The organism is Alteromonas sp. MTD1 (assembly GCF_042848195.1).
Lineage (GTDB): Bacteria > Pseudomonadota > Gammaproteobacteria > Enterobacterales > Alteromonadaceae > Alteromonas.
This window is the reverse complement of record NZ_BTGG01000007.1, coordinates 57,672-173,014: the sequence shown is the minus strand read 5'-3', so window position 1 is coordinate 173,014 and position 115,343 is coordinate 57,672. Positions and strand designations below refer to the sequence as shown.

General features: G+C 43.7%; 106 protein-coding genes and 5 tRNA genes (2 of these 111 cut by a window edge). 78 read left to right on the top strand and 33 right to left on the bottom strand.

Annotation, left to right across the window (positions count from 1 at the left end; genetic code table 11):
* On the bottom strand, positions 1–500 hold the beginning of the coding sequence (locus ACGHAV_RS11150; RefSeq protein WP_390380386.1) for an isocitrate lyase. 1,096 nt of this gene lie to the left of the window's left edge; 500 of the gene's 1,596 nt are visible here — the first part of the coding sequence; it begins with the start codon at positions 498–500; its stop codon lies off the left edge, out of view.
* A 353-nt stretch (positions 501–853) separates the two neighbouring features.
* On the opposite strand from ACGHAV_RS11150, the gene ACGHAV_RS11145 reads away from it, so the two are divergent.
* The 3 genes from ACGHAV_RS11145 to glsB all read left to right on the top strand — a co-directional run bounded on the left by ACGHAV_RS11145 (position 854) and on the right by glsB (position 4,381).
* Entirely contained in the window at positions 854–1,810 is a 957-nt protein-coding gene (locus ACGHAV_RS11145; protein ID WP_390380383.1) for a chemotaxis protein CheV, read from the top strand.
* Between the two features lie 219 nt (positions 1,811–2,029).
* The gene (locus ACGHAV_RS11140; protein WP_390380380.1) at positions 2,030–3,379 is read left to right on the top strand and encodes an alkaline phosphatase; all 1,350 of its coding nucleotides are present in this window, start codon (positions 2,030–2,032) and stop codon (positions 3,377–3,379) included.
* Positions 3,380–3,472: 93 nt separating this feature from the next.
* Positions 3,473–4,381 (top strand): glutaminase B, encoded by a 909-nt coding sequence (glsB, locus tag ACGHAV_RS11135; protein ID WP_390380684.1) that lies wholly within the window; start codon positions 3,473–3,475, stop codon positions 4,379–4,381.
* Between the two features lie 13 nt (positions 4,382–4,394).
* Here the strand turns inward: glsB and ACGHAV_RS11130 are convergent, their stop codons facing one another.
* The 12 genes from ACGHAV_RS11130 to ACGHAV_RS11075 form a co-directional block, all read right to left on the bottom strand.
* Positions 4,395–5,732: a lipocalin-like domain-containing protein gene (locus ACGHAV_RS11130; RefSeq protein ID WP_390380378.1), complete on the bottom strand. Its 1,338-nt coding sequence runs from the start codon at positions 5,730–5,732 to the stop codon at positions 4,395–4,397.
* Complete coding sequence (locus ACGHAV_RS11125; protein ID WP_390380375.1) at positions 5,729–8,410, bottom strand: FtsX-like permease family protein; 2,682 nt, start codon at positions 8,408–8,410, stop codon at positions 5,729–5,731. Before ACGHAV_RS11125 ends, ACGHAV_RS11130 begins: the two co-directional genes overlap by 4 nt.
* A 92-nt stretch (positions 8,411–8,502) precedes the next feature.
* Positions 8,503–9,255, bottom strand: a complete 753-nt coding sequence (locus ACGHAV_RS11120; RefSeq protein ID WP_390380372.1) for an ABC transporter ATP-binding protein — start codon at positions 9,253–9,255, stop codon at positions 8,503–8,505.
* A 154-nt stretch (positions 9,256–9,409) separates the two neighbouring features.
* Positions 9,410–10,111 carry a VC0807 family protein gene (locus ACGHAV_RS11115; RefSeq protein ID WP_390380369.1) on the bottom strand — a complete coding sequence of 234 codons (702 nt, stop codon included), beginning with the start codon at positions 10,109–10,111 and terminating at the stop codon, positions 9,410–9,412.
* Positions 10,112–10,157: 46 nt separating this feature from the next.
* Entirely contained in the window at positions 10,158–10,697 is a 540-nt protein-coding gene (locus ACGHAV_RS11110) for a rhomboid family intramembrane serine protease (protein ID WP_390380366.1), read from the bottom strand.
* A gap of 106 nt (positions 10,698–10,803) precedes the next feature.
* Entirely contained in the window at positions 10,804–11,970 is a 1,167-nt protein-coding gene (locus tag ACGHAV_RS11105; RefSeq protein ID WP_390380363.1) for a glutathionylspermidine synthase family protein, read from the bottom strand.
* A 2-nt stretch (positions 11,971–11,972) separates the two neighbouring features.
* The gene (locus ACGHAV_RS11100) at positions 11,973–12,620 is read right to left on the bottom strand and encodes a DUF1190 family protein (protein WP_390380360.1); all 648 of its coding nucleotides are present in this window, start codon (positions 12,618–12,620) and stop codon (positions 11,973–11,975) included.
* A 10-nt stretch (positions 12,621–12,630) separates the two neighbouring features.
* On the bottom strand, positions 12,631–13,047 hold the full coding sequence (locus tag ACGHAV_RS11095; RefSeq protein WP_334013407.1) for a DUF350 domain-containing protein: 417 nt from the start codon (positions 13,045–13,047) through the stop codon (positions 12,631–12,633).
* Between the two features lie 16 nt (positions 13,048–13,063).
* A complete protein-coding gene (locus tag ACGHAV_RS11090; protein WP_390380357.1) occupies positions 13,064–13,708 on the bottom strand; it encodes a YjfK family protein in 645 nt (214 codons plus the stop codon).
* A 12-nt stretch (positions 13,709–13,720) separates the two neighbouring features.
* The gene (locus ACGHAV_RS11085) at positions 13,721–14,746 is read right to left on the bottom strand and encodes a potassium channel family protein (protein WP_390380681.1); all 1,026 of its coding nucleotides are present in this window, start codon (positions 14,744–14,746) and stop codon (positions 13,721–13,723) included.
* 208 nt (positions 14,747–14,954) lie between these two features.
* The gene (locus ACGHAV_RS11080) at positions 14,955–15,635 is read right to left on the bottom strand and encodes a PspA/IM30 family protein (RefSeq protein WP_390380354.1); all 681 of its coding nucleotides are present in this window, start codon (positions 15,633–15,635) and stop codon (positions 14,955–14,957) included.
* Positions 15,636–15,659: 24 nt separating this feature from the next.
* A complete protein-coding gene (locus ACGHAV_RS11075) occupies positions 15,660–16,049 on the bottom strand; it encodes a DUF2170 family protein (protein WP_334013404.1) in 390 nt (129 codons plus the stop codon).
* 276 nt (positions 16,050–16,325) lie between these two features.
* Between ACGHAV_RS11075 and ACGHAV_RS11070 the strand changes: the two genes are divergently transcribed.
* The 7 genes from ACGHAV_RS11070 to ACGHAV_RS11040 all read left to right on the top strand — a co-directional run bounded on the left by ACGHAV_RS11070 (position 16,326) and on the right by ACGHAV_RS11040 (position 23,899).
* Positions 16,326–16,526 carry a DUF6471 domain-containing protein gene (locus tag ACGHAV_RS11070; protein WP_390380678.1) on the top strand — a complete coding sequence of 67 codons (201 nt, stop codon included), beginning with the start codon at positions 16,326–16,328 and terminating at the stop codon, positions 16,524–16,526.
* 378 nt (positions 16,527–16,904) lie between these two features.
* The gene (gene queA, locus ACGHAV_RS11065) at positions 16,905–17,951 is read left to right on the top strand and encodes a tRNA preQ1(34) S-adenosylmethionine ribosyltransferase-isomerase QueA (protein WP_390380351.1); all 1,047 of its coding nucleotides are present in this window, start codon (positions 16,905–16,907) and stop codon (positions 17,949–17,951) included.
* Between the two features lie 290 nt (positions 17,952–18,241).
* Positions 18,242–19,354 carry a tRNA guanosine(34) transglycosylase Tgt gene (gene tgt, locus ACGHAV_RS11060; protein WP_334013402.1) on the top strand — a complete coding sequence of 371 codons (1,113 nt, stop codon included), beginning with the start codon at positions 18,242–18,244 and terminating at the stop codon, positions 19,352–19,354.
* Positions 19,355–19,378: 24 nt separating this feature from the next.
* Complete coding sequence (gene yajC / locus ACGHAV_RS11055; protein ID WP_334013401.1) at positions 19,379–19,717, top strand: preprotein translocase subunit YajC; 339 nt, start codon at positions 19,379–19,381, stop codon at positions 19,715–19,717.
* 55 nt (positions 19,718–19,772) lie between these two features.
* Positions 19,773–21,617 (top strand): protein translocase subunit SecD, encoded by a 1,845-nt coding sequence (gene secD, locus ACGHAV_RS11050; RefSeq protein ID WP_390380348.1) that lies wholly within the window; start codon positions 19,773–19,775, stop codon positions 21,615–21,617.
* A gap of 10 nt (positions 21,618–21,627) precedes the next feature.
* Positions 21,628–22,569, top strand: a complete 942-nt coding sequence (gene secF / locus ACGHAV_RS11045; protein ID WP_390380345.1) for a protein translocase subunit SecF — start codon at positions 21,628–21,630, stop codon at positions 22,567–22,569.
* 229 nt (positions 22,570–22,798) lie between these two features.
* On the top strand, positions 22,799–23,899 hold the full coding sequence (locus tag ACGHAV_RS11040; protein WP_390380343.1) for an acyltransferase family protein: 1,101 nt from the start codon (positions 22,799–22,801) through the stop codon (positions 23,897–23,899).
* Between the two features lie 40 nt (positions 23,900–23,939).
* On the opposite strand, the gene ACGHAV_RS11035 is transcribed toward ACGHAV_RS11040, so the two are convergent.
* Positions 23,940–24,833: a LytTR family DNA-binding domain-containing protein gene (locus ACGHAV_RS11035; RefSeq protein ID WP_390380340.1), complete on the bottom strand. Its 894-nt coding sequence runs from the start codon at positions 24,831–24,833 to the stop codon at positions 23,940–23,942.
* A 112-nt stretch (positions 24,834–24,945) separates the two neighbouring features.
* Here ACGHAV_RS11035 and ACGHAV_RS11030 point away from each other — a divergent pair, with 112 nt between their 5' ends.
* Positions 24,946–26,211: an acyltransferase family protein gene (locus tag ACGHAV_RS11030; RefSeq protein ID WP_390380337.1), complete on the top strand. Its 1,266-nt coding sequence runs from the start codon at positions 24,946–24,948 to the stop codon at positions 26,209–26,211.
* Positions 26,212–26,321: 110 nt separating this feature from the next.
* Here ACGHAV_RS11030 and suhB read toward each other — a convergent pair whose 3' ends face one another.
* On the bottom strand, positions 26,322–27,098 hold the full coding sequence (gene suhB / locus ACGHAV_RS11025; RefSeq protein ID WP_390380334.1) for an inositol-1-monophosphatase: 777 nt from the start codon (positions 27,096–27,098) through the stop codon (positions 26,322–26,324).
* A 279-nt stretch (positions 27,099–27,377) separates the two neighbouring features.
* On the opposite strand from suhB, the gene trmJ reads away from it, so the two are divergent.
* The 22 genes from trmJ (at position 27,378) to ACGHAV_RS10915 (ending at position 51,200) form a co-directional block, all read left to right on the top strand.
* Positions 27,378–28,145 carry a tRNA (cytosine(32)/uridine(32)-2'-O)-methyltransferase TrmJ gene (trmJ, locus tag ACGHAV_RS11020; RefSeq protein ID WP_390380331.1) on the top strand — a complete coding sequence of 256 codons (768 nt, stop codon included), beginning with the start codon at positions 27,378–27,380 and terminating at the stop codon, positions 28,143–28,145.
* A gap of 5 nt (positions 28,146–28,150) precedes the next feature.
* Positions 28,151–28,975 (top strand): serine O-acetyltransferase, encoded by an 825-nt coding sequence (gene cysE, locus ACGHAV_RS11015; protein WP_390380328.1) that lies wholly within the window; start codon positions 28,151–28,153, stop codon positions 28,973–28,975.
* A gap of 370 nt (positions 28,976–29,345) precedes the next feature.
* Positions 29,346–31,391: a tetratricopeptide repeat protein gene (locus tag ACGHAV_RS11010; RefSeq protein ID WP_390380325.1), complete on the top strand. Its 2,046-nt coding sequence runs from the start codon at positions 29,346–29,348 to the stop codon at positions 31,389–31,391.
* Positions 31,392–31,470: 79 nt separating this feature from the next.
* Positions 31,471–31,956 (top strand): Fe-S cluster assembly transcriptional regulator IscR, encoded by a 486-nt coding sequence (gene iscR, locus ACGHAV_RS11005; protein ID WP_334013394.1) that lies wholly within the window; start codon positions 31,471–31,473, stop codon positions 31,954–31,956.
* Between the two features lie 18 nt (positions 31,957–31,974).
* Positions 31,975–33,141, top strand: coding sequence for an IscS subfamily cysteine desulfurase (locus ACGHAV_RS11000; protein WP_390380322.1), 1,167 nt, complete (start codon positions 31,975–31,977; stop codon positions 33,139–33,141).
* A gap of 302 nt (positions 33,142–33,443) precedes the next feature.
* A complete protein-coding gene (gene sufB / locus ACGHAV_RS10995; protein WP_159627053.1) occupies positions 33,444–34,880 on the top strand; it encodes a Fe-S cluster assembly protein SufB in 1,437 nt (478 codons plus the stop codon).
* Between the two features lie 3 nt (positions 34,881–34,883).
* Positions 34,884–35,645 carry a Fe-S cluster assembly ATPase SufC gene (gene sufC, locus ACGHAV_RS10990; protein WP_334013391.1) on the top strand — a complete coding sequence of 254 codons (762 nt, stop codon included), beginning with the start codon at positions 34,884–34,886 and terminating at the stop codon, positions 35,643–35,645.
* Positions 35,642–36,898: a Fe-S cluster assembly protein SufD gene (gene sufD / locus ACGHAV_RS10985; RefSeq protein ID WP_390380318.1), complete on the top strand. Its 1,257-nt coding sequence runs from the start codon at positions 35,642–35,644 to the stop codon at positions 36,896–36,898. The genes sufC and sufD overlap by 4 nt, the downstream gene beginning before the upstream one ends.
* Positions 36,895–38,112 carry an aminotransferase class V-fold PLP-dependent enzyme gene (locus tag ACGHAV_RS10980; protein ID WP_390380315.1) on the top strand — a complete coding sequence of 406 codons (1,218 nt, stop codon included), beginning with the start codon at positions 36,895–36,897 and terminating at the stop codon, positions 38,110–38,112. Before sufD ends, ACGHAV_RS10980 begins: the two co-directional genes overlap by 4 nt.
* Positions 38,113–38,121: 9 nt before the next feature.
* The gene (locus tag ACGHAV_RS10975; RefSeq protein WP_334013388.1) at positions 38,122–38,478 is read left to right on the top strand and encodes an iron-sulfur cluster assembly accessory protein; all 357 of its coding nucleotides are present in this window, start codon (positions 38,122–38,124) and stop codon (positions 38,476–38,478) included.
* Positions 38,479–38,515: 37 nt separating this feature from the next.
* Positions 38,516–39,049 (top strand): putative Fe-S cluster assembly protein SufT, encoded by a 534-nt coding sequence (sufT, locus tag ACGHAV_RS10970; protein ID WP_390380312.1) that lies wholly within the window; start codon positions 38,516–38,518, stop codon positions 39,047–39,049.
* Positions 39,050–39,099: 50 nt separating this feature from the next.
* On the top strand, positions 39,100–39,510 hold the full coding sequence (locus tag ACGHAV_RS10965; protein ID WP_390380309.1) for a SufE family protein: 411 nt from the start codon (positions 39,100–39,102) through the stop codon (positions 39,508–39,510).
* 235 nt (positions 39,511–39,745) lie between these two features.
* Positions 39,746–40,177: a nucleoside-diphosphate kinase gene (ndk, locus tag ACGHAV_RS10960; RefSeq protein WP_012519000.1), complete on the top strand. Its 432-nt coding sequence runs from the start codon at positions 39,746–39,748 to the stop codon at positions 40,175–40,177.
* A 432-nt stretch (positions 40,178–40,609) separates the two neighbouring features.
* Complete coding sequence (locus ACGHAV_RS10955) at positions 40,610–41,728, top strand: bifunctional tRNA (adenosine(37)-C2)-methyltransferase TrmG/ribosomal RNA large subunit methyltransferase RlmN (protein ID WP_390380305.1); 1,119 nt, start codon at positions 40,610–40,612, stop codon at positions 41,726–41,728.
* Positions 41,729–41,752: 24 nt separating this feature from the next.
* Entirely contained in the window at positions 41,753–42,934 is a 1,182-nt protein-coding gene (pilW, locus tag ACGHAV_RS10950) for a type IV pilus biogenesis/stability protein PilW (protein ID WP_390380302.1), read from the top strand.
* A gap of 6 nt (positions 42,935–42,940) precedes the next feature.
* On the top strand, positions 42,941–43,993 hold the full coding sequence (locus ACGHAV_RS10945) for a RodZ domain-containing protein (protein WP_390380299.1): 1,053 nt from the start codon (positions 42,941–42,943) through the stop codon (positions 43,991–43,993).
* A 9-nt stretch (positions 43,994–44,002) separates the two neighbouring features.
* Positions 44,003–45,121, top strand: a complete 1,119-nt coding sequence (ispG, locus tag ACGHAV_RS10940; RefSeq protein ID WP_390380297.1) for a flavodoxin-dependent (E)-4-hydroxy-3-methylbut-2-enyl-diphosphate synthase — start codon at positions 44,003–44,005, stop codon at positions 45,119–45,121.
* Positions 45,122–45,203: 82 nt separating this feature from the next.
* Positions 45,204–46,487 (top strand): histidine--tRNA ligase, encoded by a 1,284-nt coding sequence (hisS, locus tag ACGHAV_RS10935; RefSeq protein WP_390380294.1) that lies wholly within the window; start codon positions 45,204–45,206, stop codon positions 46,485–46,487.
* Positions 46,488–46,499: 12 nt separating this feature from the next.
* A complete protein-coding gene (locus tag ACGHAV_RS10930) occupies positions 46,500–47,120 on the top strand; it encodes a YfgM family protein (protein ID WP_390380291.1) in 621 nt (206 codons plus the stop codon).
* Between the two features lie 44 nt (positions 47,121–47,164).
* Entirely contained in the window at positions 47,165–48,424 is a 1,260-nt protein-coding gene (gene bamB / locus ACGHAV_RS10925; RefSeq protein WP_390380287.1) for an outer membrane protein assembly factor BamB, read from the top strand.
* Between the two features lie 342 nt (positions 48,425–48,766).
* Positions 48,767–50,212, top strand: a complete 1,446-nt coding sequence (gene der, locus ACGHAV_RS10920; protein WP_390380284.1) for a ribosome biogenesis GTPase Der — start codon at positions 48,767–48,769, stop codon at positions 50,210–50,212.
* 766 nt (positions 50,213–50,978) lie between these two features.
* On the top strand, positions 50,979–51,200 hold the full coding sequence (locus ACGHAV_RS10915) for a hypothetical protein (protein WP_390380281.1): 222 nt from the start codon (positions 50,979–50,981) through the stop codon (positions 51,198–51,200).
* Here ACGHAV_RS10915 and ACGHAV_RS10910 read toward each other — a convergent pair.
* Both ACGHAV_RS10910 and xseA read right to left on the bottom strand, forming a co-directional pair.
* The gene (locus ACGHAV_RS10910; RefSeq protein ID WP_390380278.1) at positions 51,197–52,192 is read right to left on the bottom strand and encodes a hypothetical protein; all 996 of its coding nucleotides are present in this window, start codon (positions 52,190–52,192) and stop codon (positions 51,197–51,199) included. The genes ACGHAV_RS10915 and ACGHAV_RS10910 overlap by 4 nt on opposite strands.
* Before the next feature lie 65 nt (positions 52,193–52,257).
* Complete coding sequence (gene xseA, locus ACGHAV_RS10905; RefSeq protein ID WP_390380275.1) at positions 52,258–53,610, bottom strand: exodeoxyribonuclease VII large subunit; 1,353 nt, start codon at positions 53,608–53,610, stop codon at positions 52,258–52,260.
* 100 nt (positions 53,611–53,710) lie between these two features.
* Here xseA and guaB point away from each other — a divergent pair, with 100 nt between their 5' ends.
* The 10 genes from guaB to ACGHAV_RS10855 all read left to right on the top strand — a co-directional run bounded on the left by guaB (position 53,711) and on the right by ACGHAV_RS10855 (position 65,151).
* Positions 53,711–55,180 (top strand): IMP dehydrogenase, encoded by a 1,470-nt coding sequence (gene guaB, locus ACGHAV_RS10900; protein WP_390380272.1) that lies wholly within the window; start codon positions 53,711–53,713, stop codon positions 55,178–55,180.
* A 169-nt stretch (positions 55,181–55,349) separates the two neighbouring features.
* On the top strand, positions 55,350–56,927 hold the full coding sequence (guaA, locus tag ACGHAV_RS10895; protein ID WP_390380270.1) for a glutamine-hydrolyzing GMP synthase: 1,578 nt from the start codon (positions 55,350–55,352) through the stop codon (positions 56,925–56,927).
* Between the two features lie 287 nt (positions 56,928–57,214).
* Positions 57,215–58,831 carry a methyl-accepting chemotaxis protein gene (locus ACGHAV_RS10890; RefSeq protein WP_390380267.1) on the top strand — a complete coding sequence of 539 codons (1,617 nt, stop codon included), beginning with the start codon at positions 57,215–57,217 and terminating at the stop codon, positions 58,829–58,831.
* Positions 58,828–59,850 carry a cytochrome-c peroxidase gene (locus tag ACGHAV_RS10885; protein ID WP_390380264.1) on the top strand — a complete coding sequence of 341 codons (1,023 nt, stop codon included), beginning with the start codon at positions 58,828–58,830 and terminating at the stop codon, positions 59,848–59,850. The genes ACGHAV_RS10890 and ACGHAV_RS10885 overlap by 4 nt, the downstream gene beginning before the upstream one ends.
* 10 nt (positions 59,851–59,860) lie before the next feature.
* Positions 59,861–60,175, top strand: coding sequence for a plastocyanin/azurin family copper-binding protein (locus tag ACGHAV_RS10880; protein ID WP_390380261.1), 315 nt, complete (start codon positions 59,861–59,863; stop codon positions 60,173–60,175).
* A 15-nt stretch (positions 60,176–60,190) separates the two neighbouring features.
* Entirely contained in the window at positions 60,191–60,889 is a 699-nt protein-coding gene (locus ACGHAV_RS10875; protein WP_390380258.1) for a c-type cytochrome, read from the top strand.
* Positions 60,889–61,740, top strand: a complete 852-nt coding sequence (gene msrP / locus ACGHAV_RS10870; RefSeq protein WP_390380255.1) for a protein-methionine-sulfoxide reductase catalytic subunit MsrP — start codon at positions 60,889–60,891, stop codon at positions 61,738–61,740. Before ACGHAV_RS10875 ends, msrP begins: the two co-directional genes overlap by 1 nt.
* Positions 61,703–62,434: a sulfite oxidase heme-binding subunit YedZ gene (locus tag ACGHAV_RS10865; RefSeq protein WP_390380252.1), complete on the top strand. Its 732-nt coding sequence runs from the start codon at positions 61,703–61,705 to the stop codon at positions 62,432–62,434. The genes msrP and ACGHAV_RS10865 overlap by 38 nt, the downstream gene beginning before the upstream one ends.
* Positions 62,435–62,555: 121 nt before the next feature.
* Positions 62,556–64,178, top strand: a complete 1,623-nt coding sequence (locus tag ACGHAV_RS10860; protein WP_390380249.1) for a methyl-accepting chemotaxis protein — start codon at positions 62,556–62,558, stop codon at positions 64,176–64,178.
* A 73-nt stretch (positions 64,179–64,251) separates the two neighbouring features.
* A complete protein-coding gene (locus tag ACGHAV_RS10855) occupies positions 64,252–65,151 on the top strand; it encodes a histone deacetylase (RefSeq protein ID WP_390380246.1) in 900 nt (299 codons plus the stop codon).
* Positions 65,152–65,207: 56 nt separating this feature from the next.
* Here ACGHAV_RS10855 and ACGHAV_RS10850 read toward each other — a convergent pair whose 3' ends face one another.
* The 6 genes from ACGHAV_RS10850 to folD all read right to left on the bottom strand — a co-directional run bounded on the left by ACGHAV_RS10850 (position 65,208) and on the right by folD (position 71,259).
* On the bottom strand, positions 65,208–66,212 hold the full coding sequence (locus tag ACGHAV_RS10850; RefSeq protein WP_390380244.1) for a phospholipase A: 1,005 nt from the start codon (positions 66,210–66,212) through the stop codon (positions 65,208–65,210).
* A 35-nt stretch (positions 66,213–66,247) separates the two neighbouring features.
* Positions 66,248–67,090 (bottom strand): MBL fold metallo-hydrolase, encoded by an 843-nt coding sequence (locus ACGHAV_RS10845; RefSeq protein ID WP_390380241.1) that lies wholly within the window; start codon positions 67,088–67,090, stop codon positions 66,248–66,250.
* Between the two features lie 38 nt (positions 67,091–67,128).
* Entirely contained in the window at positions 67,129–68,847 is a 1,719-nt protein-coding gene (locus ACGHAV_RS10840) for a proline--tRNA ligase (RefSeq protein WP_390380238.1), read from the bottom strand.
* An 84-nt stretch (positions 68,848–68,931) separates the two neighbouring features.
* Positions 68,932–69,642: a tRNA (N6-threonylcarbamoyladenosine(37)-N6)-methyltransferase TrmO gene (gene tsaA / locus ACGHAV_RS10835; protein WP_390380235.1), complete on the bottom strand. Its 711-nt coding sequence runs from the start codon at positions 69,640–69,642 to the stop codon at positions 68,932–68,934.
* 177 nt (positions 69,643–69,819) lie between these two features.
* Positions 69,820–70,386, bottom strand: a complete 567-nt coding sequence (locus ACGHAV_RS10830; protein WP_390380232.1) for a DUF1415 domain-containing protein — start codon at positions 70,384–70,386, stop codon at positions 69,820–69,822.
* 18 nt (positions 70,387–70,404) lie between these two features.
* The gene (gene folD, locus ACGHAV_RS10825) at positions 70,405–71,259 is read right to left on the bottom strand and encodes a bifunctional methylenetetrahydrofolate dehydrogenase/methenyltetrahydrofolate cyclohydrolase FolD (RefSeq protein WP_334013357.1); all 855 of its coding nucleotides are present in this window, start codon (positions 71,257–71,259) and stop codon (positions 70,405–70,407) included.
* A 466-nt stretch (positions 71,260–71,725) separates the two neighbouring features.
* On the opposite strand from folD, the gene ACGHAV_RS10820 reads away from it, so the two are divergent.
* From ACGHAV_RS10820 to ACGHAV_RS10770, 11 genes are all read left to right on the top strand, one after another.
* Positions 71,726–71,802, top strand: a tRNA-Pro gene (locus ACGHAV_RS10820).
* 24 nt (positions 71,803–71,826) lie between these two features.
* A tRNA-Arg gene (locus tag ACGHAV_RS10815) sits at positions 71,827–71,903 on the top strand.
* A gap of 90 nt (positions 71,904–71,993) precedes the next feature.
* Positions 71,994–72,069, top strand: a tRNA-His gene (locus ACGHAV_RS10810).
* A gap of 6 nt (positions 72,070–72,075) precedes the next feature.
* A tRNA-Leu gene (locus ACGHAV_RS10805) sits at positions 72,076–72,160 on the top strand.
* A 45-nt stretch (positions 72,161–72,205) separates the two neighbouring features.
* A tRNA-Pro gene (locus ACGHAV_RS10800) sits at positions 72,206–72,282 on the top strand.
* A 337-nt stretch (positions 72,283–72,619) separates the two neighbouring features.
* Positions 72,620–73,924, top strand: coding sequence for a trigger factor (gene tig, locus ACGHAV_RS10795; protein ID WP_390380229.1), 1,305 nt, complete (start codon positions 72,620–72,622; stop codon positions 73,922–73,924).
* 98 nt (positions 73,925–74,022) lie between these two features.
* Entirely contained in the window at positions 74,023–74,652 is a 630-nt protein-coding gene (gene clpP / locus ACGHAV_RS10790; RefSeq protein WP_334013355.1) for an ATP-dependent Clp endopeptidase proteolytic subunit ClpP, read from the top strand.
* A gap of 74 nt (positions 74,653–74,726) precedes the next feature.
* Complete coding sequence (clpX, locus tag ACGHAV_RS10785) at positions 74,727–76,001, top strand: ATP-dependent protease ATP-binding subunit ClpX (RefSeq protein ID WP_159627016.1); 1,275 nt, start codon at positions 74,727–74,729, stop codon at positions 75,999–76,001.
* A gap of 490 nt (positions 76,002–76,491) precedes the next feature.
* Positions 76,492–78,843, top strand: a complete 2,352-nt coding sequence (lon, locus tag ACGHAV_RS10780; RefSeq protein WP_390380226.1) for an endopeptidase La — start codon at positions 76,492–76,494, stop codon at positions 78,841–78,843.
* 331 nt (positions 78,844–79,174) lie between these two features.
* The gene (gene hupB, locus ACGHAV_RS10775; RefSeq protein ID WP_012518978.1) at positions 79,175–79,447 is read left to right on the top strand and encodes a nucleoid-associated protein HU-beta; all 273 of its coding nucleotides are present in this window, start codon (positions 79,175–79,177) and stop codon (positions 79,445–79,447) included.
* 300 nt (positions 79,448–79,747) lie between these two features.
* The gene (locus ACGHAV_RS10770) at positions 79,748–81,640 is read left to right on the top strand and encodes a SurA N-terminal domain-containing protein (protein ID WP_390380221.1); all 1,893 of its coding nucleotides are present in this window, start codon (positions 79,748–79,750) and stop codon (positions 81,638–81,640) included.
* 99 nt (positions 81,641–81,739) lie between these two features.
* Here ACGHAV_RS10770 and ACGHAV_RS10765 read toward each other — a convergent pair whose 3' ends face one another.
* A complete protein-coding gene (locus ACGHAV_RS10765; protein ID WP_390380219.1) occupies positions 81,740–81,910 on the bottom strand; it encodes a hypothetical protein in 171 nt (56 codons plus the stop codon).
* Between the two features lie 192 nt (positions 81,911–82,102).
* On the opposite strand from ACGHAV_RS10765, the gene dapE reads away from it, so the two are divergent.
* On the top strand, positions 82,103–83,272 hold the full coding sequence (gene dapE, locus ACGHAV_RS10760) for a succinyl-diaminopimelate desuccinylase (RefSeq protein ID WP_390380216.1): 1,170 nt from the start codon (positions 82,103–82,105) through the stop codon (positions 83,270–83,272).
* Between the two features lie 103 nt (positions 83,273–83,375).
* Here dapE and ACGHAV_RS10755 read toward each other — a convergent pair whose 3' ends face one another.
* The 3 genes from ACGHAV_RS10755 to ACGHAV_RS10745 form a co-directional block, all read right to left on the bottom strand.
* Entirely contained in the window at positions 83,376–85,094 is a 1,719-nt protein-coding gene (locus tag ACGHAV_RS10755) for a GNAT family N-acyltransferase (protein WP_390380213.1), read from the bottom strand.
* A 253-nt stretch (positions 85,095–85,347) separates the two neighbouring features.
* Positions 85,348–86,145, bottom strand: coding sequence for a UDP-2,3-diacylglucosamine diphosphatase (locus tag ACGHAV_RS10750; protein ID WP_390380210.1), 798 nt, complete (start codon positions 86,143–86,145; stop codon positions 85,348–85,350).
* 82 nt (positions 86,146–86,227) lie between these two features.
* A complete protein-coding gene (locus ACGHAV_RS10745; protein WP_390380675.1) occupies positions 86,228–87,133 on the bottom strand; it encodes a LysR family transcriptional regulator in 906 nt (301 codons plus the stop codon).
* A gap of 104 nt (positions 87,134–87,237) precedes the next feature.
* Between ACGHAV_RS10745 and ACGHAV_RS10740 the strand changes: the two genes are divergently transcribed.
* The 4 genes from ACGHAV_RS10740 (at position 87,238) to ACGHAV_RS10725 (ending at position 90,974) form a co-directional block, all read left to right on the top strand.
* Positions 87,238–88,113 carry a bile acid:sodium symporter family protein gene (locus tag ACGHAV_RS10740; protein ID WP_390380207.1) on the top strand — a complete coding sequence of 292 codons (876 nt, stop codon included), beginning with the start codon at positions 87,238–87,240 and terminating at the stop codon, positions 88,111–88,113.
* Positions 88,114–88,239: 126 nt separating this feature from the next.
* Entirely contained in the window at positions 88,240–89,058 is an 819-nt protein-coding gene (locus ACGHAV_RS10735; protein WP_390380204.1) for an SDR family oxidoreductase, read from the top strand.
* 66 nt (positions 89,059–89,124) lie between these two features.
* Positions 89,125–90,225, top strand: a complete 1,101-nt coding sequence (locus ACGHAV_RS10730) for a phosphotransferase family protein (RefSeq protein WP_390380202.1) — start codon at positions 89,125–89,127, stop codon at positions 90,223–90,225.
* On the top strand, positions 90,222–90,974 hold the full coding sequence (locus tag ACGHAV_RS10725) for an SDR family oxidoreductase (RefSeq protein ID WP_390380199.1): 753 nt from the start codon (positions 90,222–90,224) through the stop codon (positions 90,972–90,974). The genes ACGHAV_RS10730 and ACGHAV_RS10725 overlap by 4 nt, the downstream gene beginning before the upstream one ends.
* A gap of 154 nt (positions 90,975–91,128) precedes the next feature.
* Here the strand turns inward: ACGHAV_RS10725 and rpsT are convergent, their stop codons facing one another.
* Complete coding sequence (gene rpsT, locus ACGHAV_RS10720) at positions 91,129–91,392, bottom strand: 30S ribosomal protein S20 (protein WP_012518968.1); 264 nt, start codon at positions 91,390–91,392, stop codon at positions 91,129–91,131.
* 526 nt (positions 91,393–91,918) lie between these two features.
* On the opposite strand from rpsT, the gene murJ reads away from it, so the two are divergent.
* From murJ to ACGHAV_RS10640, 16 genes are all read left to right on the top strand, one after another.
* Positions 91,919–93,478, top strand: coding sequence for a murein biosynthesis integral membrane protein MurJ (gene murJ / locus ACGHAV_RS10715; RefSeq protein WP_390380196.1), 1,560 nt, complete (start codon positions 91,919–91,921; stop codon positions 93,476–93,478).
* Between the two features lie 116 nt (positions 93,479–93,594).
* Positions 93,595–94,515 (top strand): bifunctional riboflavin kinase/FAD synthetase, encoded by a 921-nt coding sequence (gene ribF / locus ACGHAV_RS10710; RefSeq protein WP_390380193.1) that lies wholly within the window; start codon positions 93,595–93,597, stop codon positions 94,513–94,515.
* A gap of 154 nt (positions 94,516–94,669) precedes the next feature.
* Complete coding sequence (gene ileS / locus ACGHAV_RS10705; protein WP_390380190.1) at positions 94,670–97,489, top strand: isoleucine--tRNA ligase; 2,820 nt, start codon at positions 94,670–94,672, stop codon at positions 97,487–97,489.
* A complete protein-coding gene (lspA, locus tag ACGHAV_RS10700) occupies positions 97,482–98,015 on the top strand; it encodes a signal peptidase II (protein ID WP_390380187.1) in 534 nt (177 codons plus the stop codon). Before ileS ends, lspA begins: the two co-directional genes overlap by 8 nt.
* 14 nt (positions 98,016–98,029) lie before the next feature.
* The gene (gene fkpB / locus ACGHAV_RS10695) at positions 98,030–98,497 is read left to right on the top strand and encodes an FKBP-type peptidyl-prolyl cis-trans isomerase (protein ID WP_390380184.1); all 468 of its coding nucleotides are present in this window, start codon (positions 98,030–98,032) and stop codon (positions 98,495–98,497) included.
* A gap of 2 nt (positions 98,498–98,499) precedes the next feature.
* Complete coding sequence (gene ispH, locus ACGHAV_RS10690) at positions 98,500–99,444, top strand: 4-hydroxy-3-methylbut-2-enyl diphosphate reductase (protein ID WP_334013338.1); 945 nt, start codon at positions 98,500–98,502, stop codon at positions 99,442–99,444.
* Positions 99,445–99,738: 294 nt separating this feature from the next.
* Positions 99,739–99,897: an exonuclease domain-containing protein gene (locus ACGHAV_RS10685; RefSeq protein ID WP_390380182.1), complete on the top strand. Its 159-nt coding sequence runs from the start codon at positions 99,739–99,741 to the stop codon at positions 99,895–99,897.
* Between the two features lie 79 nt (positions 99,898–99,976).
* The gene (locus ACGHAV_RS10680) at positions 99,977–100,351 is read left to right on the top strand and encodes an exonuclease domain-containing protein (protein ID WP_390380672.1); all 375 of its coding nucleotides are present in this window, start codon (positions 99,977–99,979) and stop codon (positions 100,349–100,351) included.
* A 60-nt stretch (positions 100,352–100,411) separates the two neighbouring features.
* Complete coding sequence (locus ACGHAV_RS10675) at positions 100,412–101,404, top strand: hypothetical protein (RefSeq protein WP_390380180.1); 993 nt, start codon at positions 100,412–100,414, stop codon at positions 101,402–101,404.
* A 57-nt stretch (positions 101,405–101,461) separates the two neighbouring features.
* Positions 101,462–102,280, top strand: a complete 819-nt coding sequence (locus tag ACGHAV_RS10670; RefSeq protein WP_390380177.1) for a hypothetical protein — start codon at positions 101,462–101,464, stop codon at positions 102,278–102,280.
* A 176-nt stretch (positions 102,281–102,456) separates the two neighbouring features.
* Positions 102,457–103,086, top strand: a complete 630-nt coding sequence (locus tag ACGHAV_RS10665; protein ID WP_390380175.1) for a PEP-CTERM sorting domain-containing protein — start codon at positions 102,457–102,459, stop codon at positions 103,084–103,086.
* Positions 103,087–103,708: 622 nt separating this feature from the next.
* A complete protein-coding gene (locus ACGHAV_RS10660) occupies positions 103,709–104,338 on the top strand; it encodes a prepilin-type N-terminal cleavage/methylation domain-containing protein (RefSeq protein WP_390380172.1) in 630 nt (209 codons plus the stop codon).
* The gene (locus ACGHAV_RS10655) at positions 104,335–105,201 is read left to right on the top strand and encodes a PilW family protein (protein WP_390380169.1); all 867 of its coding nucleotides are present in this window, start codon (positions 104,335–104,337) and stop codon (positions 105,199–105,201) included. The genes ACGHAV_RS10660 and ACGHAV_RS10655 overlap by 4 nt, the downstream gene beginning before the upstream one ends.
* Positions 105,198–105,761: a PilX N-terminal domain-containing pilus assembly protein gene (locus ACGHAV_RS10650; RefSeq protein ID WP_390380166.1), complete on the top strand. Its 564-nt coding sequence runs from the start codon at positions 105,198–105,200 to the stop codon at positions 105,759–105,761. The genes ACGHAV_RS10655 and ACGHAV_RS10650 overlap by 4 nt, the downstream gene beginning before the upstream one ends.
* Positions 105,762–105,769: 8 nt before the next feature.
* Positions 105,770–109,840 carry a PilC/PilY family type IV pilus protein gene (locus ACGHAV_RS10645; protein ID WP_390380163.1) on the top strand — a complete coding sequence of 1,357 codons (4,071 nt, stop codon included), beginning with the start codon at positions 105,770–105,772 and terminating at the stop codon, positions 109,838–109,840.
* A gap of 5 nt (positions 109,841–109,845) precedes the next feature.
* Positions 109,846–110,307, top strand: coding sequence for a type IV pilin protein (locus ACGHAV_RS10640; protein WP_390380160.1), 462 nt, complete (start codon positions 109,846–109,848; stop codon positions 110,305–110,307).
* On the opposite strand, the gene ACGHAV_RS10635 is transcribed toward ACGHAV_RS10640, so the two are convergent.
* The 4 genes from ACGHAV_RS10635 to ACGHAV_RS10620 all read right to left on the bottom strand — a co-directional run bounded on the left by ACGHAV_RS10635 (position 110,282) and on the right by ACGHAV_RS10620 (position 112,619).
* On the bottom strand, positions 110,282–110,593 hold the full coding sequence (locus tag ACGHAV_RS10635; RefSeq protein WP_390380157.1) for a hypothetical protein: 312 nt from the start codon (positions 110,591–110,593) through the stop codon (positions 110,282–110,284). The two genes, ACGHAV_RS10640 and ACGHAV_RS10635, sit on opposite strands and share 26 nt — an antisense overlap.
* Entirely contained in the window at positions 110,583–111,407 is an 825-nt protein-coding gene (locus tag ACGHAV_RS10630) for a hypothetical protein (protein WP_390380155.1), read from the bottom strand. The genes ACGHAV_RS10635 and ACGHAV_RS10630 overlap by 11 nt, the downstream gene beginning before the upstream one ends.
* Before the next feature lie 70 nt (positions 111,408–111,477).
* The gene (locus tag ACGHAV_RS10625; RefSeq protein ID WP_390380152.1) at positions 111,478–112,086 is read right to left on the bottom strand and encodes a hypothetical protein; all 609 of its coding nucleotides are present in this window, start codon (positions 112,084–112,086) and stop codon (positions 111,478–111,480) included.
* The gene (locus tag ACGHAV_RS10620; protein WP_390380149.1) at positions 112,077–112,619 is read right to left on the bottom strand and encodes a Tfp pilus assembly protein FimT/FimU; all 543 of its coding nucleotides are present in this window, start codon (positions 112,617–112,619) and stop codon (positions 112,077–112,079) included. Before ACGHAV_RS10620 ends, ACGHAV_RS10625 begins: the two co-directional genes overlap by 10 nt.
* A 99-nt stretch (positions 112,620–112,718) precedes the next feature.
* Here ACGHAV_RS10620 and ACGHAV_RS10615 point away from each other — a divergent pair, with 99 nt between their 5' ends.
* On the top strand, positions 112,719–113,114 hold the full coding sequence (locus ACGHAV_RS10615; protein ID WP_390380147.1) for a type II secretion system protein: 396 nt from the start codon (positions 112,719–112,721) through the stop codon (positions 113,112–113,114).
* A 71-nt stretch (positions 113,115–113,185) separates the two neighbouring features.
* Here the strand turns inward: ACGHAV_RS10615 and ACGHAV_RS10610 are convergent, their stop codons facing one another.
* Positions 113,186–113,854: a GspH/FimT family pseudopilin gene (locus ACGHAV_RS10610; protein WP_390380144.1), complete on the bottom strand. Its 669-nt coding sequence runs from the start codon at positions 113,852–113,854 to the stop codon at positions 113,186–113,188.
* A gap of 404 nt (positions 113,855–114,258) precedes the next feature.
* Between ACGHAV_RS10610 and nadE the strand changes: the two genes are divergently transcribed.
* Positions 114,259–115,095, top strand: coding sequence for an ammonia-dependent NAD(+) synthetase (nadE, locus tag ACGHAV_RS10605; protein WP_390380669.1), 837 nt, complete (start codon positions 114,259–114,261; stop codon positions 115,093–115,095).
* A gap of 2 nt (positions 115,096–115,097) precedes the next feature.
* Positions 115,098–115,343 carry the 5' portion of a P-II family nitrogen regulator gene (locus tag ACGHAV_RS10600; protein ID WP_334013324.1) on the top strand. The gene runs 93 nt beyond the window's last position, so only the first 246 of its 339 coding nucleotides appear in the window; it begins with the start codon at positions 115,098–115,100; its stop codon lies off the right edge, out of view.

The window sequence follows — 115,343 nt, the reverse complement described above, 5'->3', positions numbered from 1 at the left end:
GCTTGGATAGCAGCTACGTCACCGCCGTTTTTCTTAGCGTCGTCTAGCTTATGGAAAAGGTCGCCTAGCTCGCGAGCATCTGCTTGACGAAGGAATGTATATAGCTCTTCGATGAGGGCAGATACAGACGTTTTTTCGTGCATTGATTGGTCAGGAAGTGGACCGAATTCTGAGCGAAGTGCTGCAACCATCCAACCTGAAAGATATAGATAGCTTTTGTTAGTAGTGCCTTGGTGCTTCTTAACAGACAACATTTTCTGTTGACCTACGAAGCCGTGCCAGCAACCAAGAGACTGTGTGTACTGAGACGAATCTGCGTCGTATTCAGCCATGTCTTTACGCATGATGCTTGCAGTGTAGCGAGCGATGTCTAGGCCCGTTTTAAAACGGTTTTGAATTTTCATGCGAGCAGCGAACTCTGGGTTAATACCTTCCCAAGTTCCTTTTTGTGCTGCTTTTAATGTGGCGAAGTTATCAATGTCTTGTTGATATTGCGACATGAGCGTCTCTCCCGACTATAATTAAAATACTTAACGTTATTAGCGTTTACGCTGTGGGGCGTTCCCGTTAGTTCCATTTCATCCTAGTGTGCGAATTTGAATAAGAGAAATATATAATCAGCATTGCCGCCATTCATTTTATGAATGTTGTGGCGATGCGTCCTACGAAAAGGTGTTAAACCAGAAGTCTTTGTCTACGCTTTAGGTATAAAAGGTATGAATAAAAGATGCGTAGTTTTTGAGCTGGCAATTAGATAAATGGGTAATAGCTATTAGCGCAAACGCCCTGTAGATTGTCGCGCACTGGTCGGATATGATCCGAGTGTATTGATTTTTATAGAAAAGTGAGTGGTATGAGTAACAGTGTATTGTCGTCTGTCGATCAAAGAACCAAGCTTGTGGGTGAAAATAGGCTTGAACTTTTGATGTTCCAGCTTGGCACGCGTCACGTCTTTGCCATGAACGTTTTTAAAATCAAAGAAGTTATCAACGTTCCAAAACTAAACATGATGCCAGGTTCTCATTACAACCTTCGAGGCGTTATGAACTATCGCGGTAGCTCAATTCCTATTATTGATCTTCGCCAAGCAATAAAAATGCGCGGCTCGGTGGCCGACGACTTCGCTAAAAATGTGATAATTACTGAATACAACCGCAGCGTTCAAGGGTTCATCATTGGCGAAGTGAAAAGCATTGTGAATACATCATGGGGAGACATACAGCCCCCCCCAAATGGCATTGGTAAATCAAACTATCTAACCGCTATCACTCAGGTGAATATTGAGGGTAAAACCGAGCTGGTAGAGATAATAGATGTTGAGAAAGTGCTTGCTGAAATCATCGATTACGATATCTCAATATCGGAAGAGGTGCTGGATACCGAAATTGTAAATCACTTCGTGGGTAAGAAAGTGCTGATTGTGGACGACTCAAGCACCGCCCGTAAGCAAATTAAAGACACGCTAGAGCAATTAGGCGTATCAATTATTGAGCGTAAAAACGGTGCCGCAGCGCTGGCACTACTCCAAAAGTGGGCAGATGAGGGTAAACGCCCATCGGATGAGATACTGTTGATGTTCACCGACGCGGAGATGCCAGAGATGGATGGCTACCGACTGACTGCAGAGGTGCGCAGTGACCCACGCATGAGCGACCTTTTTATTGCTCTGAATACGTCACTTAGTGGAAGTTTTAACGATGCCATGGTTGAAAAGGTAGGGTGTAATCGTTTCATATCAAAGTTCCAACCCGATATGCTAGTGGATGTAGCGCAGCAAAGAATGCGTGAATATTTAGATACCAATAAGTAAGAGAACGTTTGCGGACACTATACTTCCATCATCATAAGACTATTTGGTCTTAATTTCCTTGTAATAACCCTTGTTTATTTTAGTTAAACCTTTGAGGTGAAACGCTGTGTGTTTTACACTTATGCAAAAATTTTTGTAGTAATGACACTTAGGTTTACATTTGCAATTGGCAAATTTCAAATACCTATGCTCACAAGTAAAATACTCAGGGAAGTATAAATGATGACAAATTTCTTACGTACAGTGCTGTTAAGCTGTGCGTCGGCTGCGTTTTTAGCAGGCTGTGGCTCAACAAAAAGTGACCCTGTTGCAGCCGCGAACCCAGAAATAAATACACCAAAAAATATTATCATGGTTGTTGCTGATGGTATGGGCCCAGCGTACACCACGGCTTATCGCAATTACATGGACGACCCTTCAACGCCTGTAGTAGAAAATGTAGTGTTCGACGACATTTTAGTTGGGAATGCGTCAACCTATCCTGCACCGGTTTCAGGCTATGTCACAGATTCGGCCGCTGCGGCGACTGCACTCGCTACCGGCATAAAGTCTTATAATGGTGCCATTGGTGTGGACGTAAATAAAAAGCCAGTGAAATCAGTAATGCACTATGCAAAAAGCAAGGGCATGCGTACAGGCCTTGCGGTTACTTCACAAATTGTTCATGCCACCCCTGCATCTTATATTGCACATAATGAAAGCCGTAAAAACTACAATGCCATTGCAGAAGACTTTTTTGATATTCGTGTAAATGGTGAGTTTGTTGCAGACGTAATGCTTGGGGGCGGTACGTCTTATTTTAAGCGTGAAGACAGAGATATTGCGGCGCAGTTTACTGATAACAATTACCAATTTGTAGACACGTACGAAACATTGGAAAATGTACCTGCAGGAAGTAACGTACTGGGTTTGTTTGCGCCAGTGGCACTGCCTGCTGTACTTGATGACGAAAAGAAAAACCGCCTTCAATATCTTACTAAAAATGCCATAAAGCATTTAGAAAACGACAATGGCTTCTTCTTGCTTGTTGAAGCAAGTCAGGTTGATTGGGCAGGGCATTCAAATGATATTGCATCAGCAATGGCAGAAATGCACGACCTTGCCATAACGCTAGAATATCTGCGCGATTACGTAGCTAAAAATCCTGATACATTGGTGGTTATAACTGCCGATCACAGCACGGGTGGTTTAACTCTTGGTGCTAATGGCGATTATCGCTGGAGCCCTGAACACCTTAAGGGTTTACAGGCCTCTGTGATGACAATTGCTATGGCAATGTCGAACGAAGAAAAGCCTGAAGAATATGTGGCATCAATGCTGGGCTTGTCGCTAACAGAAGATGAGTTAGCCACCCTTGCCAGTGTTGCAAATCAAGATGACAGAAGCCGCTTTACAGCAGTTAAAGCATTTCTTGACGCCAAAACCAATACAGGTTGGACAACCGGCGGCCATACCGGTGTTGATGTAGAAGTGTTTGCATTTGGTGCTGGATACACAAACTTTATGGGCCAAATTGATAACACTGATATTGCTAAAAAAATATTCACGCTACTTGATAAAACGCACTAATCATAAATACTTAAATAGTGTTGTTTGATAAAAGCGCCTTAACGGGCGCTTTTGCTTTATAGGGAGGAGAAGAATTACGCAATGAATAGTGAAATGTATACCTTGCTACAAGACATCTATGATGAAGTAGAGCCTATGCTTGGCATGGGAAAAGTGGCTGACTATATCCCCGCACTTGCTTCGGTAAATCCAAGGCAGTTTGGTATTGCCATATGCGATACACAAGGTCAGATAACATCTATTGGCGATGCAAGCGTACCGTTTTCTATTCAAAGTATTTCGAAAGTATTCAATTTGGTTTTGTCTATAAACCACTACGGTGAGGAAATGTGGGAGCGCGTAGGTTGCGAACCTTCAGGGCTACCTTTTAACTCTTTGGTGCAACTGGAGTACGAGAACGGTATTCCTAGAAACCCATTTATTAACGCCGGTGCTTTGGTGGTGAGTGATATGGTGCAGTCGCGTTTCGCATCGCCGCATATAGCCATGCGCGATTTTGTAAGAAGGCTATCTTGCAATGGCGATATTGTGGTCAATAAGGTGGTGGCAGAATCTGAATACGAGCACCGCTCGAGAAATGCTGCCATGGCCTATTTAATGAAGGCGTATGGCAATTTCGACAATGAAGTAGAAGATGTTCTACGAAACTATTTCCATAACTGTGCACTAGAGATGAGTTGTGAAGACTTGGCGCGGTCAACAAGCTTTTTAGCCAATGCGGGTTTTTCATCATGTGCCAGTGAACAGGTACTAAGCCCTTATCAAACAAAACAAGTTAATGCGCTTTTAGCAACAAGCGGAATGTATGACGAAGCTGGAAGCTTTGCGTTTAAAGTAGGGCTGCCAGGTAAAAGTGGTGTAGGTGGTGGTATAGTTGCCGTTGTGCCCGGGCGTTTTTCTATTTGTGTATTTTCGCCTGCGTTAAACAGCGTAGGTAATTCACAGCTTGGGGTTGCAGCACTTACATCGTTAAGTGAGCGAATAAACTGGTCAATATACTAGCCTTTTTAAACGGTTAGTAACCGGTAAGCTCCATAAAACCAGTGCCACCGTGTGTACCAGTTACTTCAATTCTGCCTTCGTAGTAGGGAAATAAACTAGGGTTCCACTGGTCTTTTTTAAATGGCGACGTTAGCAGGTTTATTTCTTTTGAAGGAATTGATATTCGCCAATTCGTGGGTACGCTGTGTTCCTTGTTGTTAGAGGTAATGAGAGATGTTTTTTCAGGCTGAATAGATATTTCATCGCCATTTAGTGTTTCTTTGCGCCCATCTTTTCTTATAAAACTAGCCGTTGTAAAAACTTCCGACACATTGCTTGTATCGCTTGTATTACTTACGTTTCCGTCTGCTTCTTTTTTCGTTGCATGCATCCGAAACGCCATTAGCTTGTCGCCATTATCAAAATGGAGAGAAAACCAATCCCAGCCCATGGCCTCGCTATTGGCAAGGTGACTTGTCCATTCGTGATCAAACCAGCCAAGCCCGTTTACAGATATCTGCTTACCACTAACTATAAGCGTGCCGTTCGCTTCAATGAATGGTTGACTGTAATAATATGACCTAAGGCGCTCGTCATAGGTTTTCTTGCTATACCCATCGTCACCTTGTTTGATGTAGGGGCCGTTAGCAGTAAGTTGAAGAAATGCACTAGTGTTACTATTAGCCGCTTGAGGAAATGTAACGTTTAACGATGATGGAAATAAGCCGGCGTTAATGTTGCTAGCTTGCCAGCTCCAGTCATCGATAACAGCTTCAAATGGCGCTGTGTTTACATAAGCATTACCTACGCCGCCAGCAGCAAAGCGTTCTTCAAAAAAATGCTCGTCTTTAGAATGAAGTGATGCATGCCCCATCCATTGTTGTGAATTCGACCAACTACTCGCATGTTGGGGCGAGTTAGATGTGTCGTGCTCTTCAAAACCAGCTTCAAAACCACCTTCAAAAGCCTCGCTAAAACGAAAAAGCGTAAACTGCAAGCCATATTCATTTTCGTTTTCATCTTCAAGTACAAAGGTGAGATACCACCATTCAAGCTGAAACTCGGGATGGCTTTTATGATCTTCAGGCAGTTTAAGCAGTGCGTTGCGCTTAACTGATGCGGCGTTACTCACAGTATTATTGCTAGGCATGTTGCCAAAAAATGAGGTGGGGCCTACATTTGTTTCGCGGTTGTTAGATTGGCTTTGTTCAGAGCAAGACATCAGCAGAACGACAACCGTTAAAAGGGCAGACGGTACTTGTATCCAATTCAAACTTAGTAGCCTGGCTAGTACTTTTCCTGCCACATATTTCAATTCAAAAACGCGCTCGCGGACTCTTATTATCGTTTTACTGTATGAGTTGAAAATCATAGCTGAGTATCCTGCCTTAAATCTATCTTAGGCTTTAGTTTGCCCAACGGCAGCAGTAACACTAGCGAGATAATTAATAGCGATACGCCAACGCTGGTGGCAATAACTTGTACGTTAATACTTAACGAATACGACCAGTTAAAGGCATAGCGATTTACCAAGTTAATAAATACATACGCCAGATAAATACCGCACGGAACACTGAGTAGAGCCGTTACTAAGCACAGCAGCAAGTATTGAATAAATAATACTGCCTTTACTTTTAGCTGACTAACACCCAGCGCACGCAATACAGAAAGCTGCGCTGCATTACCTAATGTAAGCACCGTAAGTGAAACTGCAAAAGCAATACCGGCGACTAGCAACGTGGTAATATTTAAGCCATCGGTAAGCACAAAGGTTTTATCAAATGTATTTAAAGACAGCGCCATTAATTCTTGCTGAGAGAAAAGTTGACCTATACCGTCTTTTGCATTCAGCTTCAAAACGCTTTCAATGTTGCTTTTGGTTACACCGCTATTTTCATGCGCTGTATTGCTAACTGTATTACTCAGTAAATGATTTACCGTACTACTTACTGAGTCACTTACTGAGTGATTTACCCTATTGGGCTCGGTGATTTCATACTCTGAGCTGTTGTGGATTGCCATTACGCCCGAGAAGAGCGCATCACCACTTGCAGTATCGACACGATTAAAATACGGCAAAGGCACCAGAAGTTGACCATTTAAGTTGCCGTAATCAGGATATATACCTAGTACAGTCCATGAAACAGGTAAAGCGAAAATGTCATCTCCCTTTTCATCACCTCTTGCGGCGCTTGGACTTGCATTATTCTTTGGGTGATACGTTACGTTCGATAATATTAGGGTTTCACCAACAGAAATATCTAAACTAAATGCGAGTTGCTGATTTACGTAAACGCCGCGACCTTCTACAAAATTCCTCCACGCATTGGGCTGTGCGAAATCCACAACCAGCGCCTCTCTTCCCAAGGCGTGAGTGGGATAGCTGCTAATAGAAACGCTTGCTTCCTGTTTCCCTTTAAAAGTTGCTTTGCCTTGTGCCCTCAGTAATGGTGTTGCCTGTGCGTTACTGGGAAGAGAAATGGTTGAAAGCGGTTGATCAGTATAAAGGTAGAACGGTGCATAAAGCCGTTGATCTAGCCATTGTTCAGTGGCGGACCGAAAGCTATCTGTCATGGTGTTCATGCCAATATTGGCGGTTAGGGCAATGAAGAAGGCGCATACCGCTAGTTTCGTTTTACCCGAAAGCAAATGCATGTTCGCCATTACAAAATGAAATACAGGCCACGATTTAGGTGCAATAACAGCAAGGCTTTTTGCTAATAGGGGAAGCCAAAGCAGCACTAAAGAGCAACACAACAACAGCAAAGCAGCAACAAACAGCAATGCCATACCCGTATTATGCACTGTCTGCTGTATCGTGATTAATCCGGCGATCGCTGCAGCAGTGCACAGCGACGCTGTTCTTACTGAGAGCGTTCTTACGCTTCTCACACGTTTAGGGGTGAGCGCATTGGTTAGTTGTGAAACTGGCACCACCGCAAAAAGCAGCAGCGAAACAAAAGTAATACTTAACGTAAGGGCAAACAAGAAAAGCAGATTTACGTCGGGGTTTATAAATACGGCATTAAACAATGAAGAAAAAGTACCGCTGATAATAGGGGAAAGCGCCGATGCAGCATAAAAACCTATTGCCATACCCGCTGGAATACTCACTATGCAATAACATAAAAGTTCGGCATACAACGCTATTAGCAATTCTCGTTGACCAATACCCAGCTGGCGAAGTCGTACGATGTTGGGAAGCCTAGTGCGGTACATCAAGTTAATAGCATTTAGTACTATAAATAATGCTACAACGCCCATCAGGGCGCTTATTGCCCACAGGTTTAATTTAAAGCTTTGTGGTAGCGAGCCAGTTTCGTTTTGCTGCGAGGTGTTTTGTAGTACTACCTGATTGCCTATTAGCGTTTGAATATTCGACATGTCTTCTGCAGTTAGCGTATTAACTGAAACAAAGCCAGAGAGCGGAATAGACGCTTCGGTAATGCCAGCACTGTAAAATTGGCTCATTGCTACCAATATTACACCTTGTTCTATGCGAGTACTTATTACCTTTTTGAGCTTTTGGTTTTCTTGTGTCTCATTAGTGCGAGTGTCAAGAGTGTTTATAGTAGGAGTGCTAATAGTAAGTAAATCATCGCAAGCCAGCTTGGCTGACGTTATAGGGTGTATCAGCGCTGCGTTACTCAATAGCTGGTTTTGTGCGTTATTGGTGGTTGTTGGCGTGCTGTTAAAAAGTGATGCCTTACGCTCACTAAAAGCGCTGCCTAAAAGTGGTTGATAATCTACCCCTACAAGCCTAAGCGTGCTTTTTGTATCGGCATCAAAGCTATCAGAATCTGAGCTAGTGGTATCTGAACCACAGGCAACATTTACCTGCCGTTCTGCCAAGGCAATAAGCGAAGTAAAGCCCGCTTTGCGTAACGTTACATAATCGTTTTTGGTAAAGCCTTCTTGTCCGTCGCTAGGTTTTATTATTTGCCCTAATAATACCGATGAATTGCTTTGAAGCAGTGCACCTTGCGACGCACCTTCGTTTATAAGTAAAACGGTAATTAATCCCGCGTTAGCCAACATAATGGCTAACATGATCAGTAAAGGTTCCCACGGCCGCTTTTTGGCCATGGCAAGTAAGGTAAAAAGCGTTAGTTTAAAAGCGCACATAAGGGGTAACTAACCCACTAAACCGAAAGGGAAGGTTGGTGCTTGGCATCAAAAAGTTTGCCTTGGTGTAAATGCATTGGCTTGTCTGCAAGTGCTGCAACGTCGCTGCTATGCGTTACCACAATTAGTGAGGTGTTTGTTCTTTTGCAGGTATCAAACAGCAGCGCTGATACAAATTCACTAGTGGCCTCATCTAAATTACCCGTTGGTTCATCGGCTAATACTAGAGAAGGACGATGTACCAACGCACGGGCAATGGCGCAACGCTGTTGCTCGCCGCCAGACAGGTCGCTCAACGGCTTTTGAGCAAGGTCGCTAATATTGAGCTGCTGCATTAATGTTCGTTGAAAGGCGCTATCGTAGTTTCCTTTAAGCCGAGCGGTAAAAGCGATATTGTCCCACGCGTTAAAACAGTCAAACAAATTGTAACTTTGAAACACAATCCCTAAATGGTTTTTACGAAAGTTATCTAACGCTTTATTACTTTGCACTTTACGTGCGCTTTTCTTTATGGGCTTGGGCGTTGCTAGCTCGGGATTTGTTTGACCGTGCGTTGTGGCATTTGGTGTAATTTGCAAACCACCTACTGATATCAAACCACTGGTAACACTATCGAAGCCAGCGATTAAAGACAGAAGCGTTGACTTTCCGCACCCTGAAGCGCCTTGAATGCTTACCGACTGACCTTGTTCAACCTGAAGGTTTATGTTGTTGAGCAACGGAGCGGCGTCAGTTGAAAATGTTTTTACTAAATTATTGATGAGCAGCATAGAAAGTACTTACAAAGCGATAAGTTACAGCAACATTACTACTACGTGTTCGACGGTCTTTTTGTTTACTTATGTTTGAATGGGAACACGGTGCTTGCAGCAGTTAGACAGTAAGAAATGTAAGCGCAATAAAAAAGGGCCATTAGGCCCTTTTTTATTGGTTTATAAAGTTATCTAGCTCTTCGCCAGTAATGTTCTTTATTTGAGCGAACAAATACCAGAGTGCTGCGATTAGCAATATCATGCTGGGTATAACAATTACTGGGTAGCTTAGCGCTGTCATACGGCCTAGCTCTTCGGTGTAGGCGGTAGTGCCAGGCTCGCTCACTAGAATCATTTTTGCCAAAATGTAGTTAAGTGCAGAGGATAAGAAAAACGAGCTTGCAACAATGTAAGAGCTAACCGCCACTTTTTTCTTAAACTCAGGTTGCTTGCCTTTTGCATCGAGCACTGCGTTAAGGTGCGGCCAGTTAATAATTTGGTCGTTAAGAATAAGCATTTTAACAAGCGGCTTGTTGGAATATTGAGTGACCAATACCGCAATGCCGATTAGTCCGGGTATTGCTGCTTCTTTAATGGCAATGTATTCCGCGGGAAGTTTTAGCAGACTAAAACCGCCGGTTAACAGCACGCTTAGTATGCCTAAAATAGAAAAGCCGTTTACTTTTCCTGATGCTTTTAAATCCCACAAGCCATAGCCTATCGGAAAGCTTAAAGCTGCTACGATGCTCCACGCTGGCCCTAAATATTCATCAGAGCTTGCGTAGCTCATTAGCACCACGGGAATAATAATATTAAACGCAAGGTTACCAAAAAAGCCTTGGTTCTTTTGTGTAGGTTGTTGTACTGCTGACATAGTTATTTTAAATGTTAAGTCTTGGGTTCAATTATACGGAAACGAGTTATCGTGCCCAGTGCCATGCGGCAATTAAACCGCCAATAAAGCCAAATAAGTGATATTCAAAGGAAATAAACTTCGACGTAGGGAGTACACCAACTAACATTCCTCCATAAAGCGCAGCCACTAATAACGAAATAAGCAAGTATTTGACTTTTTTGCTTCTAAAACCGGCGAGTACAAGAAAACCAAAATAACCATACACCATGCCGCTTGCGCCAATGTGTGTGGCCGTTCGCCCGAATAGCCACACGCCTGAGCCACCAATGATCAAGGCACTGAGTGTAGCTATCAGAAAAGTACGTCTTCCCCATTGCATGGTTAACCACATAAACAATAACAACGGCACAAGGTTTGCCATTAAATGGGTAGGCGTGCCATGCAAAAATGGCGCAGTAAAAATATAGGGCAAGTGCGACAATGAGCGCGGCACAACACCAAACTGATTAAGGGCATTACCTGTTAAGAGATTCACCACTTCAATAACAATAAGTAACGCACCTAATGTTAATAAAACCCGTATTTGAAAAGAGAGTGGCTTCATTTCGATTTCCTCTTTACTACCAGTTAAAGCACCGCAAAAACGTGTGGCACTACGTGCGATATTATATGATGCACAGCCTGTAGAAATGATGCTGCGATAAACGATGCTACAGGATGATATGCGGCAAATACCTCGATAGGTCCTGCGTTATGGCAGACTTATCCTCCCTTACGGAAATGCCCGCAGGCATATCATCAACAAGCCAGCTTCCTATGAGTGTATGATTACCTTCAAAAACAGGTAATGGTTCAAATGCCTGAATAATAAAGCCTTCCTCGCCGTACGGGCCGCTACTTAATTCACTCTCTACGCCATTTTCGATGAGCGACACATTGGCCCCTTCTCTGGAAAATAGGGGTTTTTTAATCCACTTTCCTGACAACGCATTGTTTTTGATATCTTCTGCAAAGTAAGTCGGAAGCAGGTTGGGATGGCCTTCGAAGCGTTTCCACAGCTGTGGCAACAAGGCTTTGTTCGACAGAATTGATTTCCACGCTGGCTCTAGCCAATTAACATTGGCATCGTCAAGTACATCGCCAAACTCCTCACGAAGCATAAACTCCCAGGGATAAAGCTTAAAACAGTCGGTTATTGGGTTATCTTGTAGGTCGGTGAAAACACCAGTATCAGCAAGGCCAATGTCTTCAATATAAACAAAGTCAGCGGTAAGCCCTGCTTCTTTTGCGCAGTCTTGAAGGTATTGCACAGTACCGCGGTCTTCTACGGTATCTTTACAACACGCCATATGCATTTGGTTAATACCATAGTGCAGCGCTATTTCTTTAAAACGGTGAACGAGCTTTTCTTGTAAGCTGTTGAATTGATCTGCGTGGCGAGCAAGCTTCCCACTATCAACATTTTGTTCAAGCCACAGCCATTGCCAAAAGCCAGACTCGTACAAACTAGTAGGCGTGTCTGCGTTGTTCTCCAACAGTTTTGCCGGTGCTTTTCCGTTGTATACCAAATCAAGGCGTGAATATAAGCTGGGATCTCTTTGAAGCCAGCTGTTTCTTACCGTGTCCCAGTGTGCTTCGGGAATACCAAATTGTGTAAGCAGTGATTCACTGTTAACCACTTCATCGGCCACGGCTAGGCACATTTGATGGAGCTCAGCAGTAGGGTCTTCTAAGTCTTTTTCAATTTGTTCGAGAGTAAATTGATAATACGCACTTTCGTCCCAGTAAGGCTCGCCATACATAGTATGAAAGTGAAAACCGAACTCATTAGCCAGCTGCTGCCAGCCCTTTCTTGGCTGGCATGGCATTCTAAACATAGTTAGCCGCCCCAGCCGCCTTTACGGCCGCTGCTGCCCCAAGATGACTTCGCGCGAACGCTGCTGCCAAAGCCGCCGCGTTTCATTGTGCGGTTTACAGTGGGTTTAGGTTTGTAAACGTCTTTATTCACGCGATAGTTGCGTTTTCGAATATCGCCGTCAAACACATAACCATCTGCGGTAATCCAGCGTGAACGGAAAGGAGAGTTATACGAATACGACGTATATAGTGGTTGAGAGTAATATCGGTTAGGCGATAATAGTGAGCTAACCATATAGCCAGCCATAAACGGCATAAAAAAGCTGCCGCTGCTGTTGTTTACATACTGGCATTGGTTAGGGCCGAACTCATACTCACAGTCGTATTCTGAATTAAACCGCGGGCTGGTACGCATGGCTTCATCAACGGCTGTTTGATAAGCCGCTTCGCAACGTTCAATAGCGTCTGGGAAGTCCTGCTTGCAGTCTTCAAGAGAAGTGTAAATAGTCGCATCTTCACGCTCTGCACCGCAGGCACTTAACATGACGCTGGCCACGCTTAATGCAATAGGTTTAATGCTGAACGCTTTACGCATACGCGTTAAGTCGATGTTTTTACTTCGCTTAAGCCTTCTTGGCGCTTCATTAATATTGTGTTTTAGTTCAGTCATCAGCGCGCCCCTAGTAGGTCATGCAAGCCGCATTTAACAAGCCAACTGCAACTGACATGCTGGCCAGCATAACACCTGCTGATACTTCATTATTGTTAATGCGCTCCGCAATTTTAGGCATAAAGCTAAAGCGCAGTAGAGCAAACGCAAGTGATTGCGCAATTAACGCAACCAGTGCCCATACTGCAAAATCAAGCAATGCAACCGAGTTCGATGCAGCACCACCTAAGGCAATGGCAAATCCAATTATGGCTCCGCCAAATCCAATAGCAGCTGCAACGTTCTTTTCTTCTTTCACAAGCTTCCATTCATCATGCGGCGTAACAAGCGCATAAGCTAATTTAAAGATGAAAAGAAAGACAATAGACAGGCCGAAATACAGTGCGAAGCTTCCAAGGCCAGCCAGTGAATGCATAATGGTTTCCATAGATAATCCTTTTTTCTTAACCGTTAATTGTTATATCTGCGGGTTGAATATCGAAGCCTGTTGAGATTACCAGGCATCGATCCATATTGTTACCAACTTGTTTTTCTTCGCCAACAACCAGCAATGTTTCTACACGCTCATTATCCAGCGGGCGTTCGTAAAGCATCATGAACTGATCTGTTTTACTTACGTCACCGTCTTCCTCATAGGTGGTTTCTGTTACGGCTACTGGTGGAGATTCCTCACCAACGGCTTCCCAAACACGAGTAAACACTTTACCGTCTAATTCATAAGTTGGTTTACTAATAAGGTTTTTCAGGCAGTCGTTCCACTGCGCATTACTGCCAATGGTTTGCGTATCATAAAAGTGCCAAAGCTTTACATCTGTGATGTGATTTTCGGTCGTACCGCCGTCCAGCACAACTTGCAGAAATGCGTCGTCGTCGGTGTAAAAGCGTAGTAATGTGCCGCCTGTATCAAGAGGGGCTTCACCTACGGCTTGAATAAGCTGGGAACGTGCGGCGCCTTCAATGGTAAGCTCTGGCTCTATAAGCGACATCTTTAAATTATCTAGCTCAAATGAACCACCCAGGTACAATCCCATAATTTCTGGCGCTTTCGGCTTACTGGGCGTCGACTTTTTAAACAGTTTACTAAACATAGAAATAGCCTTTTAGTCTGCGTCTAACGACGACCAATTGATGGCATTAATACGGTGCTCGGCGATGTAAAACAGTGTGTCACCGGCATTTAGCGTTTCTTCTAGCGGCGGGTTTACAACCATTTCTTTTATTTTCGCGTTAGGGGCATAGCCAATAAAAATAGCGTTATGCTTGCGCTTCAAATTAATAAAAAGCTTTGCTACTGAAATTGTAGGGCTGTTTTCAGGAATTTTTACTGAAAACTGCGCCTGCCCATCTTCAACACTTAATAAGTCGTGATGAAGCATACTCGAACCCGGGTCGAAAGCCGCTTTTGCAAGCATTTCGACGGCAACACTAGGCGTGCATTCTACCTTGGGGCAGTGGTCTTGTAACAAACCAACCAGACTGTCGTCGTCAAAGTAGGCTACTTGATGCGCTTCTGGGTTTCGTTTTGCGCAATATAATGCGGTTGTCATGGTGACATCGTCTTGCGGGTTATCGATAAGTATTGTTCTTGCCTCGGCCACGCACGCTTTATCCATGTCCTCATCTTTGTTGAACGAGTCAACCTTAACGAACTCAATAACGCCCGGCATAGGGTTTTCAATGTCTTTCTTCACACATAGCACAATATCAGGGCGTTCTGGCATTGCATCGCGTTCACGTATTAATAAGTCTAACAGCAGCATTGTGCGCTGCTCATTCCATCCAATCACTAAAATATGCTGGTCTAGGTGCAAGCTATTCATACCCATTAGCCCTTTTTTCCATTGTCCTGTAACCCAAGCTGCTATTCGCCCAATAACCATAGCGAATATACTTAATCCAAGCGGTATAACGTAAAGTGCTACAACAATTTTCCCCGCCGAAGAGGAAGGGGAGAGGTCGCCATAACCAACAGTAGATGCCGTTACTGCAAGCCAATAAATGAAGTCGACGTTGCCAATAAGGTCATGCTCGCCTGCAGCATAAAGAAGCCAATAACTTGAGGCTGCGTAAAAACCAGTGGCACCTAGTATTGTGTACCAACGAGACTCCGCAAAATGCTTCAACATTATTTTGCGCAGCTTAATCCATGGAGACGGAGACATATTACCCAAAAGCCCTTTTTTCGCGTTATGTTACTGTGCCCCGAATATTGGGAGCTTGTCTATGGTTTATGTGTAACAAACCATTGTTCCTAACCACTTTTCATAAAGTAACAAACAAAAAAGGAGCCCTAAGGCTCCTTTTGCCCGGGTGCTTTCACAACCGGAGTATTACTTATTTACCTAAAATGCGTGCTAGCTCATCGTCGGCAGATGTTTTACCGCCTTTAATGCCTGCTTCCGCCAAACGTTTTTCTAAATCGCTGCTTGATTCTTCGCTTGCAAGCTCTTCAGCTGCTTGAAGTTCTGCAGTTCGCATTTTTTGTTTCTCTTGGATACGAGACAGCGATTCAGTGGCCGTTTTCATTTTGCTATTCGCACCCATGTGTCGCGATGATACGGCAACTTGTGCTTTTTGAACGCTTTCTGTTGCCTTTACCATGTCAACCTGCTGTTCTAAACGGCGAAGGTTAGCTTTTGCTTGTTGTATGTTTTGAGCAAGTTGCTTTTCAGACTGTTTAAACTGATCAAGATACGCCTGTTCTTGGTCGCGTTCTTCTTTAAGTTCCGAAACTTTTTGGGCACAGTCTAAGGCTAGCTGTCGATCAGTATCTATTGCTTTGCGCGCGTGAGCTTCGTATTCCGCAATAGAACTATTAAAGCTGTCTACTTTTTGCTGAGATAGTTTGCATTTAGCCAAGATTTGGGTACGAGCGTGATCTGACTTGCGAAGCTCTTCTTTTGCTTCTCGTATTTCTTGTTCCAGAATGCGAATAGCTTGGCTGTCTACTACTGACTGCGCAGCTTCGGTTGCACCACCTTTCACTGCTGTTACTAATTTTTTCCACACAGACATTTGCTTCTCCTTAGAAGTAAATTATTAGTTAAGGTGTGTTTCGTATGCATCTAAAAACGACGCAACATTCTGAAACAGCGTTTCTACTTCAATTACAATGCTTTCGGCTTTTGATTGTGCACTGAGTGCGCCAAAAGCGGTGTAGTATTCCTCGCCATTAATAGTGGATATACCCACTGTTGTAAGCGGAAATACCATGTGTGATGACAATATTTCATGGTCTAACGCAGGCTTATCCTTTACCTCTGATGCAGCAAACAATAAGCTTTCCACTAAAATTTGCTCACCACTGATGGCTAGCCAGGCGTCAATGCCGTCTTGATTAGCTATCAGTAAGCAGTTTTCTTCTCGTGTTACCACAAAGTCATCAACCTCTTTTAACAAGGTTTCGATGCTTTCTAGTTCCCAGCTCATGGCTTTCTCCTTTATTTTTGAAGCGATGATGTCGTGTGTGAAAATCGAGTTTTAGTAAAACGCGACGCCCTACTGTAACGACAATTTCTACACACGCCAATATCTAGACTTGCAGTGTAGACTCGATATGCCATAATCGTCAATATAAAAATCACTCTATAAGTGTAAGAAAGTGTGTTTTTGTAAATAATAAGTCACATTTGTATATTTGAGAGGTGCCATTTGAGTACAAAGAATGCGTGGCGACAAACGGTTGCAAGGGTAGTTAAAAGTGAAATGTCTGTGCGAGGGGTGAAATATCAAACGTTAAGCCAGCGGCTTGAAGAAATTGGTATAGATCAAAGTGCAGATAATTTAAGAAATAAGGTGAACAAAGGAATAATGGGTGCTGATTTATTGCTTCAGATATTGTATGTACTAAAGGCGCGCCCAATAGACTCTGCGCTTTTAGAAGAAATCTTAACTGACCTACAGTAATAAAATGCGTAAACTATGCATCTATCGTTTTTAATTGAAAACAATGTTGAACGTGCAGGCAAAAAAATACCCAGCAAACGCCGGGTATAAATGATAAGGAATGTTATGGGAGAACATCATCACTATCTGTACGCAGCTTAACCGTTTAAGGTTGTAAGCGCTATCTTTTAGTGTTGAATTGTCGTATGTGGACCTATAACTAGTTATTTTTATTTATACCTTTTGTTGCTATGTTTTTGATTTTAAATGTTTTGTTGTTTAATTCTTCACTGCTTGCTGGTGGCAGCAGCATATTTTAAGCAAACTTTTTCAAACTTAATGTTTTCTTAATCTTAGGTTTTATTTCAGTAAATTACGGTTAATAGTGTTGTCTTTATTATGAAGTTATCTGATTTCAGTTTTGAATTACCTGAAGCGCTTATTGCGAAATACCCAACTGAGCAACGCGCAGCTAGTCGCCTTTTACATCTTGACGGTAAAACCGGGCATGTTGCCCATACCATGTTTGCCGATATGCTGAAGTTTGTTGAACCGGGAGACCTGCTTGTTTTCAACAACACTCGAGTTATTCCTGCGCGTTTGCTAGGCAAAAAAGAAACAGGGGGCCAGGTAGAAGTATTAATCGAACGTATCACTTCAGACAATACAGCGCTTGCTCATGTTCGCGCTAGCAAAGCACCAAAGCCTGGCACAAAACTTATACTGGAAGATAAGGTAAATGTAACGGTAACAGGGCGCGCTGAAGCGCTATTTGTTCTTCAATTTGATCACGACGATACAGTGTTAAGTTTGCTTGAAGCACACGGCCACATGCCATTACCGCCTTACATCGACCGTCCTGATGAAAACTCAGACAAAGAACGTTATCAAACGGTTTACAACGAAAAACCGGGTGCAGTGGCTGCGCCTACAGCAGGCCTTCATTTTGACGATAGCATATTAGCGGCGCTAAAAGAGAAGGGCGTTAATTTAGCATTTGTTACACTGCATGTTGGTGCGGGAACTTTTCAACCTGTTCGCGTTGATAATATCCAAGAGCATAAGATGCATGCAGAATATGCAGAAGTTCCTCAAGAAGTGGTAGATGCAGTAATAAGCACAAAAGCAAATGGGAAACGTGTCATTGCCGTAGGAACAACGTCTGTACGTTCGCTAGAATCTGCAGCTAAAGCAAGCAGTGAGCGCGGCGATGACGCTATTATTGCTCCTTTCTACGAAGACACCGAAATCTTTATCTATCCAGGCTTTGAATTTAAAGTAGTAGATGCGATGTTTACTAACTTCCATCTTCCAGAATCTACGTTAATGATGCTCATCAGTGCGTTTGCAGGGAAAGAGCACGTTATGAATGCGTATCAAGAGGCCATAAACGAAGAATATCGATTCTTTAGTTATGGCGACTCTATGTTTATTGAGCGTGGATAAACTCGCACGCTCAAAGTCGTGTAGTAGTGAACAAACGCTGCATTTTATCTACTCACTTGAAGTGCAAATGAGTAGTTGATTTGCAGCTTAATTCGCTGATTTAAAGCTACATTTACCACATAATCTGCGTTTGTTTCCGTATTCATTCATCCAGCGGCTTGTTTTAATTCGCCTTTGATGACGGATAAACATAGATACAGGGCATGATCTCAGCAAAATTACTGGTATAATCGCCGCCAATTATTTTTTATACCCAGCGCAGCTGCGCATAAAAGTGGGAATATTTTCACATGCAATTTGAGTTGTTAAAAACCGAAGGACGCGCTCGCCGCGGTCGTTTGGTATTTGAGCGAGGTGTGGTAGAGACACCTGCGTTTATGCCTGTAGGTACTTACGGCACCGTTAAAGGAATGACGCCAGAAGAGTTGAAAGACAGTGGCGCACATATTTGTTTAGGAAACACATTCCACCTAATGCTTCGCCCCGGCACCGGCATTATCCGTGAACATGGCGACCTTCATGACTTTATGAACTGGGATAAGCCTATTCTTACCGATTCAGGCGGTTTTCAGGTGTTCAGCCTAGGCGACCTACGTAAAATTACTGAAGAAGGTGTGACCTTCCGCTCACCAATTAACGGTGAAAAGATTTTACTTACGCCTGAAAAGTCGATGGAAGTACAGCGCGATTTGGGCTCTGACATCGTGATGATTTTCGACGAATGTACGCCATACCCGGCAACGGAACAAGAAGCACGGGTTTCAATGGAAATGTCGTTACGTTGGGCTAAACGAAGCAAAGAAGCGCACGGTGATAATCCTGCGGCGCTATTCGGTATTATTCAAGGCGGTATGTACGAAGGCTTACGTGACGTATCGCTTGCAGGTCTAGAAGCTATTGGGTTCGATGGTTACGCTATCGGTGGTTTGTCGGTGGGCGAGCCGAAAGAAGACATGATTCGCATCATCGATCACACTGCACCTAAGATCCCAGAAAACAAGCCGCGTTACCTAATGGGTGTAGGTAAGCCGGAGGATCTAGTGGAAGCAGTACGACGCGGTATTGATATGTTCGATTGTGTTATGCCTACTCGTAACGCTAGAAACGGTCACCTGTTTGTCACCGAAGGTATCGTTAAAATCCGAAACGCAAAACACAAAAACGATACGTCGCCACTTGATGAAAATTGTGACTGTTACACTTGTAAAAATTATTCTCGTGCTTATTTACATCACTTAGACAAATGTAATGAGATATTGGGTGCGCGTTTAAACACCATTCACAACCTTCGTTACTACCAGCGTGTTATGCAAGGTCTTCGCGATGCAATTGACGCGGGTACGCTGGATGAATTTGTACAAGAATTTTATGAACAAAAAGGGTTGCCGGTTCCGGCACTATAACAACGATAATAATTGGGGAATTTTATGAGCCTATTTATCTCAAACGCTTACGCGCAATCTGCTGGTGGTGCTCAACAGGGTGGTGGCATGGAAATGCTTATCATGTTGGCAGTATTCGGTTTAATTTTTTACTTTCTACTTTACCGCCCACAAGCGAAGCGTGTTAAAGAGCATAAGAACCTTGTTTCATCACTGGGTAAAGGTGACGAAGTGCTAACGCAAGGTGGTTTAGTAGGTAAAATTACTAAGGTGTCGGAAGAGAAAGACTTTATCGAAGTGGCACTAAATGAATCAAACAACATTGTTGTTCAGAAGTCTTCAGTTACTGCTGTGCTGCCTAAAGGCACAATGAAGTCACTGTAAGTAACAACCGCCGGGGCCGGGATGCTTCCCGGTACTGGCACGAAAGGATTATCCAGTGCTAAATAAAAATACCATCTGGAAAGTACTCAGTGCACTCATTGTTGTTGCAATGTGTGCATTGTACGCACTTCCAAATATTTACGGTGAAGATCACGCCGTTCAAATTTCTGCAGGACGTGATGCAGTAGTAACCACTGCTACTGTTGACCAAGTAAAAGCAGCGCTTGCAGAAAAAAATATCACTCCAAAACGCATTGAATTCGAAAATGAGCAAATTCTTGTTCGCGTTTTAGATTCAGACACACAGTTAGTTACTCGCGAAGCACTGGAAAAAGTGTTGGGCGATGACTATTTCGTGGCGATGAACCTTGCGCCCGATACGCCTGACTGGCTGGAAGGCCTTGGCGGAGCACCAATGAAACTTGGTCTTGACCTTCGTGGTGGTGTTCACTTCCTAATGGAAGTCGACATGACAGAGGTTATCGCTAAGTCACTCGAAGATGCTGAAAGTGGCTTTCGTACTTCACTTCGCGAAGAAGGCATTCGTTATCGAGGCGTTAAGCAAGAAGGTAATCACGTAGATATTACGTTTCGCGATGAAGACGCTTTAGATAAAGCTGAGTTCTTTTTGCGAAACCAAAGCCGTGATTTAACATTTAACCAAGTTGATGACTTAACCCTTCGCGCCGTTTTCGCTGAAAGCAAGCTGCAGGAAATTCGCGATAACGCCGTTAAGCAAAACATCACCATTATTCGTAACCGTGTTAACCAACTAGGTGTTGCTGAGCCATTGGTTCAAAAGCAAGGTGCTGACCGTATTGTAGTTCAGCTACCGGGTATTCAAGATACTGCGCGAGCAAAAGAAATTCTTAATGCAACCGCAACGCTTGAATTCCGTATGGTAGACCAAAAAAATGACATCCGTGATGCACTGAATGGTCGCGTTCCTCCTGGTTCTCAAGTTATTGAAGACCAACAAGGCATTCCACAGCTTCTGGAAAAGCGCATCATGCTTACAGGTAGCCATATTATTGATGCAAACAGCGGCGTTGATGAGTATGGTCTACCGAATGTAAACATCTCGCTAGACTCAGAGGGCGGTAACAAGATGTCACGCTCTACTCGTGGCAATATTGGTAAGCCTATGGCAACCGTGTTTATTGAGTACAAATCTACTGGCGAGCGAAACAAAGACGGTAAATTAGTATTTGAAAAACAAGAGCAAGTTATCTCTGTTGCTACTATTCGTGCGCAGCTTGGTAGCAAGTTCCAAATCACCGGCCTTGATTCACCTAAAGAAGCCCGTGACTTAGCATTATTACTTCGTGCAGGTGCGCTAATTGCGCCAATTCAAATAGTGGAAGAACGTACCGTTGGTCCTAGCTTAGGTAAAGAGAATATCGAACTGGGCATGCAGGCTATAATTTTTGGTCTTGCTGCTGTACTTATCTTTATGCTGATTTACTACAAAGCATTTGGTGTTGTAGCCAACTTAGCTCTGGTAACAAACCTTGTAATGATTGTGGGCATTATGTCGATGATCCCAGGTGCTACGCTAACGCTTCCCGGTATGGCAGGTATTGTACTTACGGTTGGTATGGCCGTTGATGCGAATGTGCTTATTTTTGAGCGTATCCGTGAAGAGTTACGCGACGGACGTAGTCCTCAGCAGGCTATTCATCACGGTTACGACAGTGCATTTTCAACTATCTTGGATGCAAATATCACAACGTTTATTGCTGGCCTTATATTGTTTGCCGTCGGTACCGGCCCAATCAAAGGTTTCTCTATTACGCTTATGATTGGTATCGCTACCTCAATGTTTACCGCCATCTTGGTAACGCGCGTTATCGTTAACGCCGTGTGGGGTGGTAAACGCATAAACAAATTGGCGATTTAAGGAGCGTAACATGCAATTATTAAAACTTTCCGAAACCGTCAATTTCATGCGACTTCGCATACCTGCGATGGTACTTTCTACTGTGCTTATTTTGGGCTCTATCGTGTCACTGGGCGTGAATAGTCTGAACTGGGGGCTAGATTTCACCGGCGGTACGCTAATTGAAGTGGGTTATGAAGATGCTGCAAACCTAGAAGCAATTCGTGTGCAGTTAAACGGCGCAAACTTTGAAGATGCCATTGTACAAAACTTTGGTAGTAGCCAAGACGTGCTAATTCGAATAGCCCCTCGTGATGGTATTAAAGCAGAAACCATTGGTGAGCAAGTGCTTGCAACGCTGCGTTCTGATGGCACTTCTGTTGACATGCGTCGTATTGAATTCGTAGGTCCGAATGTGGGCGAAGAGCTTACAGAGCAGGGCGGCTTAGCTATGCTAGTGGCGTTGCTGTGTATTCTTGTATACGTAGCAATGCGATTCGAGTGGCGTTTTGCACTGGGCTCGGTATCTGCACTTATTCACGACGTTATTCTTACTTTGGGTTTGTTCTCGGTATTGCAAATTGAATTTGATTTAACGGTACTTGCAGCGGTGCTGGCGGTTATTGGTTACTCGCTTAACGATACCATTGTTGTTTCTGACCGTATCCGTGAAAACTTCCGTAAAATTCGAAAATGCGAGCCCGTTGAGATCATCAATATCTCACTTACTCAAACCTTGAACCGTACCATAATTACTTCACTTACTACTGTGCTAGTGTTGGTTGCATTGTTCTTTAAAGGCGGTGCGCTAATTCATGGTTTTGCCACTGCACTGTTGTTTGGTGTAGTAGTAGGTACTTACTCGTCAGTGTACATTGCAAGTTCTGTTGCGCTAGCGTTAGGTATAAGCAAAGAAGATTTGATGCCTCCACAGGTTGAAAAAGAAGGCGCCGATTTAGATCCAATGCCTTAAGCATTTTCTTTGTAGCCGTAATAAATGTTAAAAGCCGCACTTAGTGCGGCTTTTTTGTAATTAAAAAACGTATATTTAAGCAACTTAATAGAATACTTTAACAAACTGTAGTGTAGAATCTTGCGGCATAAAAATAGAACAAACTGTTGTTGATTTGGCTGTCGTGCTTTTATTCTATCGATGACAAATTCATCAATTACTTTGTGCGTAAGAACCTGTTGGAAAAAGAATGCATTTTATAAACGGACTAAATAGGAAGTGGTTCGAGGAGAAACTCGAATTAAGCCATGGAAACCATAAGCCTCTGTTGTCGATGGAAGGGTTGCGAGGCGTAGCTGTATTTCTGGTCTTCTTAGTACATTACAGTTCCCTAGTTAACCCGTGGATTAGTGGGCAAGCATTACATGTATCGGATTTTGTTCATAGTCTAGGGAACATAGGTGTCGACTTATTTTTTGTCCTTAGTGGCTACCTTATTTATGGAACGGTAATTAGCAAACCTACGTTTGCTCCCGTAGGTTATGCCAAACGAAGAATTCAACGTATCTATCCAACATTTTTATTTGTGCTTGCGCTTTACCTAATTCTTTCATTTGTTTTCCCGAGCGAAAGCAAGCTTCCACACGGGTTAACAAATTCTGTTGTTTATATCGTCCAAAACGCATTGCTATTACCGGGAATATTCAACATTACCCCGATTATCACCGTGGCATGGTCGTTAAGCTATGAAGTGTTTTACTACATTATTATCCCAATTCTTATACCGTTATTTAGGCTTAGAGCTTGGACCTCCAATAAACGCATAGTGTTTTGGGGAATTGTGTCTGTGCTGGCTTTCATCATATGGGAGTTAGAGGGTGGGCCTATCCGCCTCGTTATGTTTGTATCTGGTATTATTTTGTTTGAGTTACATCGAAACAAACAAGTGTCAATATCCAAATATGGAACAAGAATGCTGTTAGTAGCGTTGGCCATTTTTGGGTTAAGAACAGTCTTCACGTACAGTTTTGCACTGTCTTTGATGGCGGTTTATGTGCTTTTTCTGTTTATGTGTTTGTGTGCATTTAACAGTAAATCGTTTCTTCATAAGTGGCTCATCTTTACACCTTTGAGGTGGTTAGGAAATATGAGTTATTCTTATTATTTATTTCATGGTATTACGCTCAAGTTTTGCTTCCTCGTAATGGGCGTAGTTTTTCCGCCTGCCATGGATAATGCGCATATATATTTCTGGCTTTGGATTCCTTTATTCATTGCAACACTTTGTACTTCGTTTGTGCTTTTTGTCGTGATTGAAAGGCCATTATCTCTTGCTGTAAAAAATAAATAAGCTGAAATCTAATGCACAGGTTAGGCTATTTGTGTTTTGTTTATGACAAAGACAGTTTATATCGGCGCGACATTTTCACTGTGTTGCCTGATTTCAGCGTAATTATTCCGTCGCCACTATCTTGTAGTTCAATGTTATCTATTTGGTTAAGGTTTACTGCGAAAGAGCGATGAACCCGCTCAATAGGTAAATGTTTATTGTCGCTTAGAAATGCAGTTAAGGTGGTGCGCATGGGAAAGACATCGTTATTTATGTACAAGTTCACGTAGTTTCCCGACGACGCTGCCCAAGTTATATCTTGCTTCTTTATAAGGAACTCTTTGCCCAGTTTTTTCACTAGTAGAAGACCTTTCGGTGCATCATTGTTTTGATTCGCTTTTTGTTCTGCTTCTACATGTTCTTTCGGGTTATTAACTTCGATATTTGTTGCATTACCTAACCATTGGGCTACCACATATCGATAGCAAGCAATTGCCACAACAAAAAATACAAACGACCACACATCTTTTTGCATTTCATACGTTAATTCAAATAGCCATTGTTGGGGTGTGGTGGCGAAGTTGTATTGAGCGTCATTGATAGCATAAATAATAGAACGACAAGCCACCATTAAGCCGATGTGAGCAAAAGCGAACAACAGTGCAAAAGCGCAATACAGCGCCACGCTTCTTAGTTGATGCTTCCAGTTCCATGGAAACAAACGTAATAAAAGCGCGAGCACAAGAACAACTAAGAAACTGCTAAAGGCACTGGTCATTTCCCAAACATAGGGCTCCCACGTTAAAAACGGCAGCGGTGCCTGTCTCATGCCTTCCATTAAAACAGCATTCGCATTAATTAAACCGCTTATCAAAAAATAGAGAAAAAGCAGTGCGATGGTTATGGCTGTTTGATGTTGTTGGAATATATCTTTTAAGTACGCTTTTTTATTCATCCGCTTATCACTTATTCCCACCGTCCGTCACAGTTCTTATGCTTTTCAGTGTGTTAGGCGTTAATTTGATTAGAGCAGGTTTACACATTATTTGAAACAGTGAGTTTAAGCAGTGAGCGAGTATAATCATTGGGTAAGTACCGCAACCTCAAGTAACGATGAATCGTTTTCTAAGCAAGGAAGAGTTGTAGCATTCGATTATTTAAGGGTAATAGCTGTTGTGGTTCTGTTTCTCTTTCACCTTGGCATGATTTGGGTGCCTGAGTGGGAATTTCATTTTAAACAGTACTTTAACGGCGATTGGTTGCAAAACGTATTGATGTTGACGTCACCCTGGAGAATGGGGTTGTTGTGGTTTATAGCAGGGGCATCACTGAATGCGATGCAGCAAAAAAAAGGGCTTTTGTTTCTTATTACCCGCCGAAGCAACGCAGTGTTGCTGCCCTTGTTAATAGGTATCTATTTTGTTGTACCTATTCAGCTATTTGTTGAGATGATACAGAAACAGGCTACTTCCGTATCTTTTATAGCATTTTTAGGGCAGTTTTACTTGGGCGACGATGTAACTGATAGTCAATTTTTTGCAGGTTTTGAGTCGGGTATTTGGCATCACATAGATGTAAACCATCTTTGGTTTCTTCGATCGCTTTGGCGGTTCACGTTGGTGTTAGTTTTAGTGTTGTCGTTGTTTCAACCGGTACTTAGCGTAATAAAGCGTAAGTATGGCCACTTTAACGTTTACTGGTTCACCGGCTTAATACTGTTATCCTTACTCTCCATGTATATCGAGAACAGCGATGACAAGCGAGACTTCTATGGTTTTATATGTTTGCTTTGTGGGTATTGCTTTGGGTTGTCGGCAAGTTTTTGGCAATGGTTACATAAATATACCAAACAACTAGTATTAGGCAGTGTAGTTTTAACGTTGCTTTATGAGGTAGGCTTTACCCTTTCGAGTAGCGCGTTAGATAACGAAGTATTAGCCGATTTTGCAAGGTTTGCGTATTACATCGCGAAAATGGTGACCTTATTTGCTGTACTAGCGTTAGCTCATCGTACGTTCACAAAGCCAAATGTTTATATTCAAAAAGCAAACGGCTATGTGTTTCCTTTCTATGTAATACATCAAAGTGTGCTTATCGCCGTCGCGTTTTGGTTCAGCAGTGTTTTTCAGTGGCCTAGTGTTGCCATGTTCTTCACAGGAATGACTAGTGCGATTATTTGTATTGTCATTCTCGGAGTTTGCAAATATAGCGTTGTTTTTGGTGTGTTATTGGGAAAGCGTGCACCGCAGAGTCACTGGTCTCAAGGTGTAAACGCTCAAATTGTTATCGGTGTGATAACACTTCCGTTAGCATTGCGCTTAATTGGATTTTGAGTAAGAAAAAGGCGCGGGTAATTAATTACCTGCGCCTTCCTCGTTTTGTTTGTTCGTGTGGTGTTTTTAGCGCTACACCAAGCGCTTAGAGCTATTTAAGGTGCTGGGCCCTATTTAAGGTGTTTTACTAGGCCCTGAACAACCTTAACGCTACCCGCAACAATTTCGCCTTTGTTAAGAGGGTCGTTACCGCCTTTAAAGTCTGTTACCAAGCCGCCAGCTTCGCGAACGATAAGTTCACCTGCTGCGATGTCCCAAGACTTAATGCCACGCTCCCAGTAACCATCATGACGGCCGGCCGCTACGTATGCTAGGTCTAGTGCTGCACTACCGCCGCGACGTATATCACCCACTTCGTGGAAGATTTTGTTTAGGCTTAGTGCGTATTCACCAAACTGCGATTTGTTTTTAAACGGAAGACCCGTAGCAATAATGGTTTCAGTAAGGTCGCGTGGTTTAGACGTGCGAATGCGGTAACCGTTTAACTGTGCGCCCTGGCCACGGCTAGCGGTAAATAGTTCGCTACGGATAGGGTCGAACACAACCGCTTGATCTAAACGGCCTTTGTGAAGTAGTGCAATTGATACGGCAAAATGAGGAATGCCTTTAATAAAATTGGTGGTGCCGTCTAGCGGATCGATAATCCACTGATAGTCAGTTTCTTTACCGTGGATCTCGCCCATCTCTTCGCCAAGGAAGCAGTGCTCTGGGTATGATTGCTGAATTTTATAAACAATTGCTTGTTCTGCTTCTTTATCAACTTGAGTAACGAAATCGTTTAAGCCTTTAGACTCAGTTGCAACTTCATTATGTTTTTCAAAACCACGAACAATAACTGTTCCAGCCGCACGCGCAGCGCGCACCGCAATATTCAGCATAGGATGCATAAATAAACCACCAATTGTAAAAGACCAATGAAACAAACCAGCTGTACAAAAAATAGCTAGTTGTTTTCGAAAACGGGCGGAGTCTACCAGAATCATACGGTGATGCAAATGAATTTGGTCGTATTGGAAAGAGGGCTTTCACGAAGGTGTTGTGAATAGCCATCTATACTGCCGCTGTGATAAACTTGAGCGTATTAGAAATTGCCAGATAAGCAGCGTGTTGTTTCGCAGCAACATCTTTATCAAGCGCAATAAGGATTATTCTTAGGTATACAAAACATGCTCGAAAACATTCGAATTATTTTAGTTAACACGTCTCATACCGGAAACATAGGTTCAACCGCTCGTGCCATGAAAACGATGGGGCTAAGCAGTCTATACTTAGTTGACCCTGTTAACGAACCCGATGGACAGGCGAGTGCTTTGGCGGCAGGTGCCGGTGATGTTTTAGCGAATGCAAAAATAGTAAGTACGTTAGAAGAGGCAGTGAAAGATTGTGGCCTTGTTGTTGGCACATCAGCACGTTCTCGTACGCATTCTTGGCCAATGCTTGGGCCTCGTGATTGTGGTGAGAAGCTAGTGCAAGAAGTGGAGAAATACCCAGTTGCACTTGTGTTCGGTCGTGAAAACAGTGGTTTAACCAACGAAGAACTTCAACAGTGCCACTTCCATATGTGCATTCCTGCAAACCCTGAATATAGTTCATTGAATTTGGCTGCAGCGGTTCAAACATTGTGTTACGAAATAAGAATGGCGTACTTAAATCGCGAAACGTATCCAAGTGTTGAAGAAGAATACCCGCTGAATGAAGACCTAGAGCGTTTTTATGTGCACCTTGAAACCACGCTAGAAAAGACGTCTTTTATTCGTAAAAGCCACCCTGGCGTGGTAATGACCAAGCTTCGCCGTTTGTTTAATCGAGCGCGCCCTGAATCACAAGAATTAAATATTTTACGTGGTATTTTGGCGTCTATCGACAAGTCGGTAAAGGCGGACCCAGCCCCAGCTGCTAACGTCGATGCTGATGCAGAGACTAATAAAGAGTAAGCACTATGTTTGCCCGTATAAAAGCCGATATCCAAGGTGTGTTTCATCGTGACCCCGCGGCACGAAATACCTTTGAGGTGCTAACCAACTATCCTGGTTTACATGCCGTTTGGCTACATAGAGTGAGTCATAAACTGTGGAAGGCTAATTGGAAATGGTTAGCCAGAACGTTGTCTACCTTTAGTCGTTGGCTAACAGGCATAGAAATTCATCCTGGGGCAACACTGGGTAATCGGGTTTTTATCGACCATGGCATGGGTGTGGTAATTGGCGAAACGGCTGAAATTGGTGATGACGTAACGCTATATCACGGCGTTACGCTGGGAGGCACTAGCTGGAAAGCGGGAAAGCGTCACCCAACGCTTAAAAGAGGTGCCGTTGTGGGAGCTGGTGCAAAAGTGCTAGGGCCTATTATTATTGGTGAAAACGCGAAAGTTGGATCTAATTCTGTCGTGGTGAAAGACATCCCTGATGGTGCTACCGCTGTTGGCATTCCTGGCCGTATTATTATTTCCAAGCAACAAGACGCAAATGCCACCGTTAACCCCCAACGAGACAAGATTGCGCAAAAATATGGGTTCGACGCTTACGCCGTAGCGCCAGATAACCCCGATCCTGTAGCCAATGCAATGGGCATCATGCTTGAACACATGCACCAAATGGACACTAAAGTTGAAGAGATGTGTAGGGTAATTCAATCTTTAGGCGGTGAAGTGTGCACAGAGAACTTGCATAACATTAGCGCCGAAGACTTCGCTAACACGGGTATCGATTTAGCGAACGCACAAAAACAAGAACAAGCACATTCTTCGTTCGATCCAGCAATTTAAATTAGTATCTTCGATTATAAAACAAGCCCAGTTGTTGCTGGGCTTGTTTCGTTTAAGCTTTTAGTTTTTAGCGTTAAATTAGTTTCTTGTTGTCGCTTTACTTGATGTTTTTAAGGAAGCGGTTTATGTTTGATTTTTGTTCGCTTTATCCATTTAAGTAAGGGTAGAGTAGAGCGTCGATAACTAGCTATCCAAAGAAAAGGAACTTCAATGATACATGTCTCCTCACACACCTTTTATCTCTGTCTGAAATCATAAGACTCAATAAATTACGACTTCTATTTTTCCTTAATGATTGGCTCAATTTAGAAAAGAGTCTATCAATGCTAAGTCTCAGCGGGACAAAAAACTATTAACTAATGGCCTAAAAATGATTTTTGGAATACTACAAATTATCCCCGTTCTTTTGTGCGCATCTTATGAATGTGAACCTAATACACAAAGTCGCATGCACAATGAAGAAAGTTATATAGACCAACAAATCAACGACAAAACAGCTGATTTGGTTGCGAAGGGCCTTGCTTATGAAAAAGGTGACGGTGTTGAAGTTGATTATGCAAAGGCTAAGGCATTTTATGAAGAGGCGGCTTCGTTAGGTTCAGTTCAAGCCATTCACAATCTTGGTGGTTTGTATAATTGGGGAATGGGCGTAGAGCAAAATAGAGCAGTAGCGCTTGATCTATGGGAAGAAGCGGCTGACGCTGGGAACATGTATTCTTCGTTTAATATGGCTAATGCATTTCTTAATGGTAACGGAAGACAAAGAAGTGAAGATCGTGCTCTAGACTATTATTTTGCATCCTATCAACAAGGCTACGAACCTGCCATTTGTCATTATGGTGACCTCATGTCAAGACGGGACCCCGATGAGGTGCTGCAATTAGTTGAGCTTATGGAGAGTACAGCACTAGACGGGGAATCGCTTTGTATTCGTGCAATTTCATGGTTGCTGTACGAAGGCTTTGATAAATATAACGACAGTGAAAAGCTATTGTATTGGGTAAACTTTGGCACGAATGTTAAGCATGCAGAGGCTACATTCATAAATGCTCTTATTTATGACTTTGGCGAGACAAGCATTGAAGCAGATGCCGAAATTGCAAAAAAGTATTATTTGATAGCTGCAGAGCTAGGAAGAGAAAGTGCCTTTGCGAATTTGGGTTTTATGTACGAAGAGGGAAAATTTGGTCATGAAGATCCCATTTCTGCAAAATACTACTACGAGCAAGCAATCGAAGCTGATGAAACTTGGGGTTATAACAACTTAGCTACATTCTATTCCAAAGGAACTGGCAAAGAAGTTAACTACGAAAAAGCACGAGAGTTATACGAAATTGCAGCAAAAAGAGGGAACTCTTATGCTTATAGTAATCTAGGAGGCATGTACGCATATGGTAATGGGGTTGAAATTGATGCGTATAAAGCAGAGTCACTTTATAAAAAGTCGATCGAATTAGGTTTCGACAAGGCCAAGTTATATCTTGCTGAATTATATTTAAATCAAGAGCTCCCTCTTTTCAACAGAGCACTAGCGTTAGATTACCTTTATGAGGCAATCCAAGATGGTGAAGAGCTTGCACTTGAAAGATTGGCTGAACAATTCAAAGATGAAGAACGCAAATGGTTTGTTGCATCTGAGGGAGATGCTCAAATAGCCTTCGATTTAGCAGCTCATTACGTAGAGGCGGACAACATTGCAGAGGCATGTAACTGGTATCTTGTGGCCTTCGAGCGAAAGCATGATGAAGCCTATCTTGATTTACTCGACTGTGTAAAAGATAACAAGCTTGCAAATTCTCCTTTTACTGACCATCTGGAAGTAGCAACACAGTGGGCAGAGCACCAAGAGTGGGATGCTGACTCGCTAGTTGGTGAACTTTTTTATTACGGTATTAGCGTTACCACCGATAAATCAAAAGCGGCAGAATACTTTCACGCTGCTCATCAAAATTCAGGTGACTCCATTGCACAATACAAATTAGGCGTGATGTACCTAGAAGGCGATGGCGTATCTAAAGATGAAGCAGCGGGACGTAAGTTTCTTGAATTATCCAGCGAGCAAGGGGTAAGCGCTGCTTTTAAACAATTGAGCGAAGTTTACCGCAGAGGTAAAGGTGTTCCTGTAGATCTGCCAAAAGCATTCGAATATGCCAAGGCAGGCGCCGAATATGTTGACGATGTAGATGCAACGTATCAATACGCACAGATGTTGTTAAACGGCGAAGGGACGGAAAAAAACATAGCGCTTGCAATAGATTGGTTTGATAGAGCAATTCAATTAGGCCACTGCAAAGCACAATGCGCCCTGGGCAACGTACTGGCCGAGTTCCCACAAAATCAAGAACATAAATCAAGAGCAATGCAGCTACAGGAATTTTGCACCATCAAAAAACCTAAATGTGCCAATAATACCTGACTAAAACACTAGGTCTTATACTTGACCATTTTAGTCGGGTATGTGAAAATTCCCGCATCAAAAACGGCGGGAGAATTCAATGAAACTCACTTCTAAAGGGCGCTATGCAGTAACTGCGATGCTTGATGTAGCTTTGCATTCCAAGCGTGGTCCAGTGCCTCTTGCCGACATATCAGAACGACAAGAAATATCACTTTCCTATTTAGAACAGCTTTTTTCTCGTTTACGCAAAGAGCAGCTAGTTGATAGCGTGCGAGGACCTGGCGGAGGCTACCTGTTGGGTCGCGATGCATGTGACATTGCTATTGGCGAAGTTATTCGTGCGGTTGATGAGTCGATTGACGCTACGCGCTGTCAAGGTCAGGCCGATTGTCAAGGCGGGGATCGCTGTTTAACGCATAGCTTATGGCAAGACTTAAGCGATCGCATTTCGGTATTTTTAAATTCAATTACGTTGGGCGAGCTAATGGCGAAACGCGATGTCCAGGAAGTGGCGGGTCGCCAAGACAGTGCCACATCGCTTCGCAACATTGCCAACGACATCGAAGTTAGCATTCAACTTTAAATAGGTATTGAGCAACGCATGGCCTTATCAACACCCATTTACCTTGATTACGCTGCCACTACACCGGTAGACCCTGCGGTTGCAGAGGCAATGGCAAAGTGTTTAACCCTAGACGGTAATTTTGGTAACCCCGCTTCTCGCAGCTACCGTTTTGGCTGGATGGCCGAAGAGGCTGTAGATGTAGCGCGCAACAATATTAGTGATGCATTGAATTGCGACCCTCGCGAAATTGTGTTCACGTCAGGCGCTACTGAATCAAATAACCTCGCTATAAAAGGCGTAGCTGAAGGGTATGCCAGCAAAGGCAAGCATATCATTACGGTTAATACAGAACACAAGGCGGTTCTGGATACATGCGAATATCTGGAAGAGCAGGGCTTTGAGGTAACCTATCTAGCAGCGCAGCAAGACGGCCTAATTAATCTAAACGATTTAATAAATGCTATCCGCGAAGACACTATTTTAGTGTCGATCATGCACGTGAACAATGAATTAGGTGTAATTCAAGATATTCAAGCCATTGGTGAAATATGTCGCGAAAAAGGCATATTGTTTCATGTGGATGGCGCGCAGAGCGTGGGTAAAATTGCAATAGACCTATCAGAACTTCCAGTGGATTTATTGTCGATTTCCGCACATAAGATGTATGGCCCTAAAGGCATGGGCGCGTTATACGTTAGAAGACGCCCGAAAATAAGTTTAGTTTCTCAAATTCACGGCGGCGGTCATGAGCGCGGTATGCGTTCAGGCACCCTAGCTACCCATCAAATAGTTGGATTAGGCGAAGCGATATCTGTAGCTACAGCAAACCTTGAACAGGAAAGTAAGCGTATATTAGCGCTGCGAGAAATACTGTGGAAAGGCTTGAAGAAGATTGGCGATGTTTATCTTAATGGCCATGAAACACAACGCATACCAGGTATTTTAAACGTGAGCTTTGCCGGTGTGGATGGCGAAAGCTTAATGATGGGGCTTAACGATATTGCGGTGTCTTCTGGCTCTGCGTGTACATCAGCAAGCCTTGAACCTTCATATGTACTAAAAGCAATTGGTCGCAGTAACGAGCTTGCCCACGCAGGTATTCGTTTTAGTGTTGGCCGATTTACAACCCAAGAAGACGTTGAATACGTAATAAAAAAAGTCACTGACGTAACAACGCGATTAAGAGGCATAGTAAGTGCCTAAAAACAGCAAAAACGCCTACAAAGCGTATTAACAAAAACTTAAGCGAAGCGGCTAGAAATATACTGCTGAATATTTGAGTGAAATAGTCAGGTATTATATACTACCGCACCAAAATTTTAGGCTGCTCTTATTGTGGCGAGAGGTTTGTAGGCTTTTTTCTTAAGAAGTATCGAAGAGAAAGAAGCGTTTTAAAGTAAAAAACCCAGTAATCACTAAGACCGTGGGATGATTACTGTGCTAATTCTCTAGCAAAACGCAGAAGCAAGTGGCAGCAAATGCAGGCAAACAAGTGAGATCCCAACATGAGTGAACAGATCGAACAGGCGTTAGAAAGAAAGTACGAAGCCGGTTTCTACTCTGAAATCGAGTCGGAAACGTTTGAAAGCGGCCTGGACGAGTCGGTTATCCGCCGCATATCAGCAATGAAAAACGAGCCTGAATGGATGCTTGAATGGCGCTTGAAGTCTTATCATGCATGGCTAGAAATGGAAGAGCCAGATTGGGCGCACGTTGATTATCCAAAAATCGATTATCAGGCCATCTCTTACTACTCGGCACCAAAGAGTATGAAAGATAAGCCTAAGTCACTAGATGAAGTCGACCCTGAGCTGCTTCGTACTTATGAGAAGCTGGGTATTCCATTGCACGAGCAAGAAATGCTTGCAGGTGTTGCGGTAGATGCAGTTTTCGACTCGGTATCTGTTGTTACTACATTCCGTGAAAAGCTTGAAGAAGCGGGCGTTATTTTCTGCCCAATCTCAGAAGCGCTTCAAAAGTATCCTGACCTTGTAAAGAAATACATAGGTTCAGTGGTGCCGCGCACAGATAACTATTTTGCTGCGCTTAACAGTGCGGTATTCACCGATGGTTCATTCGTTTACATTCCAAAAGGCACACGCTGCCCAATGGAGCTTTCTACGTATTTCCGTATTAACGAAATGAACACCGGTCAATTCGAGCGTACGTTAATTGTTGCAGATGAAGGCAGCTACGTGAGTTACCTTGAGGGCTGTACGGCACCTCAGCGCGATGAAAACCAGCTGCACGCGGCCGTGGTTGAGCTAGTGGCAATGGACGACGCGCAAATCAAATACTCAACGGTACAAAACTGGTACCCGGGTGATGAGAACGGTAAAGGCGGTATCTACAATTTCGTAACCAAGCGTGGTGTAGCGCATACCAATGCCAAGATTTCGTGGACGCAGGTTGAGACAGGTTCTGCGGTAACGTGGAAGTACCCAAGCTGTGTGCTTAAAGGCGATAACAGTGTAGGTGAGTTCTACTCAGTAGCGCTTACCCGTGGTCGTCAGCAAGCTGATACAGGTACTAAGATGATCCACGTAGGTAAAAACACCAAGTCGACCATCATCTCTAAAGGTATATCAGCGGGTAACAGTAACAATGCCTATCGCGGTTTGGTTCAAATGGGCCCTCGCGCAGACGGTGCACGTAACTTTACCGAGTGTGACTCGCTACTTATCGGTGATAAATGTGGCGCGCACACATTCCCGTATATCGAAAGCCGCAATCCTTCAGCCATTGTTGAGCACGAGGCAACAACATCGAAGGTGAGCGACGAACAATTATTCCTGTGTCAGCAGCGTGGCTTAGACACAGAAAAGGCCGTTTCTATGATTGTTAACGGTTTCTGTAAAGAAGTATTCAAAGAGCTACCAATGGAATTTGCCGTAGAAGCCGGCAAACTGCTCGAAATTAGTCTTGAAGGTTCAGTGGGGTAATCAATGCTTAGTATCAAGAATTTACATGCCAGCGTGGAAGAGAAAAACATCATTAAAGGTCTTAACCTTGAAGTTAAACCTGGTGAAGTACACGCTATCATGGGCCCCAATGGTGCCGGTAAAAGTACATTAGGTTACGTGCTTTCTGGCCGCGACGGCTATGAAGTTAGTGAAGGTGAAGCGTCACTAAACGGCAAAGACCTGCTTGAACTTGAAGTGGAAGAGCGTGCTCGCGAAGGGCTTTTTCTTGCTTTCCAATACCCGGTAGAAATTCCAGGTGTAAGCAACATGGAATTCATGAAAGAGTCGGTTAACGCTATGCGTGAACAACGTGGTGAAGAGCCATTAACTGCTGCTGAATTTTTAAAGAAAGCAAAAGAAGCGTGCAAGCAAGTACAGCTTCCATTGGATTTCTTGAAGCGCGGTGTAAATGAAGGCTTCTCGGGTGGTGAGAAAAAGCGTAACGAAATCATGCAAATGATTTTGCTAGAGCCGAAGCTGTGTATTCTTGATGAATCAGATTCAGGCCTTGACGTTGATGCACTACAAGTTGTTGCTGATGGCGTAAACAGCCAGCGCGACGGTGAGCGCAGCTTCATTGTTGTTACCCACTACCAGCGCCTTCTAGACTACATCAAGCCTGACTTCGTACATATCCTAGCTGACGGCAAAATTGTGAAAAGTGGTGACGCATCACTTGCGCTTGAAGTTGAAAAGAGCGGATACGCATTTCTTGGTAAAGCGTATGAGGAGGCTGAGGCATGAGTCAATGGCTAGAACAGGTCATTGATGCGGCGCAAATCTCCGATTACTTAGCGCCCGTGCGTCAGCAGGCCTTAGAAAAGTTAAAAGCCGATGGTTGGCCAGCCCGTAGAAACGAAAGCTGGCGCTTTACGCCGCTTTCATCGGTTGAAAAGCGTGAAGCGAATTTAGCGGCGAAAGCTGAGAACTTACCCGTTCCAGCTATCGAGAACCTTAACGCTATCGACCTTGTATTTGTAGACGGTGTTTTGGTTACCCAGGTTAATACCCTTGATGTGCCAGCAGGCATGACCATTACATCGCTGAACAGTAATGATGAGTCTACTCAGCAAGCCATTAGCAGTGTATATGGTCAAGTTAAGCCGGCACGTCATATGTTTGGCCTAGTGAACGACGCGCTGTGCCAACACGGTATATTTATTAATGTTGAAGCAGGCGCGAAAATCGACACGCCAGTGCGCATTGTGAACATGGCCTCGCAGAATGTCGACGCTCACACACGTGTGGTGGTGAAGGTCGCTGAGGGCGCAAGCGTTACAGTGATCGAGCAAGGTTTTGGTGATACTGAAAGCTTAACCACAGCGTTTGCTGAATATGACCTAGCCGATGATGCCCACTTAGAGCACTATCGTTTTGCTATGTTTACCGGCAAAGCAAAACAATTAGGTGGCAGCCACTTTAAACTTCATAACCGTACTACGCTTAACAGCACTATGGTAGGTTACGGTAGTGAGCTTTCTCGCTTAGACGTAGATATTCATCACGCTGGTGAATTCGCTGATGCGAAAATGAACGCTATTTATCTTCTGGCAGAAGGCGAGCTATTCGACCTTCACTCCACCATTGAGCACGCGATGCCAAATGGTACGACTGAAGAAAATGCCCGCGGTATTGTTGGTGACAAAGCGCGTGCGGTATTTAATGGTCGTATTCATATCCATCGCGATGCGCAAAAGACACTGGCCGAACTTAACAACCGCAACTTGTTGCTATCGCGCCGTGGTGTTATCAACACCAAGCCAGAGCTTGAGATTTATGCCGACGACGTAAAATGTGCCCACGGTGCAACAGTGGCAGAAATTGAAGAAGAAGCCTTGTATTACTTGCTAACTCGCGGTGTTTCTCGCAGTAAAGCATTGGTAATGCTTAACTTTGGCTTTATTCAAGAGCTTATTAATGACGTACCTAATACAGCGGTACGAAACTGGCTAGCCCCAATCTTAAGTGAGCGTTTCTCTCAGATGGAGGTGAAATGAGCTTAGACGTTGCAGCACTTCGTGCCCAGTTTCCTATTTTATCGAAAACGGTAGACGGCAAGCCGCTGGTATACCTAGATAATGCAGCAACCACACAGAAGCCTCAGGCTGTGATTGATGCGCTGATGGATTTTTACACGGGCACCAATGCAAACGTGCATCGCGGTGCGCACCATTTGTCTGATGAGGCAACGCGCCGCTATGAAAATGCACGTAGCAGCGTAGCGAGTTTCATTAACGCAAGTGCCCGAGAAGAAGTTATTTGGACGTCTGGCACTACAGAAGCCATTAATATTGTGGCTAATGGCCTTGGTCAGCTTTTAAGTGAAGGCGACGAGGTCATGGTGACGGAGCTTGAGCACCATGCAAACTTAGTTACATGGCAGCAGGCGTGTCGTCGCTCTGGTGCAACATTAAATGTTGTACCTATTTTTGATAGCGGAGAACTTGATGTTGAGGCATTCGACAGGCTGCTATCGGAAAAAACCAAGCTAGTAGCCTTTCCACATGTATCGAATGCGTTGGGTACTGTAAATCCAATCAAACAGCTTACTCAAAAAGCGAAAGCGGTTGGTGCTTGGGTGCTGGTTGATGGCGCACAAGGTATTGCTCACGGCGGTGTTGACGTACAAGACATCGGCTGTGATTTCTATGCGTTCTCAGGTCACAAACTATTCGGACCAACAGGTATCGGCTGTTTGTGGGGCAAAAAAGAGGTGCTAGAAACTTGGCCTGTGTGGCAAGTAGGCGGCGAAATGATCAAAGACGTTACCTATCACGAAGCTACTTGGGGCGCGTTGCCAAACCGTCTTGAAGCCGGTACGCCTAACATTGCTGGCGCCATCGGTATGGGTGCGGCGGTAGACTGGTTTAGCGCGCTTGATGTACAAGCATTACACGAACACGAGCAGAAATTGCTGGCCTATGCCACCGAGCAAGCACAAGCGCTTGAAGGAATGCGTATCATTGGAACAGCGCCTAACAAAGTTGGCGTGTTAAGTTTCTTACTTGATGGTGCACATCCAGCGGACGTAGGCTTTATTCTAGATCGCCAAGGCGTAGCAATCCGTACCGGCGATAACTGCGCGCAGCCGCTAATGAAGCGATTTGGTATTCCGGGTACTGCACGTGCGTCGTTCTCTATTTACAATACGCTTGAAGAAGTGGACAGCCTGTTTGCTGCACTTAAGAAAGCAAAAATGATGTTGGCCTAAGGAGGCACTATGAGTGTTGAAACTTTTGTTCCAAGCACAAAACTCATTTCGCTAACTGACAGTGCCGTTAAGCATTTCGAAAGTAAGCTTAAAGACAAGCCTGGTCAGTTAATTCGTTTATCAACAAAAGTAAGCGGATGTACTGGCTACGCTTATGTGCTTGATTTTGCAGATGGCGCAGAAGCAGACGACGAAATTATTGAAATTTCTCCAGTGCTGAACGTTGCGGTAGCGTCTGATGCTACTGAGCTTTTACGCAATACCGAAATTGACTACGTGATGGAAGGCGTAAATGGCGTTATTAAATACAATAACCCTAACGTAGTTGATGAATGCGGTTGCGGCGAGAGCTTCAACGTAGGTTAATAGCCAATACTTTTTAACAACAGGCACTAAGTAGTATATGAAGCAAAAGATGGTGACTACTGAACGCGACTGTAAAGCGCGTTTGGTACCTGCCGGTAATCCAACCGTAATTCCTGAAGGCGAATTCGTGAATATTACGCAGGAGCTTGGCGGAAACTACACAATTACGTGGCGCGGTAATATGTATCGCATTGACGGTACAGACGCTGGCGCTATTGGCCGAAAAGCTATGACGCTAAGCTTCGATGCGCCAGAAGATGGCAACATCAGCGAACAGCAAGTGTGGGATGCATTAGAAACCATCTTCGACCCTGAAATACCGATTAATCTAGTTTCGCTTGGCCTAATCTATAAAGTAGATATAAACCAAGCGTCAGGCGACGTTAACATTGATATGACATTGACTGCACCTGGATGCGGAATGGGGCCAGTACTTGTGGGCGATGTGGAATATCGTGTTGCCATGGTGCCTCATGTTAAAAACGTGAACGTTGAGTTGGTATTCGACCCAGCATGGTCACGTGATATGATGAGCGAAGAAGCACAGCTTGAGGCTGGATTGTTTTTCTAGGCTTATCTAAAACTTTCAAATTACCTCTTTACCTATAAACGGAAATGACGATGCAATTACCTAGCAGTGACGAGATTATTGATGATTTAGCGTTCTTCGATGATTGGGAACAGCGTTATCAGTACATCATCGACTTAGGTAAATCTATCCCTGGTTTATCTGAAAAAGCTAAAACCCCAGAACGTTTAGTAAAAGGGTGTCAAAGCAGTGTTTGGCTTGTAGAGTCTTACGACGGCGAAAAAGTGAGTTTTGACGTCGACAGCGACGCTGTAATTGTTCAAGGTCTACTTGCTTTAGTGCTCGCCGCTTATAATGAGAAATCGCCAAAAGATATTCTAGCGTTCGATATCGACGGTTATTTTGAAGCGTTAGATCTTGAACGTCACATTACGCCAACACGCGGTAATGGTTTGCGTGCTATTGTCGGCAAAATACAAGAGCTGGCGAAAGCAAACGCATAAGGTTTCTTTTCGTTGGCATTTAGCAGGTATTTTCTGACAAATGCCTGCTTGTGCAACGCAATGTATACAATGTCATCATATTGTCATATCTAACACGCTTACTTATACACAGCTTTATTCATAAAAACAGTGCTTTAAGGCAGATTTGACAAAGTCTCTGGTCAAGTAGGTATTTATTGCCTATAATTCGCGACCAAAATTTTTAAGATAAATACTATTTGTTTGGAGAGAAAACATGGCTCTTGAGCGTACTTTTTCGATTATCAAGCCTGATGCGGTAGCTAAAAACGTAATCGGTGCAATCTACAACCGTTTCGAATCTGCAGGTCTTCGCATCGTGGCATCTAAGATGATCCACATGAGCAAAGAGCAAGCAGAAGGTTTCTATGCAGAACACAAAGAGCGTCCGTTCTTCGGCGCACTTGTAGACTTCATGACATCTGGCCCAGTTATGGTGCAAGTACTAGAAGGCGAAAACGCTGTTCTAGCTAACCGTGAAATCATGGGCGCAACTAACCCAGCTGATGCGGCTGCAGGTACACTACGTTCAGACTACGCTGCGTCAATCGACGAAAACGCAGTGCACGGTTCTGACGCTCCTGAGTCAGCAGCACGTGAAATTGCTTACTTCTTCTCTGAAGAAGAAATCTGCCCACGCACTCGCTAAGATTGTGTAAGCAGTAAAGACGGGGCCTAAGGGCCCCGTTTTTCGTTTCTAAGCCTCCCTTAGTGTCTGAGCACGCGTTATGCTGCTTTGCTCGGCGCTCATTTAGGCATACTAAACTATGCTTCTCGCGCATTGCCTAACACGCGCTCAGTCACTAAGAAAAAAGCGCAGGCGTTATGCTGCTTTGCTCGGCGCTCATTTAGGCATGCTAAACTACGCTTCTCGCGCATTGCCAAACTTAACCTTGCTCTTCGTTAAATCGGCTTTTTCTCTATTCTCTTCTGTGGTAGAATCCGCGCAATTTTTAGTCAGTGATTTTTATCTTCTTCAAGGCTTTTCTTTATTGGGTTAAGGCTTGGTCAATTCGCTGGTTTTTACATCATATTCAGCAGTATGAGGGGCGCCCCTCAAGGTTAAAGGGTCATTCAATTCATGGCAAAAACGAACTTATTAAATCTTAATCGCGAAGGCTTGCGCAATTTCTTTAAGGAAATGGGCGAGAAGCCGTTTCGTGCCGACCAGGTAATGAAGTGGATTTACCAGCACGGTATCAGCGATTTCGAAGAAATGAGTAACCTCAATAAAAAGTTGCGTGCCATGCTTATTGAAAATTGCGAGATAAAAGCGCCTGAAATTGCTTATTTCCAAGAAGCCAGTGATGGCACTATCAAGTTCGCGCTTACACTAGAAGGCGGCCAAGAAGTAGAGTCGGTGTGGATCCCTGAAACTGATCGCGCAACGCTTTGCGTTTCTTCGCAAGTGGGTTGTGCACTAGAGTGCACCTTTTGCTCAACTGCACAGCAGGGCTTCAACCGTAACCTAAGCGTCAGTGAAATTATTGGTCAGGTATGGCGCGTTGCTACCTTCCTTGGTCTATCGAAAGATTCAAGCAAACGCCCAATTACTAACGTGGTAATGATGGGTATGGGTGAGCCATTGCTGAACCTTAAAAACGTTGTGCCGGCAATGGACATTATGCTAGACGACTTTGGTTTTGGTTTATCAAAGCGTCGCGTTACTTTAAGTACATCTGGCGTTGTACCTGCGCTTGATATGTTGGGCGACCAAATTGACGTGGCGTTAGCCATTTCTCTTCACGCACCAACAGATGAGCTTCGAGATGAGATAGTGCCAGTAAACAAAAAGTACAACATCGAAGCGTTCTTAGCAGGTGTTCGTCGTTACTTGGCGAAGTCGAAAGCGAACCAAGGTCGTGTTACGGTAGAATATGTAATGCTATCGAACATAAACGACAGCACTGAACAGGCGCATCAGCTTGCTAAAGTATTAAAAGATACTCCTAGTAAGATAAATTTAATACCATTTAACCCATACCCAGGTTCACCGTATACCTGTTCAAGTAACTCACGCATCGATAGATTCGCAAAAGTGCTTATGGAATATGGGTTTACCACCGTTGTTCGTAAAACGCGAGGCGACGATATTGACGCTGCATGCGGCCAATTAGTGGGTGATGTTGTCGATAGAACAAAAAGATTATTAAAAAAACAGATGAAGGGCGAAGCAATTTCAGTAAAAATGGCCCAATAATCATCAAGATATTAGGGTAAGTCTATGCGAACAGGATTGCGTTCTTCACTAAGGATTTGTTTACTTGGCGCTGCGCTAGTGGCGTCAGGTTGTGTTAGTAACAACCAAGCCGGCAGCTATGGCAGTAACTTCGACCGCGAAGAAGCTGCTAAAACGCGAATGTCGCTTGGGCTTACCTACCTTCAAAACAACAATTATTCTCAAGCCAAAAAGAACCTCGACAAAGCACTTGCTTTCGACCCGCGTTCTGCTGACGTTCAATACGCTATGGCGTATTACTATCAGTTAGTGGGCGACAACCAGCGAGCTGAAGAGTTTTACGAGGCAGCCATAGACTTGGCACCTAATAATGGTGATATAGCAAACAGTTACGGCGCTTTTAAATGCCAAAACGGACAGTATGAAGACGCAAAAGCTTACTTCTTCGATGCCATAAATAACCGACTGTATGCTAACGCTGCGCAGACTTACGAAAACTTAGCACTTTGTGCACAAAGCCAAGGTAATCTTGAAGAGGCAACGAATTACTTCAAGGAAGCGTTAAAGCATCAACCTGCCAGAGCAAAAAGCTTATATCTTCTTACTCAGCTGTACACGGTTTCCGAGCAATGGGATTTGGCTAAGCAAACGTTAAAGCAATATGAGAAAGTTGCGCGAGTTTCTCCCGACTCTTTATGGCTTGCCTACGAAATTGCGAAAGGGCAGGGCGATTTAGAAACTGCAAAAGGCTACGGTGAAATGATGCAGTCATTGTTTCCCGATAATCCATTAACGGCACGTTTCGAAAAGGAGAGTGCGGCGTCTCCCAACCGAGTTATTAAAGTGGTAAAAAATAGCGACAACGCAGCCCCCTCAAACACGCCAGCCATGGATAAATCACTACCTGAGCCAAGAACTGCACAGCCTAAGGCAAATGACACTGGTATTGAGCGCACTGTGCGTCAGGCAAGTACGAGTGCCGAAAACACCGCTAGCGTTAACGCAAAAGCGAGTAAAAGTAATAATGCTAAAGCGCAAAGTAATGAATTATCAGCTGAAACACCAAAAATCCATGTAGTAAAACCGGGCGAAAACTTATATCGTATTTCGTTATTGCACAATATTAAGATGGCAACACTGCAAGAGTGGAATAACCTAGGAAATACTGGCGCTATTATTGCTGGTCAGTCGCTTTGGTTAGTACCACCTAGTATGCAGGAGGAATAAGGTTTAATGGTGTCAGAAGAACAAGCGAAACAAGACGTAGATTCGCAACAAAACGAAAGCACGCCAAGTCCAGGTGCCATGCTAAAGGCGCGCCGCGAGGCGTTGGGCCTCTCGCAACAAGAAATTGCGGATAAGCTGTTTTTAAAAGTTCAGCAAATCAACGATTTAGAAAACGATAAATTGGATAATAACGCCTCGATAACGTTTACCAAGGGCTACGTAAGAAACTACGCAAAGCAGGTAAATATGAATTCGCAAGACGTTATTGAAGCATTCGAGCGCTTCCATAATCAAAAGTCAGTACCGTCGTCGGATAAACTGCAAAGTTTTTCGAAACGTGTCGCAAAACAGACACACGACGACAGATGGATGATGGTGACTTACGTGATCCTCCTGTTAATAATTGCGGGGGTAGTGGCCTGGTGGTATCAACAGCCTGGTGATGATGCTGTGAGTGATGTGTCGCTTCCCGATGCGGTGATGGAAGAAGCTGCGAATACCCCTATTCCAGAAAAAATCACTGGTACCGTTACCTCGCAAGAAAGCGCATCAACGTTAACTGATTCTGAAAGCATGTCTAATGATGAATTAACGCTACCATCAACTACGCAGCCACAACAGACCAGTCAGCCTGTGCAGCAAGACAACGAGACACCAGAAGAAGACGCGCTTTCACAGAGTGGTTTTACTCAAGAGGGTAACCTTGATGATGGCGCTATATCAGCACCAGACACGGCTGTAAACGACAGTAACAATTTAACCGAACTTGTTGCGTCAACCGCCAACTCTCCTGACATTAATTTAACGAGTAATGCCGCACCTGTATCGATGACATTTACCTTTGATGATGATTGTTGGGTAAATATTACTGATGCTACGGGAGAAGCTATTGCATATGGCGTTAAGCAAAAAGGGCGAATTATGGAAATTCAGGGCGTACCTCCGGTTGAAGTTACGCTCGGCGCACCGGATAATGTGCGTATATCAGTAAATGGCGATGCTGTTGATATTTCTTCTTACCAAAACGGTAGAACAGCGCGCTTTACACTTCCTATGTAGGTTAATTAGATGTTTGCAGAAAGTCCTATCAAGCGCAGAAAGTCGACGCGTATCAATGTAGGTAATGTTCCAATAGGCGATGGGGCTCCCATTGCTGTTCAATCAATGACTAATACACGTACCACAGATGTGGCGGCTACGGTTGATCAAATAAACCGAATCGTGGCTGTGGGTGGTGAAATTGTGCGTGTTTCAGTGCCTACCATGGAAGCGGCAGAAGCATTTAAAGAAATTAAAAAGCAAGTGAGTGTGCCTTTGGTGGCTGACATTCACTTTGATTATCGCATCGCGCTTAAAGTAGCTGAATATGGTGTTGACTGCCTTAGGATTAATCCAGGAAACATTGGCAATATGGAGCGCGTTCGCTCTGTTGTCGATTGTGCAAAGGATAAAAATATTCCTATTCGCATAGGTGTAAATGGCGGGTCACTAGAGAAAGATTTACAAGAAAAGTACGGCGAGCCTACACCTGAGGCGCTTGTAGAGTCGGCCATGCGCCATGTTGACATTCTAGATAAGCTCAACTTTGACCAGTTTAAAGTAAGCGTTAAAGCATCTGATGTTTTTCTTGCCGTTGGCGCATATCGATTACTGGCAAAGGAAATTGATCAGCCTCTACATTTAGGTATTACCGAAGCTGGCGGTCAGCGTGCTGGAGCAGTCAAAAGTGCGGTAGGTTTGGGCATGCTTCTAGCAGAGGGTATCGGTGATACGCTGCGCGTTTCACTTGCCGCAGATCCTGTTGAAGAAATCAAAGTAGGTTTTGATATTCTTAAGTCGCTACGTATTCGCTCGCGCGGTATTAACTTTATTGCGTGCCCAAGCTGTTCACGACAAGAGTTTGATGTTATTGGCACAGTAAACGCGCTAGAACAACGTTTAGAAGATATTCTGACACCTATGGACGTGTCTATCATCGGTTGTGTTGTAAATGGGCCTGGCGAAGCTGAAGTGTCGGACTTAGGCTTAACCGGTGCACGCAACATGAGCGGTCTTTATGAAGATGGTAAGCGTGTGAAAGAGCGCCTTCCGAATGATGACCTAGTAGATAAGCTTGAAGCAAAAATCCGCGCCAAAGCCGCTCGTATGAGCGAAGAAAATAAAATTCAGGTTTCTGTTAAAGACTAAGCCGCTTTTTGTTCATTGTTGTTTACTTCCAAAGCCCCTATAATGCGGGGCTTTTCACTATTTAGCAGTATGAGAATTTCACGTGGCTAAGACTATTCAGGCAATTCGAGGCATGAATGACTGCCTACCGGAGATTTCCGGCACATGGCAAAAGGTAGAATCTGTACTCCGTCAGGTTGTGGCGAGCTACGGCTACCAAGAGATACGCACGCCCATTGTTGAAAGCACAGATTTATTTAAGCGTTCTATCGGTGAAGTTACCGATATCGTTGAAAAAGAAATGTACACATTTGAAGACCGCAATGGTGACAGCTTAACGCTTCGCCCAGAAGGTACAGCAAGCTGTGTACGCGCGGGTAATGAGCACGGTCTGTTGTATAACCAACAGCAACGTTTGTGGTACATGGGTCCTATGTTCCGCCATGAACGTCCGCAAAAAGGTCGCTATCGTCAGTTTCACCAGTTTGGTGTTGAAACTTACGGTATGGATGGGCCAGATATCGACCTAGAAGTCATCATGTTGAGTGCGCGCTTTTGGAAAGCATTTGGCATTGAAAAACATATAAAGCTTCAAATAAATACGTTAGGTTCTAACGAAGCGCGCGCCGCGTATCGTGACACGCTAGTAGAGTTCCTGAAAGCGCGCGCTGATAAGCTTGACGAAGACTCGTTACGTCGCCTCGAAACCAACCCACTGCGCGTTCTAGACAGCAAAAATCCAGACGTTCAGGCGGCAATCGAAGACGCGCCAGCGCTTATCGACCATCTTGACGAAGAATCTAAAGTTCATTTTGAAACATTGTGCTCTCGCCTAACGCAAGCGGGTATTGAATTTGAGATAAACCCGCGCTTGGTTCGCGGCCTTGATTACTATAATCGCACGGTGTTCGAATGGGTAACCGACAGCCTTGGCGCACAAGGTACGGTATGTGCGGGTGGTCGTTATGATGGACTTGTTGAACAGCTAGGCGGTAAAGCAACGCCTGCAGTTGGTTTTGCCATGGGCATCGAACGTTTGGTACTGTTGCTCACTACTCTCACTGATGAAGGCAAAGATACTAGCTTTACTGATGTTTATGTCACTGCTATGGGCGACGATGCTCAGCCTTACGCGCTGGAAGTTGCAGAGCACTTGCGTAACACTCTGGTGGATACTCGTGTAATGATGCACTGTGGTGGCGGAAACTTTAAAAAACAGCTTAAACGCGCAGACAAAACAGGCGCTCGCCTGGCGTTGCTTTTGGGCTCTGATGAAATGCAAGCACGTGAGGTAGGTGTTAAACCACTTCGCGATGGACAAGAACAAGTTACAGTAAGCTTCGATACCTTAGCCGATAAGGTACAAGAGATGCTTAGCGCAAAATAATAAGAGGACATCATGGAACGTTTTGAAACCGAAGAACAACAAGTAGAAGCCATAAAGCGTTTTTGGAAAGAGCACGGTACCGCAATTATTGTGGGTGCAGCACTAGGTCTTGGCGGTCTATGGGGCTGGCGTTATTTTTCAGAGACTCAGCTTGCCAGCAAAGAGGCTGCGTCTGTTGCTTATCAGGAAGCCGTTGAATCTCTATCTGCTGAAGGTGGCGAAGCGAAGGTTGATGCGTTTATTGAAGCGAATAAAGACAGTGGCTATGCAAGTATTGCAAGTTTTCTTGCGGCAAAGCAAGCCGTTGAGTCTGGTGATTTAGACGCCGCTGCTTCTCACTTAAACCGTGTTGTAACGTTTGCCGAAAGCGAAGAAATGAAAGCTGTTGCTTCACTTCGTCTATCAAGAGTGCAAATTGAAATGAACCAGCTTGATGCGGCGTTGTCTACGCTAGGCAATGTAACAAACGACGCATTCTCAGCTGAAGTTTCAGAATTGAAAGGTGATGTGTATGCAAAGCAGTCAAAGTTTGACGACGCTCGCCTAGCTTATTCAAGTGCGTTAGAAAAAAATGCCAATAACCCGCTATTACAAATGAAACTGGACAACTTGTCTGTTGCCGCTGGTCAGTAATCGCGAGCCACATAATTGGCATGCATAATAAAGAGGTACGCAATTTGTTTCACAAGACGTGTGGCCGAAAAGGTCGATTTGCTCGCGTAATAGGAATGGCCATGGCTGTTTCTGTAACGCTGTCAGGCTGCTCTACAATTGAAGACTGGTTTACTGACGATGAAAAACTAGAGATTCGTCGATTAAAGCCTATTGATGCTAAATTTCAGCCAACCATTAGCTGGGAGCGTGAAATAGGTAACGGCGTAGACCGCTATTTTTCTCGTTTGCGCCCAGTATATGCCTACAATAAACTGTACGCCGCAGAGCGACATGGTAATGTCGTTGCAATGGAGCCTGAAACAGGTAAAGTTTTGTGGGAAAAGAACTTTGCAACCTTTAGTAACGAAGGTATGTTGAGCCCGGTAACGCGTTTATGGCAAGACGGTGAAACTGCACGTATTGGTGGTATTGCCGTTGCTGACAAGCATGTGTTCATTGGAACAGAAAATGGTTACATTGCTGCACTAGATGCTGAAAGCGGTGAGCTTGTGTGGGAAGCGAGTATTCCTGGCGAGATATTGGCAGCACCAGCAGCTGACGAAGGCATTTTAGTGGTAAACACGGGAGCTGGAAGCCTGTTTGGTTTTAATACCAGAACAGGTGAGCAAGTGTGGCGCCATGAGGGCGACACGCCACCGCTTACACTTCGCGGTATCTCTGGCCCAGTGGCCTCTAATGGTGGTGCCATCATTGGAACACCTACGGGCAAAATTCAAGTAAACCTTATCGATTCTGGTGTGCTCGCTTGGGAAACTGCCATTGCCAAGCCAACGGGCGCGACCGAGTTAGAGCGTATTGTCGATATTGATACAACGCCAGTTTTATTCGGCGGCACCATATACACGGTATCGTTTAATGGCACATTGGCTGCAGTTGAGCTGCGTTCTGGTCGTGTAATTTGGAAGCGTGAATATGCTTCTTTTAGAAACTTGAATATCGACGGTAACCGTATTTTTGTTGTAGATAACAATTCAAACGTGTATGCGTTAGACAGAAGAAACGGTGTTGAGCTATGGTCGCAGAGCTCTCTTAAACAACGTTCTTTAACAGCAGCTACACCAATAGGTGACCACGTTGTTGTAGGCGATAACTGGGGCTTCTTGCATTGGATTGAGCAAGAGACAGGACAAGTTGTTGCTCGCTTAGATGTTGGTGGTGATGATGATGACGACTCCATTTATGTAGCGCCAATTAAGGTTGATGGTCGTATCGTGGCTGTTACTCGAAGCGGCGTCATTGCATCAGTAAGTATGCCTCAGTAGCGATATCTAAGTAGATATACCTAAAGAGCTATACCTAAAGAGCTAGGCGGTAGTTAACACGCTGCGTTATTCAATACATATTTGTTCAATTAAAAAGCGAGCCATAATAAAGGCTCGCTTTTTTGTTTTTGCGGACTACTCCTAAAGAATGTTCACATTCTTCAAACTTAAAATCAAAAACTGAACGTCATTGGTATTAACTATTGAACAAGGTATAATGCACCATTCTTCAAAGCCGCAAGCGTTTTTACCTGCTCTGTAATTGCTTCAATAACTGTTGTATGGGTTGTTAAGTCTTGCGGTTTGTGCTTTTTAGCTTTCATGACCCTTAGGATCTGATAAATGTTACCCGTTGTTGCTTTGGTTGGCCGCCCTAATGTTGGCAAGTCGACCTTGTTTAACCGTCTTACTAATACACGTGATGCGCTTGTTGCTGATTACCCCGGCCTTACGCGTGACCGTAAATATGGCCAAGCGAAATTTGATAGACGCCAGTTTATTGTTGTGGATACGGGCGGTATAACGGGTGATGAAGAAGGCATTGATGCGGAAATGGCGCAACAATCACTCTTGGCTATTGAAGAAGCCGATGTGGTGATGTTTCTTGTTGACGCTCGTGCTGGTTTGTTACCTGCCGACCAGGGTATTGCCGATCACCTTCGTCGTATAAACAAGAAGGTATTTGTTGTTGCCAACAAAGTCGATGGTATCGACGGCGACAGTGAAAGTGCTGAGTTTTACTCTTTAGGCCTTGGTGACATTAAGCAAATAGCCGCCGCGCATGGCCGTGGTGTAGCGCAGCTATTACAAGATGCCTTAGCGCCATTTGAATCTGAATTTCCTGATATGGAGATTGTGGACGAAGAGCCACAGGAAGACGAAGATGCCGAGTCGCAACGACAGCGTCTTCAAGAGTTACCTATTAAGCTTGCTATTGTGGGTAAGCCAAATGTAGGTAAATCTACGCTTACTAACAGAATATTAGGTGAAGAGCGCGTTGTTGTTTATGACATGCCTGGCACCACACGCGACAGCGTATACATTCCTATGGAACGTGACGAGCGTGAGTATATCCTTATAGATACAGCGGGTGTGAGAAAGCGTAAAAAAATTAGCGAAGCGGTAGAGAAGTTCTCGATAGTTAAGACTCTTCAAGCCATCGAAGAAGCAAATGTTGTTCTTCTTGTTATTGATGCACGAGAGGGGATTACGGATCAAGACCTTAGCTTGCTTGGTTTCGTGTTGAACTCGGGGCGTTCTCTTGTGGTTGCCGTGAACAAGTGGGACGGGCTAAATAACGATGTGAAAGACGAAATTAAGCGTGAAATGGACAGACGGCTTGGTTTTATAGACTTTGCTCGAATTCACTTCATTTCAGCATTGCACGGTTCTGGCGTTGGTAACCTGTTTGAGTCAGTACAAGAAGCCTACATGAGCGCGACCAAGCGTATTAATACAGCGCTGCTTACTCAAATTATGGAAATGGCGCAAGATGATCATCAGCCACCTTTGGTACGTGGTCGCCGTGTTAAAATGAAATACGCCCATGCGGGAGGCTATAACCCTCCAGTCATTGTTATCCACGGAAACCAAGTTGACGACTTACCAAGTTCGTACAAACGCTTTTTGATGAATTACTTTAGGAAAGCGTTGGAAATTATGGGCACGCCCATCAAAATCGAATTTCGCGAAGGTAATAATCCATTTGAAGGCAAGAAAAATAACCTTACGCTTGCTCAGCAACGCAAGCGCCGCCGAATGATGTCTTACTACAAAGAGAAGAAGTAGCTTAGCAATAATGTGGCTCTGAGTTTTCTACTCAGGGCCTTGAGATTGCATCCAATCCCATTACTCAATCGTTATTTTAGGAACAACGGAAAAGTTTAGGTCAATTTCCAAGTGTTCGCTTTCAATAAACGTCTTAATCACTAGTATCGTCGGCAGTGCGAGAGCACCGCTTTCGTACTTTTTTGCAGGTGCCATTATTTGTGACCATGGCAGTTACGATGAAGCGCTAATTTTTTTATTAGTAGGAATTGTTATGCCCACTAGCGAATTTATGCTTAGAAAAAAGCTGTTAAAAAAAGACCAAGTTTACAATTGGTTTGACAGATATGAGGAAAACCAAAACAAGGAAATCTATCTTCTTAATCAAGAGGTAGTGAAATGCGAAAAGCTAGAGAGGTCTGAAAAAAGCAGAACACTAAATAAGTTTAAGCACAAGCTGCGCTTCGCGGCACGCCCTTAATTTAACAAGTAACGTAATTTTATAAGTCATTCCCATAATTGAGACGATACATCACTGCGCCTGAAAATTATTACTGTTGTGTGTAATGGTTACCTAGCAACAAGCTTAGTGAGTTGCTATGGCAGTACTGCTCAATTGTACTCGTAGCCCGTCATTGTAGGCTATCTCGCCCATATTTCCGCTTAGACACACAATGGCGTCTTATTTGCACACCTCTCTACAAGAGTGAATTAAACAAGGTCAACCGCGTAGTTAGTCCATTGATGGAATCAATGGTGCTGAAGCGATAATGTTAAGGGATTGAATATGTCTACAAGTGATAATTTGCGCCGAACGAAAGCGCTTAAAAAAGATCAGGTATACAACTGGTTCGAAAAATACGAAACAAAGTCGACAGCAAGTGTTTATGTCATCAATAGAAATGTAGAAAAAAGAACAGTGACTGCAACGAACGCAACAGCGAGAAAACTCAAACGCATCAAGAATAGGTTTAAGGCGGTTGCAAAGTCTAAAGCAGGTTTTGCCTAGCCACCTGACTTGCTGTTTATTAGCAGTTGTCGAATATTTTTCATTAGTATGGATTCATCTGGTACATGAATAGCAGTGATAAGTTCGTTTGCAATTGAATCTGAGAATTGAGCGGGAAAGGTGGTTGCCACTTTAACTATCTTGTCACCCCGTTTAAACACATAGGTTGTTGCGTAAATGGTAGGTGCGGTCTCTGATTCTGCTTTTAGCGATAGTCGCCATCCTTGTATGTCGTTATCGGCAGAGTATGGTGCTGCAGGTGCAGGTTGACTTAATGTCAAAGATTGAGACATCGCAACACGTGAGGCCCTTTCCAAATCGTCGTCGAGCTGTTCGCGCAGTAATTCACTTTCTTTTGCAGACAATGTATCCATGAAAGGATATACCGTCACATCAACTAGTGCGTCTTCAAATTGAGCGTGAGTATACCGCGTTATAGCGCCAGAAAAGGGGTCAGCATAAAGCTGTGTGTCTAATTTGGTAAACTCACCTATGTGCTCAGGAACCAAAAGTTGTGCGTAGTCACTAGCCTGAATTGCCGAAAAGAGGAAAGCGCTTGAAAAGAGTTTCCTATTTACTATCTCGTTAATCCATACATTCACCAGCTCTTCTGCGGTGCGCTGGTGAGTAAGAAGTGTTTCACAGCAAGTGGTAGATATGGTGTTTATTTCTAACCCGCGCCACTGAAGTGTGAATTCGGCAAATTGTTCGCCAGTTAGAGGGTTACCAATATTTGCAATTAGCAGTTCGTAGTCTGTTCCTTGCCCAAAAGGAGCTAACGATTTAAATAGCTCCGATTTCTCTAACGACGATACAAAGTCTTCAATTGACACTGCGTCTTCTTTGCATAAGGTCTGACTGCCTTCGGCTTCACACCGCGCTTTAAGTGTTCCGCTTGGGTAAGTTGAATACACCGCCAATGGGTGATGGACATATGCATTTTCAGAAGCGAATGCATTGCAAAACCAAAGTGTCATCAGCAATGTCAGCACAAAGGCTTGTTTCTTCCTTGTATACAATCTAATTCACCTCAGTTTGCGACATTTTTTCAGTTGCTCTAATTATGATTTATTTTCTTCACAGTGCTAATTATTTCACCGTCAGACACTTTAGTCGTTATCTCTTCACCTTTCTTGACTGCTGACGTGCTAGTTACTGGTAGGTTGTCTAACAAGGTAATAGAATATCCTCTTGCTAGAGTAGATAGTGGGCTGACCGATTGTAAGAGCGCGACCTTCGTACCAAGTTCAGTTTTTTTGCTGCGCATAAGTGTGTTAATTGCACTGGTTAGTCGTATGGTTGCATTTCCCAGCTTATCTTTTGCTGCCCCCAGTTTGGCTTCAGGGTTTTGCTGTGAAAGTCGAGCGCTTAGCTTTTGATGGCGATTTTCAGCACCGCTTAACACACGTTGCATTTGATGCTGCAAGCGCAAGTGAAGTCGATCTAAAGTCTGCCATTGATATTGAATTTTACTTTCCGGGTGAAGTGCGTTTAAACGCTGTTTTTTCAACGCAAGTTGTTGCCTATTGGCCTCAATATAGTGCGTCATCACTCTGGCAAGTCGCTGCCTCTGTTGATTTAATGTCTGCAAAAGCGCACTTGAGTCCCGACTTAGAATTTCAGCGGCAGCAGATGGCGTAGGGGCGCGTAAATCGGCAACAAAATCTGAAATTGTGAAGTCAACTTCGTGACCTACCGCACTTACTACTGGAAGATGACTTATTGCTATTTCTCGGGCCAAACGTTCGTCGTTAAAACACCACAAATCCTCAAGAGAGCCACCACCGCGCGTAAGCAAAATGACATCAACTTCGTTTCGACGGTTTGCAGTGCGCAATGCTTCAATAAGTTGAGGCGATGCTGTGTCTCCCTGAACCATGGAAGGGTATACCACTACCTCTGTTTGCGGGCTGCGACGTTTTAGTACGCTTAATACATCGTGAAGCGCAGCTCCGCTTGAAGATGTGATAACACCAATACGATTCACATGCTCTGGTAGCGGACGCTTGTTTGCTGCATCAAATAGCCCTTCGCTATTCAACTTAAATTTCAATGCTTCAAAAGCTTGTTTAAGCGCACCTTCGCCATCGCTTTCCATGTGCTCAACCACAAGCTGATAATCACCACGAGCTTCATATAAACCCACAGAAGCGCGTACTAATATTTTGTCACCTTCTTTCGGGCGAATACGCACATTGCGATTTGCACCTTTAAACATGGCTGCGCGAACTTGCGCTTTATTATCTTTGAGCGTGAAGTACCAATGCCCTGATGCCGCGGCAACAAAATTGGATATTTCTGCCGACAGCCAGATAAGGCCAATTTCACCTTCTAGCACGGTTCTGGCTAAGCGATTTAGCTTGGTAACTGTTAAAATTTGTCTAGACGTAGATGGCGAATTTGTAAACATAAAAAAAATCACTGGGTTTAATACATTTAGAGTTTACCTGAAAACTAAAAAACACTACAATTGCGCCGCAATTAACCCTCAACTGAATAGGTGTTGTTGCATGCTACGTATCATCCAAGAAGCCCTGACGTTCGACGATGTGTTGCTGGTTCCCGGCCACTCGACCGTCCTCCCCCACACAGCCAACTTACAAACACGTCTAACGCGTGGTGTAACGTTAAATATTCCTATGGTGTCTGCTGCCATGGACACGGTTTCTGAAGCCCGTCTAGCTATCGCGCTAGCGCAAGAGGGTGGTATTGGTTTCATTCACAAAAACATGAAGCCAGAAGAGCAAGCTAAGCACGTACGTGAAGTGAAAAAGTACGAAAGTGGTGTGGTGTCTGATCCTGTAACGGTCTCTAAAGACGCAACTATTGGCGAAGTTATTGCACTTTCAAAGCGCCTTGGTTACTCAGGTTTCCCTGTAACAGATGAAAACAACAACCTTATCGGTATTGTGACAGGTCGTGATCTTCGTTTTGAAAAGCGCTTAAACCTTCCTATTAGTAACGTAATGACCGGTAAGGATGATTTGGTTACTGTTAAAGAAGGCGCAAGCTCTGATGTTGTACTAGACCTTATGCATGAGCACCGCATTGAAAAAATTCTTGTTGTAGATGATGCATTCAAGCTTACAGGTCTTATCACCGTTAAAGACTTCCAGAAAGCGGAAAACAAACCTAATGCATGCAAAGACTCGCTAGGTCGCCTTCGCGTAGGAGCAGCGGTAAGTGTTGGTGCAGGTACTGATGAGCGTATCGCATTACTTATTGAAGCAGGTGTTGATGTGTTGCTTATCGACACATCTCATGGTCACTCACAAGGTGTTATCGACCGTGTTAAGAAAGTGCGTGCTGACTATCCAGATGTACAAATTATTGCGGGTAACGTGGCAACAGGCGACGGAGCAAAAGCGTTGGCAGAAGCTGGCGTTGACGCGGTTAAAGTAGGTATTGGTCCAGGCTCAATTTGTACCACACGTATTGTAACCGGTTGTGGTGTGCCACAAATTACAGCAGTATCTGATGCGGTTGAAGCGCTAAAAGATACTGATATTCCTGTTATTGCAGATGGCGGTATTCGTTTCTCTGGCGATATTGCGAAAGCACTTGCCGCTGGTGCAAGCTGCGTAATGGTAGGCAGCATGCTAGCCGGAACAGAAGAGGCGCCTGGGGAAGTGGAGCTTTTCCAAGGTCGTTACTACAAGTCTTACCGCGGTATGGGCTCACTAGGTGCAATGGATCAAAGCCATGGTTCATCTGACCGTTATTTTCAAGAATCTGATAACGCGGAGAAATTAGTACCTGAAGGTATTGAAGGACGCGTTGCATACAAAGGCCCAATTGCGAACATCATCCATCAACAAATGGGCGGCTTGCGCTCGGCGATGGGCTTGACGGGTTGCGCAACAATTGAAGAGCTTAACAATAAAGCTCAGTTTGTACGTGTAACGGCAGCCGGCATGGGCGAGAGTCACGTGCACGATGTAAGCATAACCAAAGAAGCGCCAAACTACCGTTTAGGTTAAGGCGAGTTACCGCTCAGCGTGGTGATAGTGTTTTATAAAACCACGCTGTAAACCCATCCTTGGGAGCTTGGCCCCGGCATTCATGCCTCGGACAGGTTGTTTACAAACACTTTGCCCTCGCTGTTTAGCGACATGTTGCACAGTGGTTGGAAAGAGAAAAAGGCTTTTTATGAGTTTAAACATACACGCTCAACGCATACTTATTTTGGATTTTGGCTCGCAATACACGCAGTTAATAGCGCGTCGTGTTCGCGAAATTGGCGTTTACTGTGAGCTTTGGGCTTGGGATGTGACCGAAGAGCAAATTCGCGAATTTAATCCTCAAGGCATTATTTTATCAGGTGGTCCAGAATCGGTAACCGAAGCGGGCTCTCCACGTGCTCCTCAATACGTTTTTGAAGCGGGCGTACCCGTCCTTGGTGTGTGCTACGGAATGCAAACTATGGCTGAGCAACTAGGCGGCGCAGTACAAGGTTCTGACAAGCGTGAGTTTGGTTATGCACAAGTTGAAGTTATTAAGCCAAGTCCACTATTAGACAAAATAGAAGATGCCATCAGCGACAATGGCGGTGCGCTTCTAGACGTATGGATGAGCCACGGCGATAAAGTAGCATCTATACCCGATGGGTTTGAAACAATTGCACAAACGCCATCGTGCCCGCACGCGGCAATGTACAACGAAGAAAAACAGTTCTATGGCGTACAATTCCACCCTGAAGTAACTCACACACGTCAAGGCATGCGCTTACTTACCCATTTCATTATGGATATTTGTAAGTGTGAAAAGCTTTGGACTGCTGGTGCTATTATTGACGATGCTATTGAGCGTATTAAAGAGAAAGTGGGTGATGAAGAAGTTATCCTAGGCCTTTCTGGCGGCGTAGATTCATCAGTAACAGCTATGCTTCTTCATCGTGCAATTGGTGACAAGCTTACTTGTGTGTTCGTAGACAACGGTCTATTGCGTTTAAATGAAGCTGACCAAGTAATGGAAATGTTCGGCGATCATTTCGGGCTTAACATTATTCGTGTTGACGCTGAAGACCGATTCTTAGATCGCCTAAAAGGTATTGAAGATCCTGAGCTCAAGCGCAAAGCGATAGGTAACGAGTTTGTTCGCGTATTTGACGAAGAAGCCAGCAAATGTGAGAACGCGAAATGGCTAGCGCAAGGCACTATTTATCCAGATGTAATAGAATCTGCAGGTTCTGCAACGGGTAAAGCGCATGTAATTAAATCGCACCACAACGTGGGCGGTCTGCCAGAAGACATGGAACTTGGTCTTGTTGAGCCTCTTCGCGAACTATTTAAAGATGAAGTACGCAAGATTGGTCTTGAGCTAGGTTTGCCTTACGACATGCTATATCGCCATCCATTCCCTGGGCCAGGTCTTGGTGTACGTGTATTAGGTGAGATTAAGAAAGAGTATTGCGATTTACTTCGCCGTGCTGATGCTATTTTCATTGAAGAGCTGTATGCCGCAGATCTTTACCAAAAAGTAAGCCAAGCATTCACCGTATTCCTGCCAGTTCGCTCTGTAGGTGTTATGGGTGATGCGCGCAAATACGACTGGGTAGTTAGCTTGCGAGCAGTTGAAACCATCGACTTTATGACGGCGCATTGGGCGCACTTGCCTTACGATTTCTTAGGCAAGGTGTCGAACCGTATTATCAATGAAATAGACGGCATTAGCCGCGTGGTTTACGATATTTCTGGTAAGCCACCGGCAACGATTGAGTGGGAGTAATACTCACGTTTCATTAGCTCATAAAAAGGAAGCAATAGTGCTTCCTTTTTTAATTGACTAATTTACTTTGATTAAAAAAATTTAATATATTAGGCGATAGTCATTAATCTCAGCAATGACGAATGCTAAAGAACCCATTTAGCCTGGTTATATTGTTAAACCCCTCTCACTATTAACAATTTACTTGTTTGTAAATTTGCGCGATTTCTGAACTCTACTATTCTTCTGTTAAGAGTATTTAATAGTTAAACTTAAGAAGAATTGACAGGATGTTTCGAAACCAAAACATGGCAAGTTGGCAGTTTAAACTATACCTTGTTGGCGCGGTGCCAATATTGGTATGCCTTTCCATTGTGGGTTTAGCATCAAACACACTCCTTTCTCAAAGCGAATCACTACAGCAAGCTATTGACGAACTGAAAAGCCGTCAGGATATGTCACTGTCTTTTATGGTCGCCAATTTAGCGCTTAATGCGGAAGTAAAATCTTTAATAGCTGCATCCACTCCTGGTGACATACGCGCCAGTGCTATTGCAACTATCAAAGCTACCTCTACAGTAGAAGAAGAGTTAACAAATCTAAAAGAGGCGCTTGGCAATGATAGTAGTTTGCAGCGTATGCGAGCGCTATTTGACGAAATAAAACCTCGTCAAATGCAGGTTATCGGAAAGGCGAAGCGCAATGCAGATGCAGAAGCAATGAACACTGCAAACGAAATGAAGCCACTTATCTCTGAGCTTGAAAAAATAAGTTTGTCGCTAGTAAAAAGAGAGTCTGAAAAACTGACTGAGCTAAAAAATGCAAATGCATCCCAGAATACAAAACTTATGTACTCTCTTGTTACTTTTTCATTGATAGGCGCTTTGGCATCACTTGGAATTGCACTTTACTTCGGCAAAACATTGAAGGATAGGCTTCATTATGTGCGTACAGTGCTGGCTAAATTCAGTGAGGGGGATTTAACTAGTCGCGTTGAAAAGCGCAGTAAATGTGAAATTGGTGAGGTGAATGACTCGATTGCCGTAACATTATCTAAAATTGAAAAGACCGTACAACAAATATCAAAGCGAGCCAAAGGGCTAAATAGTGACGCCGAAGTAGTGAAACAGGCAACTGAAAATTCTATCGCAAGGGTAACAGCGCTCACATCAACTTACCAACGGATAGATGAAAGTGCACAAACCAATATATCGTTGAGTGAGAAAACAGCGGATGAATTACACACAGTAAAAACCATGAGTGCTGATGCGAGTAAAAAGGCTCTCGAAGCCCTTCAGCAAGCCCAAGTGACAAAAAGCAATATCGCCGAAGTGATTACATCTATCAACGTATCAAATCAATGCGCAGAGCAAATGGGGCTTGCAGTACAAAATATTACATCAATTTCTGAAAATATTGCGGCTATTTCTGAGCAAACTAATTTACTTGCGCTCAATGCTGCTATCGAAGCTGCGCGAGCGGGCGAAAGTGGCAGAGGTTTCGCTGTTGTAGCGGATGAAGTAAGAAGCCTTGCATCACGCTCTAACGACTCGGTTGACGAAATTGCAGCATTGGCGCAGCAACTTACCTCGAGCGTGTCAGAAATGGTGTCTCAAATGAATGAGACCAGTACAAAAGTTTCCGAGCAAGAGCAGGAATTTGAGTCGACGCTTGAGAATATTTTGAATGCTGAATCGCTTATTCGAAGCAGCGAAGGGCGCATTGAAGAAGCATCAAACATAGGCGATCAACAACTCAACGAGACGCGCGCCATCATTGAAGCGATGGAAAAGCTCAAGGAAGTCATAGATTCCACTACACTGTCTGTAGCCGATATGGAAGGCCTTTCAGATAGTTTGGCACAATCGTCAAGCAGGCTGCAGTCGCTTGTTTCTTATTTCAAGATAACGGGAGATGCAACGTGAAAACCCTTTTGTGTGCATTATGCGTGTTGATATCCACCAACCTTCTAGCCGAAGAATACGTTTTTGAAGCAGGTCATCCATCACTTAAAGAATGGTTACTTCCTGCCGAAGTTCCGACACCGGATGATAATCCGTTAACCAAAGAAAAAATTGAGTTGGGAAAAATGCTCTTTTTCGACCCTCGTTTGAGCGGTGATGGGAACATGTCGTGTGGCACATGCCATTCTCCGTTATTTGGATGGTCCGATGGGCAAGCAACGGCTAGAGGCCATAAAAGCATGGTGCTTGGACGTGCATCACCTGTCATTACCAATACCGCATATAACGACATTCAAATGTGGGACGGACGCGAGCAAACCCTTGAAGATCAGTCCATAGGACCAATGCGCAACTCTGCCGAAATGAATATGGATATACCCAAGCTTGTGCAGTTCTTGAAAAGCTCTGACTATCAACAACATTTCAAAAACGCATTTGGCAGTGATGAAATTGGTGTGGAGCAAATAGCGAAAGCCCTTGCCTCGTTTGAGCGCACGGTAGTTAGCAGGAATTCGCCATTTGATGCATGGGTAAGGGGCGACAAGAATGCGCTAACCGAACAACAAATACGCGGGTTTAAGGTGTTTGTTGATCCTAAGAAAGGAAATTGCGCGGTGTGCCACAGTGCGCCTAATTTCACAGATAATGGTTTTCATAACTTAGGTTTAGCGTCTTATGGAAACGAAAATCCAGACTTAGGAAGGTATACACAGCGGCCGCTAAAGCTTATGAAGGGCGCATTTAAAACACCAACAATTCGCGATATAACTCTTTCTGCCCCTTATTTTCATGATGGAAGCGCCAATACGCTTGATGAAGTTGTAGAGCACTACGCAAAAGGCGGGGTCGTTAAAGACAATCTATCGCCAAACATGAAAGCACTGAACCTGACAGAGCAAGAAAAGTTAGATCTTGTTGCATTTATGGAGTCGTTAACTACACCACGAAAAGAATTTGTTTTACCAATTCTTCCACTATAAGGCGGTATTTATGAAACTGATATTCTCTTTAATGTTGTTTTTTACAAGCACTACGCTATTTGCAAACGAACCGGTTGTTGTTGGACAAAAGGACAAGGCTTTTACCGTTAAAGAAGTCGAAATTTCGGTTGGTGATACAGTTCGCTTCTTAAATGAAGATGACTTTTTTCACAACGTCTTTTCGCTTTCTGATGCGGCCTTGTTTGACTTAGGTTCGTTCCCGAAAGGAGAGCACCGTGACATTCAATTCGATGCCGCAGGTGAAGTTGAGGTTGAGTGTGCGATTCATCCGTCCATGAAAATGGTCATACATGTGAAAGAATAAAAAAGGACTATGCTCATGAACGCCAGCTCTCTCAAGCATGCTGTTGTTGTATTGCTCATATTATTCCTATGTTTGTTAAGTACGGTGCGTGCCGAGGATACAACCCCATCAACTCAGATTGGTGCAAAGGTTTATCAACAGCGCTGCGTTTTGTGTCATGGCTCACAAGCAATGGGGGAAGGTATACTGCCGATGAAGCTAAAGGGATACCCCAATACCAATTTGCTTCAACGTATTAGACAGCGCAATGAGCAAGAAATACAGAATATCGTCACACACGGTGCGTCCCTTGATAGCATTTCTGACTATATGCCTCCAATGGGCGCAGAACTTTCGTGGACAGAGTTAGAGAGCGTAGTCGACTTTCTTATGCTGTTAAAAGAAGACACAGATAAAGGCTTGAGTTTGTTAGCTTCTGTTAACGCATCGCCGTCTGAACAGTCTATATTTGCCGGGCGTGATATTTATGAAACACGTTGTGTGCTTTGCCATGGCGCTTCAGGCCAGGGTGATGGGCGAATGAGCAAAATTATAAAATCACCACCACCTTTTAATTTAACATTATCGCGCCTGCCGAAAGCGTATTTAATTGATATCGTAACGAAAGGCGGTGAGGGGATGAAACGCTCTGGTCAGATGCCTCCTTGGGGCGACCAACTTACTCAAGAAGAGATTGGCCATGTTGTAGATTATATCGTGACGCTGAGAAAGTAATGAAACGGTTTACGCGTTTTCCTGTAACCGATGAGGCGATATACAAATCTCGCCGCCTGTTAATAAAGCAAGCTATCGCATGTGGTCTTGTTGCAGGTGGACTAGTTTCGCCTGCTAGAGGTGCTTCTGAAATTTCTGTTACGTCCGAGAAGCGGGCAACTACCTACTGTAACTATTACGAATTTTCCAGCAATAAACAGATGATTCATCATTTAGCGAAAGCGTTTTCGGTGTCACCTTGGACGTTAACCATAGATGGCGAAGTAAAAAAGCCAATTCAAGTGGAACTCTCTATTTTGCCTGATGATGTGTCGCGTACTTATCCCATGCGATGCGTTGAGGGGTGGACAGCAGTTATTCCTTGGCAAGGCGTAATGCTTCGAGATGTATTGTCGATGGTAGAACCTAATGAAAATGCAAAATACGTTAAGTTTTACAGCGTTTTTCGACCAGATGAGATGCCAATGCAGCGAACGGGTAATTTTCCGTGGCCTTATGTTGAGGGATTAAGACTCGATGAAGCAATGCATCCGCTCACAATGCTCGCCACAAAAATGTACGATAAACCACTCACCAAGCAAAACGGTGCCCCCATTCGTCTTGTTGTGCCGTGGAAATATGGTTACAAAAGCATTAAAGCCATTACCCGAATTGAGCTGACACAAAATCAGCCAGTGGGGTCGTGGCAACAAGCAGTACCGTCAGAGTATGACTTTCTTGGCAACGTAAACCCTAATCAACCACATCCAAGGTGGAGTCAGCGTAGAGAGTTACTGCTAGGTGAAAAGAGAAAAAGAAAAACACTCATGTACAATGGCTTTGAAAGCGATGTCGCGGCCCTATACGCCTGATAATGAAGCTAAACGTGTTTGGTACAACGCTGCACCGCATGTCAGTGCAATTCGAATTATTATTTACCTTTCGGCTTTTTTTCTAACGCTATACCTCATCTATTGTTTTTATGCCGATTTACCAAACACCTACCAAACGATGATGTCGCTCTCCGGTCAATATTCGTTAATATATTTTTTTATTGTGCTGGCAATAACGCCTTTAAGGCGCTGGTGCGTCATTTTATGTCAATATTTAAAGGCGCATTTCGGAAAGCGATTAAGTGACTGGAATTGGCTTATAAAATTGCGTCGAAGTTTAGGTGTTGTTAGTACTCACTTCGCATTGATACACATGCTTATTTACCTGTGGCTCGAATTGGATTGGTTTTTCGGTGAAATAGTTTGGGATGCGCAGCAAAGGCCTGTTGTTGCAATTGGATGGTTAAGCTTCCTAGTGCTTACGCTTTTGGCGTTAACAAGTCCTGATATCGTTCAGAAAAAGCTGAAAAAAAATTGGCGCGTACTACACCGAAGTATCTATCCGCTAACGTTACTTATTCTATTGCACTATGCGTTAGAGGAAAAAAGAGGAGAAAGCGCCGTAGTGTATTGGGTTGTGCTATCGCTGGTTTTACTGTTGCACCGGGTTTGGTTTAACTGGCGTAAGGTACGTGCCAACGTTTATGACGATGGAATGGTTGCCAAGCGATAGTATTCGTATGAATTTACATATATTGGTATTTAATTTTATACCTTACGTGTAACAGGGCTGTCACAAAAAGATCATCTAATGGTGATACATCGTTGGATATTTTTTGCCTAAGGTCTTTTTTGTGTTCAATTACACTAGCATCAGCCGCTTGGTCATGACCCCTGTTCTTGCCAGCCTTTTTTTACTTGTTTTGCTTAACAGCGCATCAATTTTTAAATCGTTTTCTGTGCTCAATTCTTTTGATGAGCTTGAAAATACGTTAGTTCAATCTGAGCGCGATGTGAACATGGTGCTAAGCACGTTTAAAACACAGGTGCAGGAATGGAAAAACGTACTTATACGTGGCCACAAAAAAGATGATCTAGATAAGTACTGGGGGCGATTTAAGCAGAGAGAAGCTGAGATAAAAAGCCAATTCAACGCTATGTTAAGCAATGATGTCATAAGCGATAAGGCAAAGTCAGAAATTAGGCAGTTTCTTAAAGCACATTCTGTGATGGCGACGAAATATCGAGAGGGCTACGAGGCATTCGTTGCGTCGAACTTCGACCCTAAAGTAGGCGATGGCTATGTGAGAGGCATAGATCGTGAGCCTGCAAAGCTGCTTGCGAGCGTTGCAGATGATATTGCCAAGCAAAGCGAAGATGCAATAGCGGATTTGAAAGCGAATACTCGCTTTATGCTTTGGGTTATTTTGCTTGCTGCTATTGCCTTGTCAGTGGCATCAGTTGTTTACGTTGTCTCTCGCCTTCGAACTCAGGTTATAAAGCCAACCAAGCAAATAGCTTCATGCATTTCCAACTTAGCCAACAGCAATTACGACTACGCGTTAACGTACACAAGTAAACACGAGCTGGGCGTGTTGGCAAATTCAGCACGTGCGCTTCAGAGTAAACTGAAAGAGTCGGTGGAACAGCTGCGTGAGGCAGAAACTGAAATGGAGCGTGCTTTTGGTACGCTTGGCAACGTAAGTAAATCCATTATGGACGGCGCTGTAGAGCAGCGGGACGCCTCTCGTTCGCTAGACAGCAGTACAGATAAACTTCGCGAGATAGTACAAAGCTTAGTCGCTATTACTGACCAAGTGGCTGTTGCTACTAATAATTCAGAGATGAATGTTGCCAGCTGCTATACCACGTTTGAGAAAGCCAATTTGGGCTTTAAGCAGCTTGCCAAAACGGTAACAGAGTCGAGTAATATTGTGGCTGAGCTACAAAGTAGAAGTACCAATATACTAAAAGTGGTGAACGTAATTAACGAAATTGCAGATCAAACCAACCTACTAGCGCTTAATGCAGCCATTGAAGCTGCTCGTGCTGGTGAGCATGGCCGTGGTTTTGCCGTTGTTGCAGATGAAGTACGAGCACTCGCTGCCAAAACGCAGCAATCTACCAAAGAGATTAACGATATTCTTAGTAGTTTTGAGGCTGAGGCAAAAGGAGCTGTTAATGCTATGGCGTCGGGTAAACAGCTTTCAGACAATAATGCAGAAGAGGCTGCTACAGCACTTGAAACACTCAACAATGTTGTTAGCGACATTAAAGAAACAGCGAGTGTTGTAGTGGCGCTCAATGACGCAGCAGACGAACAGGAAGCTGTGCTTCATCAGGTAGAAGCAATCATCAATAATGTTGTGACGTCATCTGAACGTTATCATGAACTTTCTCAAAAAGACGACATGTCACGTTCAATGAAAAGTATGTCACTTAACGTTGAAAAAGTGGTGAATAGTTTGACCCGCTAGCGTCGCTTTGACAGTATAAGAAAGGGGGAGCAGGTGACTCCCTTTTTTATGCGCTTGAGGTACACAGTGTTTCATGATCCCACTCGTTTTCCATCCTATTTATAGCCAGCTCGATTTACCCGAGCGTCATCGATTCCCAATAGAAAAATATGTTGGTATTCGCGATGCATTAATTGCGAGAGGTATAGAAACATCTCGCTTTATCACGCCAGAGCCCATAAGCGATAGTGAGCTTGTTCGCTATTACTCAAGTGACTATGTTGGTGCATTAACAACCGGCACTCTTGACCCCAAGGCAATGCGACGTATTGGGTTTCCATGGTCACAGCAGCTTATCGAGAGAACCCGAACAGCGGTAGCTGGAACGCGACTAACTGCACAACTTGCGCTTGAAGCCGGTAAAGCGCTCAATCTCACCGGTGGTTATCATCATGCGTTCTCCGATTTTGGTTCGGGCTTTTGCTTATTTAACGACTTGTACATCGCTGCTAAAACCATGCAGCAAGACAAGAACATCGACAATGTGCTCATTGTTGATTTAGATGTTCACCAAGGCGATGGCACGGCAAAACTTGCTGAAAATGATAGCGACATCTTTACGCTTTCTATCCACGGTGAAAAAAACTTTCCTTACAGAAAACAGCAATCAGATATTGATATTGGGTTGGCAAAAGGTACGGGGGATGATGAATATCTCACGGTACTTGAACAGGCATTAACGATTGCGTTACGACAGTTCCAACCTGACGCCATTATTTATGATGCTGGCGTAGATGTGCACATTAATGATGACTTAGGGCATTTACACATTACCACAGCGGGGGTTTATCAACGAGACTGCTTGGTCTTTGACATGGCTGAGCGACTAGGCGTGCCAATTGCAGCAGTGATTGGGGGAGGGTATCAGCGCGATATCGATGCCCTTGTTGATGTGCATCTGCAGCTGTATCGCGCGGCGGGTGTGATAGCTTAATCGCCTAGAACGTTTATGCAGGTGCGCATAGTTTGCTGCACCTGTTAGTTCGGCTTTTATAAAAACTGTAGCTGGAAACCAATACCAATTCGTTCTTGCGAGCGGTTATAGTCAATTAATGAGTCGCCATAGCCGTTGAAATACTGAATTAATAAATCGTATCTATCTGAAATAGGGTAGGTTAGGTCAAGCTGGATACTGCCGCGGTTATCGCTAAAATCAAGGTTATTACGCAGCAGTGCCATCATTTTAAATGCGCCTATTTTTCTTCCGTATCCAAATTCCATTCTTCCATAGAAATCTTGGATGTCTGGATTGTCATCGCCGGTTGGATCGGTTGGGTCTTCTTTCTCGTCTTCTGGTATGCGATACCAGGTTTTTAGATAGTAAATATCGTCGTTGTCGCTAAATACAATGGATGCGAAAATTCTATTCCAGCTGCGTGAGCGAATACCGCTTTGTCCGTTCGACATATGGTTAAAGCCAACTTGAAAAGTATTGAATTTATAGCCAAGTACAGAATAGTCTGCGGTTTCTTGCCAGAAAACTTCGGGCTCGTAGTTTGTTTCTCTAAACGGTTTTGATACTTCACTATTGTACAACTGCCAAAACGAAGTCAGCGTAAAACCGAAGTACAGCCCATCAAAGCCCGTCTCCTCTAAATAAAGCGGTAGCTTAGCGCTAACTTGAAACTTTGCTTCATTGTTGTCTACGTTATCATCGGTAAGGTCTTCGTTGCCTAACGCGTTGGGCGACGATACGTAAGTGTAGGGCAGAAGGTAATTTTGCCGGTGCTGTGTAATTGCAAAAACATTATCCAGGGCTTCTTTATCGCCCTCTAGCCTGGCATCCAGGGCGCTTTCTGTTGTGGTATCTCGCTTTATGATATCGATAATTTCGATACCCGACTTTTCACTAGCGGTATCTTGCTCTTCTGCAGTGTTTTCTTGCTTGGGCGCCGAAAGGTTTTTCTCGTCGTAATCAGCTGGGCGCGTTTGTGCATGTGCAATACAGCAGAATACGAGTGTAGTAATAACGAATAAAGGCTTTAACACTGACACCTTTTTTATCTCCATGATAAGGATTGTTTTCGTGCTTAAATGAAGTCCAGTGTTTGGCCTTCGCGAGATGCAAATACTTGTAAAGTAGACTCTGCAATGGTGACATAACTATTACAGTGGGTAACTACATCATCTATATCGTCGTCGGTACGTTCTGGATCATGACTATATAACGCTAATTTTTTAGCATTACAGGCCATTGCTAATTTCACCGCTTCTTCAGCAACGCTATGACCCCAACCGGTTTTTGCCGGCATATCTGATAACATGTACTGCGCATCGTGGATAAGCACATCAGCATCGCTGGCAAATTTTACAAAATCCAGAAAATCAGTTTCTTTTTTATAAGGGGGGTAAAGCTCATTATCAGTGATGTAGGCTACTTTCACGCCATCGGCTTCAATGCAATAAGCGCTGCCTTTCCCCGGGTGGTTCATTGGTAACCGGTGAATTATCGCGCTGCCGATCTCAAATCTGTTTTGCTCGTCATTCAGCTCAATTATTTGAATGTTGGCTTTTAATGCTTCACGAGGCACAGGGAATAGTGAACCTTCCATCTGCTTAAGAATTTGATCAGGCTCTTTTAGCGTGGTTAGACCAGGGTAGATATTAATATCGCGATTTTCTTGGTAAATAGGCACAAAGAAGGGAAAGCCTTGAATGTGGTCCCAGTGGTTATGGCTTAACAGCAGGTAGATGGGGGTTTGCTTTCTTGCAAGTTGTTCGCCGAGTTTGCGAATACCTGTACCTGAGTCGAGGATGATATCAGTACCATCCTCTAGCTCAATATGAACGCATGCGGTGTTACCACCATAACGTATAAAATCTTCTCCCGGAGTGGGGATAGACCCTCTAACGCCATAAAATGTTAACCGCATACGCCCTTTTCCTTACCTTTGCAGGGCAAGTTCAGATGTTAGAGTGCGGCTACGAAGTCTTTCGCGGCACTAATGTCTAATAACTGCTTCTCGCCAGTACGTCTGTTCTTATATTCAACTTGTTGATTATCCAAGTTTCTTTCACCAATGACAATACTGTGAGGAATACCGATTAGCTCCATGTCATTGAACATCACACCAGGGCGCTCTTTACGGTCGTCAAACAGTACTTCAACACCTAAGTCTAGAAGATCTTGGTAAAGCTTCTCAGCCACTTCTTTAATGCGATGTGACTTGTGCATATTCATAGGTATTACAGCAATTTTAAACGGCGCAATAGGATCTGGCCACTTTATGCCGAACTTATCGTGATTCTGTTCAATTGCAGCAGCAACAATGCGCGACACACCGATACCATAGCAGCCCATGGTAAGTGTTTGGTGTTTACCTGTTTCGCTTAGTACACCGCAGTTCATTGCTTCAGAGTATTTGCTGCCAAGCTGGAATATATGGCCAACTTCAATGCCGCGTTTAATATCTAGCGTACCGTTACCGTCTGGAGATGCATCACCAGCTACTACGTTTCTGATATCTACCGCTGTAACATCGTCTGCCCAGTTGACGTTGGTGTTTAGTTTACCACCCACGCCTGAACCAGTTGTGAAGTCGGCCAGTGCAGCAGCGCTAGCGTCCACAAACGTAGGGATTGAAAGGTTTGAAGCATCTGCAAAATATGGCACTACGCCAAGCACTTCTTTGGCTTTATCGAACGACGCTTCAACTAACGGCGCCGCAACGCCTTCAATTTTTTCGGCTTTAACGTCGTTTAGTTCGTGGTCAGCGCGAAGCACTAGTGCAACCCAATTGTCTGCTTGAACTTCCTCGCCTTTATCATCAGCCGCATTTGCGGCTTTAACCACAACAACTTTCACAGCATTGGTTACATCTGCGTCAATGCTCTTAAGGATCTTCTCGAAGTCTTTACCTTTTGCATCCTTCGTTTCTACAGCTGCACCTGACGCCTGTGCTTTTTGTGGCGCAACAGCGGCAGCCATTTCAACGTTAGCGGCATAATCACTGCCTGTAGAGAAGGCAATGGCATCCTCACCAGAGTCGGCCAATACGTGGAACTCATGTGAATGGTTACCACCAATAGAGCCTGAGTCAGCAATAACGGCTCTAAAGTCTAAGCCCATACGAGAGAAAATGTTGCAGTATGCGTCATACATTTTCTGATATGTCTCTTCCAAACAGCTGTCTTCAAGGTGAAAGCTGTACGCATCTTTCATAGTGAACTCACGACCGCGCATAATACCGAAGCGAGGACGTACTTCATCACGAAACTTGGTTTGAACTTGATATAAGTTCAACGGAAGCTGCTTGTAGCTGCTTATTTCGTTGCGCACTAATGCCGTAATAACTTCTTCATGCGTTGGACCCAATACAAAGTCGCGCTGGTGGCGATCTTTTATGCGCAGTAGTTCTGGGCCATACTCTTCCCAGCGGCCAGACTCCTCCCACAAATCAGCAGGCTGAACCACAGGCATAAGCACTTCGATTGCGCCTGCTTTGTTCATTTCCTCACGAACAATATTGGCAACTTTGTTTAGCACTCGAAGGCCAGACGGTAACCATGTGTATAGGCCTGAGGCTAGCTTTCGAATCATACCAGCACGCAGCATAAGCTGGTGGCTAATAACTTCTGCATCTGCAGGTGTTTCTTTCTGCGTGGCAAGCAAATATTGACTAGTGCGCATGTAAAGCAGGTTTCCTGTAAAAATTTTTCTTTGATGTGGCGTATTCTAATTAACTGCGAACGATTTCGCTACAAACGTGTAACTTTATAGTGGATTTATCTCTGTAACGACTACATTGCCGCTCTTTACTTGAAAGCCCACGTCAACATCGTAAAGCGATACTTTGTAGGTTTTAATATCGTCATTAAGGTGCTGTTTATACGCTGGGCGCGGGTCTTGTGATAAAACATGAGTAACAAGAGCCGTAAATCCAGGATGGTGTTGTTCAACGTTAGTGACTTTCACTGAAATAGTGTCGTGAAAGACTACTTCGCGGTTGGGAATGGGGTTGTAGTCGTTAAGCTTGTCAGTTGCATGTGAAATGCTATCGGCGTAAGCAATGTAAGGTTTAATATCGACAAGAGGCGTGCCATCAACAATATCAACCCCTTCAACGATGAGACAAGTTTTTCCATTATGCTTTTTAAGCCCTTTATTCTTTACCACCGACATGCCAATGCCGTTAGGGCGGTGAGTACTTCTGGTTGCCAAAACGCCCATTGTTGCGTTCCCACCCAGCCGAGGCGCTTTTACGGTGCTTTTCCAGCCTTTATCAATATTCTGGTGGAAAATGAATAACACCCAAAGGTGGCTGTACCCTTCAATGCCTTTCAACATGTTTTCATCATCAAACCCTTCGTTGAAGGTAATGATACCCTGAGCATTGGCAAGTCCAGGTTGTCTTGGAATGGCAAATTTTTGCTTAAAAGGTGTTGCAATGCTGGCAATAGGCAATAATGGATAACTTGATGACATATTGTTTATCGTTTTCGTTGTATGCGTATCAATTCGGGGCATTATTTTGTGGACGCACAATGTAAAAGTTTAAAGTTTGCACTCAAATGTCATAAAAATCACATAAACGGCGCCTATTATACTAAACATAAATGAATAGTTGGTCCCCCTGGATCTTCACCTCTCAGAGCCCAGACGTTAGTTTATTTCGCTTTTGGGCTTTTCTTTTTTCATCTCCAACAACTTCGCTTCAAAATAGGGACAACCAAGGGCCTCAGCACGCTCTATATTTTGCTGAAATATTTTTTCGGCATCATCTTCGTTTTTCATATATCGAGAAATGTCGTCTTCTCGTATTAAATGAAAGATGGGGTAGGGCGACCTGTTGGTATAATTATCGGCGTCGGCATCTGAATTGCCATCGAATACATAGTGCGGATGAAAGCTGGCAAGCTGGTAAATACCCGCATAGCCCCATTCTTGAAGCATGCGTTCGGCAATGGCAAGTACGTCTAGGTACTCTTCGAAATTAACTAGGGCTGGTGAGCCCAGAATAAGCAGCGTTGTGGCTACTTCTTCAGAATCGCTAAGCAGCTTCGCTTCATTAAAAAGCGTTTCAACTATGTCGCCAGCTTCGCCATATTCAACAGTACACCTAATTTTGTTAGGCGTACGAACATGACGAGCGAATGGGCAGAAATTGTGTGTTATCACAATATCGTCCACCCATTGCATAGTGGCCTCAATAAGATGAGTGGTTTGCACGCTAGTCACTTTGATATGTTACGAGTGAAACTTAACGTAAGCTTCTAATGTGTTCTCAATAAGGCTTGCTACTGTCATGGGCCCTACGCCGCCTGGTACGGGTGTAATCCAACCTGCACGCTCCTGCGCTTTTTCAAAATCTACGTCACCAACAAGCGAGCCGTCATTTAAGCGATTAATACCTACATCTATCACAATTGCACCAGGCTTAACCCAGTCACCGGGAATGAAATTGGGCTTGCCAACGGCGACTACTAATAAGTCAGCTCGCTGAACATGACTCTTTAAGTCTTGAGTAAACTTGTGACACGTAGTAACGGTGCATCCTGCTAGTAAAAGTTCAAGGCTCATTGGACGACCAACAATATTCGACGCGCCAACAATCACTGCATCTAGCCCTTTAACCGGACGTTTGGTAGATTCAATCATCGTCATAATGCCCTTGGGCGTACACGGGCGAAGCGCCGGAATACGTTGCGCTAAACGTCCAATGTTATAAGGGTGAAAACCGTCTACGTCTTTATGAGGATGAATACGTTCAAGCACTTTTTCAGCGTTAAGACCTGCCGGAAGAGGTAACTGAACTAAAATGCCGTCTATCTCTTTGTCGTTATTTAGCTCATCAACTAATGACAATAAAGTGTCTTCTGAGGTATCTGCAGGTAGGTCAAAAGAGCGTGATACAAAACCTACCTCTTCACACGCTTTTCGTTTATTAGAAACATAAACCTGCGACGCGGCGTCACTTCCTACTAATACAACCGCTAAACCCGGCTGGCGTTTCTTGGCTTGAATGAGAGTGTCTACATAAGAAGTAACGTGTTGGCGAACTTGTTTGGCAATTAATTTGCCATCGATTAAATGAGCAGTCATAAGCGTGTGCAGTCTTAGTTATATAAAGGTGAACAACAAGTGCCCTATATTGTTTCACAAAACAAGGTTGCGGAACTAGTCTTTTGAATAGTGATAAACAACATAAGTAAATCAAACCTGCACAAAAACGCGCACTGTGAATTGAAATCTTTGGTGAAATAGAAAGTGAAAAGCGTATTGGCTGATAAAAAAAAATAAAAAATAGTAGCAGTTCAATCTACAACATCTTCACCATGTAACTCATGTTACTAATACCGTGTGTGTTTAGGGTGAGATATAACGGAGTAATAAGGAGTTTTTTGGTTGAAATACGCGCGAATTGTACAAAAAAACTCGATAATGCACGCTTTGTGAGCGGTTGATAAATTTATTTAAAAAAGTGTTTGACGAGGTGGGGTCATGTCAGTAATATTCGCACCCCGTAACGGCACAGAGACAAAACGTCTCAGAAAGCAGTTACATCAGTCGGTGAGTGGCGCAGCTTGGTAGCGCACTTGTTTTGGGTACAAGGGGTCGCAGGTTCAAATCCTGTCTCACCGACCACTTTTTGCAGCGAAGATTCGCCGAGCGCCCGTAGCTCAGCTGGATAGAGCAACGGCCTTCTAAGCCGTGGGTCGCAGGTTCGAATCCTGCCGGGCGCGCCATGCGGGTCAGGTAGGTCCTGACTAGGATGGCCGAATTTTCAAGTTTACATGTTTTACAATTCACATGTAGACTATGCAAGCACCTCTATGGTGGGCGTAGCTCAGTTGGTAGAGCCCCGGATTGTGATTCCGGTTGTCGTGGGTTCAAGTCCCATCGTCCACCCCACTTTTTGCGGAAGTGGTGGAATTGGTAGACACGCTGGATTTAGGTTCCAGTGCTTCACGGCGTGAGAGTTCAAGTCTCTCCTTCCGCACCATATTTTCAAGCTTTATCAAAAGCTTTTCTAAAAAGATATCTTTGTCGGTGAGTGGCGCAGCTTGGTAGCGCACTTGTTTTGGGTACAAGGGGTCGCAGGTTCAAATCCTGTCTCACCGACCACTTATCTTCTGCGTGATACATTCTCTAAACCTACATCAACACTATTTTCTAATCTGTTGCGATGCTTTTTTATACGTTTGTGCTGTTAATGCTCAAATGGATGTTACAAACTTGTGTTTCCCTCTCGACTCTTGTGGTGTGCGGCTGTATACTACCGCGTCTTTTTTTAACCAGTACGTTTGCTTCAGGTTAGTTTTTTGACGCATTTTGTGTCCTAACCATGATGATATTAACGTCAGATAACGACCTCTTCCCCGCAAGTGATATGCAACATTGCATGACGGGAGAGGGGATTGAGAACAAAACGCCTGCAAAGGCGTATAGTTGAGGTAACATAATGCAAGTTTCAGTCGAGACGACCCAGGGTTTAGAACGCCGTCTTACTATCACCGTTCCATCAGACACGGTTGATTCAGCAGTTAAGTCACGCCTACAGCAGTTGGCAAAAACACAGCGCATTAACGGCTTCCGCCCAGGTAAAGTTCCTGTAAGCGTAATCAAGAAGCGTTTCGGCCAGGCAGTTCGCCAAGAAGTTGCTGGTGACGTAATGCAGCAAAACTTCTACCAAGCAGTTATTCAAGAGAAAATTCAACCTGCTGGTATGCCAAAGTTTGAACTGACTAAAGACGAAGACGGTCAGGACCTAGAATTCACAGCATCTTTCGAAGTTTACCCAGAAGTAGAAGTGAAAGGTGTTAGCGATATCGAGATCGAAAAGCCAGTAGTAGAAATTACTGACGAAGATCTTGATAACATGATGGAAACGCTTCAGAAGCAACACGCTACTTGGAAAGAAGTTAAGCGTAAAGCGAAGAAAGATGACAAAGTAATCATCGATTTCGTTGGTTCTATCGACGGTGAAGAGTTTGAAGGCGGTAAAGCTGAAGACTTCGCACTAGAGCTTGGTAAAGGTCGCATGATCCCAGGCTTCGAGAAGCCACTTGTGGGGGCGAAAGCGGGTGAAGAAGTTACGATTGAAGTAACTTTCCCTGAAGATTACCATGCAGAAAACCTTAAAGGTAAAGACGCGGTTTTCCAAGCAACTGTTAAGAAAGTTGAAGGCCAGTCTCTACCAAAAGTGGACGAAGAGTTCGCAAAATTATTTGGTGTTGAAGAAGGCGGTGTAGACGCGCTTAAAGCAGAAGTTCGCAAGAACATGCAGCGTGAGCTGGACCAAACGCTTAAAGCGCAAGTTAAAGAAGACGTTATTGCTAAGCTAGTAGCTGCAAACGAGTTCGACATCCCTCAAGCGCTTATCGATCAAGAAGTAAACGCGCTTCGCGAACAAGCTAAGCAACGTTTCAGCCAGCAGGGCGGTGGTCAAAACCTTCCTGAGCTTCCAGCTGAGCTATTTACTGATAACGCTAAGCGTCGTGTTTCAATTGGTCTAATCCTTGGCGAAGTGATCAAAAACAACGAACTAAAAGCTGACGAAGCGAAAGTTAACGAGATGATCGAAACTGCAGCGTCTGCGTACGAAGATCCACAGGAAGTTGTAGATTACTACAACAACAACCAAGAGCTTATGCAGCAGATGCAAAACGTTGCGCTAGAAGAACAAGCTATTGAGTGGGTTCTTGAGCAAGCTAAAGTTACTGACGTAACAAAAGCTTTTGATGAGGTTATGAACAAACAGGCGTAATTTTTTACTGTCTGATTGACAATACTTGTCAGCAACTGCTTAAATGCTCGGAGCCTTCCGAGCATTTTTGTTTTTAACGCTAGATAATCAAGGTAGCTATGACTAATACCCCGTTTGACCCTATGAATGCACTTGTTCCAATGGTTGTAGAGCAAACCTCAAAAGGTGAGCGCTCTTACGACATTTATTCTCGTCTTCTTAAAGAAAACGTAATTTTCTTAGTAGGTCAGGTTGAAGACCACATGGCCAACCTCATCGTTGCTCAAATGCTGTTTCTTGAAGCAGAAAACCCTGAGAAAGATATATTTCTATATATCAATTCGCCAGGTGGCTCTGTTACTGCAGGCATGGCGATTTACGACACGATGAAATTTATTAAGCCGGACGTAAGCACAGTGTGCATGGGCCAAGCAGCAAGCATGGGTGCATTCCTTCTTTCAGCCGGTGCAAAAGGCAAGCGCTATTGCCTACCAAACTCACGCGTGATGATTCACCAGCCATTAGGTGGGTTCCAAGGTCAAGCGTCAGATTTTGAAATACACGCGAAAGAAATTCTGTCTATTAAAGAGAAGCTAAATCGTCTTATGGCAGATCACACAGGTCAAGACTATGAAAAGGTTGCTCGTGATACTGACCGTGACAATTTCCTAAGCGCGACAGAAGCAATGGAATACGGTTTAGTTGACCAAGTTTTAGCAAATCGATCTGACGTAGCCGGAACTAAGTAGTATAGTTATAGAAAACCCGAGCCTGTGCGCTGCACGTATTGGTTTTCGGCTCGGGTAAGGCAGAGGCAAAAGTAATGAGTGATAAGCAAAGCGGTGACGGTGATAACAAGCTACTGTACTGTTCGTTTTGTGGCAAAAGCCAACACGAAGTAAGAAAGTTAATAGCAGGCCCGTCGGTTTTCATTTGCGACGAGTGTGTTGAGTTATGTAACGATATCATTCGCGAAGAAATCAAGGAAATTGCGCCTAAGCAAAAGCAGGACGCTTTACCTAAGCCAAGCGAAATTCACGCGCACCTAGACGACTACGTTATTGGTCAAGAACACGCTAAGAAAGTACTTTCTGTAGCGGTTTATAACCACTACAAGCGTCTTCGTAACGGCGACGTTCACGATGGTGTTGAGTTAGGCAAGAGTAATATTTTGCTAATCGGCCCTACAGGTAGCGGTAAGACGTTACTTGCCGAAACGCTGGCTCGTTTACTTGATGTACCGTTTACCATGGCAGACGCAACAACGTTGACCGAAGCAGGTTATGTGGGCGAAGACGTTGAAAACATTATTCAGAAACTTCTTCAGAAGTGTGACTATGATGTTGAAAAAGCGCAGCGCGGTATTGTGTACATCGATGAAATTGACAAGATTTCTCGAAAGTCTGACAACCCGTCAATTACACGAGATGTGTCAGGTGAGGGCGTTCAACAGGCGCTACTTAAACTTATTGAAGGTACTGTTGCATCGGTTCCACCACAAGGTGGTCGTAAACACCCACAACAAGAGTTTCTTCAAGTAGATACGTCGAAGATTTTGTTTATTTGTGGTGGTGCATTCGCAGGACTAGACAAAGTCATTGAACAGCGTGCCCAAAAAGATACTGGCATCGGATTTGGTGCTACGGTTAAGTCGAAAGACAACAGTAAGCAAATTAGTGAGTTGTTCAAGCAAGTTGAGCCTGAAGACTTAGTTAAATATGGTCTGATACCAGAGTTTATCGGTCGTCTTCCGGTAGTGACAAGCCTTGAAGAACTGAACGAAGAAGCGCTTATTCAGATTCTACGTGAACCTAAGAATGCCATTACCAAGCAGTATGGTGCATTGTTCTCGATGGAAGACGTTGAACTTGAATTCCGTGACGACGCCTTAAACGCGATTGCTAAAAAAGCGATGGAGCGCAAAACCGGTGCACGTGGTTTGCGTTCAATTGTAGAGGCAGTGTTGCTAGATACCATGTATGACCTTCCATCTATGGAAGACGTCAGCAAGGTGGTTATAGATGAAACGGTTATTCGCGGAGAGTCGAAGCCGATTTTGATATATGACAGCAATGAAAAGAAAGCAGCCTCTGAGTAATTGATAGGTTGTAAAAAAGGCCCTTCGGGGCCTTTTTTGTTTTTAAACCGCTACTGCGCTGGTTTATACTGCGTTGGTAAATTTTGTGAAATCCTCATTTACTATACATAAACTCCGGTTCCCCAAAACTTCCCGCCTTGTCTAAACCATGCTCGCTAACGCGGTTTAAAAACGACAGTTGTTGTTTCTGGTTTGATTTAACATCGGATATTTGTTTATGTAGTGTTTCGCCAGCCTCTGCCTTTTTATCTTTTCTCCCATGGGCCCAAACAATCAACCCCTGATGTTTATTTGTGCACTTTGCTGCGTTAATACTATCCTTTCTATCGGATTTGCTACTTAGGTATTGCCATACGCTTTAAAATCTATGATGGTTATAAAAGAGCAGGGAAGAAAAGGCGAGGAATTAACGCACTTTAATAAGTTGCGATTGAACTTTGCGCTTACATCCCCATATAAAAATGACATTTGGAACTAATTGAGAACAAGTATGACAGTTGAGCGTGAGAATCGCATTGAAATTCCTGTACTTGCCTTGCGGGACGTAGTCGTTTATCCGCATATGGTCATTCCCCTTTTCGTTGGGCGTGAAAAATCTATTCGTTGCCTTGAAGCGGCAATGGAAAACGATAAGCAAATTTTCTTAGTAGCACAAAAGGACGCGGGCGTAGACGAGCCCGATACAGACGACATTTATTCTGTAGGTACCATTGCTACTATTCTTCAGCTATTAAAACTGCCAGATGGTACGGTTAAGGTACTCGTTGAAGGCAGTGTTAGAGGTCAAATTGATAGCTATCAACAGTCAGAGCCGTATTTTGTAGCCAATGTCGATAAGCTTGAAGATGAGACTATCGAAGAGAGTGAGCAAGAAGTGCTTATTCGTTCTGCAGTGTCTCAATTCGAAGGTTACGTAAAACTTAACAAGAAGATTCCACCTGAGGTACTAACCTCGCTTAACGGTATTGAAGATGCGGCGCGATTGGCCGACACAATGGCTGCACACATGCCATTGAAGCTTACCGAAAAGCAGAAAGTACTTGAGATGCAGGGCATCAACGAGCGCTTAGAGTACTTGATGGCGCTGATGGAAGGCGAGATTGATTTGCTGCAGGTCGAAAAGAAAATTCGCACCCGCGTTAAAAAGCAAATGGAGAAAAGTCAGCGCGAGTATTATTTGAATGAGCAAATGAAAGCCATTCAGAAAGAGCTTGGTGAACTTGACGATGCACCAGACGAGTTCGAAGCGTTGTCAAAGAAAATTGCTGAAGCAAAAATGCCTAAAGAGGCTGAAGATAAGGCAAAATCTGAGCTGCAAAAGCTAAAAATGATGTCGCCTATGTCAGCAGAAGCAACGGTGCTTCGCAGCTATATTGAATGGTTGACTAACGTTCCATGGAACAAACGTTCACCTGTGAAAAAAGACCTATCAAGAGCAGAAAGCGTGCTTAACGAAGACCACTACGGTCTTGAAAAAGTGAAAGAACGTATTTTGGAATATCTCGCCGTTCAGCAGCGAGTGAAAAAGCTTAAAGGTCCAATTTTGTGCTTGGTAGGACCTCCTGGTGTAGGTAAAACGTCATTGGGTCAGTCTGTGGCCAAGGCTACAGGCCGAAAGTATGTGCGTATGGCCTTAGGCGGCGTTCGTGACGAAGCAGAAATTCGTGGGCACCGCAGAACCTATATTGGCTCTTTGCCAGGTAAGCTAGTTCAGAAGATGGCAAAAGTGGGCGTTAAAAACCCACTATTTTTGCTTGACGAAATAGACAAAATGTCGTCTGACATGCGTGGCGACCCAGCGTCAGCCTTACTAGAGGTGCTTGATCCTGAGCAAAACAACAGCTTTAGCGATCATTACCTTGAAGTTGATTATGACCTGTCTGACGTAATGTTTGTTGCTACTTCAAACAGCATGAACATACCTGGACCGCTATTAGACCGTATGGAAGTTATCCGCTTATCGGGTTATACGGAAGATGAAAAGCTGAACATTGCTAAGAACCATCTGATTGGTAAGCAAATGGAGCGCAATGGTCTTAAGGCGAAAGAGCTCGAAATTACTGATTCTGCGGTAATTGGCATGATTCGCTATTACACTCGTGAAGCAGGTGTTCGTGGTCTTGAGCGTGAAGTATCTAAAGTATGCCGCAAAGCGGTAAAAGATATTCTGCTTAAGAAGAGCAAAGGCAAAGTTGAGGTGACTCAAGACAACCTGAAAGACTATTTGGGTGTGCAGCGTTTCGACTATGGCAAAGCTGATAAAGATAACCAGATTGGCCAAGTGACTGGTTTAGCTTGGACACAAGTAGGCGGTGATTTACTGACTATCGAAACCACCTCTGTGCCTGGTAAAGGCAAGATGACCTCAACGGGGTCGCTAGGTGATGTAATGCAAGAGTCAATCAAAGCTGCTATGACCGTAGTAAGAAGTCGTGCTGAAAAGCTACGTATTAACGACGATTTCTACGAAAAACGTGATATTCATGTGCACGTTCCTGAAGGGGCTACACCAAAAGATGGCCCAAGTGCCGGTATTGCGATGTGTACTGCACTTGTTTCGTCATTAACAGGCAACCCTGTTAAATGTGATGTGGCCATGACAGGTGAAATCACATTGCGCGGCGAAGTGCTTGCAATTGGCGGGTTGAAAGAAAAATTATTGGCGGCACACCGTGGTGGTATAAAAACCGTAGTTATTCCAAAAGATAACGAGCGTGATTTAGAAGAAATTCCAGACAATGTGAAAAAAGATCTTTCTATTCACCCGGTCAAGTGGATTGATGAAGTGCTCGATATTGCCCTTCAAGAGCCAGTTGAGTCTTTTCAAGTGGTGAAAAATTAGTACATCTAAATAGCTGCACTGCTTAATTTTAAAGGCGTGCAGCGCTTCCTTTTTTCAAAAAGTGAAAAAAAATCTCCATAATTGGTTAATTTTTGCTCGTTGAGCCAAAGAAATCCGTATTTTTTGCAAAAATGGGCTTTCAACTCACAAAAGTTGTGTTACCTTTAAGTGGTATTCGCTTGAAGCCTTGCCACAAAAGGGATTGCAGCGATTCATAAAAAAGTTAATTAATTGTGACAGATGCTTGATGTTAACTATCAAGCTTGTTATAACGTCCATTCAAAATCGTTTTGGACAAACAGTATAATAACAATCGAAGGGGATCATAATTGTGAACAAGTCTCAACTTATCGACCAAATCGCTGCTGGTGCAGACATTTCTAAAGCAGCTGCTGGCCGTGCTCTTGACGCATTCACTGACTCAGTAACTGCAGCACTTAAAGACGGCGACCAAGTAGCACTAGTTGGCTTTGGTACTTTCTCAGTTCGCGAACGTTCAGCTCGCAGTGGCCGCAACCCACAAACTGGTGAGACTATTCAGATTTCAGCAGCGAAAGTTCCTTCTTTCAAAGCTGGTAAAGCACTGAAAGACGCTTGTAACTAAGCAAAGAAATTATAAAAAAAGGCGATGGCTAGTCCATCGCCTTTTTTATTTCTGAAGCAAAATGTATGTGCATTGCAAAGTAAGTAGTTGCGGTTCGCATCATTAATTATTAGCACAGTGCCGAAAGAGCGTGTTGCGATATCACCAATTCAATAAAGAACGGTGAAAAGACCATCAAATATCGCTTTAGACCATTCATATTCATCGGCATTACGTTATAATCACCGCTTATTTTATCTGGCACTTTATATTGTTAAGTTGGCGGGTAATGGTAGTAAGCAACGGAGTTGAAGAACAATCATGCTAGAAAGAATCAGAGAAGGTTCTCAAGGCCCTTGGGCGATGGCCATAATTGCGCTTATCGTTTTAAGTTTCGTATTCGCAGGTGTAGGTAGCTATTTAACCTCGTCTGGTCCAACCGCTGTAGCAACAGTGAATGGCGAAGAGATTTCGGCACAAGAACTAGAAAGAGCGTATCAAAACCAACGTGCGCAAATGGAATCTCAATTTGGCGAAAGCATTGCTCAGCTTTTCTCTAGCGAGCAGTATCTTGCCGATTTCCGTCGAAACGTACTAGACCGCTTGATAGCAGAAAAGCTAATACAGCAACAAGCTGCTGATATTGGTCTACGTGTTAGCGACGAGCAAATTCGTAAAGCTATTGTACAGATGCCTGAATTTCAATTTGGTGGTCAGTTCGATAACGAGCGTTTCCAAGCAATTTTGCGTCAGAATGGCTTTCAAGTTGCTGACTTCCGCGACTACCTTCGTGTTCAAATGACACAAAATCAATTGTCTGCGGCATTAGCCAACTCATCATTCGCCCTACAAGGCGAAGTAGAGCAAGCAAATGCGCTGCAACGCCAAACGCGTGATGCTAAGTACGTAATGGTTAGCTCAGACAAATTTGCCGATTCTGTTGAAGTGACCGAGGAAGACGTTACTGCTTTTTACGACAACAATATTGCCTCTTTTGACACAGAAGAAGAAGTGAAGTTAGCTTACGTAAAACTAAGTGCACAAGACTTAAAAGATCGTGTTTCAGTTGACGAGCAAGCGGTTCGCACATACTACGAAAACAACCTTGGTAGCTATGGTAAAGAAGAAGAGCGTCGTGTTTCTCACATTTTAATTGAAGCGGGTGATGATGCAGAAGCGGCTAAAGCAAAAGCACAATCACTTAAGGCTGAACTAGACGGCGGTGCTGATTTTGCAGCCCTCGCAGAATCAAATTCAGACGATGCATTTTCTGCAGAGAACGGCGGTGATTTAGACTTCATTACACCAGAAATGATGGACCCTGCGTTTGACGAAGCAGCATTCGCATTAGCAAATGTAGGCGACGTGTCAGACGTTGTTGAAACTGATTTCGGTTTTCACATCATTAAGCTTACTGACTTAAGAGCTGCTGAAGTTAAAGCGTTCGAGGAAGTTGAAGCTGAAATCCGTGACACGCTTTTATACGACGCGGCAATGGAAAAGTATTTCGAACTGCAAAATACTATGGCAGAAATTGCATTTGAAGTACCAGATACACTAGAAGATGTTGCTAATGCTGTAGACCTTCCCATTCAGGAGTCTGCAATGTTTAGCCGTAACACCGCGCCAGTTGATTTAAGCTCGCCAGCCGTTCTAGAAGTTGCGTTTTCATCTGAGCTTATTGAAGAAGGCCTGAACAGCGACATCATTGAGTTGGACGACGAAAATATCGTTGTTGTTCGCGTTGTTGAGCACAACCCTCAGCGTACTCAGTCGCTAGACGAAGTAAGAGAAGGCATTGAAGCATCAGTGAAAGCTGATAAGTCAAAAGCCGCTGCTGAATCGTGGGCTTCTGATATTGCACAAAAGGTTCGTGCAGGTGAAAGTGTAGACGAGTTACTAGCGGCGCAATCGGCATCATGGGAAACTGCTACGGAAGTTTCAAGAGCTGGTGGTTCGTTGGCTCGTGCCGTGGTTGATAAACTGTTTTCGCTGGCACTTGAAGGCGACAACAAAGTTGATACGGCTACTACGGTAAATGGCGACGTTGCTATCATCATGCTTGAAGGTGTGAATGCAGCTTCAGCAATTGAAGAGAACATTGCTGAAAGCCTGCAGCAGCGTTTAGCGCAGGTACAAGGCCAACGTGTTTACCAACAGTATATAGATGCGCTTCGTGCACAAGCTGACATACAGGTTACCATTACGCAGTAATGCGAATAACCGCAGTTAAATTAGAAAAGCCAGCGCTTTAAAACGCTGGCTTTTTTGTATTTCAAAGAAAAATCGTGAAAAAATACTGCTAATAAAACACTAATTAGTGACGAACATCATGAAGGTATAAAATGCAGCAATAATGCCGGATAGTACAAAAATATACAGAAATCCCTGCTTTCCCTGCTCAAGCGTATATTTGTTTGCCTGTAAGTAACCAAACCACAAAAGTGATAGAAAAAGTGGAATAAGCACAATAATTTTTATCACAATAAAGGCCTTTTCAATAAATTTCTTTATTTATATCAAGCCCCGTTCACTTTTTCCATTAACAACGGTGTAACTAAAAGCGTTATCTATTATTCAAAGGTGTAATATGTCATCGCTTTGTCGCAAAAGTGTTATTCGCCTGTCACCATATTTACGTGTAATAAAAACTAAGTTCGTATTAACGTTTTTATTATGACCGCTCAACAACTCCTACACGCTCCACAAGCACGAAGCATTCACTTTGCTCAAGTCCTAATGGCAAGAGCTTCAATAACGCCAGTAGATGCAGGCTGCCAAACGTATCTCATGTATCGGTTAAAAAAGTTTGGTTTTTCGTGTGAACAGCACGAAGTGAATGGGGTAAAAAATCTCATTGCGAAGTGGGGGAAGGGCGATACACACTTTGCTTTTTCTGGGCATACGGACGTTGTGCCACCTGGCCCGCTAGAGAAGTGGATGTCGCCGCCGTTTAGCCCCTCCATTAGCAACAATAAGCTTTATGGGCGAGGGGCAGCTGACATGAAGACTGGGGTGGCGGCCATGCTTGCCGCTACTGAACGAACCATTAAAAACCTTGACCCTTTGAAAGTAACTTATTGGTGGCTAATTACGTCAGATGAAGAAGGGGAGGCTGAAGACGGTTCTCGTTGGATAAAAGCGTTTTTAGATAGAAAAGGCATCCAGCTTGATATGTGTTTAGTCGGCGAACCAAGTGCAAGTAAAAGTACTGGTGATACAATTAAAGTCGGGCGTAGGGGCTCGCTGTCTGCCACAGTTTTCGTCACCGGTAAGCAAGGTCATGTGGCATATCCAAAAACGGCTGTTAATTCTATTCACAAAGCCTGTGACATAGTGCAAGCATTGAAGAACTATGAATTTGATATTGGAAGCGATGACTTTCCTGGTACAACACTTCAAGTCACCCATTTAGACACAGGCACATTTACCGACAATATAGTGCCAAGTAGTGTGCGTATCGAGTTCAATGTGCGTTACTCTTGGCACTTTGATCAAAAGGTATTATCTACGTTGCTTCAACAGGTTATAGCAAATATAGATAGCAGCGCTGAAGTAAGCTTTTCCAGGCCTTGTGAGTCGTATCTAAGTCAGCCCAAAAAAGAAGGGTTGTGTCTTATTAATACCGTTGAAGCAGCGATAAAAAATGCCACAGGTCGCTACCCTGTTGTTAGCACATCAGGAGGAACCTCTGACGGACGATTTTTTGCAAGTCAACACACTCAGGTGGTTGAAGTGGGGGTGCCAAACGCAACCATACACCAAGTGAACGAACATATTCATTTGTCGGATTTGGTAACGTTAGAGGATATTTACGCTGACATTCTTGAGTTAGTTGGAGCTTGAACTTTTTGATGCTTGGCTTCTTGAGGCCTGAGTATCTTGGAGTTAGAAAAGTAACTCCAAGATAATACCAACGCAAACGTAGTTTATATTGCTGGTTATAATGTTAAGCGCTGGCCTGTAATGGCTCGTGCGTTAAATAGCGCTTTCGCTTTTTTGCTGTCATTAACGCAATATCAACAACCACAAGGCCATCAATACAGTCGTTGAAATCAGGGTCGACGTTAAAGCCTAAGAATGCCACGCCACCGTCTTCTGCTACTTCGCTATACTGTTTATACAGGGTAGGGACGTTTACTCCCATATTGGCGAGTAAATGTTTTAGTTCCGCAAATTCCGCTTTGTAGTTATTACCTTTAAACGTATACAAGGGCTCTTGCGTGGCTTGAAATGGCCGCTTACACGTAGCCTTGCCAAATTTGCTAGGAAAATACGTGCTGTAAAATTGAACAAGCAATTCTTTAGCTGGCTGCGGATAGGCATTGCTAAGGGAAACTGCTCCAAACAAATAGCGGTATTTTGGATAGCGACTTAAAAAAGCACCTATTCCGAACCATAAATAGTCTAAGCTACGTTTGCCCCAATATTGCGGCTGAACAAAACTTCTACCAAGCTCTAAACCTTCCTTAAACAGTTTTTCATTGTCGCCTTCGTAGTTGAATAACGTCGCTGAATAAAGACCTGTTGAGTGATTGTTCTGCGACAGTAGCTCTGCGTCGCCAAAGCGATAGGCACCCACTATTTCTAGGTCACTGTCGTCCCACAAAACAAGGTGGTAGTAATGTGAATCGTACTGATCTATATCACGGCGTTTATTCGTGCCTTCACCAACAGCCCTAAATGCAACCTCTCTAAGACGGCCAATTTCCCGCATTATGGGCGAGCAATGCTTGTGTTGATAGAGGTATATCGACTTACCATCGTGTGTCTGTCCTAGGTGTTCGCACTCTCTGATAGCACGGGATAATTCTTTTCTGTCTTCAGGAAGGGCGATAGACGCTTGCGTATTGAATACACCTTTCTTATTACTGCCTATACGGTATAAGTGGCGCTTAAACAATTTTACATGATCTTTTAACGGGATAGATGTTTGGTTATATGACTCAAAAGGAATAAGTTCGCCAATGCGCATGGGCAGGTGTTTGCGGCGCTGTTTAAACATCTCTTTCACCAAAAGCGCTGTGGCTAATGGCTTGTAAACCATTGAAACGCCATAAAACAGCGGGCTGTTTTTTGCGTCAATGTAAACAGGAAGGATAGGCGACTTCGCTTGTCGAGCAATGCGTAAAAAGCCCGTGTGCCAACGCGTATCTCTCACGCCTTGAGGTCGCAGCCTTGAAACTTCACCTGCTGGAAATATTAAAATTGCACCATCGCCATTAAGATGAGACTGAATAGCTGCTAAATGTTGTTTAGGTGTGCCGCCTTGCATATTGTTCACTGGCAATAGCATGTCATGAAGTGGCTCGATAGCCATCAACATTTGATTTGCAACCACTTTTAAGTCGTGACGAACCTCACTCACCAGTTTGATTAAAGCGAGTGCGTCTAGAGAGCCGATAGGGTGATTTGCAATAATAACTACCCGCCCTTCACTAGGAATGCGCTCTTTTTCAACATCTCGTGTTGAATAGCTGATGTTGAAATACTCCAACACCTGTTCAACAAAATCGATATCTTCGTAATGTGGGTACGTTTCGCCAAACTCAATAATTTCCTGTTCGTGCAGTAAGTGTCTTAAAACAAATGACGCAGACTTAAAAAGGAGTGGGTTATTGGCAACCTGAGGGTAATGCTTATTCAGTACTTCATTTACGGTAAACATAGTGCCTGTATATCTTTTTAGACTTTCGCCGAACAATAGCAGGGCAATATGACGCTTTTTACGCAATTTGATGGCAGTTATTTGACAATGTTATTAATTTGTTAATATGACAACTTGTGTTGGACAAAAAGGTGCTTAAGCTGGTTTGCTCAAACACCACAATGTGAGTCGGTTTTTTTGAAACGTATACGTAAATACAACGCTTTCTCTGTTATTTTGCGATGGGCAATAGCACTGCCAATGGAATGCCAAATTATGCGGCTTTAGAGGTTTTAGAGCCCACCTCTAACGTGGTTATTTTAGATTGCTCAACATGCTCTAAATAATGAATTAAAGTAAGGTTGCCCCGCATGTCTTCAGCAAGGGCGCTGCAGTTTTCTATCCAGTCTCCATCGTTAATGTAGTGGACGCCGTCTTCAATAGTGCTTTCGGGGTGGTGGATGTGACCGCATACAACACCATCAAGCTGTAAGTCTTTTGCTCTCTGGCAGCATGCCTTGCGATACCGAGCAATAGCTGCATTCGCTCCCTTAATGTGCTTTTTGATGTAGCCTGCTAAAGACCAGTATTCTCGCTTTCTCCACGCCCTAAAACGATTGTACTCACGGTTTAAAAAAAGCAGTAAATCATAACCTTTATCACCAATCCACGCTTGAAAGCGGCCTAAAGTAACATCGCCATCGAATTGGTCACCATGCAGAACCAAATAACGCTCACCCTTGGCTGTGGTGTGAATAATCTCCCGTTCAATCTCAATATCACCAAATACCATTCCAGAATAAGACTGGATAGGCTCGTCGTGGTTACCCGGTAAATATACTATGCGCGTACCTTGTTCACTCATTTGCATAAATTTATGCATTATTTGATTGTGCGCTTTCGGCCAGCGAAATTGTTTTGTCATCTGCCACATGTCAATAATGTCGCCGACCAAATAAAGTGTGTCTACAGAGATGTTATTTAAGAAAGAAAGTAAATATTCTGCCTTGCAATCTTTGTTACCAAGGTGAATATCAGAAAGCCACAAAGTGCGGTAGTGTGTTTTTTTCATAGCGAGCCCCAAAGTATTAACTTTGGAATGCCACTCTAAACACCGTAATTGACATTAGCGTGACGAATGCTTGACCGTTTAATTACAGCCCAAGTCCATTGGCTACATCCATTAATTTATCTCGCATCCAACTATTTACTAAGTCATTGTCTGACTGTTTATGCCAATACATGTGCACTGCTAGCGGCGTGATTGTGAGGGGAATAGGGGACACTTCAATATCGAACTTATCTACAAACTGCTGTGCATAGCGGCTTGGCATTGTAAGTAGTAAGTTACTGTTACTCACTACATTAACTGCTGCAAAATAATGTTCACATTGAAGCGCAATATCACGGTGCAGATTATGCTGCGCCAAGGCCAAGTCGACGGTATCGAGCTTTGAGTCTTTTAACGTTACCAATGCGTGTTTCGCTTTGGCATAGGCCTGAACATCTTTTGTTTTTAAGTAGATGTTATCTGGTGCGCACACCACACAAAAACTCTCATGACACAGCAACTGCGAACGAATGTCATTGCTGGTTGGCACTAACACATCAACCACAATGTCTACTTCTTTGCTCGTTAGAGAAGGAGCCAGTTCTGGCCATGTTACCTGTCTACTGGCAACAGTTAGGTTGGGCGTTGTTATGAGTAGCTCAGGGATAAGCGTTGGGAAAAAAATCGACTCTAATATATCGCGCAGCCCAAGGTTTAATTGCCTTTTAGTATGGGCAATATCAAAGCTTACTTCTCCACTTGCGGCATGCTCAAGCGTATTTACCGCGCCTTCTACTGAAGCAATAATTTTTTGGCAATAAGGGGTAGGTACCACGCTACGACCATGACGCACAAATAACTCATCGTTTAAGCTTTCGCGCAACCTGCCCAATGCATGACTTATAGCTGGTTGAGACAGATGCAGCGATTTTGCTGCAGCTGTAATACTGCCCTGGTTGTAGATAGCCAGTAATACCGTAAATAAATTGAGGTCTATTTTTCCATGCATGCTATTTATGGGTTTATATAATAAGTCATCATTTTCATTTATTGATAATAAGGGTACACTGCCAAAGATGTTAATAAAAGGTTTCTTTTGTAAGGGGCGTGTTGATGCAGGCATCTGTACTTACCGAGGTATTGCTACCTCTTGCGTTAGCGTTTGTAATGTTTGGCATGGGGTTAACGCTAACCACTGCTGATTTCACGCGTCTGCTTAAATCACCGCGATCTGTGACTGCAGGTTTTGTCGGCCAAATTATTTTTCTACCTTGCCTAGCATTTACCTTATGCATACTTTTCACTTTGCCACCGCATATTGCTGTTGGCGTCATGATTCTAGCGGCCTGTCCAGGTGGCACTACAAGTAACCTTATTAGCCATATCGCGCGCGCAAATTTAGCGTTATCGGTAAGCTTAACGGCGATATCGACAGTTGCCTGCGTGTTTACCACACCGCTTATTATACAATTCGCTATCAGCTATTTTGTGAAAGAGAATGCGCCAGCCTTCTCCATTATTCAAACCGTAATTGGTCTAGTCGGTATTTCAATTGTACCGGTTATCATTGGTATGACGATTAGGCGGTTCAAGCCACTATTCGCAGAGCGCACAGAACATTTCTTCCGACAGTTTTCTATGTATTTTATGTTGCTGATGATTGCGGGTGTATTGATATCAGAGCGTAAAAACCTTGCAACGTCGTTCAATGATGCTTTCCTGGTTTGTGTTCTGCTTAACCTTTTATCAGTATTGCTAGGGCTTGTGCTCGCGCGCTTTAGTAAACTGGTTTTCAAAGATGCTTTAACCCTTGCGATAGAGATTGGTGTACAGAATGCTGCATTGGCCATGCTTATATGTATAAGTTTTTTAAAGGCGCCTGATTTTGCAATAGCGCCTGGGGTATATGGTATTGCTATGTATATTGGCCCTGCGCTTTTAGCAATGTGGGCAAAGCGTCGCGCAAGCCGCGTAAGCACTACTCCGTAACAATGGGCAATGACAAAGTGTAAAGCAACTCAAAGGTCACTTTTGTAGCGTTCAAGGCGACTTTAAACGCTGGTCTTTGCTCAAGACCGAATAGATAAAACTGTATTACAAAGAGAACAACAAATAATGCGATTACTTATTACTGGTGGCGCGACAGGTCTAGGCCAAGCACTGGCTGAAAAATGGGCGCAGAAGCACAAAAATATACAAATATGTGTTGCCGATATAAATGAGGCACGTGGCGCTGAAACAATTGAAATGCTTCAAAAGCTAGGCGCGGAAGCGTTTTATTTTCATTGCGATATTACCCGCTCAGATGATGTGAATAATTTAGCAAGTGAACTGCAAAATCGTTGGCAGGGTATCGATTTCGTTTTCAATAATGCTGGTGTTGCAACAGGCGGCGGTCTACTTGACGAAAGTATTGAGCAGTGGGAGTGGGTTTATAATATCAATATGCTGGGAATGGTAAGAGTCAGTCAGGCGTTTATGCCATTGATGCGCTCACAAAGAAGTGGCTATTTTATCAATATTGCCTCTCAGGCGGGGCTGACACCTATTCCCTACATGGGAAGCTACAATGCGGTAAAAGCTGCAGTAGTATCATTTTCGGAGACCATGAAACTAGAACTCGCTCCCGACGGTATTGACGTAAGCGTGGTATGCCCCAGCTTTTTCAAAACGAATCTAGATGAGTCAATGCGAAGCACAAACCCAGCTGCGCATAAGATGATCGATCACTTTTTTGCAAAGGCAGACATGACCAGAGAAGATGTTGCGGAATCAATATATCAGCAGGTTCAGCAGAAGCGTTTTCTCATTCTTACTCATAAATTGGGTAAACGCGTTTATTGGCTTAAAAAGCTGCTTCCAAGCCAGCGTTATATCAACAAGATGCTTGCCCAAACAAAAAACATGAAGCAAGCAATGGAAAAATACAAATAACAAGCACATTCATTTACGTCGTGTTAGTGAATAGCACGTAAGCGAATAAGAAGTAGGTAAAGATACATGTCACACAGTGTGGTTGATAAAGCTAACAAGGTTCGACCTGGCGAGGAACTCGATGCCGGGGCCGTTCATGAATGGCTAGATAGGCATCTAACCGATGAGGTAAAAGCAAAGCTGGGAGGCTTAAAGGGCAGCCCGGCGGTAACCCAATATTCGGGGGGCGCGTCGAATTGGACTTACTGTTTAGACTATAACGATGCTTCGCTAATTTTGCGACGCGCACCTGCGGGTACAAAGGCTAAAGGCGCTCACGATATGGGCAGAGAGTTCAAGCTGCAAGATGCGCTCAAGCCAGTGTACCGCTACGTACCAGATATGTTGGGGTACTGTGAAGATGAAAGTGTGATAGGGACAGATTTTTATGTAATGGAAAAGCTTACTGGTGTTATCCCCAGAAAAAACTTACCTAGAGACTTAGCAACAACACCAGAACAGACCAAACAGCTTTGTACTAATGTGCTTGATAGTTTAATTGAGCTGCATAAGGTCGATCACGAAAAAGCCGGTTTATCACACCTTGGAAAGGGCGCGGGATATATAGAACGTCAAATAAGCGGGTGGAGTGAGCGTTATAGCAAAGCCAAAACGTGGAATGTGCCTTCAGGTAAAAAGGTAATGCGTTGGCTAGAAAATAACATGCCTGCACACGAACGTATCTGCATTACTCATAACGACTTTCGTTTTGACAATGTTGTGTTAGACCCAAATTACTACACCCGAATTATTGGCGTTTTAGATTGGGAGTTGGCCACCCTTGGAGACCCATTAATGGACTTAGGTAACTCTCTTGCTTATTGGGTGAATGCCGATGATGACTTTTTGGCGCAGTCAACGCGTCGTCAGCCAACGCACTTGCAGGGTATGTTAACCCGAGAGCAGGTTGTGGCTTATTACTGCAAAGAAATGGAAGTAGACGTAGACGACTTTACCTTTTACGAGGTGTACGGTTTATTCCGTCTAGCAGGTATTGCGCAACAAATTTACTATCGCTACCACCATGGTCAAACAAATAACCCAGCGTTCAAGAATTTTTGGATTTTTATACACTATTTACTATGGCGCTGTAACAAAGCAATAAAAGCTTCTGGAAAAAGAAAATGACTATAAGAAAAAATATCCTAATTACGGGTGCGAGTTCGGGCTTAGGCAAGGGCATGGCCATTGAATTTGCGAAGCAAGGTTGTAACCTGGCGTTATGCGCAAGACGATTTGAAAACCTAGAACAGCTTAAGACAGAGCTGCTTGAGCTTAATCCTAATATAAATGTCTTCATTCGTTCGCTAGACGTGAACGATCATGATGCCGTATTCGAAGTGTTTGATGCGTTTAAAGCAGATATGGGCCAGCTTGATCGCGTTATCGTGAACGCGGGAATGGGCAAAGGCGCTTCAGTTGGTACAGGTTTTTTTCACGCTAATAAACAAACGGCAGTGACCAATTTTGTTTCGGCGCTTGCACAGTGTGAAGCGGCGATGGCCATTTTTAGAGCGCAAAATAGCGGCCATTTAGTTACTATCTCATCTATCAGCGCGGTGCGCGGCTTTAGGCGCGCTATGACAGTTTATGCGGCTACAAAAGCGGGCTTAACCTCAATGACAGAGGGAATTCGCATGGACGTTATGAATACGCCAATTAAAGTAACGTGTATCCATCCTGGTTTTATCCGCAGTGAGATTAACGAAAAGGTTGAAAAAGTACCGTTTATTGTTGATACCGACGTGGGCTGCAGAGCGATGGTAAATGCGATAAATAAAGAAAAGGCGAATGCATTCGTGCCAAGCTGGCCATGGGCTGTGTTGCACTGGATAATGCGTATCGCACCTGCCAGTACCATTAGAAAAATGAGCTGATTGTTTTTGTGTGAGTTGATGGTCTTGTGGATGCTACCCTGCTTAGCATTTATAGCTGAGCGGGGGATGCAAAAGAAATTCAGCACGGATACAAAAAAACGACAGATACAAAAAAAGCGCCGAAAGGCGCTTTTTTAACTACTAATCTTAAAGATTAACCTAGTGCTTTAATTTGTGCAGCTAGACGGCTCTTATGACGAGCAGCTTTGTTCTTGTGAATCAAGCCTTTAGTAGCCATTCTGTCAAGTACTGGAGTAGCAGCAGATAGCGCAGCTTGAGCCGCTTCTTTGTCACCGCTAGCGATAGCAGCGATTACTTTCTTGATGCTTGTACGTGTCATTGAACGACGGCTAGCGTTATGCTGGCGACGCTTTTCAGCTTGGATTGCACGCTTCTTAGCAGACTTAATGTTAGCCAAGGTGTAACTCCCAAAATAAATTCATGTCAAAAACGAGGGTGCGGATTGTGCCTAGCAAACGCCCAAATGTCAAACGATTTAAAACTTAAATCGAACGCGCTATAAACGCGCAAGTCATTGAACACGCCGCGCAAGCTAGTGATAACGCAAAAATGCTCAACGCGTTGCACATTCATGATACCTTTTTGAGGTATTGTAAGCGGCATTTATGGCATATGTTCGTCACAAACGTGAAACACCAACACATCGTACAACGTGAAGATGCACCACCCCATATCGGGCGCGGATTATAGCAAGAAACTTCATAAAGATGCACAACTATTTTGAATAAATCGTTTCACCAAAGAATTCCTTTGGTTATCATACGTACTTTCACTATTACAGTGGTGTTACAAAGGCATTCGTTACCCTTTCAAATAAAGCGGTGTAAAAGCATAGCGGTATGTATAACCACGTAACAAAACCCGCCTACTAGTGCTTTTAAAAAAGCAGTTGGTAAACCTTATCAAGCAATTGGAAACACGAAGTGTCACGGAAGTTAATTAAATCAGGTTTAATTGTAAGCGTTATGACGCTTGTCTCGCGAGTGCTGGGATTAGTTCGTGATGTAGTTGTTGCCAGGCTTATGGGAGATGGTGCCGCTGCTGACGTGTTTTTCTTCGCTAACAAAATTCCCAACTTTCTGCGTCGTTTATTTGCGGAAGGGGCTTTTGCTCAAGCGTTTATTCCTGTGCTCACCGAAGTAAATCAAGACGAAGATAAGCAAAAACTTAAAGAGTTTGTTGCCAAAATTAGCGGAACCCTTGGCGCTATTGTTTTCGTTGTTTCTATTATTGGCGTTATCGCATCACCGGTTTTGGCAGCATTGTTTGGCACAGGCTGGTTTATGGCATGGCTTCAGGGAGATGAGGCGGGAGATAAGTTCTTGCTCGCCTCTACAATGCTTAAAATCACTTTTCCTTATTTAGCGTTTATCTCATTAACAGGGCTTGCTGGCGCTATATTAAATACGTTGAATAAGTTCGCAGTTGCAGCATTTACGCCCGTATTATTGAACGTATGCATTATTTCCTGTGCTATTTTCCTTGCGCCGTCTTTAAGTCAGCCTGCCTACGCCTTGGCTTGGGGCGTGTTTATTGGCGGCATTGTTCAGTTGCTTTTCCAACTTCCCTTTTTGTATAGGGCAGGGCTTTTAGTAAAGCCTAAATGGGGCTGGCATGACGAAAAAGTAGTTAAAGTACGAACGCTTATGATCCCTGCCTTGTTTGGCGTATCTGTTGGGCAAATCAATTTATTGTTTGATACCTTTATTGCTAGTTTCTTAGTAACAGGGTCGATTAGTTGGCTGTATTATTCCGACCGCCTGTTAGAGTTTCCACTAGGGCTTTTTGGTATTGCAATCGCTACCGTTATTTTGCCAACGCTGTCTCGCAATCACGTTACAAACAACCCTAAAGCATTTTCTGCCAATATCGATTGGGCTTTTCGAATGGTATGCCTGCTGGGTATTCCCGCTGCGGTAGGACTTGGCGTGATGGCGCGTCCTATTTTGACGGTTATATTTCAACGCGGCGCATTTACAGCCGAAACTGCCATTATGGCGTCTTATTCGCTTACTGCGTATGCATTTGGCTTGCTTAGCTTTATGCTTGTTAAGGTACTCGCACCCGGGTTTTACTCCCGCCAAGACACTAAAACCCCGGTTAAATTTGGCATCTGGTGTATGGTTGCCAACATGGTCTTCAATCTGGTGCTTGCCATCCCATTTGGCTATGTGGGCCTTGCCATTGCAACCAGTATGTCAGCTACCATGAATGCCGCGTTACTCTACATCACACTGCACAAACAAGGTGTTTTTGCATTAAGCCGTACGTCTGTCATGTTTATTGCTCGAGTGCTCATATCCAGTGCCGCAATGGGCGCCCTTATTTTCTATCGTGACCAAGGAATGGCGTTCTTCAACCTTAGCCTTACCCAGCAAATTTTGGATGTTGGCATTACCATCGGTCTTTCTGTTTTGGTGTTTGGTTTGAGTATGTTGGTATTGGGTACTCGTCCGCGTCATTTTAGAAGCGGCGGTGAATAAGCGATAATTAAAAATAGTGTAAGTCAAGGCGTAATGTAGGTGCTTGGTATTGAGCGCATGGTCGGCTATAATCGCGAGCTTTGAATTTTTAGCAGTTATAAAGGTAGTGGCTAACAGTGGAATTTATCCGCGGGCTTAACAATGTAAAACCACATCACAAAGGTTGCGTGCTCACTATTGGCAAGTTCGATGGTGTACACCGCGGCCATCAAGCGGTTTTGGCAAATGTACTTGAAAAAGCGAAACAGCTCTCACTACCGGCAACTGTCATGGTATTCGAGCCTCAGCCTGAAGAAGTCTTCATGCCTGAGCGCGCGCCTGCCCGCATAAGTCCTCTGCGAGAAAAATACGAGCTTTTAAGTCAGCAAGGCGTGGATCGGTTACTTGCGGTTCGCTTCAACGCGGATTTTGCGAAGCAAACTGCCGACACGTTTGTGCATGATTTGTTAGTAGATAAGCTTGGCGTGAAGTTTTTAGTCGTGGGCGATGATTTTCGTTTTGGCAATGGTCGCAAGGGCGATTTTGAAATGCTAAAAACTGCTGGTCGCATGTATGGCTTTGAAGTAGTAAGCACACAAAGTTTTACAATGCATGCCCACCGCATAAGCTCTACTGCGGTGAGAGAGGCCCTTGCAAAAAGCGAGTTTGCACTAGCAACAGAAATGTTAGGCCGCCCATTTGCGATACACGGCCGTGTTGTGCACGGCGAAAAAAAGGGAAGAACCATTGGCTTTCCAACAGCTAACGTAATGCTTAAGCGGCAAAAAACGCCAATACACGGCGTTTTTGCAGTACGAGTGGATGTGGACGGTGAGCATTATAACGGCGTTGCTAACATAGGTCGTCGCCCCACATTAAACGGCGAACGAAATCAATTAGAAGTACATATTTTCGATTTGTCATCTGACTTGTACGGAAAGCCTATTACCGTTTTTCCCACTGCGAAAATACGCGATGAAATTAAGTTTGCTTCGTTTGAAGCACTAAAAGAACAAATACAGGCAGATGCCGCAAAAGCGCGTCTGTTACTCGCATAGTTAAACGTGATAAAGTCACGAAAACTATGTAAGCCTAATTAAGCGGGCTGCTATCAAATAGCATCCAAGATAACGTTTTACAGTTAACGATTTAACGCCTTCACAATGCCTCACGCATTGGGTGAAACCTAAGGTAACCGGATTAAACAATTTTATGAGTGATTACAAAGCCACATTGAACCTTCCAGAAACTGCGTTTCCTATGCGCGGTAATCTTGCTCAGCGCGAGCCGAAAATGCTTAAAGACTGGCAGGAAAAAGGGGTATACAGCAAAATTCGTGAAGCCAAAAAAGGCAAAAAGCCTTTCATTCTTCACGATGGCCCTCCTTACGCAAATGGCGACATTCATATTGGTCACGCGGTTAACAAAATCCTTAAAGATATCATTGTAAAATCGAAGAACTTGTCAGACTTCGATTCGCCTTATGTACCAGGTTGGGACTGTCACGGCCTTCCTATCGAGCTAATGGTAGAGAAAAAAGTAGGTAAGCCAGGTAAGAAGGTAACTGCTGCTGAGTTCCGTCAAAAGTGTCGCGAGTACGCTCAAAAGCAAATTGATGGTCAAATGGCTGACTTTAAGCGTCTTGGCGTTTTTGGTGCTTGGGATAACCCGTATAAAACAATGGACTTTAAGTCCGAAGCCGACATTATCCGTGCACTAGGTAAAATTGTTGAGTCGGGTCACCTTGAAAAAGGGTTTAAACCTGTTCACTGGTGTACTGACTGTGGTTCAGCGCTTGCTGAAGCCGAAGTAGAATACAAAGATAAAGTGTCACCCGCTATCGACGTTAAATTCCCAGTGGCTGATAGTGCAGAAATAGCGCAAGCATTTGGCGTTGAAGAATCAGATTTAGCAGCGCACAAAGCCGGCGTTGTAATTTGGACAACAACGCCGTGGACACTACCTGCTAACCGCGCAATTAGCCTGCACCCTGAATTAACTTATGCGATTGTTGAAGTTCAGCCGTCAGGTGAGTGGCTAGTGGTTGCACAAGACCTGTTAGAAAGCTGTATGCAGCGTTATGGCGTTGAAGACTTCCGCGAAGTAGCAACGTGTACAGGTGCTGCGTTAGATAAACTAAAAGTAAATCACCCATTCCTTGACCTTCAAGTGCCGCTTATTTTGGGCGAACACGTAACTACCGACTCTGGTACAGGCTGTGTACATACTGCGCCAGCGCACGGTGTTGACGATTTCAACGTTGGTAAGCAATACGACATTGAAGTGTATAATCCGGTAGGCAACAACGGCGTATACCTTGAAAACACACCGCTATTTGCTGGCAAGTTCGTATTTAAAGCCAACGATGAAATTATTGAAACAGTGAAAGAAAAGGGCAACCTTGTACTTAACGTAAAATATGAGCATAGCTACCCTCACTGCTGGCGCCACAAAACGCCTATTATCTTCCGTGCTACCCCTCAGTGGTTCGTTAGCATGGATAAAAAAGGCTTGCGTGCAGAATCACTAGAGCAAATTAAACAAACCAAGTGGATCCCAGACTGGGGCCAAAACCGCATTGAAAAAATGGTAGAAGGCCGTCCTGATTGGTGTATTTCGCGCCAGCGTACATGGGGGGTTCCAATTCCACTGTACGTGCATAAGTTGACTGGTGAAATTCACCCAGAGTCGGCTGCACTCATGGAAAAAGTTGCTGTTGAAGTAGAATCTAAAGGCATTCAAGCGTGGTGGGATTTCGATGATGCCGCTCTTCTTGGTAGTGAGTTAGATAACTACGAGAAAGTAACAGATACATTAGACGTTTGGTTTGATTCAGGCGTAACGCACTATTTTGTTGTTGACCAGCGAGATGATATTCCTGCATCAGCAGACCTTTATTTAGAAGGCTCTGATCAACACCGAGGTTGGTTCATGTCGTCGCTTATGTCATCAACCGCTATGCATGGTCACGCGCCATATAAAGAAGTGCTAACACACGGTTTCACCGTAGATGCTCACGGTAGAAAAATGTCGAAATCGGTGGGTAACGTTGTTGCGCCACAAGAAGTCACTAATAAGCTAGGTGCAGACATTTTACGTTTGTGGGTTGCTTCTACAGATTACCGCGGTGAAATCGCAGTATCTGATGAAATTTTAAAGCGTGCCGCTGATTCATACCGACGTGTACGCAACACCGCTCGATTCCTACTGGCCAACCTTAACGGTTTTAGCGTAGAGGACGCAGTAGCAGAAGATGAAATGGTAGCGCTAGACCGCTGGATTGTAGCGCGTGCCAAGGCACTTCAGGCAGAGCTTATTGAAGCGTATGAAAAGTACGACCTGCTTGTGGTAACACAAAAGCTTATGCATTTCTGTTCAATTGAGCTTGGCTCTTTCTACTTAGACGTAATTAAAGACCGTCAGTATACCGCTAAAGCCGATGGTCTTGCGCGCCGCTCTTGTCAAACAGCGATGTATCACATTGTTGAGGCGCTGGTTCGTTGGATGGCTCCGATCACAAGCTTTACCGCGCAAGAAATTTGGGAAACACTTCCTGGTGAGCGTAGTGAGTTTGTATTTACTGAAACTTGGTATGATGGCTTTGACAACTTTACGCAAAGCGATACGTTTAACGACGAACTTTGGCATCAAGTACTAAGTGTTAAAGACGCGGCAAACCAAGCCATGGAACAAGCACGTAAAGACGGTGAGCTAGGTGGTTCGCTTGAAGCAAGCATTGCTTTGTACGCAACCGACGAACTGTACTACGTATTAGCGAAACTTGAAGATGAACTTCGTTTTGTACTCATTACATCTGGTGTGTCGTTAGTGAAAGTTGAAAGCGCACCTGAAGGCGCTAAAGCAACCGACGTTGATGGTTTATGGCTAACCGTTAATAAAGCAAGTGGTGCTAAGTGCGTACGCTGCTGGCATCATCGTGAAGACGTAGGCTCACACGAAGGTCATGAAGAGCTTTGCGGACGTTGCGTAACAAACATCGATGGCGAAGGAGAAGAGCGCCACTATGCTTAATCTTTTTCGCGAAACAGGATTGCGATTTTTATGGATAAGTGCAGTTGCATTTATCCTAGATCAATGGAGTAAATACGCGGTTATTGACAGCATGTCTTTGTATCAATCAATACAAATCATGCCGTTCTTTAACTTTACTTATGTGCACAACTACGGCGCCGCTTTTAGCTTTTTAGACAGTGCTGGTGGCTGGCAACGTTGGTTCTTTACTGCTATTGCTGTTGTCGTAAGTATCGTTATTTTATGGTGGCTGAAACAGTCTCCTCGTTCGCAAAAAATGTTGCCGGTTGCGTTTGCATTTATACTCGGTGGTGCGCTAGGTAATGTCTACGACCGTATCGTGCATGGCTACGTCATCGATTTTCTTGATTTTTACGTAAATAACTACCATTGGCCGGCGTTCAACATTGCAGACAGTGCAATTTTCATTGGTGCAGCGTTATTAATCATTGATATGTTTAAGAACGGCGACAAAGACGAAGCGTCAGATAGCGACGCAGCCAGTGCAAGCGAAACCACAAAGTAGTATTCGGATTATTTATGACAGATTCTTTAGTGATTGGTGCAGACAGTGAAGTGATTCTTCACTTTGATTTAAAGTTAGAAGATGGGTCTGCAGCAGATAGTACACGCGTAAACAATAAGCCTGCGAAAATGGTAATGGGCGACGGTAGTTTAACGCCTAACTTTGAGGCTTGTTTACTAGGGCTTAAAAAAGGTGACAAGAAAGCATTTACGTTGAAAGCGAATGACGCGTTTGGCGAGCCTAACCCGAATAATATCCACTATATGGACAGAAGTCGCTTTGGTGCCGATTTGAGCATCGAAGAAGGGATGATTTTAGCGTTCTCGCAGCCTGATGGCTCTGAAATCCCTGGCATTATCCGAAGCGTAGCGGGCGACTCTGTAACGGTTGACTTTAATCACCCTCTGGCAGGTCAGACTGTTGTATTCGACGTTGAAATTATAGACGTTAAACAAGGTGCAGCTGCACAAGACGGAAACTAATTATGCAAATTCACTTAGCCAATCCGAGAGGCTTTTGCGCCGGTGTAGATAGAGCAATTACCATTGTAGAACGTGCGCTGGAAATGTTCGAGCCACCTATTTACGTACGTCACGAAGTGGTACACAACAAATTTGTTGTTGATGGCTTACGCGAACGCGGTGCATTGTTCGTTGACGAACTGCATGAAGTACCAGATGACAGCATTGTTATTTTTTCTGCGCATGGTGTTTCTCAAGCGGTAAGAAAAGAAGCGACAGATCGTGGACTTAAAGTGTTTGACGCAACCTGCCCACTGGTAACAAAAGTGCATATGGAAGTGACGCGCGCCAGCAAAACCGGCACTGAATGCATTCTTATTGGTCACGCAGGTCACCCTGAAGTAGAAGGGACAATGGGGCAGTACAGCAATGAAGATGGCGGCATTTACCTAGTTGAATCTGAGGCTGATGTGGCAACGCTTGAGGTAAAAGACCCTTCAAATCTTTACTACTGCAGCCAAACCACATTGTCGGTTGATGATACTGCAGATGTTATTGATGCACTGCGTGCAAAGTTTCCTGAGATAAATGGCCCGCGTAAAGACGATATTTGCTATGCAACGCAGAATCGTCAAGATGCAGTACGAGACCTTGCTCAAGACTGCCAAGTATTGCTGGTAGTGGGGGCGCAAAATAGTTCAAACTCGAATCGCTTACGCGAGCTTGCTGAGAAAATTGGTGCTACGGCATACTTAATTGCCGACGCAAACTGTATACAAAAATCTTGGTTAGAGGGCGTTGAACATATTGGCGTTACTGCAGGAGCATCGGCGCCTGAAGTATTAGTACAAGGCGTAGTGAACCGTTTGAAAGAATGGGGCGCTGTGTCTGCTTCTGAGCGCGCTGGACGAGAAGAAAATGTCGAGTTTGCTGTGCCGAAAGAACTTCGAGTCAAGCAAGTGGTTTAAGATATAGATACGATAATAAGGTGTAGCTACGATAAATTGCTGCATAAATCGAAATCGCATATCTTTTAAAAAAACACCGCATTGAATGCGGGCTATTGAGTCAACTTGGAGCTACTATTTTTTGATAGTAGCTCTTTTTTATTTTATTCAATTGAAAAATAACGAATAAATTTCTAGTGAAAGCTGGATTTCCTGTTCAAACAACTGAAACAGTGTACGAATAGTCAGTTTTTTCAATGAGTTATTTAAAACTCGACAAAACCTCCTATAATATTGGCTATAGGAGTGGTAATTATGACGAAATATGTCTTCTTAGATACGGAAACAACAGGTTTAGATCCCCATAAAGGCAACCATAGGATCATCGACCTAGCGTGCATAGAATATGAAGATTTCACTCCCACTAGACATGTGTTCAGCCTCAAAATTAATCCTGAGGGCAAAAAGCTGTAAAGAGCGCTTTTCGATTTCACGGAATCCTAGATGAAGAACTGGAGGACAAACCCACCTTTAGCGATATCCATCAGTATTCATTGAATTCATCAAAGACAGCCATCTTGTTATCTTCAATGCAGCCTTTGATTTACGATTTTTAAATGCTGAGTTAAACCGAGTTAATTACCCTTCAACGGTTTCTGATATTTGTGCTGAAGTGACTTGTGCAATGGAACTGGCTAAGAGCAAATTCGGTGTTAGAAAAATCAGTCAAGATGCAGATTGCTTACGATACGGTATTGATATTTCAAGTCGAACCAAACACAGTGCGTTACTCGATGCTTATTTATGTGCAGAGCTGTTTTTCAAATTACTTGATGATTTGGTTGAACCACTAAAATCAACACCACAACAGAATAAGCATACGCCAACCAAAGCCATATCCATTCCAAGTGCTTACAAAAACAAATAAACGGGTTTATATACCCAATTCAACTTTTGTAAAAATCCAGAATGTAAGAATTTTGGTGTCGTGGCTAAAAATTCGACTTACAAAGCAAATGGTGAGCTTAAGCGAGGTTTGGGCAACGAATACAAGCTTACATGGAGTGACGATAAATCCGAGTATCTGCTCACCTGCAAATTATGTAGTCATAGTACCACCATGATCCACAATCGTTGTTTTGAATTAGAAGTAAAACGCCTTTCAACCATATGCGAGCCAGTCGAGCCAACGTGTCAGAATAAAGCTATCCCCGGTCAACCTAAGACGTTTCGGCCCTACTATATCCCAACATCCCCTGAGAATAGGCGTGGTATTAAAAAGCTAAAGCCTCGGTGTAAAAACAGAGACAAGGGAATTTATAACCACCCTGAACTCTACAAATTAGATGGGAAAGCGCAGCCTGACCGCATTATTGAGCGTGTTGTTAAAAAGCCACTCAAAAAAGGTGGTAAGCCCGTCACCCAAATCATCAAGGAAGAAAAACTAGGCTCACAACTTCTTACCTGTCATGCATGTAATAGTAAGCTACCGGTTAAATTAAACCCTGCAAACCGCCATTATCGAGATTCAGATAACGTTAAAATCTTCAAAGATTTAATGAATAAAGACATATTCAATCGCATGATGGACAAGCATAAACTGGGTGCCAAGGTTATCTACGACAAAATCAACTTTTTCTACGAGCAAGCCTTAGCCTTTGACCATTATCACTCACAGATGATTGACCATGCGGTAGCGACTAGAATACTTAGTCTCAGTTCAGATAGACAGTTCTATTTAAGTAACTGGGGCGACCATAATATGCCAAAACCTACGCATATCGTGAACACGTCAACCGTCGATAATCATTCAGGTTTTGTATTCGTTTCTAACGTAAATTTTGATTTTACCAGTGATTATCAAGAGATAAACAAAGAGCATCGAGAAAAGAAGGAGCAGGAAAAATTTCCTTATTACAGACGCTACGCGCAATACGTATTAAGTAATGATGATGTTAATGTTCAGGCACCTGAGCATTAACGCACTGTTGAACTCCAACTACCACCAAAAGGATTACTGGTACAGCAAACGTATAGCGTGTTAGCGCACTTTGCTTTACTTAAGCAAAAACTCAAATATGCCAATCAAGTTAACTTATACGCAGATAATGATTCTGGTATCAAATTAGCCGTAGGAGCGGTTTTTAACGATTGGATAGCACGCAATAAGCTTTATGCCTTTCAAATCTCAGTAGAGAAAACAGGCTGCGCTCAGTATCTGGATGAAGATGCATCAAAACGACTCAGAGAAGTTAGAGCGAACTTAAAAAAAGAAAACCCAGAAATCACTAATGAAGGCATCAAAAAGGCACTTGGGGAAGCGCAATTATCAAACCGAGTTCGTGTCGGTAATGCTAAATCAGAATGGATAATCAACCCGAATAGTAAATCACGTTTAGCAATGATGATGCCACTAGGTGATGTGAAGCGCATGAACCCAAAACTGGTGGCAAGTTTATTAGCCAATGCCTCGCTTCATGGTGTTGATAATTGGTTTCAAATTTTGAGTAGACACATTAATCTTTTAGAGAGATCTGTAACTAGTGCCACCAATGCAAAACGCTGGAATGCCTACGCGGGTTACAATCCAGAATGGATGGTAAAGCTCATTGAAATCAAGCGCGTGTATTTCAATTATTGCATGACCAATGAGCGCACCATAAAGCGCACCATTAAGCGAAACTTCAAAGGCAATAACAAACCTAAACCTACCACGCCAGCAATGCGACTTGGGCTAACTAGAAAACACTACACAGCGGAAGATTTGTTGTCATTTAGCCTGGATAAAGAGCGTATTGATGAGGTTTATCGCAACAAGACTGAACACCTTCCTAGTTTCTTGAGTAACCGATTTTAGTGTCAGGTTATTTTGCAAGCGTCAAACACTAAAATCACCAACACTCTCTAACCTGTTGTTTTTTTGCCAAATAAAATAATAGGTGTATTTCTTGCTTTATCGAGGGCGCAATGTTTAATTTTAACTTAATTAAGTACCTCTGTCCTATAAGGACAGGCACTAAAAGGCTAACTCAAATGAAAAATAAATTTTTAAAAGGCTTAATAGCTAGCTTCGCTTTGACTGTTAGTGGAATTGTCAATGCTGGATTAATTACTATATTCACTGATGAGGCTGATTTTATCAATGCTGTGAATATAACAGGAACATATGATTTCAATTCAGACACTCTAGGTGTTTTTTCCAATAATGACTTTGGCGATTTTAGTATTTATGAAAACGATAGCCTAATTACTTTATCAGTAGCTAACACATCTTCCATCTTTACATCTAATCATATAGACTTTTTTACCCAATGCTGTAATGTTCCAGATACAATGTTTATTGAATTTGATTTTGAAATTAATGCATTCGGCTTTGACTTTTCTAATGAAGACCCTACCAGTGATTTCACTGTTGTCACAGTTGATGGCCAATCATTTAATGTCGGTTCACCAAGAACTAATGGTTTCTTTGGTCTAATTTCAACTTCATCATTTAAGCTGATATCTTTTGTTGACGATCCTGCTAATGGAGGAGCAAATACTTCTACTAAATTTGATAATTTTAAATATCAAGCTGCTAGTGTACCTGAACCATCAGCTATAGCATTTTTTGCTTTAGGTTTAATGGGATTAGCTTCTCGTAAATTTAAAAAACAAGCATAGTAAAAAATATTATTAAAATCGAAATCACTGATCATAATGGTCAGTGCTTTTTTCGTTTTAAGAAATACAAAAAAAGAAAATTAGTGTAAACCTACACACGCGCTTTCAAATATCTCAGTAACCAACTGAAATATTAAGCTAATCGTAAATTTTTGAGAAATTCGAATACTTTCTTGTGGCTCAATTATCATTGAAAAATAAGGAAAAAGTCTTCTAAAAGCAAAAAGCCACATTGTTGTTTTCAACAAAACGGCTCCAAGTTCACTCAATAGCCCGCATTGAATGCGGTGTTTTTGTTTGTGCTAGTGTGCTTTACTATCAGCAACTTGCGAATAGCTTGATATACGTGTCTTGACGTTTTTCATGTAGTGAAGCTGGTAAAATAAATATCCCACAACTATTCATTAAAGCTGCCGATAGTAAGTCTTTAGCTAAGAAAGGAAAGTAAGGTTACTGGCAGTCTCTGAACACACCAAAAACCTTATTCGTATCTTTAAATTATACGTTTTGATAACTAAGAATACGCAGTTGCATACCCAATTGTCTTACTATACTACATTGGTAGAGGTGTATTTGGGGTATAAGGTTTCCTCGCCAAAGTGATATTACAGAAAGGGTGGCAATGAATACCAGGTCAGTAAATGATATGAGCAAGCAAACAGGCGTGGGTCTTATTGAGATCCTTATAACCTTGTTTATTCTTGCCGTTGGTTTGCTCGGTGTTGCAGCGCTTCAGTTTACTGGTTCGTTTGCGAACAAAGACGCAATAAGTAGAACCCAAGCTGAAATGGTTGCAGCCCAGGTCGCTGAGCGTTTGCGTGCAGCAGCAAGGCCAGCCACAGTAGGCGACGGTATGGTAGTACACAACGACTATTTTAACAGCGACAGCTACAACTTTTCGCGCCTAAGTTGCGCAGGCTCTTCGCATCCTTACCGTTGTTATTGCTTAAGTCGCCCGGCCGGTATTCCCAATTGCGAAGGCAACGCCTGTACAGAGCAGCAAATGGCCGCCTACGACGGTTGGGCGCTGTCTTGCTCTGCGGTACAAACTAACCCACAGACAAAAGTAAATATTCGCTGCGATGATAACAACACTGCCGATGTTTACAGATGCAGCGCAGGCTCTCGCATCGAAGTATTATTAACGTGGCCGGTTACGTCATCGGGTAACCAAAACTATACGCTTAACAGCCGCTGCAACCCAATAGAAGGCGATAGCAATGCCTGCGTGTTCAAGGACATTACATTATGACGCGCGGATTATCGACCCCGATGAAAAACACAGGTTTCTCCCTTGTCGAGCTTATGATTTCCCTTACGCTCGGCCTCATTATTTCCGGTGCCATTATTCAAGTGTTGGTAAGCAGCAGTGTCACAAATAAGTTGAATCAAGCTGTCGCGCAGGTACAAGAATCGGGGCGTTTTATTATGGCGCGTTTATCGTCTGAGTTCTATGAAGTAGGGCGCTACGACTTGGTTACGGCTGCCATTGATAGTTCTGTCGATACTATTGCTGAAGCGGCGTATGTTCAGAACAAGCCTATTGCCCTTGTGGGCGACTTTGTTACCAGCGGTGAGCTTGGCAGTATTCAAGCTGCAAGCGGCGATAGCGATAAATTGGTGGTGAGTTTATTGGGCAAAGAAGACTGCACGGGCAACAGTCATGGCTATGCGGCAGATGAAGAGTTTCATGTAGTAAACCACTATTTTGTGAGCGGTAGCGAACTTAAATGTACAGGCTTTGATGGCCGTGTTTTAAGGGGGCTTAAAAACCAATCTGTGGCGCCAGTAACGGTAACGCTTTTAGACAATGTGGAAAGCTTTCATGTTCAGTTTGGCGTGTCAGAGCGAATTACATCATCAAAAGGTCAGCCAGTAAGCTATGTAACTGCCAATGAATTAGGCCTTCTAAGAGCGCAAAATCAGCAGGTGGTCGCGCTACGTTGGGCCATCATGTTGAAAAGTTATCAAAATGAAGTACAGCAAACTCAAGCGCAGCGTTTTGCGCTGCTTAACGAGAGTGCAAAAACCATGAGTACATCGCATTACTATCAGGTTTTTTCAAAAACACTGGCACTTCGTAATATGAAGAATTTTGTAAGGAGTTCGCAATGAAACAGCGTGGTTTAGTGATGGTATTCGCGTTACTCGTTTTGTTGTCTATTACTGTGTTAGGTGTAAGCGCGGTAACCAGCAGCTTATCTCAGTCTAAAATGGCGGTGTCGATGCAACAAAGTGGTTTGGCTTTCGATGCGGCTGAATCGGCTATTGCTGGGGTATTCTTCGAATCTGAAGACGAAACATTACTTAGCGATCCTAATCAAACCGACCCGTTATCAGAAGCCAGACAAGGTAATATTTTCGACCCTGCAAACGATGCAGTGAGCTGCTTTGATAACAATGAGTGGACAGATCGCTACATGACTGAAGGTGGTCTTGCCATAGGCGATAGACATATTAACGACGGGACATATCAAACCGCGGTTGCTTCAAAAAGCTGGTCTCGAACAGCGTTTATACGCGAACAGGCATGTCGTGGCTCTAGTAACGTAATTGGCGGCAGTAATATTAATTGTCACGTATTCATTATACGCGGATGTGGAAAGGTAGCAGGTAAATCGACGGTGGTTGCAAATACGCTTGCAGCGTCGGTGTTCGGCCCGGCCTCTCAATAGGTGATGTTATGAGAAAGTTATCTAGCTATTTTGCTTCAACAATACTCTTCAGTTGCATTGGGTTCTCTGCATTTGGTGACGACTTAGACATTTATTTAGGCAATGCCAATAGTGCAGTTACCTACAATCCAAACGTACTGTTTATTATGGACTCATCAGGCAGTATGGGAGGCTACGACGGTACCGACCAGACGCGCATGTTACGTGTCCAAAATGCATTGAAAGCGGCGCTAGGTTCTGCGACAAACATCAATGCTGGTCTTATGCGTTTTTCGGACTATGGTGGCCCCATTCTCTACCCTATTCGTAATATAGATGAAACGGTACGTCCTGAAATTGTTATCTCAACTAACGATGATGATCACGACGCTCATGAAATAGATGGAGCTGTTACCACCAATGCCAACGACCTCGTTTTAAGTCAGGGGACTAAAACAGTCACATCTGGCCTGCGCTTTACCGACTTAAAAATTCCACAAGGCGCTACCATTGTAAGTGCTAACCTACGCTTCACCTCTGAAGGCTTTAACGTTGCAGGTACGTCATTAGTTATTTCTGCAGAAGATAACGCCGATTCCTCAGTATTTTCGAATACGAATAGTAATTTAACATCACGAACTAAAACCACGGCCACTGTAGAGTGGACAACCGACAACGATTTTCCTGCTTCAGGTGAAGTGGTTACTACACCCGATATTAGCGCTGTCATACAAGAAGTTGTGGATTTATCAGCATGGTGCGGTGGGAAAGACCTTAACATATTAATTGAAGGCAGCAGCGATGATAGCGCAAGTGGTCGCGAGGCGAGAGCCAGTGACGTAGGGCAAAGCGGTGCACCGCAATTGGTTGTGTCTTACGACGATTCTACCGCCACCGGTTGTGTGCAAGGTGAGGGTATTTATCAAGTATCAAACTCGCGAGATAACTCTGAAGAAGATAGAAATGGCTACCCCAATACCGGCAGCGAGCTGACTTTCCATCCTTCTTACAATAGTTATATTGGTTTACGCTTCAGAAATGTGAATATTCCTCAAGGCGCGGTTATTTCAGAGGCATACTTAGAGCTTACGGCATATAACACAACTACCTATGGTAGCCCGAGCATGCGCATTCGCGGCGTGGCCGATGATGATGCCGACGATTTTCACCCTGACCGTCGCTATCGAATTCGCAACTTACCGAAAACATCCGGTTTAACCTGGTCAATGCCAGATTTCTATCGTAACAATAGCTATCGTACCCCCGATATTAGCAGTATCGTGAAGCAAATCACCGACCGGTCGGGGTGGCAATCGGGCAACGATATGGCTTTTGTGCTAGATGATTTTGTATCGTACCGAGGTGCTTACACGTATGGTGGTTCACCTTCAAAAGCCGCTAAGCTGATAGTGAAGTTTAACGGCTCGGCCACCCCTGGTGCCTCTGCTACCGTGCGAGAGCATTTAATCAGTAAAGTTGATGAACTAAGTGCAAACGGTCTAACACCAATTGTTGATACATTACTAGAAGCCAGTAACTACTATGGTGGCCGCAATGTAGATTACGGCTTAAAACGTGGTGAAAGTGATGTAAGTAGTTCAGTGCGCCGGAGCACGCGTGTTAGTCATCGCAGTTCTTATTTGGGCGCTGACTCTATTCTGCCTTCAGGTTGTAGCGAAGATAATTTATCAGACAGCGACTGTGTGAATGAGCAGATCCCGACACCAGCAACCTATATTTCTCCGGTTTCCGATTTACAGTGTCAAACCAATAACCATATTGTGCTTTTATCTGATGGTGTGGCTAACAACAATCACAGTGTAAGTAAAATTCAGGCGTTGCTGGGAAAAACCTGCACAGGCAGTGGCGGTGAGAAGTGCGGACTCGATTTGGTGAGAAATATCAGCGAATCTGAAACCTCGGTGATAGGCCCACGCGTTATTACTCACACTATCGGTTTTGCAGCAAATAATAGTGCAAACAACTTTCTAAATCAGCTAGCACTACAAAGCGGTGGTGGATTTTATCAAGCAGATAATAGTACCAACTTGCTAGAGGCATTTAATACTATTCTACGCTCTGTAAAAGACATTAATGCAACGTTTGTATCTCCCGGTGTTGCTGTAAACCAGCTTAACCGCTTAACACACCGTGACGAGCTTTACTTCGCATTATTTAAACCCAGCGAAGGCGCTATTTGGCCAGGGAACTTAAAACGTTACAGGTTAAGCGGGGACAAAATTCTTGATAAGAATAGCTTGAACGCTGTAGACAGCGTTACGGGATTCTTCTCAGAGAACTCACACAGTTATTGGTCTACGTTAGCCGATGGCAGTGAAGTGAGTGACGGCGGCGCTGCAAGTCAGCTAGGCGCCAACAGGAATATTTATGTATTCGATGGCGATGGCTCAATTATAAGAAGCTCGAACGCGCTTCATGAAAACAACACAACCATTACCGCTACTGACTTAGCTATTCAAAGTGAGCCTGAGCCTGAAGCATTACGTGATGCACTGCTTAAATGGGCTCGCGGCGTAGATGTAAAAGACAGCGATGGCGACGGCAGTACATCAGATTTTCGCGCACAGATGGGCGACCCAATTCACTCTCAACCAATCATTGTGAACTATGGTGAAAACGACTCAGCAATTTTGGTGGCTACCAACCATGGAATGATACATTCATTCGACACCACTACAGGCGAGGAAAACTTTGCCATTATGCCCAAAGAGCTGCTTGCGAATTTGCACCACTTTTATAAAGATGCATCTTCTTTCGAACACCGATATGGCATAGACGGCGACCTTATCTTACGTCACGTAGGCGACAGTAAGTACCTATATGTAGGAATGCGCCGCGGTGGTCAAAACTACTACGTGTTTGATGTTACGAACAAAACTGCACCATCACTTAAGTTCAAGATTGAAGGTGGTGTAGGCGGTTTAGCAAAATTGGGTCAAACATGGTCACGCCCCACAATCACCAAAGTGAGAATGGGAGATACGGTAAAAAATGTAATGATAGTAGGCGGTGGCTATGATGATGCACAAGACGACCGCTTAGTAAGATCAAGCGACTCAATAGGTAATGCGGTATTCATGTTCGATGCCGATACCGGAGCTTTACTATGGCACGCAAGTAATGCTGATTCGAACCTTAATCTTTCAAATATGAATTATAGTATTCCTGGCAGGATCTCTGTTATCGACCGTGATAATGACGGTTTCGCCGATCATATGTATGTGGCAGATACTGGTGGTCAGCTGTTTAGGCTAGATATATACAATGGTGAAAGTGGCACTGACTTTATCAAAGGGCAACGGATTGCAGATTTTGGTGGTGACACAGCCGAAACTAATCGCCGCTTCTATTACGGTCCTGATGTTACTGAAATCGCACTCGGTGATGAGCTTTATTATGGCGTGGCGTTAGGTAGTGGTTGGAGAGCATCGCCTTTAGACACTGTAGTGGAAGATAACTTCTATATGTTGAAAGACGAAGGAGTTTTCAAGCGAGACGTCAATGGCGAGTACACGTTCATGAGTACAGTGTTTGAATCAGACATGTATAACGCTACAAGCCACGCCTTAACCAGTAGTAACGAGGAAGATCGTAATTTGGCGGCAAGCACTTTTGCCAACAAATCAGGTTGGTACTTAAACTTGACCACCAACGGTGAGAAAGTGTTGTCCTCACCGCTTATTCTCGATTACAAGGTGTTCTTTACAACCTATGTTCCTGCAGTAAGCAGTACCAGTGCCTGCGCACCTCCTACAGGAAACAGTCGTGCGTATCTTGTCAGTATGTTTAACGGTAATGCAGTAAGCGACCTCAATATCAATGGTGTACTGGACAGTGGTGACAGATCAGCTGAACTCAAACAAACCGGCATTGCACCTGAAACAAAAATACTCATAGAAGACATCGTTAGTCCGGTGGTGTGTTTGGGTACAGAGTGTGTATCTGCGGTTATTGAAGTTGATGAAGACGGTAACGACAAAGCCTGTGTGTCGGCGTTTGAGTGCCTTGCTGAAAACATTTATGGTAGGTTTGAACGTATTCAACGAGGAAGTTGGCATTCGGAAACGGAAAGAGAGTGAAGGATATGAAACATACTGTACAAAAAGGCTTCTCACTTATTGAGCTGATGATTGTGGTTACTATTATCGGTATTGTCGCGGCTATAGCTTACCCATCTTATCAAGGTGTTGTGGCAGATGGTTACCGCGGTACAGGGCAGGCTGACTTGCTTGCTTTTGCATCAGCAATGGAGAGGCACCACAGCGGCTCTTTTAGTTATGAAGGTGCTGGCAGCGGTGGCAGCAATACAGGTGCTCCAGCAATTTTCACTACTTATTCACCCTCTTCAGAGCCGCAAACGAACAAGCGTTACGACTTAACTATTGTTGCCGCCACGGCAACAAGCTACCAGTTAAAAGCCACTCCGGTAAGTGGTTCAGGGCAAAGCAGTGATGGCGCCTTGTTCTATTTTAGTGATGGCCGAAAAGCATGGGATCAAAACAATAACGGCAGTATTGAATCTAGCGAATATTGTTGGTCTTGTTAGTAAAGGTACTAGTACCCTCTAGCTTTAGCGCCCCCAGCTTTGTAACGTCATTCCATTGTTGGTCGTAAGGTGCAGTGATAAATTCGCGCTCTTTTGGCATTCGTGAAGCTAAATAGCGCTGCTGGTGTTCTTGTATAGCCACTAGCAGTGTTGATGATTTATTAAATGCTGAAAATAGAAACGCACTGCTACTTATAAAAATAAATGTGGCCATTAACACCTCCACAAGCACCGCACCACGACATTTTTGACTCTTAGGTAACTTACCGTACTTTTTAGTATTCATAAGCCGTTCCCGGTATCGGTATTATTTTGAAAAGGGCTGCGTGTTGCTGTAATTGCTGCAACACGTCAAACGAAAAAGCAGTGGTTCCCTGAATATCGGTTGTAATAGAGCGGGTTGAAATAGCGAGCCCTGTAAGTTTGGCTGACGGATGAAGCACTACTTTGTTGGTGTTTGAAGTACTAGGGATGATAATTAGCAAACCGTAAAATGTAGTATTCTCTTCAAAGGTAATATTGCCATTTTTAACCACTAGCAGAATGGGGTTTTTAGCACTACTGTGCTTTACACTTTTGGCGGTGAGCAAACAGTTTCCTTCAATCCAAACCACCACTTTTGTTTGCAAGTCATTGCAATTATTTGCACTGAGCGGCGAGGGTAAATAACCGTGGCTAAAGCTTTCCAATGTTCTATTGAACATTTTCTCAGTGATTGAACTGTCTACATCAAAATTCTTCGTGTTGTTAGGTAGTGCTAGAATACTCGGGTATTTAACAAAGCTTTCTTTATATTGTAACGCGCCCTCTAAAGACGACGTAGCTATAGAAAACTGTTCAACTAAAAGCTCATGTGCTCCTTTGTAGCTGAATGAATTAACGACGAATTTATGTGAATGTTGTGCGGGTAGTAACTTTCCTAGCGGTTTTACTGCGATGCTTTTCGCTAATTCACGGGTTGCTTGTCGTGCAGATAATGATTCATTTGAAGTCTGTTGTGTTAATTTGTCTAACCTACTGAATGTAATAATGCTGTGAGCGCTTGAAAATACCAGGTATGACAGCGAAAGTAGAAGTATAAGTACGAGCGAGAGCATCATGAAACCGCTACTTTCGCTTTTTAAGGGGCTTACTTTCAAGTGAGCAAGCGCTGTGTGCAGTTCGCAATCCTCAGGCTTGCACATTTACTAAACCAATCGTAAATGTTTTCGTTTGTGCGATATCAGTGTACGTTGCATCCTGCGCATCTATCGTTACCTCAAGTAACGTGCCCCACGAGGAAGCCTGCGTAATAGTGAAGCGTAACCTAGTTATCAACGTCGAGCGGGTATCTGTTATGTCGTGCCAACCAGTTACCTCACATGCTTTACCTTTTACTCTATATTCAATTGCCTTCGATCGTAGTCTGTAGCCAAATTGTTCAGATGCAGAAGCCTCAATCACACCGCTTTCGTTTTTATCATACGCAAACAGCACGCAGCTGTTTGTGGCTTCGGAGCCAAATTGACTGATTGTTAACGTAGGTTTAGGAGGCAATGTTACGGATGAAAAAGCGACGGGTTGCACGTGGTCATAGGCGGCAAAGTCAGTACTTTTTATATTTTCAGTCAATACAAACTGTAAAGCCCGCAACTCATCTTCTAGTTTAATGCGGTGCTCAAACTTCATCACTGCTTGTGCCAACTGTGAGCTATAGGTGCTTGCCTGAAGCGAGACAATCAGCATTATTGTAGTTGCTACAAGTAGCTCGGTTAACGTTGCCCCTCTTGTTATGTGCACTTAGCAACCCCACTTAAAAACGGAGATGAACAGCTTCGCGCCCTTCCTAAGCTACTAATTATTATGCGGCCCTCTCGTTGTTTACTTTTCAGCACTATTGTTGTGCTGCTAGAAAAATTTAATGTGCCGTGTTTGTTAAAAGTAATCACTTTGTTGTCACCCGATGATGTGGTGATATCTATATGTTTATCACGAAGTAACACCGGTCTTATTTCATTGTCTGATGTACATTGTTTTGAGGCTGGAGTGGGCGAAATTGGTAGCGAAGATACAGAGCAATAACAGCTGGCATTGGTGCTGATAGCGATACACTCTTCACTTTTGCCATTAACTACAAGGTGTTTTTCTGCCCCAGTTGCAAGGGCCTGTAATCGAGTTGCTTTTACTAGCTCGCTTACGGCCTGTAATGCGTTTCTAAATTTGTTGTCAGCTTGCCAATGGTTAATAGAAGGGATAGCGAACGTACTAAGTAGCACTATTATGGAAACCACTATCATTACTTCAAGCAATGAATAGCCTGTAGACCTACTCATCGCATTCATATTAAAAACTAGACCCAAGCTCGGTTACTCCGTTACGGCTTCATTGATACCTTTAAAATACTTCTAATGAGGCGAGATGTAAGCTGTACCATGGATAGGTTTAAAGCAAAGGCAATCGGGCATGTAAACGGTTTGACGTTATTGGAAATGCTAATAGCAGTTAGCATAGTGACTATTCTCACCCTTTCGTTCTATAAAGCCAAGGAACGTGCGGCGCACGCATCAAACAGACTAAAAGCGAAAAGCTATCTACTCTCGCTTCAGGCTGTGCAGGCGAGAGCGTGGTTGGAAAATGGCATTTATAAGTCGTTGAAGCAACTGAATATGAAGCCGCCGGAAGGCTTAAAAATAACTGACAACACCGATAAGACAAAGCAAAGTATTTCGTATAAGTTCAGCGTTACGCTGCCGTCAGTTCCGGTTTCTTCAGGTTGCCGAACGCTTGCGATAACGCAGGATGAGGTTTTGCCAATAGAATGCTGGTAGTGTCGGGAGGAGTAAGTAAGAAGGAATAAATAGGAGGTGCAAAAAGTTACCCAGTGCTGAAAACATCTCGACTAGCTACAGGATAAATCGTTGCCTTGTAGATCTTCCTTTACGCCATTTCCATCACTGTCCACCGCAACTGAAATTCTTCCGTATAGCGAAAGTAAAAGGGCTGAAGCGTAATTTACGTCATTTGTTTTTGGACATATCTTAATAGTGGCTGCGCGGCTAACACCGCCTTGTTCGTCAAATATTAAGCTACCAGACAAGCCGTAAACGGTATTTGAACTATTAAGTGGGTCGCTGGTTACAATCAAATCTTCAGTGTTATCGCGAGCGCCGTTTCCGTTACTGTCAATAAACACCATTTTTGCCAGCTTCCAATCATTACTGCACGCACTGTAATCGTCAGTTGGGCACATCAGTACATCAGTTTGTTCGTCAACTGCGGTAAAGCGAGCACGCTGAGCCACAGCGCTCAAGCTATTTAAGTCTGCTGTAATTTTATTTTTTATCAATAAGCTTTGTATATTGGGAGCTACAGAGGTCACCACAATAGCAAGCACGGCTACTGCTACTAGCATCTCTAATAGTGTTAAGCCGCGTTGACGTTTTACGCTGAAAGGTTTGACAAAAGCAGTTCCACGAATAGCCATGCAACCCTCATTAAGGCTGGCGTCCAGAGGCTTGTCTGCGCCTTCACGTCGATGGCTTTCGTATACTTGGTGTCTGTACTGCATGGTGCTCAATAACTAAAAATAGAAAGAATTTGGTTGTTAAAAGAAGAGTTAGTACGTTAATCATCGATAGGCCTTTTTAACCACCTATACGCTGATGTTGCCCATAAAAGTCGCGCTTAAATCGACAACCTTTCTGCTTTGTAATTCACAATGTGGCTTTTGGTACAAAACTCTCCCTTTATTTAGGGTAAACTATTTTTACCAATTAAAGGTATATTTTGAAAAGAGGGGGCATAAAGCTATATACACAACCCCCCATTTTAAGCAGCGTGCTTGCTGTATTAGTGCGTATAGCATTACTCCGAATAATAATAAGCAAAAATAAGCATTTAATTGCCTTAACATGAATGACAATAGTGTCGTAAACTCTTGTCAGGACGCCTCAACATTACGTGGATATTATGATGCAAAAACAAGCAGTTATTGAAGAAATGAGAGTACTGCCTGAGATTGACGTGGAAAATGAAGTTACACGTCGAGTTTCCTTTATCAAAAATCAGCTAAAAACCTCTGGTCTTCATGCCTTAGTACTGGGTATTAGTGGTGGTATAGACTCGTGCACACTTGGGCGATTAGCGCAGCTTGCTGTTAACGAGTTAAATGACGAAGGCGGCAAAAAATATCAGTTTATCGCAGTAAGACTTCCTTACAGCACTCAGGCTGATGAAGAAGACGCACAAAAGTCTATTGATTTCATTCAACCAACCCATGCAGTAACGGTAAACGTTCAGCCAGGCGCAGATGCTATTCATGAAGCTACTACGCAAGCATTATCAGAATCTAGCTTATTGCCAGAAAGTGACGCAAAGCAGGATTTCGTGAAAGGAAATGTAAAAGCGCGTACACGTATGGTAATTCAATACGAAATTGCAGGTATGGTAGATGGCCTTGTATTAGGCACAGACCACTCGGCTGAAAATATTACAGGCTTTTACACCAAATACGGTGATGGTGCTTGTGACCTAGCACCTTTGTTCGGTTTAAGTAAACGCCAAGTGCGTGCCATTGCTGCACATCTAGGTGCGCCTCAAAATGTAATTACTAAAGCGCCAACGGCCGACTTAGAAAGCCTTTCACCTCAAAAGGAAGACGAGCAAGCGTTGGGTATGACGTACGACCAAATTGACGATTTCTTGGAAGGTAAGCCTGTTTCTGCGGAAGTGGAAGAGAAATTGCTCTATATTTATGAACGTACACAACACAAACGTGTGCCAATTCCAACTATTTACGACGAGTTGTAGTCATGAAAAAAATTGAAGCTATCATTAAACCATTTAAGATGGATGATGTGAGGGAAGCACTAGCCGAGGTAGGTATAGCAGGGATGACCGTTTCAGAAGTGAAGGGCTTCGGTCGTCAAAAAGGGCATACTGAACTTTATCGTGGTGCAGAGTATCAGGTTGATTTTTTGCCGAAAATTAAAATTGAGCTGGTACTAGACGACGAACGCGTTGAACAAGCGGTCGAAGCAATTCAGTCTTCTGCAAAA

What these genes read in the sequence shown, in the direction of transcription:
- ACGHAV_RS11145 (WP_390380383.1), top strand. Translation starts at nt 854, where the DNA reads ATGAGTAACAGTGTATTGTCGTCTGTCGATCAAAGAACCAAGCTTGTG.
- ACGHAV_RS11140 (WP_390380380.1), top strand. Translation starts at nt 2,030, where the DNA reads ATGATGACAAATTTCTTACGTACAGTGCTGTTAAGCTGTGCGTCGGCT.
- glsB (WP_390380684.1), top strand. Translation starts at nt 3,473, where the DNA reads ATGTATACCTTGCTACAAGACATCTATGATGAAGTAGAGCCTATGCTT.
- ACGHAV_RS11130 (WP_390380378.1), bottom strand. Translation starts at nt 5,732, where the DNA reads ATGATTTTCAACTCATACAGTAAAACGATAATAAGAGTCCGCGAGCGC.
- ACGHAV_RS11125 (WP_390380375.1), bottom strand. Translation starts at nt 8,410, where the DNA reads ATGTTAGCCATTATGTTGGCTAACGCGGGATTAATTACCGTTTTACTT.
- ACGHAV_RS11120 (WP_390380372.1), bottom strand. Translation starts at nt 9,255, where the DNA reads ATGCTGCTCATCAATAATTTAGTAAAAACATTTTCAACTGACGCCGCT.
- ACGHAV_RS11115 (WP_390380369.1), bottom strand. Translation starts at nt 10,111, where the DNA reads ATGTCAGCAGTACAACAACCTACACAAAAGAACCAAGGCTTTTTTGGT.
- ACGHAV_RS11110 (WP_390380366.1), bottom strand. Translation starts at nt 10,697, where the DNA reads ATGAAGCCACTCTCTTTTCAAATACGGGTTTTATTAACATTAGGTGCG.
- ACGHAV_RS11105 (WP_390380363.1), bottom strand. Translation starts at nt 11,970, where the DNA reads ATGTTTAGAATGCCATGCCAGCCAAGAAAGGGCTGGCAGCAGCTGGCT.
- ACGHAV_RS11100 (WP_390380360.1), bottom strand. Translation starts at nt 12,620, where the DNA reads ATGACTGAACTAAAACACAATATTAATGAAGCGCCAAGAAGGCTTAAG.
- ACGHAV_RS11095 (WP_334013407.1), bottom strand. Translation starts at nt 13,047, where the DNA reads ATGGAAACCATTATGCATTCACTGGCTGGCCTTGGAAGCTTCGCACTG.
- ACGHAV_RS11090 (WP_390380357.1), bottom strand. Translation starts at nt 13,708, where the DNA reads ATGTTTAGTAAACTGTTTAAAAAGTCGACGCCCAGTAAGCCGAAAGCG.
- ACGHAV_RS11085 (WP_390380681.1), bottom strand. Translation starts at nt 14,746, where the DNA reads ATGTTGAAGCATTTTGCGGAGTCTCGTTGGTACACAATACTAGGTGCC.
- ACGHAV_RS11080 (WP_390380354.1), bottom strand. Translation starts at nt 15,635, where the DNA reads ATGTCTGTGTGGAAAAAATTAGTAACAGCAGTGAAAGGTGGTGCAACC.
- ACGHAV_RS11075 (WP_334013404.1), bottom strand. Translation starts at nt 16,049, where the DNA reads ATGAGCTGGGAACTAGAAAGCATCGAAACCTTGTTAAAAGAGGTTGAT.
- ACGHAV_RS11070 (WP_390380678.1), top strand. Translation starts at nt 16,326, where the DNA reads ATGTCTGTGCGAGGGGTGAAATATCAAACGTTAAGCCAGCGGCTTGAA.
- queA (WP_390380351.1), top strand. Translation starts at nt 16,905, where the DNA reads ATGAAGTTATCTGATTTCAGTTTTGAATTACCTGAAGCGCTTATTGCG.
- tgt (WP_334013402.1), top strand. Translation starts at nt 18,242, where the DNA reads ATGCAATTTGAGTTGTTAAAAACCGAAGGACGCGCTCGCCGCGGTCGT.
- yajC (WP_334013401.1), top strand. Translation starts at nt 19,379, where the DNA reads ATGAGCCTATTTATCTCAAACGCTTACGCGCAATCTGCTGGTGGTGCT.
- secF (WP_390380345.1), top strand. Translation starts at nt 21,628, where the DNA reads ATGCAATTATTAAAACTTTCCGAAACCGTCAATTTCATGCGACTTCGC.
- ACGHAV_RS11040 (WP_390380343.1), top strand. Translation starts at nt 22,799, where the DNA reads ATGCATTTTATAAACGGACTAAATAGGAAGTGGTTCGAGGAGAAACTC.
- ACGHAV_RS11035 (WP_390380340.1), bottom strand. Translation starts at nt 24,833, where the DNA reads ATGAATAAAAAAGCGTACTTAAAAGATATATTCCAACAACATCAAACA.
- suhB (WP_390380334.1), bottom strand. Translation starts at nt 27,098, where the DNA reads ATGCATCCTATGCTGAATATTGCGGTGCGCGCTGCGCGTGCGGCTGGA.
- trmJ (WP_390380331.1), top strand. Translation starts at nt 27,378, where the DNA reads ATGCTCGAAAACATTCGAATTATTTTAGTTAACACGTCTCATACCGGA.
- cysE (WP_390380328.1), top strand. Translation starts at nt 28,151, where the DNA reads ATGTTTGCCCGTATAAAAGCCGATATCCAAGGTGTGTTTCATCGTGAC.
- ACGHAV_RS11010 (WP_390380325.1), top strand. Translation starts at nt 29,346, where the DNA reads ATGATTTTTGGAATACTACAAATTATCCCCGTTCTTTTGTGCGCATCT.
- iscR (WP_334013394.1), top strand. Translation starts at nt 31,471, where the DNA reads ATGAAACTCACTTCTAAAGGGCGCTATGCAGTAACTGCGATGCTTGAT.
- ACGHAV_RS11000 (WP_390380322.1), top strand. Translation starts at nt 31,975, where the DNA reads ATGGCCTTATCAACACCCATTTACCTTGATTACGCTGCCACTACACCG.
- sufB (WP_159627053.1), top strand. Translation starts at nt 33,444, where the DNA reads ATGAGTGAACAGATCGAACAGGCGTTAGAAAGAAAGTACGAAGCCGGT.
- sufC (WP_334013391.1), top strand. Translation starts at nt 34,884, where the DNA reads ATGCTTAGTATCAAGAATTTACATGCCAGCGTGGAAGAGAAAAACATC.
- sufD (WP_390380318.1), top strand. Translation starts at nt 35,642, where the DNA reads ATGAGTCAATGGCTAGAACAGGTCATTGATGCGGCGCAAATCTCCGAT.
- ACGHAV_RS10980 (WP_390380315.1), top strand. Translation starts at nt 36,895, where the DNA reads ATGAGCTTAGACGTTGCAGCACTTCGTGCCCAGTTTCCTATTTTATCG.
- ACGHAV_RS10975 (WP_334013388.1), top strand. Translation starts at nt 38,122, where the DNA reads ATGAGTGTTGAAACTTTTGTTCCAAGCACAAAACTCATTTCGCTAACT.
- sufT (WP_390380312.1), top strand. Translation starts at nt 38,516, where the DNA reads ATGAAGCAAAAGATGGTGACTACTGAACGCGACTGTAAAGCGCGTTTG.
- ACGHAV_RS10965 (WP_390380309.1), top strand. Translation starts at nt 39,100, where the DNA reads ATGCAATTACCTAGCAGTGACGAGATTATTGATGATTTAGCGTTCTTC.
- ndk (WP_012519000.1), top strand. Translation starts at nt 39,746, where the DNA reads ATGGCTCTTGAGCGTACTTTTTCGATTATCAAGCCTGATGCGGTAGCT.
- ACGHAV_RS10955 (WP_390380305.1), top strand. Translation starts at nt 40,610, where the DNA reads ATGGCAAAAACGAACTTATTAAATCTTAATCGCGAAGGCTTGCGCAAT.
- pilW (WP_390380302.1), top strand. Translation starts at nt 41,753, where the DNA reads ATGCGAACAGGATTGCGTTCTTCACTAAGGATTTGTTTACTTGGCGCT.
- ACGHAV_RS10945 (WP_390380299.1), top strand. Translation starts at nt 42,941, where the DNA reads ATGGTGTCAGAAGAACAAGCGAAACAAGACGTAGATTCGCAACAAAAC.
- ispG (WP_390380297.1), top strand. Translation starts at nt 44,003, where the DNA reads ATGTTTGCAGAAAGTCCTATCAAGCGCAGAAAGTCGACGCGTATCAAT.
- ACGHAV_RS10930 (WP_390380291.1), top strand. Translation starts at nt 46,500, where the DNA reads ATGGAACGTTTTGAAACCGAAGAACAACAAGTAGAAGCCATAAAGCGT.
- der (WP_390380284.1), top strand. Translation starts at nt 48,767, where the DNA reads ATGTTACCCGTTGTTGCTTTGGTTGGCCGCCCTAATGTTGGCAAGTCG.
- ACGHAV_RS10915 (WP_390380281.1), top strand. Translation starts at nt 50,979, where the DNA reads ATGTCTACAAGTGATAATTTGCGCCGAACGAAAGCGCTTAAAAAAGAT.
- xseA (WP_390380275.1), bottom strand. Translation starts at nt 53,610, where the DNA reads ATGTTTACAAATTCGCCATCTACGTCTAGACAAATTTTAACAGTTACC.
- guaB (WP_390380272.1), top strand. Translation starts at nt 53,711, where the DNA reads ATGCTACGTATCATCCAAGAAGCCCTGACGTTCGACGATGTGTTGCTG.
- guaA (WP_390380270.1), top strand. Translation starts at nt 55,350, where the DNA reads ATGAGTTTAAACATACACGCTCAACGCATACTTATTTTGGATTTTGGC.
- ACGHAV_RS10890 (WP_390380267.1), top strand. Translation starts at nt 57,215, where the DNA reads ATGGCAAGTTGGCAGTTTAAACTATACCTTGTTGGCGCGGTGCCAATA.
- ACGHAV_RS10880 (WP_390380261.1), top strand. Translation starts at nt 59,861, where the DNA reads ATGAAACTGATATTCTCTTTAATGTTGTTTTTTACAAGCACTACGCTA.
- ACGHAV_RS10875 (WP_390380258.1), top strand. Translation starts at nt 60,191, where the DNA reads ATGAACGCCAGCTCTCTCAAGCATGCTGTTGTTGTATTGCTCATATTA.
- msrP (WP_390380255.1), top strand. Translation starts at nt 60,889, where the DNA reads ATGAAACGGTTTACGCGTTTTCCTGTAACCGATGAGGCGATATACAAA.
- ACGHAV_RS10865 (WP_390380252.1), top strand. Translation starts at nt 61,703, where the DNA reads ATGGCTTTGAAAGCGATGTCGCGGCCCTATACGCCTGATAATGAAGCT.
- ACGHAV_RS10855 (WP_390380246.1), top strand. Translation starts at nt 64,252, where the DNA reads ATGATCCCACTCGTTTTCCATCCTATTTATAGCCAGCTCGATTTACCC.
- ACGHAV_RS10845 (WP_390380241.1), bottom strand. Translation starts at nt 67,090, where the DNA reads ATGCGGTTAACATTTTATGGCGTTAGAGGGTCTATCCCCACTCCGGGA.
- ACGHAV_RS10840 (WP_390380238.1), bottom strand. Translation starts at nt 68,847, where the DNA reads ATGCGCACTAGTCAATATTTGCTTGCCACGCAGAAAGAAACACCTGCA.
- tsaA (WP_390380235.1), bottom strand. Translation starts at nt 69,642, where the DNA reads ATGTCATCAAGTTATCCATTATTGCCTATTGCCAGCATTGCAACACCT.
- folD (WP_334013357.1), bottom strand. Translation starts at nt 71,259, where the DNA reads ATGACTGCTCATTTAATCGATGGCAAATTAATTGCCAAACAAGTTCGC.
- tig (WP_390380229.1), top strand. Translation starts at nt 72,620, where the DNA reads ATGCAAGTTTCAGTCGAGACGACCCAGGGTTTAGAACGCCGTCTTACT.
- clpP (WP_334013355.1), top strand. Translation starts at nt 74,023, where the DNA reads ATGACTAATACCCCGTTTGACCCTATGAATGCACTTGTTCCAATGGTT.
- clpX (WP_159627016.1), top strand. Translation starts at nt 74,727, where the DNA reads ATGAGTGATAAGCAAAGCGGTGACGGTGATAACAAGCTACTGTACTGT.
- lon (WP_390380226.1), top strand. Translation starts at nt 76,492, where the DNA reads ATGACAGTTGAGCGTGAGAATCGCATTGAAATTCCTGTACTTGCCTTG.
- ACGHAV_RS10770 (WP_390380221.1), top strand. Translation starts at nt 79,748, where the DNA reads ATGCTAGAAAGAATCAGAGAAGGTTCTCAAGGCCCTTGGGCGATGGCC.
- dapE (WP_390380216.1), top strand. Translation starts at nt 82,103, where the DNA reads ATGACCGCTCAACAACTCCTACACGCTCCACAAGCACGAAGCATTCAC.
- ACGHAV_RS10755 (WP_390380213.1), bottom strand. Translation starts at nt 85,094, where the DNA reads ATGTTTACCGTAAATGAAGTACTGAATAAGCATTACCCTCAGGTTGCC.
- ACGHAV_RS10750 (WP_390380210.1), bottom strand. Translation starts at nt 86,145, where the DNA reads ATGAAAAAAACACACTACCGCACTTTGTGGCTTTCTGATATTCACCTT.
- ACGHAV_RS10745 (WP_390380675.1), bottom strand. Translation starts at nt 87,133, where the DNA reads ATGCATGGAAAAATAGACCTCAATTTATTTACGGTATTACTGGCTATC.
- ACGHAV_RS10740 (WP_390380207.1), top strand. Translation starts at nt 87,238, where the DNA reads ATGCAGGCATCTGTACTTACCGAGGTATTGCTACCTCTTGCGTTAGCG.
- ACGHAV_RS10735 (WP_390380204.1), top strand. Translation starts at nt 88,240, where the DNA reads ATGCGATTACTTATTACTGGTGGCGCGACAGGTCTAGGCCAAGCACTG.
- ACGHAV_RS10730 (WP_390380202.1), top strand. Translation starts at nt 89,125, where the DNA reads ATGTCACACAGTGTGGTTGATAAAGCTAACAAGGTTCGACCTGGCGAG.
- ACGHAV_RS10725 (WP_390380199.1), top strand. Translation starts at nt 90,222, where the DNA reads ATGACTATAAGAAAAAATATCCTAATTACGGGTGCGAGTTCGGGCTTA.
- ileS (WP_390380190.1), top strand. Translation starts at nt 94,670, where the DNA reads ATGAGTGATTACAAAGCCACATTGAACCTTCCAGAAACTGCGTTTCCT.
- lspA (WP_390380187.1), top strand. Translation starts at nt 97,482, where the DNA reads ATGCTTAATCTTTTTCGCGAAACAGGATTGCGATTTTTATGGATAAGT.
- fkpB (WP_390380184.1), top strand. Translation starts at nt 98,030, where the DNA reads ATGACAGATTCTTTAGTGATTGGTGCAGACAGTGAAGTGATTCTTCAC.
- ispH (WP_334013338.1), top strand. Translation starts at nt 98,500, where the DNA reads ATGCAAATTCACTTAGCCAATCCGAGAGGCTTTTGCGCCGGTGTAGAT.
- ACGHAV_RS10685 (WP_390380182.1), top strand. Translation starts at nt 99,739, where the DNA reads ATGACGAAATATGTCTTCTTAGATACGGAAACAACAGGTTTAGATCCC.
- ACGHAV_RS10665 (WP_390380175.1), top strand. Translation starts at nt 102,457, where the DNA reads ATGAAAAATAAATTTTTAAAAGGCTTAATAGCTAGCTTCGCTTTGACT.
- ACGHAV_RS10660 (WP_390380172.1), top strand. Translation starts at nt 103,709, where the DNA reads ATGAATACCAGGTCAGTAAATGATATGAGCAAGCAAACAGGCGTGGGT.
- ACGHAV_RS10655 (WP_390380169.1), top strand. Translation starts at nt 104,335, where the DNA reads ATGACGCGCGGATTATCGACCCCGATGAAAAACACAGGTTTCTCCCTT.
- ACGHAV_RS10650 (WP_390380166.1), top strand. Translation starts at nt 105,198, where the DNA reads ATGAAACAGCGTGGTTTAGTGATGGTATTCGCGTTACTCGTTTTGTTG.
- ACGHAV_RS10645 (WP_390380163.1), top strand. Translation starts at nt 105,770, where the DNA reads ATGAGAAAGTTATCTAGCTATTTTGCTTCAACAATACTCTTCAGTTGC.
- ACGHAV_RS10640 (WP_390380160.1), top strand. Translation starts at nt 109,846, where the DNA reads ATGAAACATACTGTACAAAAAGGCTTCTCACTTATTGAGCTGATGATT.
- ACGHAV_RS10635 (WP_390380157.1), bottom strand. Translation starts at nt 110,593, where the DNA reads ATGAATACTAAAAAGTACGGTAAGTTACCTAAGAGTCAAAAATGTCGT.
- ACGHAV_RS10630 (WP_390380155.1), bottom strand. Translation starts at nt 111,407, where the DNA reads ATGATGCTCTCGCTCGTACTTATACTTCTACTTTCGCTGTCATACCTG.
- ACGHAV_RS10620 (WP_390380149.1), bottom strand. Translation starts at nt 112,619, where the DNA reads ATGAGTAGGTCTACAGGCTATTCATTGCTTGAAGTAATGATAGTGGTT.
- ACGHAV_RS10615 (WP_390380147.1), top strand. Translation starts at nt 112,719, where the DNA reads ATGGATAGGTTTAAAGCAAAGGCAATCGGGCATGTAAACGGTTTGACG.
- ACGHAV_RS10610 (WP_390380144.1), bottom strand. Translation starts at nt 113,854, where the DNA reads ATGCAGTACAGACACCAAGTATACGAAAGCCATCGACGTGAAGGCGCA.
- nadE (WP_390380669.1), top strand. Translation starts at nt 114,259, where the DNA reads ATGCAAAAACAAGCAGTTATTGAAGAAATGAGAGTACTGCCTGAGATT.